101 protein-coding genes and 4 pseudogenes are annotated in these 94,591 nt (G+C 49.6%); 18 read left to right on the top strand and 87 right to left on the bottom strand.

Annotation, left to right across the window (positions count from 1 at the left end; all coding sequences use genetic code 11):
• Positions 1-26: 26 nt before the first annotated feature.
• The gene (locus tag DWV73_RS12330) at positions 27-4,019 is read right to left on the bottom strand and encodes a glycosyltransferase (protein ID WP_117796862.1); all 3,993 of its coding nucleotides are present in this window, start codon (positions 4,017-4,019) and stop codon (positions 27-29) included.
• A 16-nt stretch (positions 4,020-4,035) separates the two neighbouring features.
• Entirely contained in the window at positions 4,036-5,616 is a 1,581-nt protein-coding gene (locus tag DWV73_RS12325) for an ABC transporter ATP-binding protein (RefSeq protein WP_117796861.1), read from the bottom strand.
• Between the two features lie 199 nt (positions 5,617-5,815).
• Here DWV73_RS12325 and DWV73_RS12320 point away from each other — a divergent pair, with 199 nt between their 5' ends.
• The 4 genes from DWV73_RS12320 (at position 5,816) to DWV73_RS13180 (ending at position 8,273) form a co-directional block, all read left to right on the top strand.
• Positions 5,816-6,280, top strand: coding sequence for a methylglyoxal synthase (locus DWV73_RS12320; protein WP_117796860.1), 465 nt, complete (start codon positions 5,816-5,818; stop codon positions 6,278-6,280).
• A gap of 87 nt (positions 6,281-6,367) precedes the next feature.
• Entirely contained in the window at positions 6,368-7,684 is a 1,317-nt protein-coding gene (locus DWV73_RS12315; RefSeq protein ID WP_117796859.1) for an MATE family efflux transporter, read from the top strand.
• Between the two features lie 104 nt (positions 7,685-7,788).
• A complete protein-coding gene (locus DWV73_RS13185; RefSeq protein WP_347472261.1) occupies positions 7,789-7,962 on the top strand; it encodes a hypothetical protein in 174 nt (57 codons plus the stop codon).
• A gap of 104 nt (positions 7,963-8,066) precedes the next feature.
• Positions 8,067-8,273: a hypothetical protein gene (locus DWV73_RS13180; RefSeq protein WP_333549870.1), complete on the top strand. Its 207-nt coding sequence runs from the start codon at positions 8,067-8,069 to the stop codon at positions 8,271-8,273.
• Between the two features lie 134 nt (positions 8,274-8,407).
• Here DWV73_RS13180 and DWV73_RS12305 read toward each other — a convergent pair whose 3' ends face one another.
• The 18 genes from DWV73_RS12305 to DWV73_RS12220 form a co-directional block, all read right to left on the bottom strand.
• Positions 8,408-8,614 (bottom strand): hypothetical protein, encoded by a 207-nt coding sequence (locus DWV73_RS12305; protein WP_107000704.1) that lies wholly within the window; start codon positions 8,612-8,614, stop codon positions 8,408-8,410.
• Positions 8,615-9,050: 436 nt separating this feature from the next.
• Positions 9,051-9,329: a helix-turn-helix transcriptional regulator gene (locus DWV73_RS12300; protein ID WP_107000705.1), complete on the bottom strand. Its 279-nt coding sequence runs from the start codon at positions 9,327-9,329 to the stop codon at positions 9,051-9,053.
• A 17-nt stretch (positions 9,330-9,346) separates the two neighbouring features.
• Complete coding sequence (locus DWV73_RS12295) at positions 9,347-10,477, bottom strand: type II toxin-antitoxin system HipA family toxin (RefSeq protein WP_117796858.1); 1,131 nt, start codon at positions 10,475-10,477, stop codon at positions 9,347-9,349.
• A 364-nt stretch (positions 10,478-10,841) separates the two neighbouring features.
• Entirely contained in the window at positions 10,842-11,978 is a 1,137-nt protein-coding gene (locus DWV73_RS12290; RefSeq protein ID WP_181357195.1) for a hypothetical protein, read from the bottom strand.
• A 116-nt stretch (positions 11,979-12,094) separates the two neighbouring features.
• Positions 12,095-13,501, bottom strand: coding sequence for an MBOAT family O-acyltransferase (locus DWV73_RS12285; RefSeq protein WP_117796857.1), 1,407 nt, complete (start codon positions 13,499-13,501; stop codon positions 12,095-12,097).
• Positions 13,502-13,638: 137 nt separating this feature from the next.
• On the bottom strand, positions 13,639-14,454 hold the full coding sequence (locus tag DWV73_RS12280) for an ABC transporter permease (RefSeq protein WP_117796856.1): 816 nt from the start codon (positions 14,452-14,454) through the stop codon (positions 13,639-13,641).
• An 18-nt stretch (positions 14,455-14,472) separates the two neighbouring features.
• Positions 14,473-15,027, bottom strand: a complete 555-nt coding sequence (gene rfbC / locus DWV73_RS12275) for a dTDP-4-dehydrorhamnose 3,5-epimerase (RefSeq protein WP_022360048.1) — start codon at positions 15,025-15,027, stop codon at positions 14,473-14,475.
• 90 nt (positions 15,028-15,117) lie between these two features.
• The gene (locus tag DWV73_RS12270) at positions 15,118-15,501 is read right to left on the bottom strand and encodes a DUF2304 domain-containing protein (protein ID WP_107000709.1); all 384 of its coding nucleotides are present in this window, start codon (positions 15,499-15,501) and stop codon (positions 15,118-15,120) included.
• Positions 15,502-15,505: 4 nt separating this feature from the next.
• Positions 15,506-16,243 carry a glycosyltransferase family 2 protein gene (locus DWV73_RS12265; RefSeq protein WP_117796855.1) on the bottom strand — a complete coding sequence of 246 codons (738 nt, stop codon included), beginning with the start codon at positions 16,241-16,243 and terminating at the stop codon, positions 15,506-15,508.
• The gene (locus DWV73_RS12260) at positions 16,233-17,183 is read right to left on the bottom strand and encodes a glycosyltransferase (RefSeq protein ID WP_117796854.1); all 951 of its coding nucleotides are present in this window, start codon (positions 17,181-17,183) and stop codon (positions 16,233-16,235) included. Before DWV73_RS12260 ends, DWV73_RS12265 begins: the two co-directional genes overlap by 11 nt.
• A complete protein-coding gene (locus DWV73_RS12255) occupies positions 17,180-17,998 on the bottom strand; it encodes a glycosyltransferase family A protein (RefSeq protein WP_117796853.1) in 819 nt (272 codons plus the stop codon). Before DWV73_RS12255 ends, DWV73_RS12260 begins: the two co-directional genes overlap by 4 nt.
• A 54-nt stretch (positions 17,999-18,052) precedes the next feature.
• Positions 18,053-20,044 carry a DUF2142 domain-containing protein gene (locus DWV73_RS12250; protein ID WP_117796852.1) on the bottom strand — a complete coding sequence of 664 codons (1,992 nt, stop codon included), beginning with the start codon at positions 20,042-20,044 and terminating at the stop codon, positions 18,053-18,055.
• Positions 20,045-20,172: 128 nt separating this feature from the next.
• On the bottom strand, positions 20,173-20,892 hold the full coding sequence (locus tag DWV73_RS12245; RefSeq protein WP_022360042.1) for a phosphocholine cytidylyltransferase family protein: 720 nt from the start codon (positions 20,890-20,892) through the stop codon (positions 20,173-20,175).
• Entirely contained in the window at positions 20,889-21,980 is a 1,092-nt protein-coding gene (locus DWV73_RS12240; RefSeq protein ID WP_117796851.1) for an aminotransferase class V-fold PLP-dependent enzyme, read from the bottom strand. Before DWV73_RS12240 ends, DWV73_RS12245 begins: the two co-directional genes overlap by 4 nt.
• Before the next feature lie 196 nt (positions 21,981-22,176).
• Positions 22,177-23,460 (bottom strand): lipopolysaccharide biosynthesis protein, encoded by a 1,284-nt coding sequence (locus tag DWV73_RS12235; protein WP_333549871.1) that lies wholly within the window; start codon positions 23,458-23,460, stop codon positions 22,177-22,179.
• On the bottom strand, positions 23,460-24,320 hold the full coding sequence (locus DWV73_RS12230) for a LicD family protein (RefSeq protein WP_022360039.1): 861 nt from the start codon (positions 24,318-24,320) through the stop codon (positions 23,460-23,462). Before DWV73_RS12230 ends, DWV73_RS12235 begins: the two co-directional genes overlap by 1 nt.
• Before the next feature lie 119 nt (positions 24,321-24,439).
• The gene (locus DWV73_RS12225) at positions 24,440-24,922 is read right to left on the bottom strand and encodes a threonine/serine exporter family protein (protein WP_242995817.1); all 483 of its coding nucleotides are present in this window, start codon (positions 24,920-24,922) and stop codon (positions 24,440-24,442) included.
• Positions 24,922-25,728 carry a threonine/serine exporter family protein gene (locus tag DWV73_RS12220; RefSeq protein WP_117796850.1) on the bottom strand — a complete coding sequence of 269 codons (807 nt, stop codon included), beginning with the start codon at positions 25,726-25,728 and terminating at the stop codon, positions 24,922-24,924. The genes DWV73_RS12225 and DWV73_RS12220 overlap by 1 nt, the downstream gene beginning before the upstream one ends.
• Positions 25,729-25,973: 245 nt before the next feature.
• Here DWV73_RS12220 and DWV73_RS12215 point away from each other — a divergent pair, with 245 nt between their 5' ends.
• The gene (locus tag DWV73_RS12215; protein ID WP_022360036.1) at positions 25,974-26,567 is read left to right on the top strand and encodes a cupin domain-containing protein; all 594 of its coding nucleotides are present in this window, start codon (positions 25,974-25,976) and stop codon (positions 26,565-26,567) included.
• 139 nt (positions 26,568-26,706) lie between these two features.
• Here DWV73_RS12215 and DWV73_RS12210 read toward each other — a convergent pair whose 3' ends face one another.
• From DWV73_RS12210 to DWV73_RS12090, 24 genes and pseudogenes are all read right to left on the bottom strand, one after another.
• The gene (locus DWV73_RS12210) at positions 26,707-27,906 is read right to left on the bottom strand and encodes an amidohydrolase family protein (RefSeq protein ID WP_117796849.1); all 1,200 of its coding nucleotides are present in this window, start codon (positions 27,904-27,906) and stop codon (positions 26,707-26,709) included.
• Positions 27,907-28,162: 256 nt separating this feature from the next.
• Positions 28,163-29,830, bottom strand: a complete 1,668-nt coding sequence (gene leuA, locus DWV73_RS12205; protein ID WP_117796848.1) for a 2-isopropylmalate synthase — start codon at positions 29,828-29,830, stop codon at positions 28,163-28,165.
• Between the two features lie 309 nt (positions 29,831-30,139).
• Complete coding sequence (locus DWV73_RS12200; protein WP_333549872.1) at positions 30,140-30,694, bottom strand: phosphatase PAP2 family protein; 555 nt, start codon at positions 30,692-30,694, stop codon at positions 30,140-30,142.
• 23 nt (positions 30,695-30,717) lie between these two features.
• Positions 30,718-32,070: an MATE family efflux transporter gene (locus DWV73_RS12195; protein WP_117796846.1), complete on the bottom strand. Its 1,353-nt coding sequence runs from the start codon at positions 32,068-32,070 to the stop codon at positions 30,718-30,720.
• Positions 32,071-32,182: 112 nt separating this feature from the next.
• Positions 32,183-33,472, bottom strand: coding sequence for a hypothetical protein (locus tag DWV73_RS12190; protein WP_117796845.1), 1,290 nt, complete (start codon positions 33,470-33,472; stop codon positions 32,183-32,185).
• Positions 33,459-34,307, bottom strand: coding sequence for a DNA adenine methylase (locus DWV73_RS12185; protein ID WP_117796844.1), 849 nt, complete (start codon positions 34,305-34,307; stop codon positions 33,459-33,461). Before DWV73_RS12185 ends, DWV73_RS12190 begins: the two co-directional genes overlap by 14 nt.
• Before the next feature lie 321 nt (positions 34,308-34,628).
• On the bottom strand, positions 34,629-35,018 hold the full coding sequence (locus tag DWV73_RS12180) for a prepilin-type N-terminal cleavage/methylation domain-containing protein (RefSeq protein WP_117796843.1): 390 nt from the start codon (positions 35,016-35,018) through the stop codon (positions 34,629-34,631).
• 135 nt (positions 35,019-35,153) lie between these two features.
• Positions 35,154-36,497 (bottom strand): MATE family efflux transporter, encoded by a 1,344-nt coding sequence (locus DWV73_RS12175; protein WP_117796842.1) that lies wholly within the window; start codon positions 36,495-36,497, stop codon positions 35,154-35,156.
• Between the two features lie 4 nt (positions 36,498-36,501).
• On the bottom strand, positions 36,502-36,651 hold the full coding sequence (locus DWV73_RS12800) for a hypothetical protein (RefSeq protein WP_182436572.1): 150 nt from the start codon (positions 36,649-36,651) through the stop codon (positions 36,502-36,504).
• 228 nt (positions 36,652-36,879) lie between these two features.
• Positions 36,880-37,548 carry an aspartate/glutamate racemase family protein gene (locus tag DWV73_RS12170; RefSeq protein ID WP_117796841.1) on the bottom strand — a complete coding sequence of 223 codons (669 nt, stop codon included), beginning with the start codon at positions 37,546-37,548 and terminating at the stop codon, positions 36,880-36,882.
• 251 nt (positions 37,549-37,799) lie between these two features.
• Entirely contained in the window at positions 37,800-38,909 is a 1,110-nt protein-coding gene (locus DWV73_RS12165; protein ID WP_333718271.1) for an RNA-guided endonuclease TnpB family protein, read from the bottom strand.
• The gene (gene tnpA / locus DWV73_RS12160; protein WP_117796839.1) at positions 38,881-39,321 is read right to left on the bottom strand and encodes an IS200/IS605 family transposase; all 441 of its coding nucleotides are present in this window, start codon (positions 39,319-39,321) and stop codon (positions 38,881-38,883) included. Before tnpA ends, DWV73_RS12165 begins: the two co-directional genes overlap by 29 nt.
• 297 nt (positions 39,322-39,618) lie before the next feature.
• Positions 39,619-40,158: a histidine phosphatase family protein gene (locus DWV73_RS12155; protein WP_117796838.1), complete on the bottom strand. Its 540-nt coding sequence runs from the start codon at positions 40,156-40,158 to the stop codon at positions 39,619-39,621.
• A 312-nt stretch (positions 40,159-40,470) separates the two neighbouring features.
• On the bottom strand, positions 40,471-40,743 hold the full coding sequence (locus DWV73_RS13045; RefSeq protein ID WP_242995816.1) for a hypothetical protein: 273 nt from the start codon (positions 40,741-40,743) through the stop codon (positions 40,471-40,473).
• A gap of 3 nt (positions 40,744-40,746) precedes the next feature.
• Positions 40,747-41,931, bottom strand: a complete 1,185-nt coding sequence (locus DWV73_RS12145) for an AI-2E family transporter (protein WP_117796837.1) — start codon at positions 41,929-41,931, stop codon at positions 40,747-40,749.
• Between the two features lie 220 nt (positions 41,932-42,151).
• Positions 42,152-42,898 carry a YoaP domain-containing protein gene (locus DWV73_RS12140; protein ID WP_117796836.1) on the bottom strand — a complete coding sequence of 249 codons (747 nt, stop codon included), beginning with the start codon at positions 42,896-42,898 and terminating at the stop codon, positions 42,152-42,154.
• Complete coding sequence (locus tag DWV73_RS12135) at positions 42,895-43,551, bottom strand: TetR/AcrR family transcriptional regulator (RefSeq protein WP_107000730.1); 657 nt, start codon at positions 43,549-43,551, stop codon at positions 42,895-42,897. Before DWV73_RS12135 ends, DWV73_RS12140 begins: the two co-directional genes overlap by 4 nt.
• A 194-nt stretch (positions 43,552-43,745) precedes the next feature.
• Entirely contained in the window at positions 43,746-44,216 is a 471-nt protein-coding gene (locus DWV73_RS12125; protein ID WP_117796835.1) for a flavodoxin, read from the bottom strand.
• A 122-nt stretch (positions 44,217-44,338) separates the two neighbouring features.
• A pseudogene (locus DWV73_RS13035) lies at positions 44,339-44,476 on the bottom strand (LysR family transcriptional regulator); the annotation flags it as partial.
• A 316-nt stretch (positions 44,477-44,792) separates the two neighbouring features.
• Positions 44,793-46,793, bottom strand: coding sequence for a heavy metal translocating P-type ATPase (locus DWV73_RS12110; protein WP_117796834.1), 2,001 nt, complete (start codon positions 46,791-46,793; stop codon positions 44,793-44,795).
• 98 nt (positions 46,794-46,891) lie between these two features.
• Entirely contained in the window at positions 46,892-47,110 is a 219-nt protein-coding gene (locus tag DWV73_RS12105; protein WP_107000734.1) for a cation transporter, read from the bottom strand.
• 247 nt (positions 47,111-47,357) lie between these two features.
• Positions 47,358-47,465 (bottom strand): annotated as a pseudogene (locus tag DWV73_RS12100) (DNA-3-methyladenine glycosylase I); the annotation flags it as partial.
• Positions 47,456-48,292, bottom strand: a complete 837-nt coding sequence (locus DWV73_RS12095; protein ID WP_117796833.1) for an NAD-dependent protein deacetylase, SIR2 family — start codon at positions 48,290-48,292, stop codon at positions 47,456-47,458. The gene DWV73_RS12095 and the pseudogene DWV73_RS12100, both read right to left, overlap by 10 nt.
• Before the next feature lie 60 nt (positions 48,293-48,352).
• A complete protein-coding gene (locus tag DWV73_RS12090) occupies positions 48,353-49,318 on the bottom strand; it encodes an NAD-dependent protein deacetylase (RefSeq protein ID WP_117796832.1) in 966 nt (321 codons plus the stop codon).
• A 118-nt stretch (positions 49,319-49,436) separates the two neighbouring features.
• Here DWV73_RS12090 and DWV73_RS12085 point away from each other — a divergent pair, with 118 nt between their 5' ends.
• The 4 genes from DWV73_RS12085 (at position 49,437) to DWV73_RS12070 (ending at position 51,946) form a co-directional block, all read left to right on the top strand.
• Positions 49,437-49,880 (top strand): Rrf2 family transcriptional regulator, encoded by a 444-nt coding sequence (locus DWV73_RS12085; protein ID WP_117796831.1) that lies wholly within the window; start codon positions 49,437-49,439, stop codon positions 49,878-49,880.
• Between the two features lie 244 nt (positions 49,881-50,124).
• Positions 50,125-50,487 carry a CGGC domain-containing protein gene (locus DWV73_RS12080; RefSeq protein ID WP_107000739.1) on the top strand — a complete coding sequence of 121 codons (363 nt, stop codon included), beginning with the start codon at positions 50,125-50,127 and terminating at the stop codon, positions 50,485-50,487.
• Positions 50,488-50,540: 53 nt separating this feature from the next.
• Positions 50,541-50,927: a metalloregulator ArsR/SmtB family transcription factor gene (locus tag DWV73_RS12075; protein ID WP_117796830.1), complete on the top strand. Its 387-nt coding sequence runs from the start codon at positions 50,541-50,543 to the stop codon at positions 50,925-50,927.
• Entirely contained in the window at positions 50,924-51,946 is a 1,023-nt protein-coding gene (locus tag DWV73_RS12070) for an AraC family transcriptional regulator (RefSeq protein ID WP_117796829.1), read from the top strand. The genes DWV73_RS12075 and DWV73_RS12070 overlap by 4 nt, the downstream gene beginning before the upstream one ends.
• A 126-nt stretch (positions 51,947-52,072) precedes the next feature.
• Here the strand turns inward: DWV73_RS12070 and DWV73_RS12065 are convergent, their stop codons facing one another.
• The 3 genes from DWV73_RS12065 to DWV73_RS12055 all read right to left on the bottom strand — a co-directional run bounded on the left by DWV73_RS12065 (position 52,073) and on the right by DWV73_RS12055 (position 53,398).
• Positions 52,073-52,699 carry a sugar O-acetyltransferase gene (locus tag DWV73_RS12065; protein ID WP_333549845.1) on the bottom strand — a complete coding sequence of 209 codons (627 nt, stop codon included), beginning with the start codon at positions 52,697-52,699 and terminating at the stop codon, positions 52,073-52,075.
• Positions 52,700-52,749: 50 nt separating this feature from the next.
• The gene (locus DWV73_RS13030) at positions 52,750-52,860 is read right to left on the bottom strand and encodes a DUF2200 domain-containing protein (protein ID WP_147341939.1); all 111 of its coding nucleotides are present in this window, start codon (positions 52,858-52,860) and stop codon (positions 52,750-52,752) included.
• Positions 52,861-53,002: 142 nt separating this feature from the next.
• Positions 53,003-53,398, bottom strand: a complete 396-nt coding sequence (locus DWV73_RS12055; protein WP_107000742.1) for a pyridoxamine 5'-phosphate oxidase family protein — start codon at positions 53,396-53,398, stop codon at positions 53,003-53,005.
• Between the two features lie 119 nt (positions 53,399-53,517).
• Between DWV73_RS12055 and DWV73_RS12050 the strand changes: the two genes are divergently transcribed.
• Positions 53,518-53,856: a helix-turn-helix domain-containing protein gene (locus DWV73_RS12050; protein WP_107000743.1), complete on the top strand. Its 339-nt coding sequence runs from the start codon at positions 53,518-53,520 to the stop codon at positions 53,854-53,856.
• Between the two features lie 411 nt (positions 53,857-54,267).
• On the opposite strand, the gene DWV73_RS12045 is transcribed toward DWV73_RS12050, so the two are convergent.
• Together DWV73_RS12045 and DWV73_RS12040 are read right to left on the bottom strand one after the other, a co-directional pair.
• The gene (locus DWV73_RS12045; RefSeq protein ID WP_333549846.1) at positions 54,268-54,582 is read right to left on the bottom strand and encodes a hypothetical protein; all 315 of its coding nucleotides are present in this window, start codon (positions 54,580-54,582) and stop codon (positions 54,268-54,270) included.
• 12 nt (positions 54,583-54,594) lie between these two features.
• Complete coding sequence (locus tag DWV73_RS12040; protein ID WP_333489792.1) at positions 54,595-54,858, bottom strand: hypothetical protein; 264 nt, start codon at positions 54,856-54,858, stop codon at positions 54,595-54,597.
• 324 nt (positions 54,859-55,182) lie between these two features.
• On the opposite strand from DWV73_RS12040, the gene DWV73_RS12035 reads away from it, so the two are divergent.
• Positions 55,183-56,943 carry a diguanylate cyclase gene (locus tag DWV73_RS12035; RefSeq protein ID WP_117796863.1) on the top strand — a complete coding sequence of 587 codons (1,761 nt, stop codon included), beginning with the start codon at positions 55,183-55,185 and terminating at the stop codon, positions 56,941-56,943.
• Between the two features lie 77 nt (positions 56,944-57,020).
• On the opposite strand, the gene DWV73_RS13110 is transcribed toward DWV73_RS12035, so the two are convergent.
• Entirely contained in the window at positions 57,021-57,146 is a 126-nt protein-coding gene (locus DWV73_RS13110) for a hypothetical protein (RefSeq protein ID WP_278286984.1), read from the bottom strand.
• A 167-nt stretch (positions 57,147-57,313) separates the two neighbouring features.
• On the opposite strand from DWV73_RS13110, the gene DWV73_RS12030 reads away from it, so the two are divergent.
• Entirely contained in the window at positions 57,314-57,604 is a 291-nt protein-coding gene (locus DWV73_RS12030) for a hypothetical protein (RefSeq protein ID WP_181986261.1), read from the top strand.
• Here the strand turns inward: DWV73_RS12030 and DWV73_RS12025 are convergent.
• Together DWV73_RS12025 and DWV73_RS12020 are read right to left on the bottom strand one after the other, a co-directional pair.
• On the bottom strand, positions 57,590-58,741 hold the full coding sequence (locus tag DWV73_RS12025) for a HAMP domain-containing sensor histidine kinase (protein WP_107000744.1): 1,152 nt from the start codon (positions 58,739-58,741) through the stop codon (positions 57,590-57,592). The two genes, DWV73_RS12030 and DWV73_RS12025, sit on opposite strands and share 15 nt — an antisense overlap.
• Complete coding sequence (locus DWV73_RS12020; protein WP_107000745.1) at positions 58,738-59,415, bottom strand: response regulator transcription factor; 678 nt, start codon at positions 59,413-59,415, stop codon at positions 58,738-58,740. The genes DWV73_RS12025 and DWV73_RS12020 overlap by 4 nt, the downstream gene beginning before the upstream one ends.
• Before the next feature lie 147 nt (positions 59,416-59,562).
• Between DWV73_RS12020 and DWV73_RS12795 the strand changes: the two genes are divergently transcribed.
• From DWV73_RS12795 to DWV73_RS12005, 4 genes and pseudogenes are all read left to right on the top strand, one after another.
• Entirely contained in the window at positions 59,563-59,709 is a 147-nt protein-coding gene (locus tag DWV73_RS12795; RefSeq protein ID WP_181357199.1) for a CD1871A family CXXC motif-containing protein, read from the top strand.
• Positions 59,710-59,734: 25 nt separating this feature from the next.
• On the top strand, positions 59,735-60,628 hold the full coding sequence (locus DWV73_RS12015) for a 4Fe-4S binding protein (RefSeq protein WP_181986265.1): 894 nt from the start codon (positions 59,735-59,737) through the stop codon (positions 60,626-60,628).
• Between the two features lie 11 nt (positions 60,629-60,639).
• Positions 60,640-61,590, top strand: a complete 951-nt coding sequence (locus DWV73_RS12010) for a TlpA disulfide reductase family protein (protein WP_181986264.1) — start codon at positions 60,640-60,642, stop codon at positions 61,588-61,590.
• 101 nt (positions 61,591-61,691) lie between these two features.
• A pseudogene (locus DWV73_RS12005) lies at positions 61,692-61,922 on the top strand (peptide-methionine (R)-S-oxide reductase); the annotation flags it as partial.
• 70 nt (positions 61,923-61,992) lie between these two features.
• On the opposite strand, the gene DWV73_RS13105 reads toward DWV73_RS12005, so the two are convergent.
• The 3 genes from DWV73_RS13105 to DWV73_RS11995 form a co-directional block, all read right to left on the bottom strand.
• A complete protein-coding gene (locus DWV73_RS13105) occupies positions 61,993-62,118 on the bottom strand; it encodes a hypothetical protein (protein ID WP_270231192.1) in 126 nt (41 codons plus the stop codon).
• 120 nt (positions 62,119-62,238) lie between these two features.
• On the bottom strand, positions 62,239-62,454 hold the full coding sequence (locus DWV73_RS12000) for a hypothetical protein (RefSeq protein ID WP_227589448.1): 216 nt from the start codon (positions 62,452-62,454) through the stop codon (positions 62,239-62,241).
• A 133-nt stretch (positions 62,455-62,587) separates the two neighbouring features.
• Positions 62,588-63,904, bottom strand: a complete 1,317-nt coding sequence (locus DWV73_RS11995; RefSeq protein ID WP_107000749.1) for a hemolysin family protein — start codon at positions 63,902-63,904, stop codon at positions 62,588-62,590.
• A gap of 777 nt (positions 63,905-64,681) precedes the next feature.
• On the opposite strand from DWV73_RS11995, the gene DWV73_RS12790 reads away from it, so the two are divergent.
• Positions 64,682-65,923, top strand: a complete 1,242-nt coding sequence (locus tag DWV73_RS12790; protein ID WP_181357200.1) for a hypothetical protein — start codon at positions 64,682-64,684, stop codon at positions 65,921-65,923.
• Between the two features lie 26 nt (positions 65,924-65,949).
• The gene (locus tag DWV73_RS13175) at positions 65,950-66,615 is read left to right on the top strand and encodes a type I restriction-modification system subunit M N-terminal domain-containing protein (protein WP_333491304.1); all 666 of its coding nucleotides are present in this window, start codon (positions 65,950-65,952) and stop codon (positions 66,613-66,615) included.
• 521 nt (positions 66,616-67,136) lie between these two features.
• Here DWV73_RS13175 and DWV73_RS13025 read toward each other — a convergent pair.
• The 32 genes and pseudogenes from DWV73_RS13025 to DWV73_RS11820 form a co-directional block, all read right to left on the bottom strand.
• Positions 67,137-67,298, bottom strand: coding sequence for a hypothetical protein (locus tag DWV73_RS13025; RefSeq protein ID WP_233430214.1), 162 nt, complete (start codon positions 67,296-67,298; stop codon positions 67,137-67,139).
• Between the two features lie 294 nt (positions 67,299-67,592).
• Positions 67,593-68,522 carry a thioredoxin-disulfide reductase gene (trxB, locus tag DWV73_RS11965; protein WP_117796825.1) on the bottom strand — a complete coding sequence of 310 codons (930 nt, stop codon included), beginning with the start codon at positions 68,520-68,522 and terminating at the stop codon, positions 67,593-67,595.
• Positions 68,523-68,536: 14 nt separating this feature from the next.
• Positions 68,537-68,860 carry a thioredoxin family protein gene (locus tag DWV73_RS11960; protein ID WP_107000750.1) on the bottom strand — a complete coding sequence of 108 codons (324 nt, stop codon included), beginning with the start codon at positions 68,858-68,860 and terminating at the stop codon, positions 68,537-68,539.
• Between the two features lie 161 nt (positions 68,861-69,021).
• Positions 69,022-70,203 (bottom strand): MBL fold metallo-hydrolase, encoded by a 1,182-nt coding sequence (locus tag DWV73_RS11955; protein WP_117470959.1) that lies wholly within the window; start codon positions 70,201-70,203, stop codon positions 69,022-69,024.
• A gap of 37 nt (positions 70,204-70,240) precedes the next feature.
• Positions 70,241-71,284, bottom strand: a complete 1,044-nt coding sequence (locus tag DWV73_RS11950; RefSeq protein ID WP_117796824.1) for a ribonucleotide-diphosphate reductase subunit beta — start codon at positions 71,282-71,284, stop codon at positions 70,241-70,243.
• Between the two features lie 10 nt (positions 71,285-71,294).
• Positions 71,295-73,811 carry a ribonucleoside-diphosphate reductase subunit alpha gene (locus DWV73_RS11945; RefSeq protein WP_181357201.1) on the bottom strand — a complete coding sequence of 839 codons (2,517 nt, stop codon included), beginning with the start codon at positions 73,809-73,811 and terminating at the stop codon, positions 71,295-71,297.
• A 172-nt stretch (positions 73,812-73,983) separates the two neighbouring features.
• Positions 73,984-75,195: an FprA family A-type flavoprotein gene (locus DWV73_RS11940; RefSeq protein ID WP_107000753.1), complete on the bottom strand. Its 1,212-nt coding sequence runs from the start codon at positions 75,193-75,195 to the stop codon at positions 73,984-73,986.
• A 22-nt stretch (positions 75,196-75,217) separates the two neighbouring features.
• The gene (locus DWV73_RS11935) at positions 75,218-77,131 is read right to left on the bottom strand and encodes an acyl-CoA dehydrogenase family protein (RefSeq protein ID WP_117796823.1); all 1,914 of its coding nucleotides are present in this window, start codon (positions 77,129-77,131) and stop codon (positions 75,218-75,220) included.
• A gap of 22 nt (positions 77,132-77,153) precedes the next feature.
• Positions 77,154-77,594 carry an Rrf2 family transcriptional regulator gene (locus DWV73_RS11930; RefSeq protein WP_179859646.1) on the bottom strand — a complete coding sequence of 147 codons (441 nt, stop codon included), beginning with the start codon at positions 77,592-77,594 and terminating at the stop codon, positions 77,154-77,156.
• Between the two features lie 334 nt (positions 77,595-77,928).
• Complete coding sequence (locus tag DWV73_RS11925; protein WP_107000755.1) at positions 77,929-78,600, bottom strand: GTP pyrophosphokinase family protein; 672 nt, start codon at positions 78,598-78,600, stop codon at positions 77,929-77,931.
• Positions 78,597-80,291: an FAD-dependent oxidoreductase gene (locus DWV73_RS11920; protein WP_117796822.1), complete on the bottom strand. Its 1,695-nt coding sequence runs from the start codon at positions 80,289-80,291 to the stop codon at positions 78,597-78,599. The genes DWV73_RS11925 and DWV73_RS11920 overlap by 4 nt, the downstream gene beginning before the upstream one ends.
• Positions 80,288-80,608: a thioredoxin gene (trxA, locus tag DWV73_RS11915; RefSeq protein WP_107000757.1), complete on the bottom strand. Its 321-nt coding sequence runs from the start codon at positions 80,606-80,608 to the stop codon at positions 80,288-80,290. The genes DWV73_RS11920 and trxA overlap by 4 nt, the downstream gene beginning before the upstream one ends.
• A 28-nt stretch (positions 80,609-80,636) precedes the next feature.
• Positions 80,637-81,212 carry a 4Fe-4S binding protein gene (locus DWV73_RS11910; protein WP_117796821.1) on the bottom strand — a complete coding sequence of 192 codons (576 nt, stop codon included), beginning with the start codon at positions 81,210-81,212 and terminating at the stop codon, positions 80,637-80,639.
• Positions 81,209-81,412, bottom strand: coding sequence for a 4Fe-4S binding protein (locus tag DWV73_RS11905; protein WP_107000759.1), 204 nt, complete (start codon positions 81,410-81,412; stop codon positions 81,209-81,211). Before DWV73_RS11905 ends, DWV73_RS11910 begins: the two co-directional genes overlap by 4 nt.
• A 12-nt stretch (positions 81,413-81,424) precedes the next feature.
• Positions 81,425-81,670, bottom strand: a complete 246-nt coding sequence (locus DWV73_RS11900; protein WP_107001011.1) for a ferredoxin-thioredoxin reductase catalytic domain-containing protein — start codon at positions 81,668-81,670, stop codon at positions 81,425-81,427.
• 132 nt (positions 81,671-81,802) lie between these two features.
• Positions 81,803-81,961, bottom strand: a complete 159-nt coding sequence (locus tag DWV73_RS11895) for a rubredoxin (RefSeq protein ID WP_107000760.1) — start codon at positions 81,959-81,961, stop codon at positions 81,803-81,805.
• A gap of 89 nt (positions 81,962-82,050) precedes the next feature.
• Positions 82,051-82,263 (bottom strand): DUF6219 family protein, encoded by a 213-nt coding sequence (locus DWV73_RS11890; RefSeq protein WP_107000761.1) that lies wholly within the window; start codon positions 82,261-82,263, stop codon positions 82,051-82,053.
• A gap of 76 nt (positions 82,264-82,339) precedes the next feature.
• Positions 82,340-82,714, bottom strand: a complete 375-nt coding sequence (locus DWV73_RS11885) for a desulfoferrodoxin family protein (protein ID WP_107000762.1) — start codon at positions 82,712-82,714, stop codon at positions 82,340-82,342.
• 20 nt (positions 82,715-82,734) lie between these two features.
• Entirely contained in the window at positions 82,735-83,277 is a 543-nt protein-coding gene (gene rbr / locus DWV73_RS11880) for a rubrerythrin (protein WP_107000763.1), read from the bottom strand.
• 79 nt (positions 83,278-83,356) lie between these two features.
• The gene (locus DWV73_RS11875; protein ID WP_107000764.1) at positions 83,357-84,013 is read right to left on the bottom strand and encodes a Crp/Fnr family transcriptional regulator; all 657 of its coding nucleotides are present in this window, start codon (positions 84,011-84,013) and stop codon (positions 83,357-83,359) included.
• Position 84,014: 1 nt separating this feature from the next.
• On the bottom strand, positions 84,015-84,794 hold the full coding sequence (locus DWV73_RS11870) for a DUF134 domain-containing protein (RefSeq protein WP_117796820.1): 780 nt from the start codon (positions 84,792-84,794) through the stop codon (positions 84,015-84,017).
• Positions 84,795-84,981: 187 nt separating this feature from the next.
• Positions 84,982-86,292, bottom strand: a pseudogene (locus tag DWV73_RS11865) (DUF87 domain-containing protein); the annotation flags it as partial.
• The gene (locus DWV73_RS11860) at positions 86,279-86,785 is read right to left on the bottom strand and encodes a helix-turn-helix domain-containing protein (protein ID WP_270523471.1); all 507 of its coding nucleotides are present in this window, start codon (positions 86,783-86,785) and stop codon (positions 86,279-86,281) included. The pseudogene DWV73_RS11865 and the gene DWV73_RS11860, both read right to left, overlap by 14 nt.
• A 22-nt stretch (positions 86,786-86,807) precedes the next feature.
• A complete protein-coding gene (locus DWV73_RS12785; protein WP_002576412.1) occupies positions 86,808-86,975 on the bottom strand; it encodes a hypothetical protein in 168 nt (55 codons plus the stop codon).
• On the bottom strand, positions 86,972-87,802 hold the full coding sequence (locus DWV73_RS11855; RefSeq protein ID WP_107000766.1) for a phage antirepressor KilAC domain-containing protein: 831 nt from the start codon (positions 87,800-87,802) through the stop codon (positions 86,972-86,974). The genes DWV73_RS12785 and DWV73_RS11855 overlap by 4 nt, the downstream gene beginning before the upstream one ends.
• Positions 87,803-88,235: 433 nt before the next feature.
• The gene (gene rpsI, locus DWV73_RS11850; protein ID WP_022358510.1) at positions 88,236-88,625 is read right to left on the bottom strand and encodes a 30S ribosomal protein S9; all 390 of its coding nucleotides are present in this window, start codon (positions 88,623-88,625) and stop codon (positions 88,236-88,238) included.
• 28 nt (positions 88,626-88,653) lie between these two features.
• Positions 88,654-89,088: a 50S ribosomal protein L13 gene (gene rplM, locus DWV73_RS11845; RefSeq protein WP_107000767.1), complete on the bottom strand. Its 435-nt coding sequence runs from the start codon at positions 89,086-89,088 to the stop codon at positions 88,654-88,656.
• 403 nt (positions 89,089-89,491) lie between these two features.
• Positions 89,492-90,301 carry a putative hydro-lyase gene (locus DWV73_RS11840; RefSeq protein ID WP_022358508.1) on the bottom strand — a complete coding sequence of 270 codons (810 nt, stop codon included), beginning with the start codon at positions 90,299-90,301 and terminating at the stop codon, positions 89,492-89,494.
• Positions 90,302-90,337: 36 nt separating this feature from the next.
• Positions 90,338-91,435 (bottom strand): biotin-dependent carboxyltransferase family protein, encoded by a 1,098-nt coding sequence (locus DWV73_RS11835; RefSeq protein ID WP_117796819.1) that lies wholly within the window; start codon positions 91,433-91,435, stop codon positions 90,338-90,340.
• Between the two features lie 2 nt (positions 91,436-91,437).
• Positions 91,438-92,166, bottom strand: coding sequence for a 5-oxoprolinase subunit PxpB (gene pxpB, locus DWV73_RS11830; protein ID WP_022358506.1), 729 nt, complete (start codon positions 92,164-92,166; stop codon positions 91,438-91,440).
• A gap of 223 nt (positions 92,167-92,389) precedes the next feature.
• Positions 92,390-93,613: an NRAMP family divalent metal transporter gene (locus tag DWV73_RS11825; protein ID WP_117796818.1), complete on the bottom strand. Its 1,224-nt coding sequence runs from the start codon at positions 93,611-93,613 to the stop codon at positions 92,390-92,392.
• A 24-nt stretch (positions 93,614-93,637) separates the two neighbouring features.
• The gene (locus tag DWV73_RS11820) at positions 93,638-94,399 is read right to left on the bottom strand and encodes a 5-oxoprolinase subunit PxpA (protein ID WP_022358636.1); all 762 of its coding nucleotides are present in this window, start codon (positions 94,397-94,399) and stop codon (positions 93,638-93,640) included.
• Between the last annotated feature and the right edge of the window lie 192 nt (positions 94,400-94,591).

Raw genomic sequence — 94,591 nt, 5'->3', positions numbered from 1 at the left:
TATAATTTTCTATCTTTTACTATTTTTTATTCAAAATCTTCCTTAATCACATCCCAAGCCGCATCAATACTGAAATGCTCGCGGATATAAACCTGCGTTTTCTCTGCCAGGTCTTCCAGGCGTTTTTCGTCTTTGTAGAGTTCTACGACTGTCTCGGCAAATTCGTCCGGCTGATCCTTGACGAGGAGAACTTTTTCTACATCCGGGATTCCCTCGCTGCCGACGGAGGTGGTGACGATGGGGGCACCGTTATAGATAGCTTCTACCACCTTGCCCTTAACCCCTGCGCCGTAGCGGAGCGGTACCACTACAATCCGGCAGTTCCGGTACAGGTCTGCCAGTTCTTCTTCACTTACAAAGCCTTTGACGATGATGCCATTTCCAGGCTGTTCCAGCGCTTTGATCTCGTCGGTCACTTTGGAACCGACGATGTAGAAGTTGACCTTGATCTGTTCCCGGATCTTCGGGAATACTTCTTTCGCGAACCAGAGCACCGCGTCTGCGTTCGGCGGATGCGCAAAGCCGCCGACAAACAGAAGTCCTTCCCGTTTGGCGAAGTCTTTGTTCAGATTCTGTAAAAACTCCTCATAGACATATGCCGTGATCGCCTTGACCGGAATCGTCTCATCAACGGCGTGGATCGCCTCTTCCTCAACGTAGGACGGATAGTAGGACACCGCCACTTTGTGGAAGAGTGAAAACTCGATCGATTTCCAATATTCGGATTCCTGACGCTTCTTCACATCGCCGGTCAGCTCATACTCGCGGAACTCACGCATAAAATGAAGGTCGTGACCGTAATAAATCATCTTGATATCCGTGTGTTCTTTGATAAAATCCACATATTTTGTCGCGATATGCGGACGGTTCAGATATGCCACGTGGATATCTTTTCCATTTTTCACCAGCCAGTCCCAGATACCGGTCAGGTATTCCTGTCCGTAGAGGACCTCGATTCCCATCTGCTGCAGCGTAGACGTATACGGTTCCTCATGGAGGTAATTATCTCCGATAAATTTAACAACATACCCCTTTTTCAGGAACATTTTCAGGTACTGGAACGTTGTCTTGGAACCGGCGTCTTTGTCAAAGGTCGGCACATAGTGATCGATCACGACAATGATCTTTTTGCCCATGCTGCGCTCGCGTGCGCGGAATGGATTCGGATTGCCGTTGTTGACGCACTGATTCTTGAACTCTTCTTTCCATTTTTCTTTGAGTTTCTCGCTGTTTTCCACCTGATACCGTTTCAGACCGGTTCCGTTGACATCCGTTCCGTTGGAAATGCCTTCGAAATGGATGACCTTGGATTTTGGCTGGTAAACGACGCGGTAGCCCGCTTTCCGCACCTCAAATGCCAGATCCGAATCTTCGCAGTACGCCGGGGCAAACCGCTCGTCGAAACCGCCGATCTGCTTCCAGAGTGCGGTGGATAAAAGGATCGCTGCGCCGGAAATATAGTCTACATCCTTGACGTAGTTATATTCTGCCTTGTCCGGATCGTCGAGGCGGCCGTAATTCCAGCCGGAACCATCGCTCCAGATGATGCCGCCTGCCTCCTGTAAACGTCCATCCGGATATACCAGCTTAGATCCTACCATACCGATGGTGGAGTCAGATTCAATGAGATTTACCAGGGAGCTGAGCCAGCCTTCTGTTACCTGGGTATCGTTGTTTAAAAACATCACATATTTGCCGCGCGCCGCCTTCGCCGCCTGGTTGCAGTTGCGCAAGAATCCCTGATTGGTCTGATTGCGGCAGATCACCAGGTTATCGGCAAACTCCGCCAGATGCTCGGTGGCATCGGTTGAAACGTCATCTGCGATGATAACCTCATAACTCACATCCTTCGTATGCTCCAGAATCGACTGCAGGCACAGATAGGTATAGTGAATCTGGTTGTATACCGGAATTACGATGGAAACCGTCGGATTCTCTTCCTTCGGAAGGTGGATTTTTCCGTAGGTCAGATACTCCTCACCGATCTCAAAATCACCTTTGATAAGGTTCTTTCCTTCCTCTGTGGTGTACATCTTCATCATTTTACCCGGATGGAGAATCGTCCGTTTCCAGTAGCCGAGCTTCTTGCGGCGTACCGTGCCCTTTGGATAGCACCGGTTAAATGCCTGTCCGAGCTTGCGGCGCACCTTGAAAATGACCGCCTCATGACCATTTAAGTAGGTCAGCGTCTTGCCAAGCTCTGCATTTTCATGGCGCAGATCAGAAATGATAACGTCCAGATTCGCCACGTGGTTATTCGTCAGGCGCTGTACCTCCTGCACTTTGCGGAGTGCCGTATCTTTTTCCGAATTTTCTGCCCGGAGCGCATCCAGACGTTCGTTTGCCCTTGCAAGTTCTCCGTCCACATGGGAAAGATCGGCTAATGTCTTCGTCTTTACCATGTAATCTTCCTGGTAAGTGCGCTGGTTTTCCCCGTGCACGTACTCCTGGAAGCCGCGTTCCATCGCCTCGTAAAGCGAAAGCAGCTTCTCATCCGCCTTCACATACTCCGGGAACTGTCCGATAAATTCCCGCTCGGCCTGACCGCCCAACAGACTCTTATAACGGCGGTAGAAATAAACCAGTGTCCTGTATTTCACAAAGCCAGCCGGAACCGGGAATAAGAAGACCCACTCATAGTCGATCGCATAAGTTCCGTCCGCCGTCACCAGCATATTTTCAAAAAGGGCGTCAATGTTGGAGGCGCTGCAGCTCTCGTCCGCAAGAACTGCCCCTAAAGAAGCCCATCCGCCGCCATTTTCTGTCTCTTTATCCCGATAGGAATCCAGCTCGCCCAGCGCATTAAATACCTTGATAAATTCCGGTGTCACCGCAAATGGTTTGCGTTCCTCCGGGCGGATGCTGTAGATCTCATCCATCGCAGCCCGGATCGCGGAAACCTCCGCATCCGCGCCCTGGGCAGTCAGAATTTCTCCCAGAAGTTCCGCCCGCGTTTTTCCCTCTAAATACGGAAATACCGCTGTCATTCCCTCGTCCTGAAGCTCCGGTTTTGCCAGTTTCAGGGACGGATTCTGACGGTCAAGCACCTGATATTTTTCTTCGAAGGACTGGATGTGCGCCTTTCCCTCCGGATAGAGCGCCGTCTTCCAGACCTCGCGGGTTCCATTCTTTTCACGGATCTCTGTCCGGATCTGGAAGCGGTCTTCGCGGGTGCGGTTGTATTTCACATAGATAACGTCCTGTGAAGCATTCTCAGCTTCCGGCGCAGCCTGTCTCTGCCAAAAAACCAGAAATGCATTCGCAAATTCCGGGAACCGTCCGTCTTCGCAGGCTGCATCGAGCGCCGCCCCCATATCCATCAGCATATACTGCGGACAGTCATAGACCGGTAACACACCGGTCAGATCGCCTTTTTTCGGCAGATAGGCATCTGAAAAAATCTCTCCCGCCGTCCGGTAATCCGGCATCGGATAGTAAAATTCCCCGCCCGGAAGCAGCTGCTTCATTTCGTTCCAGGAAAGTGCGCCCGTCTCCCGCTCTGCGCCTGCCATGTATTTCACGCCAAACCAGTTGGAAGCCGCCGCAATCAAGGTTCCATGAGCAGAAAGAAGCTGTTTTGCGGCTGTCATCTGTGCCGCGCGTCCCGCTTTATCTGCCGCCGTCAACCCCCCGATCAGCATTACATATCCATATGTCCCGCCACGCTTTTCCGCTTTCATCGCATACGTCTCCACATCCGCACAGACATAGCGGATCTTCGCCGCCAGCTCGGGCTCTGTCTGGAAGCGGCGGCGTACTACCTCCAGATTTTCTTCGGAAGCATCCAGCACCGTTACCGACGATAAACGCCTGGCAAGCAGCCCTGTCAGCGCGCCCGCGTCCGCCCCGATCTGCAGCGCCTGCTGTTCCGGGTCAAATTGGCACCAGTCCAACAGGTTTTCCCGCAAATCTGCCAGTGCGTACAGATAGGAAAGCTTCTTATTTTCCCGCAGCGCCTGGCGCCGGTCACTGCCGTATTTATCAAACAGAGCAATCAGCTCCTGATTGATTTTTTTCATCTTATTTCTCCTTTTATCATGCCTGCAGATCTTCCTGTGCCGCCTCATCCGCACTAAGCGACTCCGCCTGCTTCGCTGCCTCTCCGGCCGGCGATAACCTGACCGCTACATCCGGCTCCATGTCGTAGACACCGACCGTGTTCTTATTAGAAATAACGGTAATATTTGCCACATCGTAGAGACGGTGGTACACCACGTGCTCGCCGCCTTCAAATCCGGTACAGCTCATGGACAGCAGGTATTCGCCGCCCTGCAGAGTCATCTTCTGCGTAAACGCGACATCGTAAATATCGCCCTCCTTGACCGGATGGACATCCGTTCCCTCAAACAGGGTGTTCGTGCCGGTCAGGTCGGTTCCTTTCTTATCCTTGATCGTATAAGTAAAGATCGGTGCCTGAATCGGTGCATTGAAACGGATGCGCTCGCGGATGGTAAACTCTTCGCCTTTTAAGAGCAGGTTAGTGATATTGCCGCGCGCGTCCACCAGTCCCAGATCGAAGATCTGCGCCCTTCCGTCGCCGTACTCCTCGCGGTTTGCGTTGATCGTCAGCTTGTCGCGCATTAAGCCCGGCTTTTTCGCCGTTTCTCCGTTCAAAGCAGCCGGATTTCCGGTGCCGTCCGATGCTGAAGCGACTCCATTTTCTGCGGTGCCATCCACTGCCCCGGAGCCGTTTATATTTCCGGCATCGTTATTTCCAGCCTCATTTCCAGATGCACCATTCTCCGCACTTCCGGCTCCTGCTTTCTCCGCTTTTACTACCTTGTCCCCGGAAAAATCGTTCATCACTTCCAGCTCGGCGCGCAGCGCGTCCATCTGTCCTGCCAGAATCTTTTTGTAGAGATCGACCATCTTGCCCGCCGAACCCTGTGCGATAAATTCTCCCTTATTGAGCAGCACTACCTTATCGCAGTATTTGATGATACTTCCCATATCATGGGTTACCATGATGATCGTCGTGCCGTTTTTGCGGATCTCCTCCATGCGGCGGTAGCACTTGGACTGGAAAAAGACATCCCCGACCGAGAGCGCCTCATCAACGATCAGGATCTCCGGCTCGACGTTGATCGCAAGCGCAAATGCCAGACGCACGAACATACCGCTCGAGTACGTCTTGACCGGCTGATAGACGAAATCGCCAATCTCGGCAAAATCGAGAATCTCCGGCAGCTTTGCATCCATCTCTTTTTTGGTATATCCCATCATAGTACCGTTCATATAGATATTTTCGATACCGGTGTAGTCCTGGTTAAATCCGGCTCCCAGCTCCAGCAGCGCCGAAATTTTGCCGCGCACCGTCACCTCGCCGGTCGTCGGCGTGAGAACGCCGGTAATGATCTTAAGGATCGTCGATTTACCCGAACCATTCGTACCGATGATGCCGACCGTCTGACCTTTTTCAACCGTAAAGGAAAGATCGCTCAACGCGTAGAAATCCTTGTGGTATTCTTTATGGCTGACGCTCAGCGATTCTTTCAGCCGGTCGATCGGTTTATCATACAGCCTGTATATCTTGGTCACATTTTTCACTTCGACCGCGTACTTCTCTGCGTTCTCCGCCTCTTGTGCCCCTGTGTTTGTTGTATTTTCAGCAGACATATATCTTTTTCGTTCCTCCTGTTCCACTATTCTCGTAGTATAGCATGTTTTCTATGTTTCTTGCAATTCCTGTACGCAGAAAAACACACCTCTTTCTATGTACTCACGAAAAACATTCGTATTTTTTTGTGAAATGTTTTGTATTTTCTTGACAATATCCAGATGCTATGCAAAAATCATGGCAAAGGAGGATGATTCTATGGATTTTTTAACAATGACAATTCGAAAACAAAAAAATATTGCACTCATCGCACACGACAATAAAAAACGTGAACTCATCGACTGGTGTGAGGCGAACAAAGAGATCCTCAAAAAACATTTCTTATGCGGAACCGGCACAACCGCCCGCATGATTACGGAATATACCGGGCTTCCGGTCAAGGGCTATAACAGCGGTCCTCTGGGCGGCGACCAGCAGATCGGTGCAAAAGTCGTCGAGGGACAGGTTGATTTTATCATCTTCTTCTCCGATCCCCTGACCGCCCAGCCGCACGATCCGGATGTCAAGGCGCTTCTTCGAATCGCCCAGGTTTACGATATCCCGATCGCCAACAATAAAGCGACTGCCGATTTTATGATTACCTCGCCGCTGATGGATGAGGAGTATGAGCATGACATCATCAACTTCCATCAGAATATTAAAGAGCGGGCCAAGAAGCTGTAAAAAAACACATTCTCCCTTGTATTTATTTCCATTCTTCGGTACAATGGTCGTTACCGTTTATGAGAATACATACAAGGGAGATTTTTTATGTTACAGAAATTTTTTAAATACATTTTCCAAAGCATGGCGGGCATGCTGGGAATTTCCGTCTACATCCTCGCAGACACCTATTTTATCTCGGTCTACTCCGGTGCAGATGGTCTGGCGGTCTTAAATCTGATTTTACCGGTTTACGGACTGATCTATGCGATTGGAGCAATGATCGGGATCGGATCGGCGACCCGTTATGCAATCGACCGTGCGCAGGGCAAAAACGCCAGCTTCTATTTTCTCTCCGCCGTAACCTGGGATATTCTCATCAGCATTCCGCTGGTGCTGGCAGGCATTTTCATCCCGGATAAAATCTTGCAGCTTCTCGGCGCAGACGCGGGGCTGACCGCGCTCGGAAAGCAGTATCTCCGCATTATTCTGGCTGCCTCGCCTTTTTTTATGTCCAACTACGCATTCACGGCGTTTGCGCGCAATGACAGCGCTCCGGCGATCGCGATGCTCGGCTCCATCGCCGGAAGTATGTTCAACATCGTGTTTGACTACATCTTCATGTTTCCGGCAGGTCTGGGACTGACCGGCGCGGCGCTGGCGACAGCATTCTGCCCGCTAGTGACGATGATCATCTGCGGCACGCACTACCTGGGAAAACACAATCAGGTCGGATTCCGTTTTCGCGCTCCATCCCTGCGCCACCTGATCGCCTGCTGCCAGCTCGGCGTATCCGCCTTTGTCGGCGAAATATCCTCCGCCGTGATCGCGATCGTCTTTAATTTCCTGCTTCTGGGACTCGCCGGAAATGTCGGTGTCGCCGCTTACGGCGTCACTGCCAATCTCTCCGTCGTTGCCATGTGCCTGTTCAACGGACTCGCGCAGGGCACGCAGCCGCTCATCAGCGAAAGCTACGGAAAAGGCGATCACACGCAGAGCCGCCAGTTCCTGACCTGGGGCGTCATCGCCTGCCTGATCGTGGAAGCGCTCATTCTGGTGCTGACCTGGAGCATGACCGATCCACTGATCCAGATCTTCAACCAGGAGCAGAACGCCGAACTTCTGCATTACGCCCACAGCGGGCTCCGGCTGTATTTCCTGGGCTTTCTCTTTGCTGGCATCAACATCCTGCTGGTTGCCTATTTTTCCGCCGTCGCGCAGCCAAAACCAGCCATCGCCGGTTCTCTGCTGCGCGGGGCCGTCGCTATCATCCCTTGCGCTGTCACACTGGCGCGCCTGTTTGGGCTGAACGGCGTCTGGTTGTCTTTCCTAGCATCGGAAATGATCACTTTCTTTGCTATTTTGCTGCTGGCAAATCCGGGACATTCTTCCAAAGAATTACATATGATAGTTACCCGTCCTTGACAGATTCTTAAAAGATCTGTCATGGGCGGGTTTTTTGTTGTTCTGAAATCCATCTTTCATTCAAACAAATTTCCCGTGAACTCTACGCAGACGCTTTTACCCCGGTGGAGGTGCTGCGGACGCTGCGCGCTGCCAGCCATCACTGCTATCTGCTTGAAAGCGCCGAGGAAAACCAGAAATGGGGACGCTACTCCCTTTTAGGCTACTCCCCGGCGATGAAGCTGACCTGCCAAAACGGCGTCTTAAAAATCCGCACCGGCAGGCAGAAGAGAGCTTAAACGAGATTGTCTCCCTGCTGCAAAGCGGCGCCAAAGCGGTTTTCCGGCCATTAAAGCTCAAAGAAGAGCTGGCTCCTGCTTTTTCGAAAGAGGAATACGGGGCAATGGTTGAGAAAGCCAGACATTACATCCATGAGGGCGATATTTTCCAGGTGGTTCTCTCCAATCCGATGACCGCCGCCGCAGAGGGCAGCCTCTTCGACACATACCGGGTTCTGCGGGCAGTATGGAAAAGACTGTGTGCCATATGTGGCAGAATACGTGAAATCCATGAAAAACGCGATTCGGTAAAAAAAGAAAACCGTCTGTAAAAGAATCTTTCATTCTTTCTCAGACGGTTTTCTTTTTCTGGCTTCAGAAGCCTTGTTCTGTCGTAAATGCTTTAGGTTGGTGGTAACTCATCCAATTCTGCCGGATGGTTATAAGCTTGCGAGCAGATTATCCATTACATTTCGCACAGAAACTCTTTTTCTACTTCTGCCTCAGACTCGGTATAACCTAACTGTGCAGCTAAACGATGTACCAGTACCGGCATTGCTTCCTGCTCTAAGGACTCGGAAACTACATGCTTTTCTGCTGGTGTGTTGTAATATGCCTGATATAAATTCTCCTGATATAAACCGTTATTGAATGTTCTTGTTGCTTTCATCATGATAATTACCTCCATCAAATAAAATTATATTTTTTCATATGATAGGCGGAAATCCATTGCAATATTCTTATGATACTATTACGATATCCGTCTGTGAAAATCTCTTGTTTCTTTCGATGGCAATAATATAACACTGTCAAACAAAAAGTACCATCCCCGGAAGTGGTATAAACTTATAAGTTATTTGCAATTATATAAACATAAGTTAATATATGTAATAAGTACCAATTTTGACACCCTGACTATGTACAAAAGTTACAAAAACATCCATATTTGAAATATAAACAAAAACGTCCGGCGGCGATTTGCGTATTTGTGCATCCCGCCTAAAAAAGAATGTACCTTGGCTCATTCGGGCGTCTCGCGCGGTCGCCTGCGAACGGTTCTGGCAGGGCTACGCGGATGGGCGCTGCCTACACAATGCGTGAACGGTGGCTTAACGGGATTCGCGGATTACCTCCTCAATATTTTTGTACGGAACCCGCGTAAAAAGCCCCCGCAGCTCTTCCGCCAAATCCAGTGCCATCGCGATTTTTGTGAGTGACAAAAGGGAAATCTGCCCCGTCGCCTCAAATCGCTTAATTGAGCCATAACTCACCCCACTCATGTCCGCCAGTCTCTGCTGTGAAATAGCGCGGCGTTTCCGGATGTTACGCAGCCGTGATGCCAGTTTCTGATCCAGTTCATCTGCAGTTTCCCAGATAAGTGCTTCCATATTGCTCTCCTGCCTCTCTAAAGATACTGACCTAACATGTCCTGCACACATGTACGAATCTGTTTTATCATTTCCATGCATCTCGTTTTTTTCATTCCGGCTGCAAGCCCAACTGCAAGCAGCTCCTTCTCACCCGGATTTCGTCCATTGCCATCTACGCTGGTCGTATGTTCCCCATAATATGTGTTGCTGTACGTCAGATCATACGCTGGTCCCAGGCGCCATTGCTCTTCCTCCTCCCGATATATATAAGTAAAATTCTTTGAATGATCATCCCGGTTGTGGGCAAACACATTAAAACACATACGGCGGAACATGTTTTCTATATCTTCTGCCTTCTCGTTCGTCAATATTTTCGTTAATTTCATCAATTGATGGTAATCCAGACTTGGCTGTTCAAAATCCAGTTCTAATAACGCCGCTGCCGTCAGCATATGAACCCGCTTTACCATCCCATTTTCTATTTCCCGATCAAATCGTCTGGTTCCAAAATATCCTTTGCATCGCCTTGAGGGAAACAATCTCGATTCACTCATGACAATTCCGCACTGTTTTGCACAGCACGCATAGTCATACTCCATCTTCCCTTCATCTTTTCCATCTATATGTGCCGGAAATTTAATCAGCCAGTCCTCTCCCTGAATCTGCGTCATGATTTTCGGGCGCGCACCTCCGCTTGTACCGCCCAGCCGGTACAGTTCATCCAGTTTGTCCGAGTATTCGGTATTTAATATTTTCTGGCAGGCCTCCGCAAGTTCGTCCAGATTATCATTTTTCTCCTCAACCGAAAGTTCCCGCTGCGGACGATAGGTCAACGCCCCCATCCCAGATCTTCCCACAACCGCCAGCCGGTCTAACACTGTCCAATCGTCTGGCTGCTGCTTATGCGCCAGCAAAAGACGCCGCAAAAGCAGGCGCCCCCACGCATCTGGCAGGCTATCCGCAAACACCCCAAACAAACCTTCAAAATAATCCTTATTTGGAATAAACACCTGCTTTTTCAAAGGCAGTGAAAACGGACTGATCGAAAATCCCTCTTCCAGCCATGCATCATCATACTCAAATGCCACCTTGTGATTCGCTGTTAATGCAAGAGTTCCTACCAGTCTGTCTTCATACATAACCTGAAGTTTCTTTCCTGTCTCCATCCGCCCTATCCTTTCTCCTTTATTATCCCATAAACACAAACTTTGGGGAAATTCTATTTTAATTTTTTCCATTTAAATCATGGATAATATATTATCTATTAATGCTATTTTTTATTTGTTTTGTATAATATATTATCCATTTATTTTAATCTATCCACCCCTGATTTTCAAGCCTTCTACCTTCGCTTTTCAAAATTTCCCTCTTTACATCCTCTTCCATTTTTTTATAATAACCCTCGCGCAACAAAATATGGAATCAAGAGGCATAAAAAAAGAATCACCCGAACTAGCACTTTACGAGTGATTCTTTTTATTTAGTTTTAAAAAAACTTTGCAGCCCCCTTCCGCCCGGACATCCGGCACCTTACCCGTCCTTCTCCGGCACCTCATCCCGCCAGACAACCGTCTCCACATCCTCAAACAGCTCCTGGTTGCGCTCGACCGTCAGATAGACAAAATCATCCGGCTGGTACTCATCCAGAAGCGCCTCCGTGTACGTGTCAAAGGTCGCAAACACCGTTTTCCGGTACAGCTTCGGCATAAAATATTTAAGGTTCTGGCTAAAGGAATCGCCTACCACCAGAAGTGTTTTATCATTCGGCGAATCCGACTCAAACACTGCAAAGCTGTTGTCCTCGTTCATATCCACCGTCGTAGCCGTCACCTCCGGCAGATAATTCTGAATCACATATTCGGTATCGTCGCTGTACTCTGCTGCCATGTTAAGCATCCGCGCCAGGTCTCCGGACGCCGGTCCTGCCGCCTCAATCGAGACTGCACTGAGCGGTGTCGAGGTTCCAAGCAAAGTCTGTGCAATCTGCTGGCTTCCGATAAAAGAGCCGATCTGGTTCCAGTGCGTATCATATTTGTAATAAAGCTGATACGTGTCCGCCTCTTTCAGAAGCTCCGGCTTCATGTCATACACCGGAAGTCCCTGCGCCGCAAGCTCCGGGAGCGCCGCATCCAGACGCGACTCACTTCCGTATACCCGGACCGAATCCGGCATATATTCCGCATAGACACTTTCCTTGTTGGGTGCCTCAAACATCACAAACCGGATGCCGCGCTCTTTCATTTTCTCGTTTACCGAGGTAATCGCGTCCGCCAGCGCTGTTTTCTCATCCGCCGTATAGAGATTTGTCCGCTGATAATCCGCCAGCGCATCCTCGCCGTCCTCCGAAACGGTGTAAAACAGCCAGTTTTCTTTTCCGACCGTCACATCCGAAATCGAGCTTTCATTTAAAAGCTCCAGATCCAGCTTTGTCTTCGCCTTGACAAACAGATTTTTAAACGGAACATGGTCGTTGTAATACGCTTCAAATTCCGTCGGAATATTGTCAAAATTGGCAGCCGACAGTTCCGGAAAGGATGCCAATTCCCTGTTTTCATAATTCTGCTGGTCCAGATGGCTCCTGACCGCCGGATAGACAAGCGTCGGCAGCACCAGGCTCGCCGCAAAGGAACCAATCAGAAGTATTTTTGTCCCTGTCTCTCGATTCATATCTCTCGTTTTCTTCTCCCTGCATGAATCCATCTTTCTGTACTTTCACGCCCTGCCGCCCATGCTTTCATTTTTATGTTCTCATTGCACAGGCAAGCATGCTTTCTACACCGCTTTTAAAAACGGAAATAAATAAATGGATTGTATGTATTGTTGACGAGCAGCAAAATGGAAAACCACAGGATCGCCATGTAGCCGATCCAGCTTGTGACCGTCACCGATCCATCCTGCGCCAGCACGCGCCCTTTCCATTTCATCCAGAACCACTGCACCGGACCGCATGCCAGCAGCGCCGCCGCCAGAAACACCCAGAGTTTCCGGTTCATGTAGCGTTCCATCAAAACGACTGCACTGTGCGGCACAAACATATACCGGATAAAGGAAAATGCCTGCCCGATCGTGTCCGCGCGGAAGAAAATCCAGCCGATCAGCACGACAAACACCGCATAGATGTGCGCCAACGGCCGGAATTTCTCCTGCTTCAGCCATTTTCCCAGAAAACAGCGCTCCAGCACGTTGAAAAAGCCATGGTAAATGCCCCAGAAAATGAACGTCCAGCCCGCTCCGTGCCAGATGCCGGTCAGCAGAAAGACCGTCCAAAGGTTGACATACGTCCGCGCCGTGCCCCTCCTGTTTCCGCCGAGCGGAATGTACACGTACTCTTTAAACCAGCTGGAGAGAGAAATATGCCATTTCCGCCAGAAATCCTGGATCGAAGTCGCTGTGTACGGCAGCCGGAAGTTTTCAATAAATGTAAAGCCAAACATTTTTCCAAGCCCAATCGCCATGTCCGAATAGCCGGAAAAATCGAAATAAATCTGCAGCATATAGAGAAGCGCCGTCAGCCAGAGCATCGCCTGGCTCACATCCGCCGCCTGATACGCGTAGACCGCGTCCACCACCTCGGCAAAGGTATTTGCCAGGATTACCTTCTTTCCCAGACCGAAAATAAAGCGTTTCACGCCGTAAGAAAAGCCCTCCAGCGTGACGGTCCGGTTTTCGATCTGCTCCTCGATGTCATGGTATTTCACGATCGGTCCCGCTATGAGCTGCGGGAAGAAGGAAATATAAAGCATCATGTTGAGCGGATTTTTCTGTGCCTGATTTTCGCCCCGGTACACATCCACCACGTAGGAAAGCGCCTGGAAGGTATAGAAGGAAATTCCGATCGGCAGCGTCACCTGAATCGCCGGAAGCGCTATATCAAACCCGCGAAGCAGCGGATTCAGCACCTCGGCGAGGAAATTGTAATATTTAAAATAGCCGAGGATCAGAAGATTGAGCGTCACGCAGAGCGCCAAAAGCCATCTCTTTTTCCCGAATTTCTCCACCAGACGCCCGAAACCGTAGTTGAGCAAAACCGAAGAAATCATGAGCACCACATACCGCGGTTCGCCCCAGGCATAGAAAAAGAGGCTGAATACGGTCAGGATGCAGTTTTTGAACGGTTTGGGGCTCACGTAGTAGAGGAGCAGGATGCAGGGGAGAAGAACCCATAGGAAGATGATTGAGCTGAAAACCATTTTATGTAAACTCCTATTGATAAGTTGTCGCAGAAGGGAGCTGCCGGAGGCGGCACTGGCAGCTTTTCAGATTATCGTTGTTCGCATCTCGATAATCTAATAGCCATCAACACCATCTACAGCAGCTCCCTTCCCTTCTACAGTACGTCTGAGAAATGGGGACGAAGTTTTTTGAATACCTTCAGTCCTATTATCATCAAAATAAATGTTACCACCCAGAAATAAATCGTCATCGTCGGCCGCTCGAAGAACCAGCTTCCCGTAAGCATGCTGTCGCGGTAGCCTGCGGCGATGTAGTAGAATGGGTTAAGCTTGAATACCCACTCCAGCCAGGATGCGCGGCTGGTAAAGATTGCCTCGTCGTACATGATCGGGGTCAGCCACATGCCGAACTGGAGGCAGATGCCGACGATCTGCGCCATATCTTTAAAGAATACCTGCACGGCGCTGGTAAAATAGGTAAACGCCAGTCCAAGCATCGACGCCGCAAAGGAATAGTATAACACCTGAATCCAGGTTGCAGACGGCATACGCCCGTCAATCAGGTACAGCCCCGCCATAATGATCAGGAAGCAGGCATGTACCAGGAAACAGGAGATAAGCTTGATAACCGGAAGCATCTCCACCTGGAATACTACCTTTTTAACCAGATAATGGTACTCCTGCAGGCAGTTTGTGCCCGTATTTAAAATCTCGCTGAAATAAAACCACGGGATGATACCCGGCGTCAGCCAGATGACATAGGTCGCCCCCGGAACCGGCGGCGCATTTTTCATGCCATGTTCACCGAAGATGAACGCATAGATCGCGATCGTAACCATCGGCTGAATAAACATCCAGACAATTCCAAAGTACGAGCCGACAAAGCGCTTGCGGAAATCCGCCTTGGCAAGCTCGGTGACCAATTTTCTTTTTCCTATCAGTTCCCGAAACAGGGAAATCAGTTCCCGCATTCTATCCTAACTCCATTCTTAAAATTTGAATGCATCCCGGAAGCCGCCCCATTTCTGGTCTTTCTCCGAAATAATCAACTCCATGCCTTCCTCGATCGGCCACTCAACGCCAATCTCCGGATCGTTCCATGCCATACCGCCCTCATCGCCAGGATGATAAAAATCGGTACATTTGTATGCAAATTCTGCCTCATCGGACAGTACCAGGAAGCCGTGTGCAAATCCTTCCGGAATGTAGAACTGCTTCTTGTTCTCCGCGGAAAGAACCACGCCAAACCATTTTCCGTAGGTCTCAGAACCGGTACGAAGGTCTACCGCCACATCAAATACGGTACCGCGCACAGCACGCACCAGCTTGCCCTGCGGATACTGTTTCTGGTAATGAAGTCCGCGCAGAACGCCCTTGACAGACATAGACTGGTTGTCCTGTACAAATACCATGTCGAGTCCCGCCTCATGGAAATCGTTCTGATTGTATGTCTCCATAAAATAACCGCGCTCGTCCTTGAAAACAGTCGGTTCGATTACATAAAGTCCCTTGATGTCACATGGTGTTACTTTAATCTTTCCCATTTTTCTATCTCCTTCTTATGCAGATATTTCAATTCATTTTTCAATACGTAACTGGCATCATCCTTTTCGGCTGTGCCATCTTTAACTATATCATTCGTTTTTCTGGCTGACAACCTTTTTTACAGATGTTTGTGCCTCTTTCCCCCGCTCATTTTCATCCAGCGCAATCTTCTGCGCCAGATCCTTGACCTTCGTCTCCAGCTGCGACTGTTTGATCGACATATGGAACATTTTCACAATCAGGAGGAAAATAACCGCCAGATAGATAAAATTGGCAGTCGTGTACGTTCCCGCCAGCTCCGCCAAAAGATCCGGCAGCCCCGGAAAGATACTGAACACAATGAGAATGGACGAGAATCCCAGCCAGAAAATCGAATCCTCGATCTGGAGTTTTGACTGCCGGATCTTCCGCATAATCATAAAGGTTGTCAGGATCGACACGACGATCAGGACAACTCTGAGTGTTGGCGTCATGGCGCTACCTCCTCTTTCTGAAATTCTGGATTAACAGAATCGAAATCAGCATTTTAAGCATATACCGCATCGCATTGACCGGTGTCAGGTAACTGACTCCCAGAATCCGTTCATCCATGATGACCGGCACCTCCGCCACCCGCGCGCCCTGGCGGATCAGGTAGGAAACGGTGTCCGGCTCCGGACCGTAGTTAAGCCCCGATGCAAATTCGCAGATCATGCGCTTGCTGAACATCCGCATTCCCGAGGTCGGATCCTTGATATTGACACCAGTTGTGAAGCGGATCGCCATCTCGATCAGATTACTTCCAAGCATCCGCATCGTAAATGGCTTTTTCTCCCCGACAAATCGGGAACCGATGACGATATCGTAACCTTCTTCCATTTTCTTGATCATGGATTCCAGATACTCCGGACGGTGCTGTCCGTCTCCATCGAGCTGGACCGCATATTGATATCCGTACTTGTCGGCATATTTAAGTCCCGCCTGAAATGCCCCCGCCAGTCCCAGATTGACCGGAAGGTTCAACAGATTATATCCATTTCTCTGGCAGATCGCCGCCGTCTCATCGCGCGATCCGTCATTGACGACCACATAATCATACTGCGGAAAATTGGCAGTCAGATGGTTCACAACCCGCTCTATATTTTCGGCTTCGTTGTACGCCGGTATGACTATCAAAAGTTCGGCTTTTTCCGCCCCAGAAGCTTCTTCTGTGGACAATAACGCCTTATCTTCCATCGCCCGCTTCTCCTTCCCAGTATGCCGGATTCATCGTCAGGCTTCGAATCAGCCCCTCCGGCAGCTTTTTATAATGCTTTCCCAGCCAGTATCCGGCATATTTGCTTCCGCTCGCCATCACAAGCTGCGGCAGAAGAAGCGCGTGGCCATTTTCCACCAGCCATTTCGCTGTTTTCTTCACCAGACGGATTCCCTCGCCCTCCGAATGAAGTCGCCCAAACACCTCGGGGTGATCCGCCTGCGATACGCCGAGGTCGAAATTCCGGTGCAGCTGCTGCATCGCCGTATAATTGTGGGAATGGATGACCTGCGCGTCCGCCGCGTAGGCAATCTGATACCCGGCTTCCACCGCGTGTCCGGCAAAAATCATATCCTCGTTGAAAATGGTTTTCTTCGTAAATCCGCCAAGCTTCAGGTAAATATCCCGCCGGTATGCCGCGCAGACATTGGAACAGAAATACGTCTTGATTCCCAGCTCGTCCTCGTCCTCTTTCCCTTTCAGACGGCTCACCGCCGGATAATTAAAGTCCCTCGTATACCGTTCAATCACACCGCAGTCCGCCGCCGGAAGCTGTCTCGCATATGCTGCCGCCACACGTTCCGAAGCATCCAGCGCCTCCAGAAGCTCTTTCACCAGATTCCGGTCATACGGCACGCAGTCGTGCGTCATGCAGATGCAGACATCCGCATCTGATTTCAAAATTCCCTCATGGCGCGTCCTTCCATGGTCAAATTCCGACTGGCGGATATGGCACACGGTCAGCTTTGTATCTTCCCCCTCAAATAAGGACTCAAACCGCTCAGCATCCCAGTACTTTTCTTCCGTATTCATGATGATCACACGGCCCACCGGCACACTCTGTTCCAACAGCCGCCGCAGAAGTTTTTCCAGCTTATCCCCCGGTTTGAACGTAGGTATAATCACATCGGCTTTTCTCATTTTTCGTACTCCTTATAGGCTTTTCTGTAAAAATGCATCAGAATCTTTACCATCCAGTCCGGCCACATTTTCCGGAACATCGCCATCTCATCCGCCGGGCGCCGGTTGTCCTCGATGCAGGCTTTCGTCGTCGCCGCCGCATGAACGCGGTAGGCAATCAGCGGTTTTTCCGAACAGATAAAACGCCCTTTTTTGCCCGCCAGCTCGTAAAGGTTGTCCCAGTCCAGCGCAAAATCATACTCCGAATGGAACATATCGTCCCCAATCTGTTCTTTATTGTACGTGCAGGACGGACAGCAGATTGAATTGCCAAACCAGACACTGCTCCGCTTGATCCATGTGCGGTTTGCCAGGAAACGAAGCCGCAGCGGCAGGCGCAGTATCTTTTTTACCAGCCAGACCATGTTAAATGGCTCCGGAATGGCTTTCATTTCCCCCTCTTTCTCCGTCATGCGGATCGTGAGATAATCGCTCGTAAACAGCAGCAGATCCGGATATTTCTTCCAGGCTTTTAAAAGCTTTTCGGCATAATCGCTGCGGTATCGGTCGTCCTGATGCGCGATCGTGACAAAACGCCCCTGCGCTTTTCCATAGGCAAACATCCAGTCCTCACGGATATTGCTCGCCCCGTCCCGCACATAGAGCGGCACCTGATACCGCGCTGTCAGCTCCCGGACATAGCTGCTCGGCGTCGAGGTACAGCAGATCACCTCCGATTTGACCGTCTGGCTCGTCACCGAACGCAGACATTCTTCCAGATACGGCGAATCCTTGTATGCACAGACCGCAAATGTATGAATGATTTCCTGCTGCATCTCGTTTCCCCTTCTCTCCCGTTTTTCATGCCGTGGTTCCGGCTTATATCGCTCTTACTGACAGAACCTCATCCAGATATCCAGATAAACCGTCGCCGCCAGAATCAGCGCCGCCGCTCCCAGCACCAGCGCATGATAATTTTTATTCTCTATCCGCACCATCACCCGCTCCGGGTTTAAAACCAGCCAGACAAGCGGCAAAAATGGCAGGTAATAGCGCCCCTGTACGCCGTCGATATAGGTATTACCCGGTCTGGTGAATGCAATGTACATCGAAGTCCAGACCAGCACTGCCGTTCCCGCGCAGAGTATAAATATCCACAGCTTCTGTTTTTTTGACAGACGTTTTCCACAGGACGACTGCCCGGCTGTGAGGATAACTGCCGCCGAACCGGCGTACAGCGCCCACGGAAATGACATCGTTCCCGTGTGTCCCAGAAGCCCCAGCGAATTTTCGCCCAGCACATAGGACGGAAGCGTCCGGAACAGGTTGCAGATCAGCACCCACGCGTAGGCAAGCGGCTGTCCCAGAATGTACGCCATCTGCCCTTTCTCGCTGGTGCTGTCGCCTCTCGTATCCCCGATATCGCGCGGCGCGATCAGAACCGGCAGGATGAAGGATAACATCATCAGACCGCAGATCACGATAAATCCACCCTTCATCAGGTACATTTCCCGTTTAGAACGGAACTTTTCTGCCGGAATCATCAGTCCCAGAAGAATTAGCGGCGCATATACCGCCTTGACGCGGCAGCCCCAGACAAAGGTAAGCACGATGAGCGCATACGATTTCCAGTCCATTTTCCGCCCGCCAAGCGCCGCTTCCAGAATGCCCGCGAAGGACAGCCACAAAAATGCCGTGACGGTCGGGTCATAGGAATATGCCCCCGCCAGCATCATCGGCTCAGGCATCAGCGCCAGAAATGCCAGGATTGCCTTGCCGACCGGTGTTTTTTTGATGGCAAAATACAAAACTGCCACATAGACATAGAGATTTCCCAGCCGCCCCAGCTTATACAGGATTCCAAATGGGATATGAAGCAGCCCGCCCGCTTTCAGCACCAGCGCCGAGCCCACATATCCGGTCATCGTCGTTTTGTTGAGATCCGTACTCCAGAGATGTTCACCGTGCCGGTAACCCGCATTCTGATTCAGATACGAAGTGAGCGCCGCCTGCTCGTCCTGGTTTTCCGGCTGGTTGTACGGCCAGGTATCTACGCCCGCCGTAAACTCCTGTAAAAGCGCCGGATCCGCCTGCACCGGCGTCCGGTAATTTGCCATCCAGAACGCCTGCGCGAAATGCACTTCCTCATCCCAGCTCACCTTATTTGCCGGGAGCGACAGTGAAAATATTGTTCCAAACGTCAGGGAGATCAGCAGAAATCCAACCTCGATGCACTTTGTCACGAAATCCCGGAAACAGAGAAGTGCGATCAAAACCGCCGCCGCACACCAGAAAAGTCCCAGCCGGTACCAGTTGATACCTGCCCGCGCCACCGTCGCAAACCCGGTCAGTGCAAGCGGCATCCCGCCAAAATTCATGTAGGAAAGCCCTTCTTCGTCTAGATCCTCCCGCGTAATCAGAAGATCCACGTAGTCCAGCTTCCCATTCACCGGAACCGAAGAAAATTTCAGCACCCGGCAGTTGCGGTCCACGACCATCTTTGCGTTGTGCTCCCGCTGCTCGCCGTAGATGTTGCGGTAACCGAGGCGGACGGTAGCATTTAACAGACCATCGTAATCATAATGGTAAAGAAACTGGCTGACATAGCTGCCGTCCAGCGGAATATGGAGATAACCGCTTGCATCCGAAAGCTGCAGCACCTCTGTTTTTTCTGTCTCTACCCGCTCAAATCCGCTCACCTGCACCTCGTCCAGAGCGATCGTCCGCGTCGCCTGCCGCGTCCATCCATTTGCCCGGAGCGCCGGGAAATTGCAGACAAACTCGCCCAGAACACCGATCACAAAGACTGCCACAAGCGCCAGAAGCAGCCGCAGCACATCTTTTTTCTCTATTCGATTGATAAAATGCCTGTTAAACTGCATCTGTACTTCTCCCTTATTTTTCCCGTTTAAATTCGGTAAATTTCTGCTGCCACCACGTTTTCTTACGGCACTTTCGGTTCCAAAAGCGCCTACCCGTGAACCGTGTTTTGTCTTTCAAATCAAGCGCTCTAGCGCACTATCTTCTCCACGCCCCTGTGTTCCAGGATGCGCTCATAATCCTCAATATAATCAACCTCCGCCCAGAAATGCCCGCTGACGTCCTCGACATAGACCGGCTGCTGCCCGGTCATGCTGTAAACAACATTTTCCCACCAGACGCCGTGCTCCTGGCGGTCGATCATCTCCTCCATCCGGCAGATAAATTCCGGCATAAATGCCGCTGAAAACCGTCCGATTCCGATGTACTCGCCCGTCACATCATCCCCGGTCAGCTCTTTTCCATATTTTTTCAAAATTCCATCTTCATAGAAGAACTTATAATCCGCTGTCTCCCGGCGGCTCTCGTCCGCAAACATCACCGGGCTCCTGCCCTGCGCGAGGATCCGGTCAAGCAATTTTTCCTCCAGGTATACATCACCGTTCATGATCAGCAGATCGTCCCCTGTCAGGAACTCCTTCGCAAACCATGCAGACGCGATGCTGTTTGTCACATCATAAAACGGGTTGTAGAAAAAGGAAACTCCCTTGTCTGCCAAGACCTCGCGGATCACCTGCGCCTCATAGCCCAGCACGATGCCGATATCCTGGATGCCGCGGGAATGAAGCAGGTCAATCGTGTACTCGATCAGGCATTGCCCGCCGCCGATATCCACCGTACATTTTGGTTTTCCCGACAGATAACGCGAGATCCGGGTTCCCCGTCCCGCTGCCAGAATCAATACTTTCACAGAAGTCCCCTCCTTTGCATATCTTTCCACGCCGCAATCAGGCTGTCATTATCTTCCGGCGTCAATGCGCCGATATGACCGACACGGAACACCGTGTCGGCAAGCGCGCCGCCGTTCGGGCAGATCCAGATGCCGTATTCATCCTTCAAAATCTCAAAAATCCGATGCGCTGAGACCGCTTTCCCCTCTTTGTCCACGCCCGTCGGGTGAAGCGGCGTCAATGCCGCCGAGAGAGAATTGGAAACGATCTCAAACGGAAGATCTTTTATTTTGCTTCGGAAATCCTCCGCCTGACAGCGGATCCGTGCCTGTTCTGCCGCAAGCCCTTTTTCCTCGATCATCGTCAGCCGTTTATGAAGCTGTAAAAGCACTCCGACCGCTGGTGTAAACGGCGTCTGCCCCCGCTCGCCATTTTTCAGGTAGTCGCGCAGATCAAAATACATCGAGCGGACCGCCGTCTCCTGCACTCTCGCGATCGCACGCGCCCCCAGCACCAGAATTGAGAGTCCCGGCGGAAGTGCCAGCGCTTTCTGAGAACCGGTCAGCACCAGATCAACGCCCCATTTTCCCATCCAAAATGGATCGGCAAGAAACGAGCTGACCGCGTCAACCGCCAGAATCAGCTGGTTTCGTCTGCAAAAGTCAGAAATCAGCTCCATATCATAGAGAACGCCCGTGGAAGTCTCATGGACATTGACTAAAAATCCGGTAAATCCTTTTCCCTCATACGGTGCCAGGTCTTCTGCCCGAAGTGCCCGTCCGCTCTCCAGCCGGATCTCCTCGTGAGGAACTTCATGGATATCACAAATTTTCGCAAACCGCGCGCCAAAACTGCCGCCGTTTACGACCAGCACGCGGTCGCGCTCTGTAAAAAGGTTCATGACTGCCGCTTCCATCGCCGCCGTGCCCGAACCTGTCAGAAAAACCGCCCGTGCATCCTCGGGCGCCCCGGTGAACTGCTTCATCAGGCGCTCATTTTCCTTCATAATTGCAGAAAATTCCGGTGTGCGGAAATATGGTACTTCTTCCGCCCCGATCGCCCGGATTTCCTCGTCCATCTGAACCGGTCCTACCGCAAAATTAATCATACATTTCCTCCAAATCTATCTAATGTACTCTCGAAATCTTTCTGTGCTCGATTTTGTGAGATGATTTTTTGTCAGTTGTGCCCAAATTTCTGAGGCGTACGCGGTGCGTACGTTGATGAAATTCGGGTGCGGCTGGCGGAAAATCAGCCACAAAAGCAAGTGCAGAAAGACTCCGAGAGTACATTCTAAACAAGTTCTATATCCCGCGTACCCGTCTCCGGTACATCACAAGCGACGTCAGTCCAAAGCAGGCAGTCAGTGCCGCCATCAAAAGCAGATACGAAAGCGCTCCGCCCAGTAGTCCTGCCGCGCGTACGCAGGGCGAAGAAATAAGGAGCGCCGCTGCCGTCACACCGACATAACCCAGAAAAATACGTTTCTGCTCCTGCATAATGATGAGTGCATAATAAAACAGATTCACATACGCATTGAACGCGCCGCCTAGAATGATAAACACCAGCGCCAGACGGCATTCCCGCAGCATGTACGCAATTTTCGGATATAATATTGAGAGAATCGGAATTCCGAGAATCCAAGCACCCCCGACTGCCAGCACCGTAAGCGCCGCGATGATTGCCGCCAGCCGTCCTATCGTCCCGGCAAATTCCGGGAGCACATTCCGCTCCCACTGATCCGAGAGTTTCGTGATATACGGGCGGATGACGAAGCCTGCCACCAGATTGATGACGCTGGTCGGCATGAAGATCGCACCGAATACCGCCTGATACTTGTCCGCCATATTGCCCTCGATCGCATATTTCGCGGCAGAAAAAATATAAAAATCCAGGATAACCGATAAAAACAGGACTACATTTTCTTTAAACAACAGCCCGACACGTCCGGAGCGGACCTCCCAGTCCACCTGCGGCAGATGACCGATTACCGAAAAATCAAACAGGCACACGCCCGCCAGCTGCGCCAGTACTGCCGCCAGGCAGGAGCCGACCAGGTTATGGGTCGCATTCAAACAGCCCAAAAAGACACCGACTGATAAAACCGTCCGGAATGCGTTTGATTTGCCCGTCAGATACAGGCGTCCGTCACGCTGAAATTCTGCCTCATAAGCGTCCGCGAAACCATCGATCACCTTGTACGCTACCATCAAAAATACCGTCGCCGCCTTGACAAAGGCATAGTCCCGGTTGATCACCGTCACATAAAAAAGCCCGGCCACCAGTGCCGCACCACAGGTCATCAGGCGCAGCCGCAGATATTCGCCAAACGTAAACCGCCGCCTCGTATCCGTGATCTGGAACGGGCGGATGCCAAAATAGGCCACCATAAACATATGCTGACCAAATGTAGAATACGCAAAGGAGAAGATACCGCCCTCATCCTCGCCGACAATCTGGATGACCGCGATCGTCAGCACCATGGACGCCAGCGCATAGAGAAAGCTCCCTATCATATTCCAGCTCATATTTCGTTTTTCAATCTGCCCGTCTCCACCAATCAGGGCGTTCGCTAAATATTTTATCACTACAGTATCTCTTCCTTTGAAAATTCCAGCCGGCTCGGTGTGTGTGTTTTACGCTTCTCAACCGGCGGAAGCTGCATGAAATCGCCGTACATATTTGTCAGCATTTCCTCGATATTTCCCGGAAAATTCATGCGTCTGCCCTCAAATTCCAGCTTCCGGAGCGGATAACAGCGTGTCCGGTCCACGACATTCCAGTATGGGCTTGTGTCCGGCAGAAATGCCATCCGGCGTGTCCGGTATTTATTGTATTTACGGCAGACCCGCTCACAGCGCATCCGCAGCCACTGAGGCGAGATATGGAGCAGCTTCATCGCCTTGTAGACCATCCCGCAGACCGCCCAGATAAGCTTCGCCTTGATGCCCCGCTGCTGCAGCGTCGGGCGCGGAATCGCCCGCAGAATCATCAGCTTACTCCAGAACCATGCCGTCCACGACTGAATCTGATATAGAACCGGGTTGTCCGCCACATTGTCAAGCACATACAGATCCAGAAAGATACCGAACGGACAGTCCACATCCTTCATAACCTCCTCGACAAACACCGTCCCCTTCTTTACCAGACGGGTCGTCATCAGCGGATAATTGGGATATCGCTCCGCATTGAGAACCAGATACCGGTCGCTCATCTTCTTTTCCACGATCCGGAGCAGGTGCTCAAAATCCCGCCGCGGCATCGCAATATCGATATCATCGTCCCAGGGAATAAATCCCTTGTGCCGCAGCGCACCGATTCCCGTTCCGGCTATCCCGAAATATTCCAGATGATAGTCTTCACAGATCCGGATAAAATCATCCAAAATCGACAAAATCTCTCCCTGCAGCTGTTTCAGAACTTCTGGCTCATAAAATTTACTGTCCATATCGATGTCTGTCCCCTCCACCAAGCCCGCAGAATACCCCACTCCTGCCGCAGCCGATCATATTTTCCTTAATAGTACGAGGGTATTCTACTATATTTTAAAGGAAAAGTAAACCGCGGCTACTTTTTACCTTCTTTCCCAGGTTCCCACACCTCTATCTCCCGCTTCCATCCAAACAGATGTCCCGGAAGCGAATATGCCGCTCCGATCCCCAGCCCGATTGCGATCGCCATCTTGATTGTATCCATGCCATACTGGAGCGCCAGCGCTTCCTGTCCCATGAAGAAGTTGTAGGCGGTATAGTAGATCGCCGCTCCGGGCACAAGCGGGAAGATGCCGCATACCAGAAAGAGGATCGTCGGCGCTTTCCGCTGTATCGCCAGACAGCGCGACAGCATCGTCAAGACCGCGCTCGCCGCGAAGGTCCCGATGATCGGCGTCTGATAAGCTGCCATGACCGCCAGATACACGCCCCAGCCGACTGCACCGCAGATACCACAGTCCAGCCAATACTTCTTCGGGACTCCAAACAGTGCCGAAAAGGCGGCAGTTCCGACACAGGCCGCCAGAAGCTGCCCCAGAATTTCCCCTGTCATTTCCATCAGAGCATACCTCCCATCGCAAACATCCAGAACCGCAGTGCCACACCAACTCCGATCGCAATACAGCCCGCCGTCAAAAAGGCGTCTACAAAACGGATCAGACCGGATAAATAATCATTTTCCAAAAAATTCCGGATCGAATTGGTCAGCGGCACACCCGGCGCCAGCGTGAACACAGCTCCGATCATGACATGATCCAGGCTTTCTCCCAGCCCGATCCAGCACAGCAAACAACAGCACAATGCAAGCACGCTGCTCGTCATGATCGTCTGCATCATCCGGGACGAAGAAAAGCGCGGAGCTGCGTATAAAAGGAACAAATACAGCAGCACTCCCGCCACAAATGCCGCCGCCGTATCGCGCAGGCTGCCCTGGAACAGGTAACAAAATCCAGCGCTTCCAATTCCTGCCGCCAGAACCTTTCCCCGATTTTCGAGCACTTTCATCTGTTCAATCTGCTCAAGGCGCATCCGCATCTCATAAGGACCGCATTTACCCGCCGCAATCTTTCTCGACAGATCATTTAAGGCATCCACCCGGCATAGAATCGTAGGTGCCAGCGGCACATAACAGATACGGCTGGAATAAAACCGCCCGTCAATCACCACATTTGAAAAAATTCCATTCGCAATCACATACGCATTAAATGCTTCAAGACGCAGCGCCCGCGCCGCATACTCCATCGCCTGCTCCGCCCGGAATACCTCCCCGCCGTTAGAAAGAATCGCATTTCCCAGACGGGTCACCAAACGGAATCGCTCGATCTGGGAACAATCCTCGATCGAAGCACGTACTATTTCCTTCATTCTGTTTCTCCCCCTGTTTTTTATTTTCTGTCCACCCGTTTTCTCTATCCCATTCTCCTGCCTCTTCTATCCTCTCACTGATTCACTTTTCCAAATCTGCCGCCCATTTCAGCCTTTTCAAAAAAAACGTTCCATTTTGAATTAAATTTGCCCGCCAAAACTCCCCCTTTGGTTGACGTTCCACTGAAAATCCTGTATAGTGGATATATTATATTAAAGAATGATGCCGCAAGGGGGATATATCTATGGATCATAATGTTACCATCGGTGCCAAGGTGAAAGCCTTCCGTACCGCAAAAAAATACACACTGAAACAGCTCAGCGAAGAGTCCGGTCTGTCCATCGGCTTTCTTTCCCAGTTGGAGCGCGGTCTCTCTTCGATCGCAATCGACTCTCTGGCAAAGCTTGCTACGATCCTCGGAGTTAGTCTGTCTTCGTTCTTTGACTCCTCCGCCGATCAGGAGAAATCCCCGGTCAGCCGGAGTTTTGCCATGCACTGTTCCCAGATCAACCCCCAGATCGTACAGTACCTGGTCAATGGAAATGCACAGGGATTTGCCTGTCTTCCGCGTATTTTCCACCTGATGCCGTCTGCCACCACAAGCTCTGAAAACCAGCTTGAGATGAATCAGCACGACGGTGAAGAATTTATCTACGTTCTGGAGGGTATCCTGACCGTATATCTGGACGGCAGCGAATACTGCCTGAATCCGGGCGACAGCATCCAGATCCACTCCCAGACCCCGCATGACTGGGTCAACAACACAAACCGTGTCGTTAAGATTCTGACCGTACACACGCCGAATCCGTTTGTTCATGGGAATGAAGTCGTATTTTAATTACAGTCTGCGCGGTATAGAAACATAATAAAAGCTGTCTCTTTTAGAATTTCAAGATGTTTTTATTTTCTTTTTGGTTTTCCCATCTCAGGAAACAAAAACTCCTGCACTTCTGAAAAAGACAGCTTTTTCATATCTTTTACACCGTATACACCATTTTTCCTGCCAGATACACTTCCAGCACATCATCCAGCGCACGAATATTCTTTGAGACATCTCCCTTTACAACCAGCAGATCCCCCGCCAGGCCCTCTTTCAGGCTACCCGTCTCCTTCTCGATTCCAAGCACGCTCGCCGCATTGTATGTTGCGGTTCTCACTGCCTCCACCGGCGTGATTCCATAGTCTACCATATAGCCGAGTTCCTGATGAATCGGAAGCGGCGGTGCCTTGTAAAGCACCATATCGCTGCCTGCCAGCACCGTAACCCCTGTGTCATAGAGCTTTTTAAAATTATCCCGGTATGCCTCAAACGCCGGTTTGAAAAATGCCTGATCGTGAACGGCTCTGGCGGCGATCGGGTTGTCCATGTCCACCCCCGCCTCGATCATCTGCTTCGTCTGCTCATACAAATACGTGTATGCCGTGATCGTCGGCGTCCACGCGATTCCTTTTTTCGCCATCTGGCGCGCCTGCGCCTCTGTTAAAAAGGTTCCGTGCTCGATCGTGTCAAATCCCGCGTCAATACACATCTGAATCGACGGCTGCGTACCCGAATGAACCGCGATCTTCACCCCCTGACGGTGCGCCTCATCGACCGCTGCATCCAGCTCTTCCTGCGTAAATTCCGGGATATCGCCACGGTTGCTCGTCAGGATCTTGACCCAGTCAGCTCCCGCACGCAGCTGTCTTCGGATAGCGGCGCGCACGCCCCACGGGCTGTCCGCCTCCTCGACCCCATCCTGATGTCCGTGTCCGCCGGTCATGCAGATACCTGCGTCCGCATGGATGATACGCGGAACCGTCACATACCCCTTCTGCCCTGCCAGACGCAGCTGCTTCATCAGATTGGGCGGACAGGACAGATCGCGCACCGTCGTGATGCCGAGCCGCAGCGACTGTTTCGCCTGTTCCAGCGCATAGTATGCCACCATATAATCGTCATAATTATCCAGATCCGGCTGGCTGTAGTAGTAGCCGAAATGCACATGCATATCAAACAGTCCCGGCAGGATCGTCGCCTCGCCGTAATCCTTTACCATCTCTTCCGGGTAGCGCCCCGCCGCTTCCGCAGCGTCTCCTATCCAGCCGATTTTTCCCTCTTTATCCAGATACACCGCCTGATCCTGCAAACAGGTTCTGCCATCTCCGGTAATTAAATACTTCGCCCTTAGAATCATTTTCACGGACTTCCTTTCTCTTTTTCATAAGCATGAAATTTTCAGTCGAATATCATCATTTCACGCAGTTTTTCAGTTTTCTATATCGTAACACCGGAATTTTGTTCTTGTCAATATTGGAATGCGGAGTATCCGGTGAAACCTGTTTTAAAAAAGATGGGCAAGCAGAAAAAGAGCGGCACACATTTCTGCATACCGCCCAAACCAGCGACTGTCCACACACAAGCAGTCACTCTGAATTGATTCATTTTATTTTTTAGTAGAACAATCTGTTTACCGCACTGAAGATACCGCGGATAGATGCTCTCGTAATGTTAGAGCTGATGCCGACACCGTAGGTTGCCCGGCCGCTCTTTACATCCATCAGATGGATGTAGGACGCTGCCTGTGCGCCGGAACCGGAACGAAGTGCATGCTCGTTGTAGTCCAGAACACGGATCTCGATGCCAAGTGCCTCCTCGATCGCTCTCTGTACCGCATCGATCGGTCCGTTACCTACGCCCTCAACGGTGCGCTCGGTGTCATGAGCGGTAAAGGTAAGAGTTGCAACGGTTGCGAATGCGCCGCCCTCGTACTCCTTGTCTGTGATCTGGCATTTTTTGAAGTGCATCGGCTCTTTTCTGTCCAGGTAGTTTGCACGGAACTCGTCCATGATCTGCTCCGGAGCTACCTCGCCCTGCTTCTCTGCAATCTTCTGGATAATGTCAGCAAACTCTTTGTGCATTCCCTTCGGAAGACGGAATCCGTAGAAGGAATCCATGACGAAGGCTACGCCGCCCTTGCCGGACTGGCTGTTGATGCGGACAACCGGCTCGTACTCGCGTCCGATATCACTCGGATCGATCGGCAGGTACGGAACCTCCCAGATGCCATCGGTTCTCTTCTGAAGCGCCTGCATACCCTTGCTGATCGCATCCTGATGGGAACCGGAAAATGCGGTAAATACCAGCTTGCCTGCATACGGATGTCTCGGGTCAACGGTCATCTTTGTGCAGCGCTCACAAACCTCGGTGATCTCCTTTACATTTTCCAGATTTAACTCCGGGTTGATACCCTGGGAGAACATATTGTAAGCGATATTTAATACATCGATATTACCAGTACGCTCGCCGTTTCCAAGCAGTGTACCCTCGACACGGTCTGCACCTGCTAAGAGCGCCAGTTCGGTCGCTGCAATGCCGGTACCACGGTCATTGTGCGGATGGATACTTAAAATAATGCTGTCACGGTTCTTAAAATGCCTGTTCATCCACTCGATCTGGTCTGCATATACGTTCGGAGTCGTCATCTCAACCGTTGCCGGAAGGTTGATGATGATCTTATTGTCCGGTGTAGCGCCCCACTCTTCCTGTACAGCGGTGCAGATATCCAATGCGAAATCAAGCTCGGTTCCGGTAAAGCTCTCCGGAGAGTACTCAAGGATTACTTTTCCGTCGTAATCTTTCATATATTTCTTTACCATGCGGGTACCATCGATCGCGATCTGCTTTACTTCCTCGCGGTCTGCATGGAATACAACCTCACGCTGTAAGGTAGAAGTTGAATTGTAAATATGTACGATCGCCTTCGGAATACCCTGGATGGCATCAAAGGTTCTCTTGATCAGGTGCTCGCGGCACTGGGTCAGAACCTGTACAACTACGTCGTCCGGGATAAGCTTGCGCTCTACTAACTGGCGCAGAAAATCGTACTCAATCTGGGAAGCTGCCGGGAAGCCAATCTCGATCTCTTTAAATCCAAGTTTTACCAGGAGGTTGAACATCTCGATCTTCTCCTCTACGACCATCGGCTCAACCAGTGCCTGGTTGCCGTCGCGCAGGTCAACGCTGCACCAGATCGGCGCTTTCTCAATCTCTTTATTCGGCCACTCACGCTCCGGGTAATCTACCACCGGAACTCTCTTATATTTCTTGTAATTTAACATGTCTTTCTCCTCCATCACGCTATCCCTGATCTCGTTCCAGGTACCTCATCATCAAAAAACGCAGTTCCTATCATCCTAAGCTTTGGAGTCGATAGATCACGCCGTACCTTTTAACAATGAATAAAATTACTGATTCTGGTCTAACCCCATCATAATCATCCCTTTTCTATCATAAAAGAAATTATTTCGATTATAGATTATACCATCGGAAATAAAGGATATCAAGAGAAAAACGGGGCAATTACAGGTATTCTGGCATTACTGTTCACGTATGCGTGCCCAGTAACTTCTGGCATCTCTTACATAAAATTATCTATTTTTTCTGTCCTCTGGTTTTTTCATCTTCTGTCTCCAGGACCGTATCAGATGCGCCGCCAGCCGGTTTCCAAAATACCCCGCCGCGCACCCCACAATCATGCCGCCCAAAACATCGGTCGGATAATGCACATATAAATACATTCTTGAAAACGCCATCAGGATCACCAGAGGCAGCGTGATTTTCCACCATTTTTTCGCCCCGGCAAAGTACAGAGCCGCGACCGCAGCAAACGAAGCTGCCGTATGCCCCGACGGGAAGGAATAGTCCGCCGGGCGGGCAATGATCAGCTGAACTGTCTGATTCACATCGCACGGACGGATCCGGCAAACCATAGGCTTTAGTAAGATATTACAGATGATCGCATCCAGACAGAGCGCTGCCGCCAGCGCAGCTCCCCATCTTCTCGTCCGCGGAATCATAAGCAGCAGGCATGTAAACAGAATCCAAATCATTCCTGCATTTCCAAGCCGCGAAATAAACACCATCCAGACATCGCCCACCGGCGTCCGCATCTGCTGAATCCAATCCAGTATTTGTAACTCCATTTTCATTTTGCTCCCTCTGTTTTTTACACAACTTTATGCGCGAGCCATCTCCGGCCCATAAAGCGGAATGTGAATACGATGCCCCGGATCGTCCAGTCTGTAAACATGCCGATCCACACCGCGATCGGTCCGAAGCCGTGGACGCGGCAGAGATAAATGCACAGCGTCACCCGGAACACCCACATACTGATGCAGGAGAGAATCATCGAAAACCTCACATCCCCGGCAGCCCGCATTCCATATGCCGGAATAAATGCGAGCGTCCAGACAATCGGCTTTACCACCGTGATCCATCCGACCATGTAGAGACACATCTTCGCACTCTCCGGCTCCATGCCGCCCAGAATCGTGACCGGTTTCGTCGCCAGAAATACGAGCGCACAGCTTGCGATGATGACGATCTCCGCCACTGCCGTCAATTTTTTGATATAATAGATCGCCTCATCCTTGCGCCCCGCGCCGAGACACTGTCCGACCACCGTCATCATGCCGATTCCGATACCGATCGCTGCGATGCCGTTTAAGTTTTCCAGAATATTCGTCATCGCCTGGGCTGCGATCGCGATCGTCCCGAGGGTCGAAACGGTTGACTGAATCGCAAGCTTTCCAAACTGGAACATCGCATTTTCGATACCGTTTGGGATTCCCAATGAGAGAATCCGCATAATCCGGCGTCCGTCCGGACGGATATGCAGATAGTCACGTACCGCAATTTCCTGGCTGGAATTGTGCAAAAAAGCGAACACCACCACTGCCGAGATAACGCGGGAACCGAGCGTGGCAATCGCCGCACCGGCAACTCCAAGATGGAAGCCCCAGATAAGCACCGCATTTCCGGCGATATTTAACCCGTTAGAGACGACCGCGATCGTCATCGGAAGCCTTGTATTTCCCTGCGCCCGGTAGATCGAGGAACCGGCATCATAGAGGGCGATAAATGGGAACGAAAGCGCCGTGTAGAAGAAATAGATCTGCGCTGCCTCCATGACATCCGCCTCGACGCTGCCGAAAATCAGCCGCAGCAGCGGTCCGCGTGTCAGAAGGCAGACTGCCATGACCGCCGACGAGATGCACGCCACCACAAAAGATAACTGTCTCGCGGATTCCTCCGCATTTTTCTTATCTTTCTGTCCGATATACTGGGAGCAGACGATTGTGCCGCCTGCCGCCAGCGCATAGAATGCCTGTATCACTAAAATATTGATGGAGTCAACCAAAGAAACTGCCGAGATCGCCGCCGATCCCACGTTGCTGACCATAATGCTGTCCGCTGTACCCATCAGGGAGTTTAAAATCTGCTCTACGATCAGCGGAACCAGAAGAATCCGCAGATCGCGATTGCTGAAAAGATGATTTGTCTGCTCTTGTCTGCCCATATGCTGTCCTGTAACTTTCTATATTTTATTCTCTGTCTGAATGCCCTGTTTTCTAACGGTCAGGCGGTTCACATTCGCTAAGGAATAAATATAACAATTCCGCACCATTTCCCTATCCTTCGTTCACCAGCGTCAGAATCCAGTACAGCCATGCCCGCACTGAACTTGACCTTCGCACGATCAGATTCTCCCCGCAGACCTGGTATCCCCGCATTTTCTTTGCAACATACTCCTTGTCCGGAACATCTCCGATCTGAAGGGCAGCTTCAAATAAATCGTGGAAAATCGGGTGTTCCAGAATCAGGTGGACGTATTCGAGCTGGCGCGCCCTATACGGCAGTTTCAAAAGCCGTCTTCCTATCGCCGTGATATGCACTTTCACGCCGTCCTCATCCGTCTGCTTCTCCGCCAGTCCCAGATAGCGGCACGCGTTGAAATAATAGTCCGACTGTCGCTCCTTAAATCCAAAAAGCTGCGCGATCTCCCCGCCCGTCATTGGATTCTCGTTCAGCCGTTCCACCAGTGAAATAACCTTGTAAAAGCTATCCGCCTGGATAAAGGTAACCGCCGGTTCCGGCTTGACCTTTGTCCGTGCCCAGACATCGTATAAATCATCCAGCGTAATCTCGATTTCCTCTAAGCTGTAATTTCGCTCCTGCACCAGCCGCAACGAATTGTAGTAGCGCAGGTCCGTAAATTCATATTCCAGCAGACGGAAAATATTATTCGAATACACCATAAATACCGGACGGATCGGCTTGTGTATCTTCTCCGCCCAGAGTCTCGTCGGATAATAGAGCTGCCGGATCAGGAAATTGCTGTGGACGACGTTTTTTCCCTCGATCAGCGTAAATACATTCTCATTTTCAAATCCGCCGTCGATCTCGACCTGCGAATTTTGTACCTGGATAAGCGGCTTTTTCTCAATCAGCTCTGATTTTTGATAGTCGCTGACATAAAACTCAAAATTTCCAGACCCCATCCGCCCCGAAACCGTCTGCACCATGCGATCTTCGCCCAGAAAATCATCCAGAATCCCCGTGATGCTCATAACGTTGATCGCGCTGGCTTCCGAACGGATGTCATGAAGGTCGATCGACTCAAAGTAATCGGGTATCTTCGCGCTCGTCACCCGCTTGATACCGGACGGAATCTCCGGAAAATCCTGATATAAGTCAAACTCGCCCAGCACATAGCCGCCGCGCGACACCGGAAGAATCGAAATTTTCTTTCCAAACACCCGCGGCAGGGATTCCCGCGTATCAAATTTCGTCATCAGACGCGGTTCCTTGACTTCGCGGATCTGGTCGGCGGTAATGTAAAACCGCCCATGTTTCTCAATTTCCCGCTCAATCCGGTATTTATCAAATAAAATTCTCCATTTATCGTCAATCAAGCTCATAATTGTGTACCAGAACTTCCTGAATCTCCCCGCGCTTCTCCGGTTTCACGTTGATCGCGCGCTTGGCATCCACGTGGTCGATGATGTAATCTTTATATAAATCCTCGATAAATTCGCAGGACGAATTGGAAAGCAGGAACTTGATGCCCTTTGCATTCAACATGTCACACTGCTCTTTTAATGCGATCTGCTCTTCCTCCCCGAAGCCCCCAGCCGTGTAGCCCGTGAACGACGCCGACGAGCTGATCGGCATATAAGGTGGGTCAAAATAGACGAACGCGCCCTTCCGGATGCCCTTTAACGCCTCGCGGTAATCGCCGCATTTGATCGTGATATTCGCTTTATTTAAATACGTATTCAGCGCATGGATAGTCGCCTCGTTCGTGATATTCGGGTTCTTATATCTGCCCCACGGAGAATTGAACTCGCCGGAGCTGTTGACGCGGAAGAGACCGTTGTAGCAGGTCTTGTTCAGATAGATAATCCGCGCTGCCCGCTCGACGTTGGTCCGCGTCTGATACGTCTCCTTGTCACGATCCCACGCCCGCACCGTATAATAATACTCCTCGCAGTTCTGTTCCTTATGTGCGCTCAGCGCCGCAATCAGCTCTTCCGGCTCTTCCTTGATCGTCCGGTATACATTGATCAGCTCTTCGTTGGAGTCATTGATCACCGCCTTGTTCGGCTGTCTCCCAAAGAGCACCGCACCGCCCCCGATAAACGGCTCATAATAGGTCGAACATTCCGGGATCAGCGGATTGATGCTGTCCAGCAGCTGCCGTTTGCCGCCTACCCATTTGAGGATGGGCATGACGAACGGATTTTTTCTTGACATCGGATAGGGTACCTCCTTCTGTTTGTCTTTCTATTCACCTACAGAACCTGCCGCCGGCAGCTTCTTCCGGATACATTGCAACACAAAAACGGGAAATCAGATGTCCGCTTGTGCTCTGATTACCCGTTTATTATAATCGTACAACTGTTCTAGTTTATTATACTTGACTTTGGGGTGGATGTCCAGCATTAGAAGTAGATGTTATCCACTTTACTATTAATTTGTTACTGTTCACTGCGTTCTCAGTAACACGCTTCGCGATGCACAGAATTTACGCTTTCTGCGTAAATTCCTTATGTATTCTCAATACTATATCATTGACTAGTCATAGTTCTCCCCCAAACCCAATTTACATTTTTCATGTGATTTATTACAATCATACGCAATTGAATATCCTTTATCCTTCTTAAACCTAACTGCACAGTATCCAGCCTTCATCTTAACCTTATGCCCATCTAAAAAAGTCACCGACTGCCAGTCATAATCGCTCCCTGCTACATCAATCACTTTAACCTTCGGATTCTGCTTCTGGGTAGACATATAATCTGCCTGTATTTCCGCATAATATGCCCTAAGATTCGCCCAGTCTGCCGCCACCTTAGCCTTGTGCATCTGTGCCGTAAAAATCGGAATTGAAATTGATACCAGTATTCCAATAATAACAACCACTATCAATAGCTCAACCAGTGTAAAACCTTCCCGTCTCTTCATCACAAATTTCTCCTTCTGTCAGTTTATGTTATTATATTCGTTTTTTCCTCTAAAGCAAATACCTATTTTTAACAAAATCGATATTCATAAATCAAACAAGGCAAAAGTATGTATTTCGTTTCCATACATCCAAATTTATCGGGATGGCTCCACGTTCTCAGCCGGCCAGGATTTTCTCAGTGCCGCATAGGACACCAAAAAGTTGGCAAGCCATCCTGCCGGCACGGCAAGCCAAACAAAATCAATGCCAAAACGTGGTGCACCGATCAATGCCACGGACAGGCGGATCGCAAGGTTTACCATGTTGGCAATGAGGAATGGCTGCATGATTCCGAGTCCGCGAAGGACTCCATCGGTCGCCATTTTAATTCCCATAAAGATAAAGAAGTAACCAAGCCATCTCATATAATCCCCAGACACCTGATAAGCCAGGGCGGTTCCGTCTTTTCCAAGGAACAGTGAGGAAATCTGCGTGTGCAGCGTTTCAATGACAAGGAAAGCAAGCGCCGCAAAACACACATCCAGCACCAATGCTGCATGGTAGCCTTTTTTGATGCGCTGGGTTTTGTTTGCGCCAAGATTCTGGGAAACAAACGGAGAAACCGCATTGCCGATGGACACAAAAATCAGGGAAAAAACATTCTCCACCCGCATCGTTGCCGCGTATCCGGCGAGTGCCTGTGTGCCAAAAGGATTTACCACCGCCTGTACGATCATCATACCGATGGATACGGTAGACTGCTGAAGAACCGACGGAACAGCAATCCGAAGCATCGAGCGCAGCTCCTGTCCGTCAAACCAGGCAAAGATACTCTTATACCGCCGCATCCGGTAAAAGAAAATCAAAAGTGAAAACACAGCCGAAATGCCCTGTGCGATCAAAGTTGCAAGCGCCGCACCGAACACGCCAAGTCCCAGACCAGCTACCATCCAAAGATCCATTACAATATTCAGGATTGATGAAAAGATCAGCAGTCCCAACGGAATTTTTGATTCACCGATGGAAGTGAACATGGTAGAGAGAATATTGTACATGAACAAAAACGGAAAGCCCACAAAATAGACCCGCAGGTACAGCACTGCTTCCTCCAGAATATCGGCAGGAGTCTGTAATCCGCTCATCATCGCATGGGAAAAACAAAAGCCAAAGACACCAAGGATGATGCTCAGCAGCAAAAAGCTAATCAGTGATGTAGACACAATCGTTTTCATTTTTCCATACTCTTTGGCACCGAAATAGCGGCTCACAAGCACACCTGCACCAGCACCGGCCCCCAGTGCCACACAAATGAAAACATTCGTCAGCGCTGCACAGGCGCCAACCGCCGCCAGTGCGGAGGAACCCACAAACTGGCCGACGATAATGGAGTCCGCCATATTGTATACCTGCTGAAAAAAACTGCCGAGAATCATCGGCATTGCAAAAACCGTCAACGCTTTCAGCGGCGCATCGGTAATCAAATACTCATCTTTTGACATGATCCTATTCCTCCACAACTTCCTGCTTTTTACCCAAAAGCACGAACTTAGCAAGTGCGATCCGTAATTCGTGTGCAAAAATTCCGGCAAAACCAAAACAGGGTCCAGAAATAATTGGCATAACATTGTTAATTCGTTTCATAATTTCACTCATTCACTTTCTGCGCCACAGTTGCAGCTATGGTTATCCGGTGCCTCCATTGCCTTTTACTGTGTTCAGCAGCTGCTGGGAATGTATGTGTACCCAGCATAATATTTATATAAACCGCCAGTTTTTCTGTCTATTTATATTATAATCGATCTTCCATTTAAGATACAATCATTATACACAAAAAAGCTCCGCCTATATTTTAGTATAGACGAAGCTTCCTAATTCTAACTCCTAATCCTCCATATTTTCTCTTCTCAATAGCTCAAACAATGTCAGCAGTCCCTCACACAAAACAGGATCCAGAACCGGAATTCCTACTGTCTTTTCGATGGAAGGAGCAATACGGATACTGGACATTCCTGTACAGCTAAGGGCAATCACATCGGCACCCATCTCTTTCTGCGCAGCCGCTGCTTTCATGGTGGCCTCATATCCTCTGTCTGTCATCAAATCCAGGACATTTTCTACCCCATCTCCCTTTGCATTGTCTACGATCCGATCACCGAATATCCGCTGATATCCTGACGGTACATCTTCAGTAATCCCCAACACAGCCGGATGACTGCCAAAAAACAGACTCAATGCAGCAGTACTGGATCCCGCTCCTATAACCGGAATCGGTACGGCCTGTCTTGCCTCCGGAACTCCCGGGTCACCGGCACAGCTGATAATAATAGCCTGACAGCCTTCCTTCCACAGTTCCACTGCAAGATTCACCACCTTAGGTACACCTACAGCGAATGTTTCATCGTCATGAATTCCCTCCGGTTGATCCGGAATACATCGTGACACCACCTGGAACATAGGGAAATACGATTCTATCAGCTTTCCATGCAGCTGCAGCAATTCCTCGTCCTCTGTGGTCAGCACCCGAATCAGACCAACTTTATATGTTTTCATATTATACGTTCCTTCTCTCTTGGTTTCCTAAAAATACTTTCATGAGCAAAATACTCAGGCAGCAATTGGAATATCTCCGTGACATACTCCCTCCACTTAGCTAACGCTTGAAGTGGGGGCTTCTCGTTCGATTGCCCTATTGGGCAAAGCATAGGCGAGCTATCCCCGTGTGTCCCACGGTTCTGTTATTATGAGCGGAACTGTTTCGTATCTACGCAGTCCCAAACAAAATCTATGTTCTTTGGGGAAAATCAGGAGATTTTTCTTTCTGCATCAAGTTCAACTCCCAATATTCTCAAGCCTTCTCTGCAAATATTGATAGCTGCATTCTCATCACGATTCATCTGATTTCCGCAAGTGCAGCTATACATACGGTCTTCCAGTTTCAGCTCTTTTTTGAGTTTTCCGCAGCAGCTGCAGATTTTTGAACTGGGATACCACTTATCGATACGAACCAGTTTCTTACCGGCACGTTCTAATTTGTAGGAAAGAAAATCAGTAAACATTCCCCATCCATTATCATGAACACTCTTTCCAAACCTTGAATCCTGGCTCATTTCTTTCATGTTCAAAGATTCTATGCACACAAGATCATAAAAATTGGTTATCTTTCTGGATTCCTTGTGCAGATAATCTTTCCGCTGACGTGCAATATGAGCATGGAGTCTGGCTATTTTCTTTTTCTGTTTCATGTAACGGCTACTCCCCTTTTTGCAATGACTCAACCTGCGCTGCTCCCTTGCAAGTTTTTCCTGGGATTTTCGGAAAAAATGAGGATAATCTGCATGAGTTCCAGTGGAATCTACATACAATTCATTCATGGAAAAATCAAGCCCGATTGCGGTTTTTACTGACCTGATTTTATGTTCCGGTTTTTCTACCGCATACAGTAATGATACATAATATTTGTCATCTGCTTCCTGGCTGACGGTGGCGCCCTTCAAAGTATAACTATCATCGATACTCCGATGCTGTTTTATGCGGATCCAACCTACTTTCGGAAGTTTCAGTTTACCATTCTGCAAAGTAATATTTCCATTTACGCAGTTTGTCGTATAACTTCTTACCGGATTCTTTTTTGACTTGAACTTCGGAAAACCAACCGAAGAATCCCGAAAGAAGTTCTTATAGGCTGTCTGCAGATGCAGCTGTGCATTACACAATGCCAGACTGTCTACCTCCTTCAGCCACGGAAACTCTGCCTTATACTTTGCAGGAGTAATCTTTAATACTTTTCCGGTTTTCTCATAATATTCTATCTTCTCTGCCAGCATCCGGTTATACACGAAACGCACACAACCAAATGTCCTTGCAAATAGTTCTTTTTGAGATTTATTCGGGTAAATCCGAAAACGGTACACGATGTTCACTCTTATTTTCTCCCTGTGTTTCTATGTACTGGTGGATAACCTCAATGGGAGCACCACCAGCACTTAACAGGCAAAAACTCTGGCTCCAGAACATTTCTTTCCAAAGCTTCTGCCGAATCTCCGGATACTCTTTTTTAATCAATCGGCTGCTTGCGCTTTTATACGCATTGATAAATTTGCTGAGTTCCGATTTCGGATGGGCCCGGAACATAATATGAACATGATCCCGATCATGATTCCATTCCTCTAATGTAACATGATACTTCGGAGCGATATATTCAAAAATCTCCCGGGCACGCTCAGAAACAGGATTCGTCAGTATCTTTTTTCGATATTTTATAACCAGAATCAAATGATAATAGAGTAGAAACACTGAATGTGCATTACTGTCCAATTTTCTCATAAAATCAGCCTTTCTTTTTACTTTCGACTGATTATATTATAACACAGGAACGCTTGTTTGTCTATGCTTTTCAGAACATTTGTTCTTCTATATTTGTTTTCATTCATGTGCACAGATATGCGCAGTTTTAATATGCCAGATATTGCATGATTTTCCCAAAAGGCAATTCATCTCACCACCTAGAGAGGATGGGAGAATTCTTGCAAAGTGTTGTTAAATCTGGAAAACTCCATTCTCCATAATTCCAAACGATATCCCTTGGTCGAGAGCACAGCCTGACCGGAAAGGTCATACATATTAGAAGTCATACCGCACCACCTGGCAGTTTTTTACGCCAAAGGATGCAAATTCTTCATTGGTCATATCCGTAAAATACGACTGAATCATCCTTGAAATTCCATTGTGTGCCACCAGAATGTATGTCTTATGGTCAGACTCCTGTTTTATCTCATCCAGCAGATTATAGATACGCTGCGCAAGCTGCAGCATGGATTCTCCCCCTTCATATCGGCAGGCAAATGACTCTTTCGCCTTCTTAAACTCTTTCCCGTCTCTCGGCGTAGACTCCCATTTTCCAAAATTCTGCTCTATGAGTCTTGGTTCTTCCCTGCAGGGAATCCCGCTCATTTCAGAAATAATTTTTGCTGTATCTGCCGCACGGCTAAGGGGTGAATAGAGAATCTCATCTGCCTTGATTCCGCTTTCTACAATATTTTTCCCGGTTTCAGCCGCCTGCTGCCGTCCATGCTCCGTCAACGGACTGTCTGTTGCTCCGCAAATCTTATTTTCCACATTCCACACAGTCTGTCCATGTCTCACAAAATAAAAATGTCCCATGATGTCATCCCTTCTCATTAGCTTCGCAAGCTTTTTTATACCCAGGAAATTCCCTGCTGCCTATCATCGTCATACATCATTTCCGTCATTGATAATCCTGGGAAAGCAGCTGTCATAATTGTATTATAACTATACTCAGGTTAAGATACAACTCTATCCTTTACTGGGCACGTATGCGCAAACAGTTCCAGTGCTGTTCTCAAAATCCGTTTCTTTGTACCTTCTGCCATAATTATTTTCTTCATTAAAGTAACCATTCGATAACTACGCTATGATTACCGAATGGTTACTTATCAAGAACTAATGAATAATTCAAGTCGATCGTCTTCCATTTGACTTGCCTCCCTCGAAAACCCTTCGTTTTTCCTCGAACGGCAGCCCTAGATCAATGCCGGCTGCTTCCGACGCCCCCAACTTATCAGCAGATACTTTCAGAACCACACCATACCATTTATTATTGTCGTTGCGCCTCAGCACAGCTTTCCAGTCATTCCAGGGATATTCCAGCTCTGCGCCGTAATGGTCATCCATCTCATCGTAAATAATATGCTCGATAATTGCCGTGGTCTTTGTTGAATAGACCACAACTTAAAGGGTGCTTGCTTTCTTCATGAACTCCAGATAAAGGCTGAACAGCACGGCGCAGACGGGAACGCTGAACAGCATCCCTAAGATGCCAAATGCTTCGCCGCCAATCGTAACAGCCATCAGCACAAGCAGTCCAGGAAGTCCGACGGACTTGCCGACCACCTTGGGATAAATCAGATTGCCCTCCACCTGCTGCAAAACGACCAGAAAGAGAATGAACCACAGAGCCTTGCCAGGTTCTGCCAGCAGAATTAAAAACGCACCAAAGCCGCCGCCAATCCATGCGCCAAAAATCGGCATCAGCGCAGTGATGGCCACAAACGCGGAGACAGCACCGGCATACGGAATCCCAAGAATCAGCATTCCAAAGAAGCACAGAACACCGATGATAACCGCTTCGGTAAGCTGCCCGCTGACAAAATTTGTGAAGGTCTGATTGGTCAGCGCGGCAATACTAAGAAGCCGCTGCGCCGTCTTTTGCGGAAGGACTGTCACAATGAGTTTTTTCAAATGTGCCGCGACGACCTCCTTCTTTGCAAGCAAATAAAGTGCAAAAACAAGCCCCAAGAGAACGTCTACAAAAACCGACAGGACAGAGGTTGCCGCGCCCCATGTCACGGTGAGAATCCCGCTTTTCTCGTCACTGATCAAGGCGGTGACCTTCTCAATCAACAGGTCAGAGTCTATGACATATTCGGGCAGGACAATGTTATATTTTGCAGCAAACTGGACAACGCCAGCCCACCACCGCCCGATTTCCTCCACATAGACCGGAATGTTTTGGATAAACTCATCGCCGGATTCCCGCAAGCTGGGGAGCATCATAAACACCACAGCAAATAGAATTCCAAGGATAAGCACGGTGCTTGCTGTCAGGCACACGGGGCGAGTCAGCTTTGCAGGAGCTTTGCGGCACGCCTTGTTCCAGCAGCATTCCATTGGTCGAAGAACTACGTTGATCAAAAAAGCAATCGCGCCGCCGATCAGAAACGGAGTAAACAGTGCAAGCACCTTGCCGAGAAAACACAAAACAGCGTCAAGGTTTACCAGAGCCCATGCGAATACAATAAGCAGCAAAAAAGCACGGATGATATAGCGAATGATCGTCTCGTCCGACCATTTGCCTCCCTGCGGTGCGGGTGTTTCATTTTTGTTAGAGGTTGGATTTTGCAATTTTTTCTCCATGTTTTTCCTTTCTGTCAGTATCGGAATCCCTTTTTTAAATCCGAAAGCACTTTTGCAGGGCTTTATACTCACTCCTTGTGAATCGCACGATAGCTTTATTGTGCGCAGGTCAAAGACACGTCACATTGGCAAGCTTGAAATAATCAATATATTTTTCATTCGTTTTTTCTCCATTTCATTTGATAACATTATGTTGCGACTCAAAAATAGCGGAGTAAAATCAATTTTGTAAACCTGCCAGCGCCAGGAATTTTTTATCTGACTGGATACTCTGTGTCAGAAACTGACCGTCCCGAAACAATGCATAGGTCGTGACCGGTGCAGGTACATTCTGTGCTGATTCTTTGTCAGTGATATGGATAACCTTAAACGGGATACCATGTTCCTTCGCCGCCTCCTGCACCTTTGGTACCCAATAATAGGTATATGGGCATTGATCGGTGTAATAAAGAACAAAACCTGCTTCTTCAATCACCGGATGTTTCGCACATTCCTTGAAATACGGCGGTTGTGCCCCCGATTCAATGGAAAGATACATAAGATTGATCCCGCAGTCGGATATGTCTGCCACACGGAAACCCTTATAAGTAAGGAATTTCGGATCAGCGAGGAATTCCCGCTTTCGGCCCTCCGCGCACAAAATGCAAATACCTTTCTTTCCCTGCACCCTGGCATCACAGATACACGCCTCCAGCAGATCATTTGAGTATCCGTGTCCCTTCATGGAGCCGGATACCCATAGACAGTTAATGTAAAGATAACCATCTGCCGCAATCGGCACCCAGGCGTTTTCAGCCGGAATGTATTCAATAAAGCATTTACCGCGTTCCTCACTGCGATAGAAAACAAGTCCATCATCAAAGCGCTGCCGCAGCCATTCCTTTTTTACAACACTCTGCTTACCGGACATGGCGCAGCAGATATGTTCCTTGTCAATATTGTCTTTGGTGATCCGAATATAGTTCATCCGTTATTCCTCCTGCTTAAAACAGCTGTCCCGGCAGCTTCTGATCTGTAACCAGCCTCAACCTTGGCAATAAAGCGATCAATGTGTGTCGCCAATAAGGAAGAAACCGATTCTTTTTCCTCCGCACCGTCGTAGACACTGTATAGAAGATACATTGGCCCATAGAATTCCAACGCCAGCTGCATAGCCTCCTCATCAGAATCTGCCAATTTGCGGAAGATGGCCGCCATATACTCCAGAGGACCGCCCGCCAGATAGTCGTGGTGAAGCTGTGCAAGCTTGGAATCACGGTATTGCTCCAGCGTCAGCATTTTACGGAAATTGGAGGAAAACGGCTCCTTTGTCCAATGGTCAAACTGGGCAAGGCTGTATGTGCGAATTTTTTGAATTGGTGTATGCAGATATGCTTCCGCAAAGCCGTCTGGTTCCGTTTCCGGCATTTCATACGCCTCAGCGCGCTCATAGTCCATCTTGTTCATTCGCTCCACGATCTTATCTAAGATTTCCTGTTTGCTGGCATAGTGCTTATATAAAGCAGCTTTCGTAATTCCCAACTGCCCTGCAATATCATTCATAGATGTCCCCAGATAGCCGTTCTGCGCAAACAGTTCCAGTGCTGTTCTCAAAATCCGTTCCTTTGTACCCTCTGCCATAATTATCTCCTTTATCAAAGAAACCATTCGGTAACTACATTATAGTTACCGAATGGTTACTTGTCAAGAACGAATGAAAAAATTATGCCCTTTCGTTAAAATGTGCAAACTCCGGCGCAAATTCGCCAAGCGCATTTCTTCCTGCTGTCTGTACCATTTTTTCCATATTCTGTATACTTCCATAACACTGCTGTTTATAAAGAATTTACCCACTCACTGACTTTCTGTTTTGTTCCGCGGTTTAACAGACTGCCTTCTGTGATAACAGCCTCTGGTGCGGATGGCTGCAATTCTTTTACAGTATTACCGAATCTACTTCCACCGGATGTTGCAAAAAGAACGATCTTTTTACCGCTGAAATCATAGGCTTCCAAAAATGTATTGATAATTGTTGGAGCTACATACCACCAGATAGGGAATCCCAGAAGGATTTCATCATAAGAGCTCATATCTATCTCTTTCTTCATAATCTCCGGTCTGTATTTCTTATCACTCATTTCCACACTGCTCCGAGATTTTTTATCCATCCAGTCAAGATCAGCCTTTGTATATGGAACTTTTGGCTCAATCTCAAATAAATCAGCTTTTGCTTCCTCTGCAATCATCTCTGCTACTTTTTTTGTTGTTCCGCTTGCACTGAAAAATGCCACTAATTTTTTACTCATAATAAAAAGCCCCTTTCTTTGCAAATTTCTTGTATAAAAATAGATGTATAAGATTTGAATTTCTCTTATACATCTATTTTATACCCATTATTTTATTATGTCTAATGCTTATATTGAATTCTATCTACAAGTCCTTTTTTCATCATCTCATAAACCGTATCTGCTGTTGCGGTATGAAGTTCAATCTGAATCAGTGGGTATTTTTCTTTATACGTTTTACATATCCTTGCCAAGGTCTCTACTGCCGCAAATTCACCGCATAGCTCAAATTTTATGCTGTAATGCCATTACGATTTCTTACAATACAAATTCCGTCATTTCGGTCATATTCATCCAGCAGTTCCGGATAATGCGTAGTGAAAATAAGCGTTTTAGAACATAGTAAATAGCCTTTCCACTCCTGCGCCAGCGAACCAAACCTTTCATGCGTAAAATACGGATATGGTGAGAAACAGCGGACTCTGACCTATTCAGTTTGTCTGCGACTTCACTGACACATGCTTCTGAGGGACCAATTTAAAATAAAGCCTTCATGCGGGAAGGGTCCCCCCTTTTGTTTTTGTTTATTTCTGAACTTTAAAGATTTTTCACAAACAGTGCCCGGATAGCGTTGAGGACGGCTATAATCATCACGCCCACATCCGCAAACACGGCCAGCCACATATTGGCGAAGCCCAGAGCGACCAGCACGAGGCAGACCAGTTTTACGCCGATGGCCACCACGATGTTCTGATAGACGATGCCAAGGCACTTGCGTGAGATTTTGATTGCTTTGGAAATTTGCATTGGATCGTCATCCATCAGTACTACATCCGCAGCTTCAATGGCAGCGTCAGAACCCATAGCGCCCATAGCAATGCCGATGTCTGCCCGGCGAAGCACCGGGGCATCGTTGATGCCATCTCCCACAAAAGCCAGTTTTTCTTTCTCCGGCTTGTTCTGAATCAACTGCTCCACTTTCTCCACCTTGTCGGCAGGAAGCAGTTCACTGTAAACCTCATCCAGCCCCAGTGCGGAGGCTACACTATCAGCCACCTTCTTGGCGTCACCAGTAAGCATCACAGTCTTGCGAACCCCAGCCGACTTTAATGTCTGAATGGCTTCCTTGGAGTGAGGCTTCACGATATCGGAAATAACAATGTGCCCGGCATATTTCCCGTCAATCGCCATGTGAATAATGGTGCCTACGCTGTGGCACGGAATAGCCTGGACCCCCAGACGATTCATGAGCTTGTCGTTTCCAGCCGCGACCTGATGATCATCCACTGTGGCGATGACACCGTTGCCGCTGAGCTCCTGAATATTGGTTACACGGCTGCGGTCAATTTCCATGCCATAGGCTTTCTGTAAGCTCTTGCTGATGGGATGACTGGAAGCGCTCTCTGCCAGGGCCGCGTACTCCACCAGCTTGCGTTCGTCCATCTCGTTGTGGTGGATGGCGTTGACCTCGAACACGCCCTGGGTCAGAGTACCGGTCTTGTCAAAGACCACGATCTTAGCCTGTGACAGGGTCTCCAGATAGTTGGACCCCTTCACCAGAACGCCCGCCTTACTGGCTCCGCCAATTCCTGCAAAGAAGGACAAAGGAATGGAAATGACCAAAGCGCAGGGGCAACTGGCAACGAGGAAGGTCAGCGCACGATAGATCCAGGTCTCCCAGCCTGCATCCAGCCCCATGGCAAACATCCGTACCAGCGGCGGCAATACAGCCAGCGCCAGCGCGGCATAGCACACCGCAGGAGTGTAGATCTTGGCAAAGCGGGAAATGAAGTCCTCCGACTTGGACTTCCGGGAGGAGGCGTTCTCCACCAGATCCAGAATCTTGGAGACAGTGGACTCGCCAAATTCCTTGGTTGTCTGAATATGGAGCAAACCTGTCATGTTGATACAACCGGAGATGATCTCATCGCCAGTCTTGACCTCACGGGGCAAACTTTCACCAGTGAGAGCGGCAGTGTTCAAAGTGGATTCTCCCTGCACTACGGTACCGTCAATAGGAACTTTCTCACCGGGCTGTACCACAATAATGGTGCCGATACCCACTTCGTCCGGGTCTACCTGTTCCAGTTTTCCCTCCCGTTCGATATTGGCATAATCAGGACGGATGTCCATCAGATCACTGATGTTCCGGCGGCTCTTGCCCACAGCGTAGGACTGGAACCATTCGCCCACCTGGTAGAACAGCATCACCGCAATGGCCTCCAGATAGTCGCCGTTTTCATATACAGCCAGTGCCAGAGCCCCCAGCGTAGCCACCGCCATCAGAAAGTGCTCATCGAACACCTGACCGTTACGGATACCTTTTCCGGCTTTTTTCAGAATGTCGTAGCCAATAACCAGATAATCCACCAGGAACACAGCCAGACGTACCCAGCGGCCTGCCGAGCCAAACACTTCAAATGCGCCTGCGCCCAGGACCTGCAAAATTAACAGTAGAACCGTAGCAGTCAGAATCCGCCACAACATCACTTTTTGTTTTTTGGTCATACCGGCGGAGGGCCGCATGCCGATGATCTGAAGGATCACGGCCAGCAGAGCCACCACGATCAGTAGACCGTTGATGATATACTCCTGCATCTCGTTTTACCCCTTTCACAATTGCTTATTCGTTTATTTATCTAAGAGAAAAAATGCCCTGCAAGCTGCCGCTCGACAGGGCATTTCGTTTCGCTGGCTTACAGAAATATCTCGCAGTCGGGTTCCACCTTCTTGCAGGCTTTGCGAACCTCCTGCATAACAGCCTTGGGATCCTGATCTTCCTCGAACTCCACGTTCATCTTGAGGGTCATAAAGTTCACCGTAGCACTCTGTACGCCGCTGGTCTTGCGGGCGGCATCTTCCATCAGGTTGGCGCAGTTAGCGCAATCCACATCGATTTTGTAAGTCTTTTTCATTTTGAAAATCTCCTCTCTTAATTTGTTCCTGTTGTCAGAACAATTAAATCATCGTTTAATTGTATCTTCATCATACGCAGGAAAACCGTCCTCGTCAACGCTTTGAACCCATATCCTGCTATTCGGGAAAAGGGTTCTTCTGTTTGGGCAAAATGCAGCTTTTATCGGCACATTCCAGTACCCGGTAAAAAGCCGGGAGGCATTGACAATTTGAGTCAACTTCCCGGCGTTTTATTTTCTGCATTTTCTACTGCTGCAAAGGATTCAGAAAGCAAATTGATTCATGAGAGTTGATAGCTCCCACCGCCTGCAAATAGGCATAGATGATTATGGTCCCCACAAACTTCATGCCTCGCACGCCTCCCGGAGAGCAGGCAGCAGCTCATCCAGCCGCCCGTCCAGTCCGAAGGACTTCTCTTTGATATTGTCCGCAATGTAGATCTCCCCCAGATTGATGGTCACATAAGTGGCGTTTGGCTCGCCGGCCACCAGGCGCATCATCGGGGCCTTGATCAGCTGATTGCGCCAGCCAATGCCCAGCTCTAGAACCACCAGTTTCTTTCCGTGGTAGGTTTTCAGAAAGTTTTGGAACCGTGCCTGGGCAGCGGTATCCGGAATCATTCTCTGACCCGCGCCCATGTGGATGTCCATGGGACCTCCGCACTTGGGACAACGCGGCACCAACTCTGTAGGCACATGGCCGCCCTGTTCGGCAGCCGATAATTTTTCGGCCACCTCTAAACTTGAATAGAGGGTGTCGTGGCAGGGGCGGGTACACTGCATCGTAAACCAGTTGCCCTCAATCTCATAGATTTTCGTCGGATCGAAACCACACCGTTCAAAGTGACCTTCTCCGTTTGATGTGACGACAAAGTAATCCTTCTCTCCCACAATGGCCTTCAAATCGTTCATCACCGGCGTAGGCTGGTATTGCCCGCAGTAATGATGGATGAGCCGGGCCCAGAAGGCCCATTTTTTCTCCTCGCTGGGCCATCCGGCCATCATTCCCTGCAAAATACAATGTAAGCCGTATTTTTGTTTGAAATCTCCAAACAATTCATCAAAGGCTGCATTATCTGCAAACAAATGCAGTCCTTCGGTGATGGACAGGCCGTTACTGGCCCCGATCAGGATAGCGTCCGCTTCTCTGAATTTTTCGGCAATGGGTTTCCAATCAATCATATTCGTTCGCTCCTTTCTATTTTATGGTTGCTGCGATGGATCGCACCTGCCGGAGGGCAGCTAGAGTTTTCGTGCATCCCGTAGCACTTGAGCAATGTCGGCCACAATGGTCATGCCCTTGTCCTCCAACTGTTTGGGCAGGAAGTCATACTTGTTGTTGACAGCAATATACCGGGCATGGGGAAAGCTGAGGGTCAGGTTCCAGAAAGGCTCCTGAATAAACATGGGAGTCATTCGGCCAACGCCCAGTTCCAGAAACAGAATTTTGCTGTCTTTGTGTTCCAGCACATAGCGAGAAATTTTTTCGTACTGTTCTTCGTATTTCTTTCCTTGCAGAAAATTCCCATATCCTCGCACCCAGGGGAATGCCTCACCGCCGCAGTGGGGGCACCGGGGAATGAGATCCGTAGGAATCTTCGTGCCATCCCCCATAGCGGCTACCATATCAGCCACCGGCTTTACCGCATCCCAAGTGTCATCGGTACAACAGGCGGCACACTGGAGGAAGCGGTGATCCCCCTGGACCTCCGCCACCTTCTCCTCCGGGTAGAGTTTGACAAACTGGGTATCCTGGTTAGTGGTGAGGATGAAGAAGTCCTTGCCTTTCAGCAAAGCGTCCAGATCCAGATAGGGATGACGCACAGGTGCGGTCTGGGTGGTGTGAAGGAAGGTGGCGAGATACCCCCAATACTCTTCCCTTGTCTTCCAGGGGTGCATCATCCCTGCAAAAGCACCTTTGAAGTGGTATTTCTCGGCAAAAGGTCGGAAGTATTTGCGATAGGAGTCGTTGTCCTCGTAGTAAAAATCTCCGCCACCGGCAGCGGACAGGCCGGAGGCCCCGCCCACTACCACACAATCAGCTTCCTTTACCTCCTGTACCAAACGATGGATCTGTTCGCTATACGGCAGCGGCTTTTTGTCAGTCAGCTGATAAGGCGTACTGCCGGAAGCATAGATATGATAGTGTCTGGAATAATTCATCTGGGTCTGCATGACCAGATCATCATAGAAGTTCATTGTCACCATTCCTTTCAAGTGGGTGTTATTTTTATTCTTACTTCAAATTATTTTAGCATCCCCTTGCGTCACTGTCAATATGCTGTTATAATAAAAATAACATCAAAACAAAAAAGGAGATCAGGCCATGAAATATCCAACCCGCCTTAGCGATGCTGTTCATATTCTAGCTTTTATCGCTCTGTACCCAGACTGCGATCTGACCAGTAACAAGCTGGCAGAGAGCATTCAGACAAATCCTGCCTATGTGCGCCAGCTCATGTCCGCCCTGCGGAAAGGTGGACTGCTGATCAGCGTGAAGGGACATCCCCGACCTGCTCTGGCTCGTGAGCCGGAGAAAATCACTCTACTGGATGTCTATCGAGCAGTAGAGGGCAACAAGCCCCTGCTCCATCAGGACATCCACACCAACCCCGCTTGTGGCGTGGGCGTGAACATTCAACTGGTGCTGCGGGATTTTTACTTGGACATTCAAAAAAAAGCGGAACAAAGAATGCAAGAAATTACACTGAAAGATGTACTGGAACAATATCACATGAAGTTAGAAGGGACGCTCTTGCAGCGTTTATGACGGATTGATTTTCAGAAACTCTTCCATTTGGGAGAAAAATTCTTCTGAACGGGAAATACAGAACCTCCTTGCGGAGCTATACTGAGAACCGGAGAGACCTATACCCCGTATTTTGTGAATGATTAAAGAGGATCGCTACTACGAGGACATTTCCATCCAGCTGTTGGAAAATCTGGTTACATAATAATAGACAATGGACCGGCCAAATCTGAATGGCAGGCCCTAAATTAAGGAGGAAACTAATATGAAACTTGGCATTATTCGTTGTATGCAGACAGAGGATTACTGCCCCGGAAGCCGGGATTTTCGGACAATCCGAGAGAGAAAAGGCGCTTTTATGGGAGAGGATGATATTCAGTTAGTGGGCTTCATCAACTGCGGCGGCTGCCCCGGGAAAAAAGCGGTGCTGCGGGCCCGTTCTCTGGTAGAACAGGGCGCTGACACCATTGCTTTTGCTTCTTGCATCAGCAAAGGGACTCCCATTGGTTACCCCTGTCCTTTTGCTAAGCGTATGCGAGAGCTGGTGCAGAAAGAGGTAGGCGATGGTGTCCGTATCTTGGATTACACCCATGACGCTGGCCCTGAACCAGAAACATCTCAAAAGTAAAGTTTCTTTTCTCTCCGGTCTATGATAAGATAGACTTCAAGGAGGAGTGCTAAATGATTCAGAACCACTTACCCCACGACCACGGACAAACTATCGAGCATGAACTGGAATATATGCCCAGCGTAGAAAACTTTCAAACCGTAGCTGATATTTTCAAGCAGCTGGGAGATGGCAGCCGTATTCGCATTTTTTGGTTGCTTTGCCACTGTGAGGAATGTGTTATCAATCTTTCAGCCATGATAAATATGAGCAGTCCTGCAGTTTCTCACCATCTCAAGCAGTTGAAATCAGCGGGTCTGATCGTTAACCGCCGGGACGGAAAAGAGGTCTATTATAAAGCAGCTGATACCGAGCAGGCCCGAAATTTCCACCACATGATTGAGTGGCTTGTAAAAATCGCCTGTCCGTCGCAAGTAGAAAAACAAAAAGGAACGCCATGAAAAAAGAAGAATCCAAAGTTATCGCTCAAAAACTTCAAAAGATCCCAAACGGCACCCTCGCCTTGAAGCATTGCCGGGCTGGTGGAACGGGTACTACACTCTTTGGAGAACAGTTTCGAGCGGTTACCGCTGGAAAAGGGTGTATGGAGGCATATGAAACTTTTCCTGGAATAGAGGTATCCTTCAATGTTTTTCTTGCTTCAGAGGTCAAGTTTCGGCATGATGCTTCGGATTCTGTTTTAGAAATTTACTATTGTCGCAGTGGTCGCGTGGGTTGGAATATGCACGGCAGTACTGCCGTCTATTTAGGTACAGGTGATGTGACAGCACACAGTATGGCCTGCTGCGCGGATTCCGCCATGATGTTTCCCCTAGGATATTCAGAGGGAATTTCCATTTCCGTGGATCTGAAACAGCTCTCTTCCATTTGCCCGGAAGTTTTAAAGAATGCCGGTGTGGAAGCAGACCAGTTACAGAATCGATTTTGCTCCGGAAAGCCATCCGCAATCCCGTCTTGTTCCGATTTAGAGCATATTTTTGCCCCACTCTTTTCTGCTCCTGTGTCCGTTCGAATTTCCCTCTTGAAATTGAAGGTGCTGGAAATTTTGATTTATTTGAGCAACATGAAATCGGAGCATAAAGAATTGACTCAATACTTTTCCCAGCAAACCGAATTGATAAAAGAAATTCATCAACAGTTGACAGAGCACTTGGAGCAACGATTTACGATTGCAGAACTTTCCAAACAGTATTTGATAAATACCTCCACTCTAAAGGAGATATTCAAGGCAGTCTACGGTCAGCCTATCGCCACCTATATGAAGGAATTTCGAGTGCGTCAGGCTATGAAATTATTACGGGAAACAAATGACACTATCGCGGATATTGCTTCCCAAGTAGGCTACCAAACCCAGGGAAAGTTTTCAAGCGCTTTTCAGTCTATCGTCAAAATGTCACCCAGAGAATACAGAAAAATCCAGGGTATAGCTCCATTGGATTCCTTTAGCAAAACACTGTAATGAAAAATCCCGAATTGTCATTCCCAGTATAACATGCCTTCTCCCCGCAGAAAAGCATGGCGAAAAACAAAAATGTCCCCGGAGAGCTTGTGCGTATGTTTTTTCAGCGTTTCCGATCTGAATTTCTCAGAACAGAATATCCTCCGGCTTGAACTTATCTTTTTCGGTAATGGGGCGGATCACCTTGCAGGGCACCCCTGCTGCGATGACACCGGCGGGAATGTCATGGGTGACGACGCTTCCCGCCCCGATAACCGAGCCTGCCCCGATGGTAACGCCGCCGCAGACGGTGGAATTTGCACCGATCCAGACGTTTTCCTCCAGCGTAATAGGTGCTGAGGTTCCAATGCCGTGGCTGCGCTGCTCCGGGTCGATGGCATGACCGGAGCAGGCAAGGCATACGCCGGGGGCAATAAAGGCACCTGCTCCGATGTTTACCGGAGAGGTATCCAGAATGACACAGTTATAGTTGATGACCGCCAAGCCGTGGGTATGGATGTTGAAGCCATAGTCACAGTGGAAATCCGGTTGAATGCCGGTCATGGGAGAGCAGGTGCCCAGCAGGGTCTGCAGGATGCTGCGCCGCTTTTCCTGTTCGTTGGGAGCGGTGCGGTTGTACTCCCAGCACAGTTGCTTTGCACGGTTCTGTTCCTCCGTGGGGGTGTTTTCATAGCCGCTTACGTAGGCGGCAGGGCGTTTCATAATATCCAGAGCGTTCATCGTGTTTGTCCTTTCCATACAATGTTTCCTCAAGGATTATACCACATTCTCTGTCGGTGTGTAATAGGCTGCTTTCCCCTCCCTCATTTGTTTCTCCGCTTGATCTTCTCCATCACTTTGCCCTTAGCCAGCTCATCCACCAGCATGGGATATATTTTTGCAAATGGCATGGCATATACTTTTTCAGTTTCCATTTTCGTTCCTCCCTCAGGTGCGTCTATGTGCAGCGTATACCACGCTTCCGGATAATAAAGAATATGTGCCGCCGCCCGCAGCGCCAAACATCAGCCGGGGAATTTCCAGTCTGACAAACCGTAATGTACATTACTCAAAATTTTACAGATTGATAACCTTCGGTTCTTCTGTGAATGAATAAATAGTTGCGATGCCACTTTCAAAAACGAATACCGTCATCAAATTGTCATCAACCGTATACATAGACTGGAGAGCATTTTTATTTGCTTCCATCATGGCTACACGAGCTTCACGGCGAGTATCTTCTTTTACTGCACCTTTCACACGAATCCAAGTACCTTTGTTCATTCCACACATTTCAACTTTTCCATTTACTTTCATCTGGTTGTAAACATCTTTTTTATTATTCGTTACAATATAAAGTTTTCCTTCAAATTCACATACAGCACCAAATGGGCGTACATGTGGCTGGTCTCCTTCTACCGTGGCAAGATAAAAAGTTCCGCATTCCTGCAAATATTTTACTACGTCATTCATTTCAAAATCCTCCTGAAAACAAATTGTATTTTTATTTTTTATGCGTATAATTATATATCATAGGAGAAAACAAACAAGTACGATATTTTACGATACTGGTATCAGAAAGGAACGTATATATGGAAAAGAAAAATCTATTTGGGCTTTGCCCGTATGTGACTTCGCAAAAAGTTTTAACAGGTAAATGGTCTATGTATATTATGTATTTGTTAACAGATGGCCCCATCCGGTTTAATGAATTACAAAGAAAAATGCCAGAAGAAATGACACATACAACGCTATCAAGACAGCTGAAAAAGTTGGAAGAAGAAGGCTTGATTGAACGCATAGAATATCAGCAGATTCCACCAAAAGTAGAATACAAATTAAGTGATATTGGAGAAAAATTCAGGAAAGTACTGAAGGAGTTGGAAATATGGGGAAACGAGTATATTCAATATTTAAACGATAAAGAATGATGAAATATTCTCCTACGAATATGGGTAGCATATAAGCTATTCAGTTTTCAAGGAACATCCGTTTTCGCGTTGGCCTCGTAGGCGCGCTTTGGTTGTCCTTGCAGGACTACCTAGGGTTCGTTTTGACTTTTTTAGTGTCCTATGCAGTCGGATTGGGGCAAAAAAATACCCCGTTGGTTTCCCAACGAGGCATCGAAGACGATTCTATTCTGTTTTCTGTAAACTGGTACCCGTTTATCTCCTGGTGACCATTTGAGTCACGGCCAATGTATTAAAAAAGCAAAGCTCATCTCAGCAAATCAGACAAGCTGTATTCTCCTTTGGGGATATTTGCTGTTCTGCGATACTCTTTTATGGCTTTCACCAAGAGCTGTGGGTTACTGAAATACTGCTTCACAAAATCATACGACTTCACATCATGCATCCGAAGATTTGTTTTACAAAATTCGCTTGTTTTTTTCCAGAACGCTTAAACTGATCATATGCTTTACTCAATCGAAATTCCTCTCTGCGAGAATCCAAAATCCGTATCACAGAAATCTGCTCATCAAATCCTTTCCGTAAGTATCGCTCCTCGAATCGTTTAGCACTTCTGCAACGGATAACACATTCTTCCAACATTTCTTCTCTTTTGAAAATCAGAAGATCATTATCAACCAGTATGTCGATAATAGCTTCTTCGGCAGATCCTTCACATATACACACCTTATATTTTGCTAATTCCATTCTGCTGCCTCCTTAATTGATTGAAGCAGCCAGGCTTTTCTTCAAGCGCATATACGCTTCATATGCTGGCGTTGTTCCCTCAAGGAAACCGCTCTGGTAGGCATCACTCTTTTTAATATCATTACGTTTCAATATATGGCTCAAATTTTCTGCTGTAATGCCATTACGGTTTCTTACAATACAAATTCCGTCATTTCGGTCATATTCATCCAGCAGTTCCGGATAATGCGTAGTGAAAATAAGCGTTCCGCCATTTTTGTTCAGTCGGCTGTCCATAAAGAAGCGTAACCGCCATGTTGAATTCCAAAAGAAAAGATACCATAAAAACAAGCAATCAAACAATCAAACTGTACTTTTTTTATTTGTTTAGGAGCACTGCTTCTTTTTTCCATTGTACGCAAGGAAAACGTTATCAGTACACTGGAAAAACGTTCTATAACTTTTTTGGCAAAATTTATTCAATTTTTTTACTTCCGTGATATAATGCTTAATTATAAAAACATCAGTCAGAGACCCAACTCCCACTGAGACAAATTTGCTATTACTCACCACCTGAAGAGGTGAGAGTCTTCTCGACTGAGATAAAACGAGGTGAATCAGGTGAAAAAAAAGACACTTGTGCCTCTTCTCGTTTTTTTAATGGGCATATGCCTTGTTAGTTTAGTCGTATACAACACAGATACTCATGAAAAAGAGCAGAGCCGCACAACAGCACAATTAAATGCAACAACCTATGGAGAACGTATAGAGAATGAGATTATAAATGGAATAGAGATTACAGATGTTCTGAAACAGCTTTTGATCAGCGGAACTGGAGAAATCAATCAATTTGACACAATTGCAAAAAATATTATGTCGGATTCTGTTGAAAGCGTACAGCTTGCTCCGGCTGGTATTGTAACGGATATTTATCCGGCCGATGGAAATGAGGCAGGTAAGATTGATCTGATTCATGATAAAGAACGTGGTGAAATTTCCATATATGCAAGAGATCATCATACAATCGTTACACAGGGACCTTTTGAATTGAAACAGGGTGGATATGGAATTGCTGTCCGCAATCCTATTTATCTGAAAGATGAAAACGGGCAGGAATATTTTTGGGGATTTACCATTGTTATCCTTCGTGTTCCGGATATTTTTTCAGATGCGATAAGTGCACTTTCGAAATTTGGATATGAATATAGTCTTTCAAAAACGGATAATCCATGGAGTGATAATTATAAAGTTGTTTATCAGTCAGATCGTCAATTAACGAATCCGGTTTCCTATGACTTTACGATAGGAACGGAGAACTGGAAGTTTGAAGTAATGCCTGAAAATGGCTGGGGAAACAATACATTAATAGCAGTAATCAGTGTTTTCTTTATTGCGATTACCATGCTTTTGGTAACTCTTACCCGGATGTGGCTGGTATCAAAAGAAAATAAAAACAAATTTCAAATACTGGCACACACAGATTCTCTTACAGGTATTTACAATCGCTATGGATTCGATGAACTGGCAGAAAAGATGATTAATAAAAATCCGAAAGCGAAATTTGTGGCTGTACTCCTTGATATTGATGATTTTAAATTTATTAATGATATCTATGGACATGTTTACGGAGACAAAGCATTAAGGAGTCTGGCAGACAGTATGAAAGCTTTTTTCCCGTCTGATGCGTTACTAGGAAGAAATGGTGGAGATGAGTTCTGTATTCTTTTAAAAAATTATTCCTACGAGGATGTAAAAGAGAAGCTACAGCAATTCACTATGGCTCCAAAGACATTTTCATATAAGGGAAAAGAATATCCATTTTATATTTCTCTTGGATATTCGGAATATCCGACATTTGCGTCTAACCGTTCACAGCTTATGCGCTGTGCAGATGCAGCCCTTTACGAAATAAAACTTCATGGAAAAAATGGCTGCATGGCTTATAGGGAAGGACTTGAATTAAGGGTTCGTAAACAACTGGGATTTGCATTTAGGGATATCTCCGAGCACCTTCCAGGAGCATTTATCATATACAGAGCAGACAAAGAAGATGATGAACTCTTTTATGCAAATCAGGAGTTTCTTCATATGGCCGGATATAAAGATATGGATGAACTATTCAGACTTACAAAGAAAAGTTTCAGCAACCTGATACGGGAAGATGAGAAGAAGAAGATAGAAGCAAGCATTTGGAAACAGATTGATAATGGCAATGGAAATGACTATATCCACTTTCATTTACGAAGAGCGGATGGATCGTATCTGTCTGTGCTTGACCATGGGAGAATTGTTGAGAGCCAGCAATATGGCAAAGTATTTTATGTATTGTTCATGGACTGGGAGGATATGAAAAGTCATTACAGTGAAAAATTTTCCGGATAATCGAAGGAAATATTGTAAAAAATATCGTTGTAAATAGAAAAATCCTGCTCATATTCATATATTGAACAGGATTTTTTTTAAATCGCATGTGGAGCTTCTATTTTATTTGCCAAGCTATGATCTGTTTTCGCCAGTGAATTAAGCAATGCCCGCATCTTTGGATCCAGATTCTTTTTCCCATAAAATGCTTCTTCAAAACCCATGATAACTTAGAGGATGACACCCATCAAGGTATCCACCAAGTTAGCCACCAAGATTCTACGCCGTCAGCAGTTATACTGCGCCTAATAAAATTGTGTTAATAGGGTTATTTAAATACAGCAGATCAGCATGAGCAAAAAGTGGGATTCCAAGCCCGCGCTGGACGAGCATGGTTGCCGTGGAGCGTGAGGACTTTGACCGACTTTCCACTCTGGCAAAGAAGTACGTTACAGCAGAGAAAAAGGAATCCAAACTGCAAAAGGCGGTGGATGCGGCAAACAAGCTAATTGCAAAGCTCAAGGCTGAGATTGACAGTTTGAAACAGGAAATTTCTGATTATAAGTCTGTCCACAGCAAGCTCCGTGCGGCGGAATTGGAGCGTGAAAATATGGAGAGGGACGCCGCAGGGCGGCAAGCGAAGCAGCGAAAAACGAATAAAAGTGTTTTAGGGCTTCGTTGATTGTTGCGTTGGCAACCCCACCGCAATGGTAGTGCCCTTCTCCGAACTTTTCTCCACCCAAACGGAGCCGCCGTGGAGGTCGGCGATCTCCCATACCAGTGAGAGCCCCAGTCCTGCGCCACCGTATTCCCGACTGCGAGACTTGTCCACCCGGAAGAAGGGCTGGAAGATACTGCGCTGATACACCTCCGGGATGCCGCAGCCGGTGTCGGAGACGCGGAGCAGGAGCTTTTCCAACTCCTGAGTGACAGAAACCCGTACCGAGCCGCCCGGCCGGTTGTACTTGACAGCATTCTCCGTCAGGTTGAAGATCAGCCGGTAAATCAGTGCATCGCTGCCGGTCATAATGCCGTCGCCCTCCGCCGTCAGCGTGACGCCGAGCTTATCTGAGAGCGGCGCAAGATCTGTGAAGATCTCCTCGATCATGGGAGCGAGCTGGATCCGCTCGTTCCGCGCCACCTGCTGCAGATTGCTCATCTCCAGCAGTGTCCTGGTCATCTGTATCAGCCGTTCCGTCTGCTCACGCAAAAGCGTGAGGAACTCCGCCGTCTCCGGTCGCACATCAGGATGCTCCGCGGAAAACAGCTCCAACTGCGCCTGCATTAGTGCCAGTGGCGTGCGCAGCTCGTGGGCGGCGTTGCCGGTGAACTGCCGCTGAGCGGAAAAGGCGTTGTTCAGCCGCTCCAGCATCTGGTTGAACGAGCGGCTCAGCTGCCGGAACTCCGAAATAGCGTCTTCATCGATCCTCATATCGGCAAGATTGTTCAGCTGCACCTGCTCCACCTGCGAGGTAAAGCTGCGCAGGGGCTTGAGAGCGCGTCCGCTGACGAAATAGGCGAGGATGCCGCTGAGCAGCGTTATCGCCGCCGTGATGTACCAGTTGGTGGTGCGGAAGCGCCCCTGCACCCCATCGACAATGATCGTCAGATCCTCGCCAGGGGCTATGAGCTGTGGGTCAAAGCTCGCCGCTCCGCCATCATTCAGGATCACCGTGCCGCCGCCTTGTAAGTTGTCCGCAATGGTGTCCATATAATACACACCGGAGGAGCACAGCAGCAGATTCATGGCCACGCAGGTGACACCGATGAGCAGGACGGACATCAGCGTGATGCGCCACTGCAGGGAAAGCCGCTTCATTCCTCCTCACCTCCCATCAGATAGCCCTCGCCGATGCGGTTGCGGATGGGGTCATAGCCCAGCACGGCGCGGAGCTTTTTGCGCAGGGCGGAGATGTGGACGCGAATGGAATTGCTGAAGCTGTCCACGCTATTGTCCCAAACGTGATCCATCAGCTCCTCCTGACTTACTGGCCTTCCTTGATGCACCATCAGGTATTCCAGGATTCCTGTTTCCTTCCGGGTGAGCGTCAGCGCCTGCCCGTTGACGGTGGCGGTACGGGAGCGGGTGTCAAAGGTCAGTCCTCCGCAGCTTAGCAGCACATCCTGCTGGGTGAACTGCCGCAATGTCAGGCTGCGGATGCGGGCCTCCAGCTCGGCAAGGTGGAAGGGCTTCGCCAGATAGTCGTTCGCCCCGGCGTCCAGCCCCTGCACCTTGTCCTCCACTTCGCTGCGGGCGGAGAGGATCAGCACCCGCGTCTCCCGGTCGGTCTGCCGCAGGGTGCGCAGCACCGTCATGCCGTCCTTTTTCGGCAGATTCAGATCAAGAAGCACCAGATCGTATCGTTCCACGCCCAGAAGCGCCAGCGCTTTTTCCCCGTCATAGCAGTAGTCCACGCTGTAGGCCAGCCGCCGCAGGCTGCGGACGATGGTCTCGCACAGGGCGCGTTCATCTTCAATTACTAAAAGGTGCATGAGAGCCCTCCTTTTTATTTCTTCGTTTTTGTGTTGCTTTCATTATAGCAAAAACAGATAAGGTTTGTGTTAAGTTTTCGTTCTTAACAGAGACTTTAACTCTCCCGCGCTATGATAGGGACAGAAAATCGGAAAGGGTGATGAAAAATGAGCTGCGAGAAAAAGGCAGCGGCGCAGATCGTGCTACTGATGGCCGGAGCCGCCATGCTGTGCTTCGGTGTCTGGCGGGGCGAGGCGGCGACAGTGCTGAGCAAAGCAATCAAATTATGTCTGGAGTGTGTGGGCATTGGGTAAAAAGTTTTCAGGCGTTTCACAGACCATGTCCCGCTTCCGGGGCTGGATTCAGGCGGGGGCGACGCTGCTGACCAACCTGCATCTGCCGAACTTTCTCAAGGGCGGACTGTATCAGGGGGCGGGGAAGACCGTCTGCGTGCCGGGGCTGAACTGCTACTCCTGTCCGTCGGCGTCCGGGGCCTGCCCCATTGGGGCGTTTCAGGCGGTGGTGGGATCTTCCAAGTTCAGCTTCTCCTACTATATCATAGGCTTCCTCATTCTGCTGGGCGTGCTGCTGGGGCGCTTTATCTGCGGCTTTCTATGCCCCTTCGGCTGGTTTCAGGAGCTGCTGCACAAAATCCCCACTAAGAAGCTTTCCACAAAGAGGCTGAAACTGCTGACATACCTGAAATACGCTGTCCTGCTGGTGATGGTTTTCCTGCTACCGGCATTCCTTGTGAACGATGTTGGCATGGGAGACCCGTTCTTCTGCAAATACCTCTGCCCCCAAGGCGTGCTGGAGGGAGCCATCCCGCTGTCCCTTGCCAATTCCGGCATCCGGGCGGCGCTGGGCAAGCTGTTTATATGGAAATTCAGCATCCTGCTGTCGGTGATTGCGCTGAGCGTACTGTTCTACCGACCGTTCTGCAAGTGGCTCTGCCCGCTGGGCGCGTTCTACGCGCTGTTCAACCGGGTGTCCCTCTTCCAGATGAAGGTGGATAAGAATAAGTGCGTTTCCTGCGGGAAATGCGCCAGAGCCTGCAAGATGGATGTGGATGTGACGAAAACGCCCAACCATACCGAGTGCATCCGCTGCGGAATGTGCATCCGCGCCTGTCCGACGAAAGCCGTGTGCTTCCGCTACGGCTTCGGAGACGGTAAAGATAAGGCAAAAGCAGCGGAAACACTACAGACAAACAACACTAACAGGGAGGAATAAAACGAATGAAGATGAATAGGACGAATACTGCCGGCAGAATTCTGGCTCTGCTGCTTACTGCACTGATGGTGCTCTCTCTGGCAGCCTGCGCCACAAAGGGCGGAGACAAAATGGACGGAATGAGTAGCGAACCGAAGAATGCCGAGGAAGCGGTTGCCATGCACAAGGAGCTGATGGCGCAGGAAAATGCCATTCTCTCGGAGAACACAGCGCTTTGGGAAAAAGTTTTCATAGCGGCCGACAAGGGCATGACCATGCAGGAGGACGGCAAAAACTATGGTGAGTTCTTGTTGGACACCATCGAAGGTTCCAAAGATCAGTTTACGGAGGATGAGCTGAAGCTGCTCAAGGAGGCGGCAGAGAAGATCCGCGAGATTGAAAACAAGCTGACCATGATAGAGAAAAAGTACCCCGAGGCGGCACAGCAATCTACGGATGGCGCTATGAGCGTGCCCGCGGACAGCGACATGACCACGCCGCCTGATGACGGCAGTATGCAGAAATTCCCCGTCTTTGAGGGCAAGGACCTGGATGGCAACACGGTGAAGAGCGACGAGCTGTTCTCCGCCAACGCCGTCACCGTGGTGAATTTCTGGTTCACCACCTGCAATCCCTGCGTAGGCGAGCTTTCCGAGCTGGATGCGCTGAACAAGGAACTGGCGGAGAAGGGCGGCTCCCTCATCGGCGTCAACACCTTCACGCTGGACGGCGACGAAACGGCAATTTCCGAGGCGAAGGATGTTCTTACCAAGAAGGGCGCCACCTATCAGAATGTGTATTTTGACTCCGACGGTGAGGCGGGAAAGTTTACCACCAACATCTTTGCCTATCCCACCACCTATGTGGTCGACCGCAGCGGCAATATCGTGGGTGAACCCATCGTAGGCGCCATCACGGAAAAGAAGCAGGCGGAGACTCTGCAAAAGCTCATCGACCAGGCTCTTGCCGCCGATATGGGCTGACAAACGAATTTATCTTCTCCGAAAGGAGGGATACACCATGTATCGGAGAGTATTGCCGCTTCTGCTCACCGCGGTACTGCTGCTGAGCGGCTTTCACAAAGCCCATTGAAGAGCCTGCCGTGGTGGAACTGGAGGATCTGAGCCACGGCAGGCGCCGTACAGAGGTCAGAAGCCGTGCCGGAGATTCTCACCTTGGTCATGTGTTCACCGGCGAGCCGGAATCCCCCAATGGCGTGCGCTACTGCATCAACAGTGCGGTCCTGCGCTTTGTGCCTTACGCAAAGATGAAAGCAGAGGGTTACGGATATCTTCTGTATCTGTTCGAGGAATGAGTTCGCAAAATACTGTTATGTTTCTTAATATTTTTGCTATCAACGTGTTCTCCTGCGGCCTTACGCTCTGTCAAATCCATCCATGCTTTGCCTTAAATGGAATCAAATATGCCGCATCCAAGACAGTCACTCCATGCTTAAACTCTACGTCCTCATAGGTAACCTTGACTCCAAGAACTTTATCGAGATATTCCATGTCATCACCTGCATTCTTAACTCTTTTTCCGTATTATAACTCTTTTTGAGTTAAGAGCAGTCAAAGATCAACATTATAAAAAATCATTTTCAAAGAAAAAAGCCCGGTGCAGCATGAGCATTACACCCACACTGCACCGGACATTCCATCATCGACTGCTTTGTCTATTTTCTTCTTCCTGCCGCACTTCCTGCTCATGCAGCTGCTCTTTTTCTGCTCGTCCTCTTTCAGGTTTTCCTGCATAATCTTCTGCGCCACAAGCCAATCCTGCATTTCCGATTTGGTCTTGCGGTACTCTGCATGTGTTCGTCCGTCAACGGCAAAATTGGACTTCATGGATTAAACAAATGTGTGTCTCCCTCTTTTTTATCGCAACATCATTCTATCCCTGTTGTATTTGAAAATGTATATGTACTCTTCTGATATATCCCCTTGTTTCTAAAATAATTTTCAAATGCATTTCAAAATTTTATTCTAAAATTTCTATAATTGCATGTTCAACTTGATGTTCTTTTATTTTGTCAATGATTATATGCATATTTTCTATTTCTAATTCTATTTTTGTATCCCCATCCTTTGGTACCATACCAAATTTTTGAAATACAAATCCAGTAAATGTGTCACAATCTTCTGCTGTAAATGTAACACCTATAGCGTCTTCAATATCACTTAATCGTATATTTCCTTTCACTTCCCACTTGTTATCGCTTATTCTTATAATAACAGTTTCTTCTTCCGACGATATTGGTTCAATATCATTTAAATCGCCAACAATTTCTTCTAATAAATCAAAAAGAGTTACTATTCCAACCACTCCACCATGCTCATCTAATACAATCGCCATAGATTGCTTCGATTGTTTCATATTTTTAAAAAGCACATCTGCTTTTGTAGTTTCCATAACAAAGTATGGTGCAGAAATTGCAGAATCTATAACCATATCCTTACTTTTTTCTTTTAATCTAAAATAGTCTTTTGCATTTAAAATACCAATAACATGATCTATCGAATCTCCACAGACGGGATAAAGGGTATGTCGTGTATTGTGGATCGTTTCATCCCACTCCTTCACATCATCAGACATCCATAATATTGTCACATCTGTTCGATGTGTAGCAATCGTACCAGCCATAATATCATTAAATTCAAAAACATTTTGAATAAACTCTTTTTCTTGATGATCTATTGTTCCTTTTTCACTTCCCGCATCAACAAGCATACGTATTTCTTCTTCACCTACTTGATCTTCCGCTTCATTTGGATCAATACCACAAATCCTCAAGACAATATTTGTTGATATTGAAAGAAATGAAACGATTGGCTTAAATAGGATAGAGATTCCCGTAACCAATCCTGAAATCCCCATTGCCAGTTCTTCAGATTTTTTCATTGCGATTCTCTTTGGAACTAATTCGCCAAAAACCAACGTGAAATATGATAAAATCAATGTAATCAATATAACAGCTATGGTATCTAAAGTAGAACGTGGAATATTCACACCCATCCCAACAACCCAATCAACTAAAGGTTCTGAGAAATTATCTGCTGCAAAAGCACTTCCTAAAAATCCCGACAATGTGATTGCAACCTGAATTGTCGCAAGAAATCGTGCCGGCTCTTGCGTTAATCGTACTAATCTCTTTGCCCGACCATTACCTTGTTCTGCCATTCGTTCTAGCTTTGTTTCATTCATTGATAAAACAGCGATCTCTGCACTCGCAAAAATCGCGTTTAATATAATTAAAATAATCTGCACTACTAAAAGAATAAAAATTGATGTACTCATAAATAAAACCTTTCTACAATAAAATTATCTAAATATCACACTTACTTAAAAGCAACAAAAGACATGGTCTATGTTCCGAATACATAGTCCATGCCTTGCGATATATAAATAAAAATTCTATTGAATTGGTTCGCTTCAGAATCATTATCACTTTCGTCCATGTTAAATATTCCTCCTCTCAAATAGTATTGTAGTACAGTATAACAAAAAGACCTAACATAATCAATTCGAAAAAAGCAAAAGTGTGTTAAATTTATGTAAAACATAAAATCCGATTATTTTTAATTTCTTTGGGAAATTCAATTTTCTTTATCATCACTTAACATCATTTTAAAGTAAAAAGCAAGCCATTTTCAGACTTGCTTTCCACCATATCATCTTCCTTATTGATAAATCATTTCTTTATTCACAATCTCCCTTGCACATGCTTGTATATCACTCATTCTCGTCTAAAACCTCTTTCTTTGTGCGTCTATGCTTTCCCTGCTCATCATAAAACATATTTCGGGTAGCAACCTTTACTTCGGGTTGTTCCAACATTTTCCGTTCACTAAATACCAGATGAATATGATAATTCGTCTTTGCAATGGTATTTTCAATCACACATCGTTGTGTCAATTTTACCAAGGAAGGCTTTTGCCCCAGGTCACGATACCTTTTGAGGAAAAGCCCACAAGTAATCTGCCCGGTGACAATCTGAGGTATTACAGACAGAGAAAGTCTCTGACTACCAGACAGCTTGCAGAGCAAATAGATGTTGTACCCGCAACTATCCTGATGTATGAACGAAATAAGCACCCGATCAAAGATTTTGAACATAACCCTATTTCTGATCAGTTGCTGGAAAGTATGGAAGCCAGCAAAAAAATAGCAGATAGTTTAGCGCCCATTCTGGAGCAAGAGGAAAAACTCAAGCGAATCGCAGAAGGTGCTACTGCACATATCCCCAATTTTGAGATTCCGACGCTTGCGTTGGATGCAATTTCAGAACCTTCGCCAGCTATGAAAGCGATTGCTGAACAGAGTAAAGCTATGAAGTTGGCTACCAGCGTAGGTACTGCAATAGATGCCCTACAACACAGTAGTACCATCCAGACTTTAGGAGAACTTGCAATAGTCGCTAATGTCCCCAACTATACTTTCAAGAATCCGCTGCTTGAACAAGCCAATTTAGGGATGACGGCGATGCTCCAGTCTTTCAATAATAGTGCGGTAAAACTACTTGCGGATTCTGTTCATGGAATTATAAGCTCCTTTGGGTCTGCACTTACAGCGACAATTCATTCGCCTGTGATGGATTGGCTTCAGAGCATTGACATCTCTCCAATGCGCTCTGTGTTGGAGAATCTTGCACTGGAACCGGATATTCTTGGGAGATACAAGAAGTTCAATCAAGCGTACTTGACGGCTATGTATGAATGCAAATGGTTCCCCTACGCTGGCTGGGCAGCGGATATTACCATGACAGCGGAAATATCGGACATCCTGGCAACAAGCCGAGGTGCAAGTAAGCGACGAGAAAAGCGTATCGACAAGGTCATTCTCGACTATTACGACAAGAATGAAATCAAATTCATCAAGCGAATATGGAGAGAATCTGATTTAGAACCACATATCAAACGAATTCTGGGACAGGCTCTTGAAGCACATCTCCGTGGTGAATATGCCCTGTGTATTTCCAGCTTGGCAACTATGTGGGAGGGCTTAATCTACATAAAGGCAAACAATGCTACCATGCAGGATCGTCACCGGCAAAGGATGGCGATCACTAAAAAAGAACTGGAAGATCTGATCGAGGCAAACGACTACGACAAGATCTTCAGCGATTATTTTAATACCTTCATTGTTTCTCAGTGCAATAAGGTTGATGATGTGGTTGATGGTGTGCCGAACCGGCATGGCGTTTCTCACAGCTGGTATCACAGCTATCCGAGCAAAAAAGCTTCTCTGAATGCTATTTTGCTTACCGACTTCATAATTGGTCTGGAGCCACTTGAAGGCACCCAGGCCAGTGCATAAAGAAAATACGAATCGAGGTACACACGATGTCTAACGATAAAATCCAAGCGGTAGGAGTAAATATTGCAGAAAAAGCAACGATGATCTGGAATGTGGCAGATATGCTCCGTGGCCCCTTTAAGCCCCATGAGTACGGACTTGTAATCCTTCCTATGACCGTGGTTAAACGTTTCCACGACTGTCTGCTTCCCACCCACGAAGCAGTCTTGGCACAGTATGAAAAGGTCAAGAAGCTGGCCGTCATTGATGGCTTTCTGACCAAGGCTTCCGGTTATCAGTTCTACAATACCAGCAAGTTCACATTTGAAAAGCTGCTGGCTGACCCGGATAACATCGAAGCCAACTTCCGGGACTATCTGGCTGGGTTCTCTCCCAATGTCCAGGATGTTCTGTCCAAATTCGATTTTGACAACATCATCAAGAGAAACAGTATGAATGTCATAATCGGATCAGTTGGCATATCCCATTATTTCGGATGTGTTAGCCCTGTCTATTATGTTTTCAAGGAAACAGAAGATGCTGATTTAAGGTTTATTAGTTACATCTTTAGCACTGTAGGTTTTCAGAAAGAGCTGCGGAAATATGCCAAGGGTATTATGGAAATTCGTTTAAGAATATCCGTATCAGATACACTTAGACGGGTTGTGCCATTACCAAAACTGGAAGAACAAGCCTGCCAGGTATCATGCTGATACAGCACCCAGCAGTGCTTTCTGAAAATATGGTTTCTCTGTACTTTTTCTTATCACCCCAGAGATGTAGGATTTCTCACAGGCGGCAGTGTGCTTCACTGCTCCATTGGAATTTAACCATCCCGCCTTCCTTATGGCCGGACCGCGAATTACGGAAGTATCATTGTCCCTGTCTGGCTTTAGCACCGCCGCCGGTTGCAATCCGGCATTTGCTTCTGCGAAACCGCTATCGCCCCGATGGGCTTCATGGCGTGCAGTCGATGGCTCGACCAAACAGGAATGTACCTGAAGAATGAGTATTCAGTTTTCAAGGGACATCCGGACTTTCGTCCTTACAAAGTAAGTTTAACAAGAATCCTCCGGTTTCGCGTTGGCCTCGTAGGCGCACTTTGGTTGTCCTTGCAGGACTACATATGGTTTGTTTTGATTTTTTCAGTGTCCTATGCAGTCGGATTGGGGCAAAAAAAATACCTCGTTGGTTTCCCAACGAGGCATCGAAGACGATTCTATCTCATACGACTTCACATCATGCATCCGAAGATTTGTTTTACAAAATTCGCTTGTTTTTTTCCAGAACGCTTAAACTGATCATATGCTCCTTCTGCATGAATAATCAGCATTTCAATTTCTGGAGCAGTAATGACATTTACCACGTCAATTTTCTGCTCATATGCTTTACTCAATCGAAATTCCTCTCTGCGAGAATCCAAAATCCGTATCACAGAAATCTGCTCATCGAATCCTTTCCGTAAGTACTATGCATAAAAGCACAGCCGCAGAGTACATCTGTGGCTGTGTTTCGTGTTCAGTTGCTCACTGTTGCGTGGACTGGATATGGAGAGACAACATATCTCCCGATCTTACATGGGTGATCTTATCTGCCATCACTCTGGCAGTTTTCCTTGCAGATATGTCGGCATCCCCACTGCGGTCGTATCCGGCCTGACCTTAAACATGGCTTTTTCAATCTACCTTCCTTATCGGTTTTCCGCGATATATTTCTCCGCCATGTGGACTGCCACCGCGCCGTCCGCCACGGCGGTGACCACCTGACGGAGGGGCTTCGTCCGCACGTCGCCCACGGCGTAAACGCCGGGAATACTGGTTTCCGTGGTCTCTCCGGCCACGATATAGCCGCCGCCGTCCAGCGCCAGTTGACCCACCGCCAGCGCCGTGGCGGGCTGTCGGCCCACGCTGACAAATACGCCGTCGCAGTCCACCACGCTTTCCTCACCGGTGACGGTGTCCCGCAGGCGTACGCCGGTCAGCCTGTCCCCGGAAAGCAGCGCGGAAACGGTGCTGTTCCAGCGGAATTCCACATTTTCGGTCTGTTCCAGTGGCTCGTGATAGATCTTGGTGGCCCGCAGGGTGTCTCTGCGGTGGACGAGGATCACCTTTTTCGCCACGCGGCTGAGAAGGAGGGCATCTGCCGCGGCGGAATTGCCGCCGCCCACCACGACCACCGTTTTGTCCTTGTAAAACATCCCATCGCAGGCGGCGCAGTAGGCCACGCCCCGGCCCAACAGCTCCGTCTCTCCGGCAACGCCCAGCGTTCTGGGGTCTGCGCCGGTGGCCAGCACCACGGTTTTTCCCCGGAAGATCCCCTCGCTGGTCTCCACGAGCTTGGGAACCGCCGTCAGATCCATGCGGAGAACTTCCGCGTATTCGCTGCGTGCCCCAAAACGCTCCGCCTGCTTTTGCATCTTCTCCGCCAGAGAGAAGCCGTCGATCCCGTTCTCAAAGCCGGGGTAGTTGTCGATCTGCTCGGTCAGGGCCATCTGCCCGCCAGCAGACAGCTTTTCCAGCACGACGGTGTCCAGCCCCGCCCGGGCCGCGTACAGGGCGGCGGTGTAGCCGCCCGGGCCGCCGCCCACCACGAGCATATCATAAACATGATTGTTGTTCATATCTGAATCCTCCGTTATTTCGCCAAGGCTTCCTGAATGAAGCGGTCGATCTCTGCCTTTGAGCCGGGCGCGGTGATGGAATCCACGGCCTTTCCGTTCCGGTACAGCACCAGAGTTGGGATGACCTCGATCCCCTCGGCCCCCGCCAGCCGCGGCTCCTCGTCAATATTGATCTTGCTGACAACGAGGCTGTCCGCGTATTCCTCTCCAATCTTCTCATACGCAGGGCCGATCCTCCGGCAATAGCCGCACCAGGGCGCCCAGAAATCCACCAAAACGGGCTTTTCGCCCCGGGTCGCCTGCTCAAACTGCTCCTGATTCATATTCATAGCTGCCATATCTGTCAGCTCCTTTCTTTTGTTTGGGTATTCTCAAGACTCCGTTCTCGCCCCACACCACATCGTGACCTCAACCTGAGATGACGGTACTCTGCCCTTGGGACATAAAGCAGATGAGTAAGACCATCATCTGTACGAGAATAGCTGCGGTTTGTTGCAGCTTATTCCGCGCAGAGCTCCGCCACAAGAGCGTCCATCTGCGCTTCGCTGGTTTGGTTCAGTGCGCCGCGCAGCGATACCTCCGTTTCACACAGTCGGAGTTCCTTCATCTTTTCCAACTCGGCGCGCATCAGCCGCGCGGCAGCAGGGGCCCATGAGCCGTTTTCCATGAGGCCGATCCGGCGGTTTCGGAATCCCTTTGTCTGTAAATGATCCAAAAAGGCCTTCATGGGCGGGAACAGTCCTCCGTCATAAGTGGAGCAGGCCAACACCAATTTCCCGCAGTAGAACGCACTGGCAACAGCGTAGGAAAGATCTGTCACAGTGAGATCACATATGCTGACCTGCACGCCTTTTTTCTCTAATTTACCCTTGAGGGTCTTCGCCGCATGGGCAGTATTTCCATGGATGGATGCGTGGGCAATCAGTATGCTCTCCGATTCTTCAGGTTCCCATTGTGACCAGAGATCATAGAGCCGCAGACACTCCTCCAGCCCTTCTGTAAGCACGGGACCATGGAGCGGGCAGATCGTTTGGATCTCCAGCGCGGAGGTCTTTTTCAGCAGAGCCTGCACCTGTGCGCCATATTTCCCGATAATATTGTAATAATACCGTCGGGCCTGCGGCACCCAGGGGGCACGGGCAGTCCGTTCTAGTGAGCCAAAGCGTCCGAAGGCATCCGCCGAGAACAGGATTTTTTCCGTTTCCTCATACGCCGTCATCACCTCCGGCCAGTGTACCATCGGTGCCAGCAGGAAGCGCAGCCGGTGTGAGCCCAGAGAGATCGTGCTGCCCTCGCCAACCTCCAGCATACGGTCTTCCGACAATGCACCCGTGCCAAAGAACTGCTTGATCAGGGTAAATGTTTTCGCGTTTCCCACGATCTTCATCTCCGGGTACTCTTGCGCTATCCGCATGAGGCTGCCGGAATGATCCGGCTCCATGTGTGTGACCACAAGATAATCGGGGTTGCGCCCCCCCAACACCTGCGCTACATTGGAAAGCCATTCCTCCGCCGCCCGTGCGTCCACGCTGTCCATCACGGCGATTTTCTCGTCCAGAATGACATAGGAGTTGTAGCTCACTCCCATAGGCTGGACGGGGTACTGGTTTTCAAAGAGTGCCAATGTGTTATCATCCACCCCTACATAGCGGATGGCATCTGTTACCGTTCGGATATCCATATAAAAAATACCTCCTATTCTGATGTCTTTGGTTTTCTTATAAATCGTCTATCAGTGCGGTGCTCTTGGCGTAGGCGGTACTGCGTGCCTCAAAGAAATCGGTCTTGACCATATTGGCGTCAGCGTACTGGCTGACCCATTCCATGCTCTCCGGTTCGCTCTCAAAGCCCGGATACAATGCCGGATAGCCAAGGCTCGTCCAGCGAAGATTCCCGAGATAGCGGATGTAATCGCTAATCATCTGCCGGTTCAACCCCGGGATGTCGTCGCCGATCACATAATGCCCCCATGCGATCTCCTGCTCCACGCCCTCACGCATCATCTCGCGCAGCGCTTGTACGCTCTCGGCGGTGAACAACTCCGGCTGCTCCTTTTGCAGCTCCGTGATGATATTGCGGAACAGCCACAAGTGCGTGTTCTCGTCGCGGTTTATATAGCGGATCTCCTGCGCCGAGCCGGGCATCTTCCCGTTTCGGGAGAGATTGTAGAAGAACATAAAGCCGCTGTAAAAATAGATGCCCTCCAAAATATAGTTCGCCATCATCACGCGCAGCAGCGTGGGAGCGTCCTTCCGCTCCTGAAACTCGTTGTAGCAGTCCCCAATGAAGGTGTTGCGGCGCAGCAGATGCTCGTCCGTTTTCCATTGATAGAGGATGTCATTGCGCTCCACGGGGGAACAGATGGTGTCGAGCATATAGCTGTAGCTCTGTGAGTGGACACACTCCTGAAACGCCTGAATGGACAGGCAGAGATTGACCTCGTTGGCTGTAATGTAGGCGCCGATATTAGGCAGGTTCGCTGTCTGAATGGAATCCAAAAAGACAAGAAAACTCAGAATTTTATCGTAGGCGCTGCGCTCGGCTGACAGCAGGCGGGGATAGTCCTTCACATCCTGCGAGAGATTGATCTCCTCAGGGATCCAAAAGTTGTTCATGGCCTGCCGGTACCAGTCGCTGACCCAAGCGTACTTCATATTGTTGAAGTCGTTGAGGTTGGTGGTATTGCCGCCGATCATGCGCCGCAGGCGCACATCAAGGTCGCCCTCCGGGTTAAAGAGGGGCTTTTTCTTCAGTTCCATCATGCTATCCTCCTTATGACGAGCAGCTTTCACAGGCCTCGACCTCAAGGGCCTTGCTGCGGACATAATAAATGGTCTTGACGCCGGCCCTCCACGCCTCCAAATACAGTCTGAGCACCTGACGCATGGAATAGTCGTTGGTGATATAGAGATTCATGCTCTGCGCCTGGTCAATATGTCTCTGGCGAAAGCCCGCGGCGCGTACCGACCAGCTTTGGTCGATCAGATGCGCCGCCTTATAGTACCACCATGTATCCATAGAAAGCTCCGGAGCAACGCGGGGCAGCATGCTGCCCTTTTTTTCCTCTAAAAAGAATTTCTTCATAATTGGATCGATGCCCGCCGACGTGCCGGAGAGGATGGATGTGCTGGAAGTGGGTGCGACAGCCAGCAGATAGGCGTTGCGCATTCCCTGCACCGCCACCGTTTCCGCAAGCGCCCGCCACTTTTCTGAGGTATAACCTCGCTTTTCAAAATACGCGCCTGTCTGCCAGTCGCTGCCCTCAAAGAGCGCATAGCGGCCCTTTTCCCGTGCCAGTGCTGTGTCCGCCTTGACGGCGGCGTAGTTGATATGCTCGAATACCGCATCGGTGAAGGCAAGGTGCTCATCGCTCTCCCATCGGATGCCGCGCTTTGCCAGCATGTGGTGGTAGCCGCTGACGCCCAGGCCGATGCTGCGGTACTTCTGATTGGTAAGCCGCGCGTATTCCAACGGGTAGAAGTTGAGGTCGATCACATTATCCAGTGCGCGGATGGCCGTTTCCACCGTGCGTTCCATATAGGCCTCGTCCTCCACCGCCAGATTACCGAGAGACAAACTCGCCAGGTTGCAGACCACAAACTCACCGGGGAGTGTGGCCGTCACCACCACTGTGTCGCCGTTCTCCGTGTGCACCTCAGTGCTGATATGCTCGATGGGCGCCATGTTCTGTGCGATCTCCGTGCAGAGATTGGAGCAATAGATCATTCCCGTGTGGCCGTTTGGGTTCATACGATTTACGCTGTCGCGGTTGAAGGCGAAGGGCGTGCCGGTCTCCACTGCCGAGCGAAGCACCAGCCGCACGATGTCCTTGACGGTGACGCTGCGCTTTTCGATGCGCGGGTCATTGACGCAGTCCAGATACCGCTTCTCCCATTCCGTACCCCAGTAATCCTCCAGTGCGTAGCCCTTGACCGTGAGGATCTCATGCGGACACATGAGATGCCACGGCGCGTCTATGTTCTCCTCCGCCAGTCGCCAGAAGAGATCCGGATAGCACACGGCGGGAAACACATCATGCGCCTTCATGCGGTCGTCGCCGTTGTTGGTGCGCAGTTGAAGGAATTCAGGCAGATCCCGGTGCCATGCGTCTAAGTAAACCGCCGCAGCGCCCTGCCGCATCCCCAACTGATCCACCGCCACGGCGGTGTCGTTGACCAACCGGATCCAGCGGATAACACCGCCCGCCGCCCCTTGAAAGCCGCGGATGGTGCTGCCTGCAGCGCGCACCTTACCGAAGTACATCCCCATTCCACCGCCAAATTTAGAGACCTTTGCGAAGTTGTCCAGCGAGCGGTAGATGCCGTCCAGACTGTCCGGCACAGTGTCCACAAAGCAGCTTGAAAGCTGATGGTAGGGCTTTCGTGCGTTGGACATGGTAGGTGTCGCCATCGTGACCTCCATACGGCTGAGCATATCGTAAAAGCGTTTTACCCACCCCATGCGGTCAGAGCCTTCGTTCATAGCAAGATGCAGCGCGATACCCAAAAACATCTCCTGCGGTGTTTCCAGCGGCACGCGGCTGCGTGACTGGATCACATAGCGTTTGAGCAGCAGGTCAAGGCCGGAGTAGGTGAACAACTCGTCCCGTTCCGGGCAGAGAAAGTCCTCCGCCATAGCGATCTCCTCGTGGGTATAGTGGGCAAGAATATAGTCACCGTAGAGTCCCTTATCCGTCAGATAGCGAAGCCTGCCATAGAGGTCGCCGACGCCGCGCCCCTCCCATTCCTGTGCGTTGCGACAGCGAAAGGAGTGGTTCAGAAGCCGCGCCGCGATGAACTCCCACTTGGGTGCCTCTGCCGTAGTCAGCTCTACCGCTGCCTTGGTCAGTGCCTCAGCCCTCTCATCCTCCGTCATGCCCGGGCGACAGAAGCTCTCAAACTTCATTTGAAGCGCCGCGAGGGAGTAGATTTCCTCGGTAAAATCCATCTGGATACGGCGCAGCACCTCGTCAAGCGAGTTATCCCCCACCGTCTGCGCGATGGTATGCCGGACGCGGCGCAGCGCAGACCGCTTTTCGCGATAGAGGATGTACGCCTTGGCCACCTCATAGTGTCCGCGCTCCATGAGCGTCCGCTCCACCTCGTCCTGCACACGTTCCACGGTGAGCGGTACTGTGACGGAGAGATTGTTGAGAACGGCGGCGAGGATCTCCTCCAGTTCTCCGCCCCCAATCTCCCTTCCCTGTCCATCAAACGCTTTTTTCATGGCGTTGAAAATTTTCTCCTGTTGAAAAGGAACAGACTTCCCGTTTCGTTTTCTGATCTCCATTTCGATCCTCTCATCTTCTCCGGTCACTTTTCATGTCCTTTTGGGCAAAGAGCGGGCAAGCGCAGTATCACGCTTGCCCGCTCTATTTTTGAAAGCCGGTTTTTCTGCAGCCGACACGGCGGGGCTGTTTGTTGTCTGTTGTCTGTTGTCTTGGTTTTGGCTTTCCTGCCAGTTACTTCATAGATTCCAGAATGGCGTCCGCCAGTGCTTCCAGCTCAGTGCGCTTGTCCGTGCCCATGGACGAGGCGAGGCTGAGCCGCTCGTTGAGCACCGTCATGTTCTTAAGCTCATCGTTGACAAATTTCTGCATGAGGTCACCGGACTTCACCGCCCATGAGCCGTTTTCAATGATGGCAAAGGTGCGGTTTTGCAGATTCAGTGCCTTCATATCCATGAGGAAGTCATGCATGGCGGGGTAGATGCCGAGATTGTAGGTCACAGAGGCCAGGACAATGTGACTGTACTTAAACGCCTCGGAGATCAGCTGGGAGACATGAGTGGAGGACACATCGTACATCGCCACCTTGCTCATGCCCTTATCGCAGAGCGACGCCGCCAGCGCCTGCGCCGCGTTCTCCGTGTTGCCGTACATGGAGGCGTAGACGATGAGCACGCCCTGGGTCTCAGGGGCATAGCGGCTCCATGTGTCGTACTTTTCGATGAACCAGCCCAGATCCTTGCGCCACACGGGGCCGTGGAGCGGGCAGATGTACTGGATCTGATCCAAAACGCCGCCGGCCTTTTTCAGCAGGAGCTGGATGTGGGGGCCGTACTTTCCCACGATGTTGGTGAGATAGCGGCGGGCGTCGTCCAGCCAGTCCCGCTCGAAGTCCACCTCGTCGGCGAACAGCTTACCGTCCAGCGCGCCGAAGGTGCCGAAGGCGTCGGCGGAAAAGAGGACGCCGTCGGTGACGTCGAGGGTCACCATGGCCTCCGGCCAGTGAACCATAGGCGCGCCCACAAAGGTGACGGTGTGCTTGCCAAAGGAGAAGGTGTCGCCCTCCTTCACCTCGATGCACTCATGTCCGTCCACATGGAAGCCGAACTGCCGCATGAGCATGAATGCCTTCTCGTTGGAGATCAGCTTCACCTTAGGATGGCGCAGCAGGATCTCCTCGATGCAGGCGGCGTGATCCGGCTCCAGATGGTTGACCAGCAGGTAGTCCAGCTCGCGGCCATCCAGCACATACGCCAGATTTTCCAAAAGCTGGCGGCAGGCAGACCAGTCCACCGTGTCAAAGAGCACCGTCTTTTCATCCAGCAGGCAGTAAGCGTTGTAGCTTACGCCCCGGGGAATGGGAAAGCAGTTTTCAAACAGGGCCAGGCGATGGTCGTTGGCGCCCACCCAGTAGAGGTCGTTTGTTACTTTACGCACGCAATACATCTTATCTTACCTCCTTCACGGCTCAAGCCTTTACAAATTGATCCTTCGTCTCCGCGCACTCCGGGCACACCCACTCGGCGGGAAGCTGCTCAAAGAGCGTACCCAGCGCGATCTCGCCGTCCTCGTCGCCCAACTCCGGCACATACTCGTAGCCGCAGCCGCTGCAGACGTAGCGGTCGCCGATGGGGGCGGGCTTCGGCGGTGTGGGCCGCTTCATCTTTACCATAGGCGGCGCGGGCAGCTTTTCGCCGCTATCCAGCGCAGCAGTGAGCAGGGGCAGGATCTCCTCCACATCGCCCACGATGCCGTAGTCGCAGTTCTTGAAGATAGGCGCGTTACCGTTCTTATTGATGGCCACGATGGTGGAGGCGTCCTTGATGCCCTTAAGGTGCTGGGATGCGCCGGAGATGCCACAGGCGATGTACAGATTGCCGGTGAACTTCTGACCGGACATACCCACATAGCGGTTCAGCGGCAGATATTTGAGAGTCTCCGCCACAGGGCGGGAAGAACCGATGGCCGCGCCGGCAGCCTTGGCCAGCGACTCTACCAGTTTCATGTTCTTTTTCTCCCCGATGCCCTTGCCCGCGGAGACCACCCGCTCCGCCTGCGGGATGGGCGTATCCATAGGGATGCCCACGGAGAAGTCGTGACCATCCTTCTTCAGCGCCGCTACAAGGTCGGCCACCTGCTGGGCAGCATCCCCTTCCCGGAAGATGGTCTTTTTGCGAATGCCGGTGATGGGCGCGGGTTTCTTGGCCGCCGAACGGCTCTCGCCGCCGGAGCTCTTGCCCAGCCTGCCCACCAGATGAGAGGCGATGACCACCCGCTGGATCTCGTTAGTGCCCTCGTAGATGGTGGTGATCTTGGCGTCGCGGTAGGCCCGTTCCACCTCCATGCCCTTGAGGAAGCCACTGCCGCCGTGGATCTGCAAGGCATCGTTGGTGACCTCCAGCGCGATGTCCGAGGCGTACATCTTCGCCATGGCGGACTCCATGCCGTAAGGCGCGTGCTGCTCCTTCAGCTCCGCCGCGGAGTAGATGAGGAACCGGGCGCAGCGCAGCTTGGTGGCCATATCCGCCAGCTTGAAGGCGATGCTCTGCTGGGCCGCGATGGGCTTGCCGAACTGGACGCGCTCCTTGGAATAGCTCAACGCGTGCTCAAACGCGCCTTGGGCGATGCCCAGCGCCTGCGCGGCGATGCCGATGCGTCCGCCGTCCAGCGTGGACATGGCAATCTTGAAGCCCTCGCCCTCCTTGCCCAATAGGTTTTCCTTGGGAACCTTCACGTCGTTGAAGATCAGCTCCGCCGTGGAGGAGGAGCGAATGCCCATCTTGTCATAGTGGTCGCCGAACTCAAAGCCCTTCCAGCCCTTCTCCACGATGAAAGCGGAGATGCCCCGGGTGCCGATGTCCGGCGTGGTGACGGCGAAAACCACATAGGTGTCCGCCTTAGGGGCGTTGGTAATGAAGATCTTGCCGCCGTTGAGGAGGTAGTAGTCCCCCTTATCCAGCGCCGTGGTCTCCGTGCCGCCGGCGTCGGATCCGGCGTTGGACTCCGTGAGGCCGAAGGCGCCGATCTTCTCGCCCTTGGCCAGCGGAACCAGATATTTCTTCTTCTGCTCCTCGGTGCCATAGGCGAAAATGGGCCATGAGCCGAGGGAGACGTGGGCGGAGAGGATTACGCCCGCGCCGCCGTCCACACGGGCCAGCTCCTCCACCGCGATGGCGTAGCTCAGGGCATCAAGACCGGCACCGCCGTACTCCTTGGGGTAGGGAATGCCCATCCAGCCCAGCTTACCCAGCTTCTTGACAGCCTCCTCGGGAAACTCATTGTTCTGATCCATTAAAAATGCGAGGGGCTTGATCTCCTCCTCCGCAAAACTCCGGATCTTCGCGCGCAGCTCTTCGTGCGCCGCCGTGGTTTGAAACAGCATATGGGTACCTCCTCTTAAAATTTTACAGCTTGCTTGTATCTTGGGGATCGGATCCGCCGGTCAGCAGCCTGCGCAGGCTCACGGCACGGAACGCCTCGTCCTGCTTTTGCTGCAAGGCCGCCAGCTGACAGTGGATGGCGCACCGCCCATGCTTGTCCTGCCAGCGGCATTCATATCCCGGCTCCATGCAGGCGCACAGGATGCCCCGCTCCCCCACGACCCCCATGAGATCATAGAGGGAGGTCGCGTCCAGATCGCAGGACAGCGCGCAGCCGCCGAGGGCGCCGCGGCTCACCCGCACCAAATTGCCGGCGGAGAGCTTGCGCAGAATCTGGTAGGCAAACTGATTGGGGATCAATTCCGTTTCCGACATCTCGGCCACCGAATGCTTCTCCCCGTCCAGCAGCACCCGCAAAATGCGCAGTGCGTAGTCCGTCTCTTTGGTGATGATCATGCTCCACATCCTCTTTTCGCTTGCTTGTTAATGCCATTATATCAATCTTGATAAATTTTATCAAGATAATTTCCAAAAAAATATATCGTTTTAACACAGACCGCTCCAGCCCGGGTCAGCTTCGCTTTCCATTCAGCGAAAAGCCATGTTCCTTACAATATAGAAGCCGAAAAAGCTGTGCCGTGGCAGTCCGCCGAAAGCATAAAAGACTATGCCTGAAAACCAGAAAGCGGAGAAATTGGTTGGGGCTCGCAGGGGTCGCCCACCCAAGGCGGATAAGGCGGTCCCTGGCAAGTCCAAGGCAAGCACCAAAGTGCGTGCTTTTCATTTTATATTCGACACATTATGTTATGATATGCAGTAAATGTTCCATCTTACCGTCCCATTCTCTGCTGGAATCGGCGCACTCTTTCAGTTCAGTTTCGACTTCAGCATTTATCGGCAAGTTTTTCTTATAGCGGATGGTATGCTCAAGGCTTGCCCAGAAGTCCATAGCGATTGTACGGAGTTGTATCTCCACCGGCACATGGATCACTTTTTCCGCAAAGAATACCGGCAGCCGGAGCGTCAGGTGCAGACTGCGATAGCCATTTGGCTTAGGGTGTGAAATATAATCTTTCTCTGTGATGATTTCAATGTCAGACTGTTTTTTTAAGCACTTTGCCAAAAAGAACACATCCTCCTCGAAAGAGCAGATCACCCGCACACCGGCAATATCCATGATATTTGTCTGCATGGTCGGAAAATCCAGAGGAAGTCCGCGTTTCTGCATCTTATTCATAATGCTGGACGGCGACTTCAAGCGGCTTTTTATACTTTCTATCGGATTGCGATCATGCTGCAATGAAAACTCTTCGTTTAGAATTTCCAACCTGCTTTCCAGTGCTTTCAGCGCACATCGGTATTGCAGCATGACTTCCTGATACCTGCGATTTTCGCTTAAAAGGCGCTGGCACTGCAAATCATCTAAGCCTTTATCTGCCGCAACCGTCAAGCCAAATAAATTCTCACTCATAGCTTCTCCATTCCGCAGGGATAGGCGCTCCGCGCTGTCTGCCGCTCTTGTATTACGACCTGATAAAAACTGTATCCGCCGGAGAGATGGGAACAGGTGAAACCGTACTGCGTCAAAAGTCGGCAGGCCAGATAACTGCGAAGCCCTGTCTGGCAATTCACATAAACAGGCTTACCCCGGTCTAACTCGTCCAAATGCTCCCGCAGATCGTCCAGTGGAATATTGCGGAATCCATTCAAGTGCCCACGCCGATATTCACCTTCTGTACGGACATCCAGCAGTGTCGCATTGCCATCGCAAGGCAAGTCCTCAACCTCATTCCAATGGAACTGCCGTACCTTCCCGCTCTCCAAATCCTCGATCATAAAACCGGCCATATTGACCGGGTCTTTGGCAGAGGAATAGGGCGGCGCATAGGAAAGGTCAAGCTCCGTCAGTTCCAAGGCTGTCATTTTTGCGCGAATGGCCGTTGCCAGTACATCAATGCGCTTGTCCACGCCCTCGCCGCCAACGATCTGCGCACCCAGCAGCCGCAGGCTTTCTTTTTCATACATCACCTTCATTGCCATAGACTGTGCGCCGGGATAATAGATAGCGTGGGATGCCGGGAATAATACGACTTTGTCGTAAGCGATCCCTGCTGCCTGCGCTGCCTTCTCATTGATCCCCGTGGAGGCCGCTGTCAAGCCAAACAGTTTCAGAACAGACGAGCCCTGAGAGCCGTGAAAGCGGCTGTTTCCGCCGCAGATATTGTCAGCGGCAATGCGTCCCTGCTTGTTGGCAGGCCCCGCCAGCGAGGTCAATGCTTTTTGGCCGGTCACGAAATGGGTGACCTCTACGGCATCGCCCACAGCGTAGATATCCGGCACGGAGGTTTCCATCCGCTCGTTGACAGCGATGCTGCCCCGGATGCCCAGCTCAAGTCCGGCCTCTTTTGCCAGATGGGTGTCCGGCGTGACGCCGATGGCCAGCAGCACCATGTCGGAGCGCAGCGGCTCACTTTCCTCCAGCAGCGTCAGCACGGAATCTCCGTCCTGTCGGAATCCGGTGACGGTTTCATCCAACCGCAGAGCCACACCGTGTCTGCGCATTTCCGCATGGACAAAGCTGGCCATATCCGCATCCAGCGGCGCTAATAGCTGCTTCAGACGCTGGACGATGGTAACCGAAACGCCCATCTCCACAAGGTTTTCCGCCATTTCCAGACCGATAAAGCCGCCGCCAGCCAAAACAGCGGTTTTCGGCTTCTGATCCTCTACAAAGCGTCGAATGCGGAGGGTGTCTTCCACGGTGCGCAGGGTAAAGACCCGCTCGCTGTCCACGCCGGAAAGCGCAGGAATCGTCGGCTTTGCGCCGGGGGCAAGAAGCAGTTTGTCATAGGTTTCCGTGTAGACCTTCCCGCTGTCCAGTGCGTGGACGGTGACGATTTTCTCTGCGGGATTGATCGCAGTTACTTCCTGCCGTACTCGCACATCAATGCGAAAGCGATCCCAAAAGCTCTCCGGAGTTTGCAGCGTCAATTCTTCCTGCTCCTTGATCACACCGCCCACATAATACGGCAGACCGCAGTTGGCATAGGACACATAGCCGCTGCGCTCGATCATGATGATCTGCGCGTGTTCATCCAAACGGCGGATGCGGGCGGCGGCAGAAGCACCGCCCGCCACACCGCCTACGATTACAACTTTCATCTTGCGCCCTCCACCATTGCGGCAATCTCCGACTTAGGCCGATAGCCCACCGATTTGGCAACGGCCTTTCCATCCTTGAATACGACCAGCATCGGGATACTGGACACCTGAAAACGCATTGCCAGCTCCATCTGCTCGTCCACATTGACCTTTCCCACCTTGAGCGCGCCGCTTTTTTCTTCGGCAAGCTCATGCAGTATGGGAGAGAGCATTTTGCACGGTCCGCACCAGTCGGCGTAGAAGTCCAGCAAAATGGGCTTGTCGGAACGCAGTACCTCATTTTCAAAATTCGCAGCAGTAATTTTCAGTTCAGCCATGAGTAAGGCTCCTTTCTGTTATCTTTGTTTATTCTTTGTTTTTCAGCTTGCAAATCCCCTGCGTCATGGTTCCCATGGGGCAGAAGGCACACCATGTACGGGGCTTGTAGAGCACCATGACGATGAGGCCGATGAGCAGCGAGGTCAGCATGAGGCTGTAAAAGCCGAAGCTGAATTGGGCTACCCAGTCTGTCACCGTTCCGGCGGTGTAGGCCCAGCCCCACGGCACACGGAAGGTCCAGAACAGCTTAATGGCCTCCCGCAGGGACGAAGTACCCGCAGCGACCAGATATGTCTGAAACACCATGTTGCCGAACATCGTCAGGAAAAAGATCAAAAAGCCATAACGGAACCACTTGGAGGACATCCAGCGGGGCGTGGGCTTGCAGCGGGAGCATTTAAGGTCTGTCCCCAGCTTGCTGAACAGTTGACCCCGTCCGCAGAGGTGGTTGCAAAAGTATTTGTTCCCACCAAAGATGGCTAAGAACAGCGGCAGAAGAAAATCGATCATGCCCAGCCACGCGAACAGGATATTGAAAAAGCCCAGTGCAAAATAGATGATTGCATATACCCACAGATAATCGTACCAATGCTTTACTTTCATGCGTCAGCCCTCACTTTCACCTCAATGCAGCCGACGGGACAGATCTTTGCGCACTTGCCGCAGCCTACGCATCGTTCCGCCTCCACAGCGGCGTAGCAGCCGCGGCGCACCTTGACGGCCCCCAGTGGACAGGTATTTTCACACACGCCGCAGGCGACGCACCGCGTCTTATCTATGGCGGCCAGTTTCTTTGACAGCATAGCGTTCCTCCCTTAATCCTGCAAGGATTTGTAATAGAGCATACAGTGGCAGAATCCCTCGAAGCCCGGATCTGCAATTTGATCCTTAAACTCCTGGCACATACATTTGGTCGCCTCTGTGCTCTCCCTGCGGCAGGGGCAGTACCCGCCGGTGCGCTTGAGTCCTTCTCTGATGGTGCTGACAATCTCCTGATCGGAATTGAGCTTGATTTTCATGTTCGCCACCTCTTTCTTGTTGATTGATTGTGGCTTTATCATACCGCAGTACAAAGCATTTTTCTGTGACGAGGTTACGTTACGGCAAATTTTTATATAAGTGAGAAAGAGCCGTGAAGCGGTATCTTACATACTGCTTCACGGCTCTTTGTTTATAGGTTTTGTTGTGCTTCCTTACTCAGCCACAGAAAACTGGTCTTTGCCAACAAAACATAAGGGGCATTCAAAATCATCCGGAATATCTTCCCATTTTGTACCCGGTGCAATGCCGCCTTCCGGATAGCCATTTTCTTCGTCGTATTCCCAACCACACACATCGCATACATATTTCATAATGAAATTCTTCTTTCTTGTTTTTTATTTCGCACACAACATTAGCCCGACTTTATCGTCATCAGAAACAATAACGATTCCTATCTTACTCAAAGAATATCCACAGCTTCCGCTTGTTTTACTCTCTTTGTTTTCTTATTCCCTGAAATCATTTTATGACCCGTATATACTGCCATAACCATGCAGATCAAGGAACTAAGCGCAAGGTACTTATGCGTTGTTTTTGAGCCTTTATATCCAGTGCAAAAAGTTCCAAACATGGTAATTACCGCTCCGATTGACCAATATTTATGTGCTTTCATGACTTGTTTGCCTCCTGCCTGCAATACATGACATTCAGTTCTCTATGTTGGTTCTAAGATACCATGCGCGGAACGATCACGCTTTCCACAGACTGTGGAGGTTGCAGTAGGCGTAGACCGCCTCGACTTCGTCGCCCTCGCAGAGCGCAAAGCAGACCTCCGGCTTCTCGCCCGGGTGCAGTTCCTTGCGCTGGTTGCCCTGATTGGTGTGGAGGGACACCCACTCGATGTAGTGCTCCGGCAGCATGGGATGCTCTACGGAGCCGACCTTGACATGAACGATGCCGTTTTCCACAGTCCAGACAGGGACGTGCTTCTCCACGGCGGCGTCGGTGGTACCGGGGATGATCTCGCTCATCGGCTCACCGCAACAGATGACGGGAACGCCCGTGTCCTTGACCTTGGCAATGATGTTGCCGCAATGCTTGCAAATGTAAAACTTCTGCTCCATGATTCGTTCTCCTTTTCTCTTTAATAGTTTTCTGCGTGAATTTCAAAGTAGCTCTGGGGATGGTTGCAGGTCGGGCAGACCTCCGGTGCTTTCTCACCGATCACGATATGCCCGCAGTTGCGGCACTCCCATACCTTGACCTCACTCTTGGCGAAGACCTCCGCCATCTCCACATTGTGCAGCAGGGCACGGTAGCGCTCCTCATGATGCTTTTCAATGGCGGCTACCAGGCGGAAACGCTGGGCCAGCTCATGGAAACCCTCCTCGTCGGCGGTTTTGGCAAAGCCGTCGTACATATCCGTCCACTCGTAGTTCTCGCCCTCAGCGGCGGAGAGAAGGTTTTCGGCGGTGTCGCCAATGCCGTTCAGCTCTTTGAACCACAGCTTGGCGTGTTCCTTCTCATTATCAGCGGTTTTGAGGAACAGCGCCGCGATCTGCTCGTAGCCTTCCTTCTTGGCCTTGGATGCAAAATAGGTGTATTTGTTGCGCGCCTCGGACTCACCGGCAAAGGCAGCCATCAGGTTTTTTTCGGTTTGAGTTCCTGCGTATTTCGTTTCTTTCATGGCGGATACTCCTTCCTGTTTTTCTGCTTTTATTGTAGCAAATCTATGATTTTCTTCTGTAACGAAGTCACATTTCTTTTTATTTTAGACGATTTAGTCTGTTCTTATCCCGCAGCGTGATTGCACCACGCTTCAGCTCCACCAGCCCGTCCTCCGAGAAGCTTTTGAGCATCCGTGCCACTGCCTCCCGTGCCGAGCTGATGTGCTGGGCGATCTGCTCATGGGTCATGCGTATCGTGTCGGAGCCGGTACGTTCCGCTTCGGCAAAGAGAAATTCTGCCAGCCGCTGATCCAATCCCTTGAACATAATCTGCTGCATCGCCCACATCACATCAGAAAACCGTTTCGTTGCCAGTTCATAAAGAAAACAGCGGACATGGAGATTTTTCTCCTTGAGTGCAGCAATGACATTTGCAGAGATAATCAGAATGTCCGTATCCATTCCGGCAGTCATTTGTGTATCAAAGGTGATCTGACTGATCACGCAGGAGGCGGAAAGCACGCATAGTTCGCCCGGATACAGGCGGAACAGCGTTACCTCCCGCCCCTCATCAGAGAGAAGATAGGTGCGGATCTCGCCGGAAAGAATAAACAGCATTCCGAGACATTCATTGTCGCTGCTGTGAACGAACGCACCCTTTTTATAATGACGGACAAAGGCACTTCGGCGTAGTGTGTCCATTTCGCGTTCGGTCAAGGATGACCAGAACGGAAGTTGTGTCAGTGTGCGTTCCATATCAATGGCAGCTATGCTTGCCGCAGCCGTGGTCACCGCAGGAGTGACCAGCCTCGCCGTGTTCATGGTCATGGTGGTCACAGTGAACATTGGGATCGTAGCCCAAACTTCCGTTGAGCAATGCGCTCACCGCCGCGTCAGCGTCCCCGCTGACACCGCCGTAGAGCTTGATGCCCGCTTCGGCGAGTGCTGCCTGCGCACCGCCGCCGATGCCTCCGCAAATCAAAGTGTCCACGCCGTTCTGCATCAGGAATCCTGCCAGTGCGCCGTGACCGCTGCCGTTGGTATCAACGACTTCCGCATGGACGATTTTGCCGTCCACAGATTCATAAAGCTTGAACTGCTCGGTGTGACCGAAATGCTGAAAGATCTGACCGTTGTCATAGGTAACTGCAATTTTCATAATGGAATCTCCTTTGCAAGTTTTGCCTGATTTTTCCATGTTGGCTCTCTGCATCCGGCAGCAACGGCCGCAGTGAGCTGCCTCCTGTCCTCCGCAGATGCGGTAGTTTCCCCCGGTGATGTGCAGCGGTTTCCCGTGGACAAGACACGCTACGATCTTGCTCCGTGCGCTTTCGTAAATCTCCTGCACGGTAGAGCGGGAAATCTCCATTTGAGCGGCACACTGCTCGTGGGTTTGCTGCTCCAAGTCAACCAGCCGAATGACCTCGTATTCGTCCAGCGTCAGCAGGATCGGCTCGGTATTCTCGCACCCGTTAGGACAGAATGTATCGACCTGTGGTACGCCACAAATTCGACGGCACCGTGGCGGTCTTGGCATGGGAGCTTTCCTCCCTTTGTATTCGGTATATTCCGATTATAGCACTTTGAGCAGAAAAAGCAATTTTTCAAAAGCTGCTACATTTTCCGTCCTCATATGTGTGCTGGCTGATATTCGGTGTCGAAGACTACGTGTGAGCCATGTTCGTATTGTCAGATTATCTACATTTGACAGAACTTCGCAGGGTATCCTCTTCCGAATAGTTCGCATTGATGTCCATCGGGTTGATATACTGCGCGCTGGAAGGGCTGATTTTAATGACCTGCCCCTCAAATTTCTTCACCAGTGCCGTGTACTCGGCTTCCGGATCGCACACAATTACATCGTCATCCGTCACCAGAAACGCATTGGCGATTTCTCGCTTGGCAGAGAAGGATTTACCGGAACCGGGAGTACCCAGAATCAGCCCGTTGGGGTTTTTGAGCTTTTTCCGGTCAACCATAATCAGGTTGTTGGACAGAGCATTCAGCCCATAGTACAGAGCCTCTTTCCCGGTCTGAAACAGTTCCTGGGTGGTAAACGGAACGAAAATTGCCGTGCTGCTGGTAGTCATGCTGCGCTGAATCTCAATCAGGTTCTGTGCCAGCGGCAGACAGCTCATCAGCCCCTGCTCCTGCTGAAAGCCCAGACGGCGCAGGTTGCAGTTGTACTTCTGCGCGATACTGGAAGCTTGAAACACATTGGTTTCCAGCTCCTGCTCCGTCTCGCCGGTATTCATCACCAGAAAGGTCAGCAGGAACATACGCTCATTCTGGCTCTGCAATTCCTTCAGCAGTGCCTTTGCGTCCCTGCCGTAAGTTGCCAAATCTGACGGAATGATGTCCATATCGTATCCGGAACGGACAGCTTTCTTCTGTTCCTCAATCTTGGAACGATCCAGCTCCGTAATGGTGTGCTTGATGGATTTGATTGCTTTGTTCTGGTCTACCGACTGAATGTGCATGGTCACAATCTGGCTGGATTCCATATCCAGAAAGTCCTTCAGCAGCTGATCCGACAGGTCGGAAGCCGTAATCTGGAGATAGGACATGGAACCATACATCCCACCCATCTGAAAAACACGGTTCTTCGGAAAGGCAAACCCGGTCGGGGCAATAAAGTCCTTTACCGACAGCCCGCTCTCCGGCAGCCACTTCCAATCGAAATTGAATCGGTCATGGTCACCCATGTGGAACATATCGTGCATCAGATGAAGCCGTTCCTTACCGTTCAGCAATTTTGCCCGGACACCCAAGCGTTTGAAGTTGTTCATCAGGTCGATCTCAATGTGATTGAGCCTCGGCTTTGCCTGTTTCATGGATTCTGCTTCAATGCCAAACGTCAGGTACTTTGTCTTGGTCAGGCCGTTGTTGCCCTGGGCAAGCTGGCGGCGCAGCATGGTGCTGTACTCCGTGCGCACCGGATTGAAATGATCCTTCTGGTACGGGATGCGCACCATCTTCTCAAAATTCGAGGCATCCGTAGCCATATTCATAAAAGAAAGCTCAAAGCGGATACTCAGAGAGCCGTTCCACCCGCATCTGATAATCTCTTGGGAACTCCTGCCGGAGCTTGCCGTATTCCGTGTCAGAGAGAAGGACATTTTCGTATGAGCCATACCGGTGCTGGATTTCCTTCTTCTCTCTTTTATTGATTGTTTCAGTACTTGTTCTATTAGTACTTAATTGCGCGGGATTTTCCGTAACCGGTGTGTCCGTATCCGGATTTACCGTATACGGCTTTTCCGTACACGGCTTTTTCCTTGGCATCTCATAGATCACATACTCCGCTCTGCCCATCCGACCGTTACTCTCACGCTGCTGGTTCCTTTCCAGATATCCAAGACGTTCCAGTTCTTTCAGAGCTGTAAGCACCCCATCTACGCCATCCGGTGTAATCGAAGATAATCCCCGTACCGAATAGTTCCATGTGTCCGGTAAACTGAGCAGCATAGAGAGAAGTCCTTTTCCTTTCAGGCTGAGACCCTGATCCCGCAGGTGGTAATTGCACATCGTTGTGTAATTGCTGTTTTTCTCAACCCTGAATACCGGCATGGTGCTCACCATCCTTTTTCGCAGGCTCCGTTTTTTTCTTCGGACATTTGCGCGGACGATCTTCGCTGTCCTCCCGTCGATGGTATTTGCCGGTATCCTGCATCATGCGTTCAAACGCCTGAAGGCGTCCCTCTGTAAAAAGCGTCATTCGATCACACCCCATTTCTTAAACAACTTGAAGAGATGATTCTTTCCCTTGCAGGTCACTCTCGTCTGCTGCACCAGTTTTCCGCTTCTGCCGTAGCAATCCCGGACAATAAAATAGCCCCTTGCAGATTTGTCTGCAAAAGGCATCAGCCAGCCGCTTGGACTGCGGTACAGATAGCGATGATCCAGTAAGAGAGCTACTGCCGTCTTCTCCGGGATTCCGATTTCCTTACAGAAATTCCGGATGCAGGTACAATCCTCCGAATTCACAAAGGTGTCGAAGTAGTCTGCCTTGGGCTGTGCCGCATCCAGCTGTTTGCGGATACCCTCAAGCTGCTCTCTCTCGGCCACAAGCTCCTTCGCCAGGGTGTAGATGACCTCCGGATGCTGAATCACCTGATCCAAAATAGAATCGCTCATATACACACCATGCTTTCGGATGGACGGGAGAACTTCATCAAACACCCAGTGTTCAAACCGTTCTGCCGATGGCAGCTTGCTGTGAACGATCAGCCGATAAACATCACCTTCCGTGATAAAGGAGATTTCAACGACCTGCTCTCCAGCATCTCCATACTGATTCACCTTCTGAACGACCCCCTCGCGTTTCGTTAGGGGGCCTCTACAATGGCGTTTCACTGCGGCGTAGGGATTCACATATCCCAACGCTTTCGCCACGTCGCTTGCACAGAAGAAGGTCTTGCCTGCCTCCTGTAACAACCGGATCGAACCAAACTCCTGGTTCTCAAACACCTCCATCATCTGCCTCGACTGTCCGCCATGACTGCCCACATCGGTGTCATGGGTCTTCTGATTGAAATCCGTCATACCTGTTACCTCCTACTCAAATTTGTCTCGCCGGATTTCGGGCGAAAAAAATAAAGCCTCGACCCATTCTCGTTTTCAAAGAATGAGCCAAGGCTCTATGTAACAGGATACCTGATATCATTTTTTTGCAGATTTCGTCAGAACTCGCCAAACGAATCCGACACCATTTTTCATTCCGTTTCAGCCGGATTTTTCCCGAAAATCTGTCAAGGATATGGGGCGAATTTCCCCTCCAAAATGGCCTTCTGTAAACCCATTTTCCCACCCATTAGGCTCAAAAATAGACCGTAAACCCATGGTAAACCCATCAAAATGGGCTAATTTGAAGTCAAATTTCCTCAAATTTCACCATCGGAATCAGGTGATTTCAGGCATAGAAAAAGCCCGGAAAATGGCGTATTTCCGGGCTTTTTTAGCATTATTAAGCTGTAGATTATCGCTTGCTGAACTGCGGAGCGCGACGAGCTGCTTTGAGACCGTATTTCTTACGCTCTTTCATTCTCGGGTCACGAGTTAAGAAGCCTGCTTTCTTCAGTACCGGACGGTAATCAGCGTCTGCCTGAAGAAGTGCACGGGAGATGCCGTGTCTTACAGCGCCAGCCTGACCTGTGAAGCCGCCGCCACGTACATTTACAAGTACATCGAACTTATCAACTGTCTCGGTTGCTACGAGCGGCTGACGAACAACCACTTTCAGGGTCTCAAGACCAAAGTACTCATCGATGTCTCTTTTATTGATAGTAATCTTGCCGGTTCCCGGTACAAGGTATACTCTAGCGATAGATTTTTTTCTTCTGCCTGTTCCGTAAAATTTGTTAGCCATTATAGTTTCCTCCTTCCAGTGCCTTTAATTAAAACTTGATTTCTAAAACTTCCGGCTTCTGAGCTGCCTGCTCGTGCTCCGGACCTGCGTATACATGAAGTTTTGTAATCATGCTTCTTCCTAAAGGTCCCTTTGGAAGCATACCTTTAACTGCTAACTCGATAACCTTCTCCGGCTTCTTAGCCATCATTTCACGAAGGGTTGTCTCTCTCATGCCACCTACATAATCAGAGTGATTGTAGTAGATTTTCTGATCCATCTTCTTACCAGTTACTTTGATCTTCTCTGCGTTTACTACGATTACATAATCGCCGCAATCCATGTGCGGTGTGAAGATCGGTTTGTTCTTGCCTCTTAATACCTTTGCTACCTCAGATGCAAGACGACCTAATGTATATCCTGTAGCGTCAACTACATACCATTTTCTTTCGATTGTTGCTGGACTAGCCATAAAACTCTTCATTGGTTGACCTCCTGTTTTACTTCATATAATTGAGATTAACTATATCATGAAATGCCTGCTCCGGGGCTTTGGTGCCGACATCTTCCTGACTCATGTCATACTGACTTATTATATTACACGCTTCCGGACGTGTCAAGCGGTTTTTCCTTGAAAATACAAGGTTTTTTCCCCGGATTTACAAGATAAGTTCGTTTCATTCCATGCATCTGATATACGCATGGGATACACATGAAAAAGGAAGACTTCCTCCTCTCAGATTCCATCTTCCCTTTTCGCCGCTTTTTAGGTTGGTAATGAACTTTTTCTCTTTTCTCAAGAGAATTTATTTGAAGGAGACTGGGAAATCTCCGTCAAACCTTATTTTTCGATAAAACCGTTCCTGCAATGGCAGAACCGATTCTGCCTATTTCTGCTTCTTCGCCTCCAGATAATCATTCAGCTCCGTATTCAGGACATTGGTAATGAACATATGTCCCGGTGCGTGGGTAATGACTAACGGAAGTTTTGCATTTTCAATCGCTGCCTGAGGGGTAACGCCGCAAGCCCAGAATACCGGGATCTCACCCTCGCGGATCTCGACTGGATCGCCATAGTCTGGTTTGGAAATATCCTTGATACCGATCGCTGCCGGATCGCCGATCTGGACCGGACCGCCGTGTACATTTGGATAACGGTCTGTGATCTCTTTGGCTTTCTGTGCGTTTTCTGGGGTCATGGGACGCATGCTGACAACCATCGGTCCCTTGAACACGCCGGCGCTCTCACACTGGATGTTAGTCTTGTACATGGAAACATTGCAGCCCTGCGCGATATGGCGCACTTCAATGCCGGCTTTCATAAGCGCCTCCTCAAAGGAGAAGCTGCAGCCAATCAGGAATGCAACCGAATCTTCTTTCCAATAAGAAGAAACATCTGTCACCTCATCGACTTTCACACCGTCGCGGTAAATGAAATATTTCGGGATGTCCGTCACGATGCTCGCGCCCTCGCCCATATCGTGGATATCCGGTGTGCCCTCTACGACTTCCAGGATTGGACACGGTTTCGGGTTCTTTCTTGCAAATTCTTTAAAATCATCCGCGTACTTCTTCGGCAGGATAACCAGATTTGCCTGTGCATATCCGGCACACATGCCAGCCGTCGGGCGGGTAATCTCGCCAGTCCGAATCAGTTTCCATACTTCCGGTGGTGTCATTTTGCTATAATCTGCCATATACGTTCCCTCCATATCTTTCAATACATCTGAGGTTTATCTGAATCTTTCAGTCTCTTCCTCTAATTCAACCATATATTCAGTTCCATCGATCACAACCCGGTAGGTTCCAATCGGATTCCAGTATCTCTTCGATTCACATCCAACCGCTACCTGAATCACCGCATCGAGTTCTCCGCACGGTTCCGGTACTTTTGCCAATTCTTCTTTGAGTGCCTTGAGTTTTTCCACCTGCTCAATGTAGAGCTTCTGTGCTTCCTCAACCGTTACTTTCTGGAAATGTACTTTATAACCCGGTCTGGACTGTGCAACCAGCGGAAGATCCACAGAGATAACGCCAGCAATCTTCGTATAACCGCCGGTGGTCTGATGATCCGCCATCATGATAATCGGTTGTCCGTGGGACGGCACCTGAATCGCACCAAAGGCGATACCGTCTGTGATAATATCGCCGCCATTTTTATGCTCGATGACCTCGCCCTCGAGACGGCAGCCCATACGGTCGGACTCATTCGTAAATGCATATGTGCTGCTTAAGAAAGTCTCTACACCTTTCTCGGTAAAGCAGTCATCCTGCGGTCCCATGACAACGCGGATGGTTTTCTCAGTCTGGGAGAAGTCCTCCGGCGTCACTTTTCTCTTTCTCATATTTGGAAGGGTCGTCTTCGGAGCGGCAAAACCAATCTCGTCCCCGCCACCGATCTTTCTTCCCTGATAACCGCCTACTTTCAGCTTTAAGTTGGTGGATTTGCTGCCCATCTGTACCGGGATATCCAGCCCGCCTGCTACTGCAATGTACACGCGGCTTCCACTTGTCATACCGGCAAAGTTCATGGAATCGCCCTTATGTACTAAAACTGCCTGATACATCGGAAGATCTTTTCCATTTACCTTTGGAACCAGATTACCGCCGGTTACTGCGATAATATTGTCTTCTGTAAATTCCATCATCGGTCCCATCAGGGTTACCTCCAGAACCGCCTCGTTTTCATCATTTCCCACTAAAATATTCGCGATCGCTGCGGAACGCTGATCCATAACGCCTGATACAGACATACCGGACTCCTGATAGCCGGTGCGTCCCATGTCCTGTACGGTTGTGAGGAATCCGCCGCTTGCAAACTTAATGCCCATCTTTATACCTCCTTATCGTACACAACGTATTTGTAGGTTCCATCTTCGACTTCTTTTTCGATCTTTTTATACTCTTCCTCGGTTACTGCAGCAAACTTGATATACTGTCCCGCTTCCAGAAGCACTGGTTTCTCGCGGTCTGCATCATAGAGTTTTAACGGAGTCCGTCCAATTAACTGCCAGCCTCCCGGAGATGCTACCGGGTAGATACCGGTCTGCTCACCGGCAATACCGACGGAGCCGCCCTCAATCTTCACTCTCGGGCTCTTCAGACGCGGGGTTGCGATCTCTTTGCTCATGCCGCCCAGATATGGGAATCCAGCGATGAATCCAATCATGTAGATTAGATATTCTTCAGATGTATGAATCTTGATGACCTCTTCCACGGTCTTGTGATTGTGCTCCGCAACATTTTCAATATCCGGACCCATCTCTCCGCCGTAGAGAACCGGAATTTCGATAACAGTTGGCGGCGGGATCGGAATGCTGGATAAGGAACCCATCAATTTATCAAATTTTTCTGTGAGTGCCTTGAATCCGATCACTTCCGGATGATAATGTACTAATAAGGAGCGGTATGTCGGAACCGTCTCCACAATTCCCGGTATATCGCTTTTTTCAACCGCAATCTTGAATGCGCGGATTTTCTTGTTGATCTCCGGGCTGATTTCATTGCCAAACTCAACGCACACAGCGCTGTCGCCCGCTACAAGGTATCTTACCTCGCTCATATATACCTCCTGTCAGATAAACGAAGCCCCCGCCTGCCTGTTCTGCTTTTCTTCGAAAAACCTAAAAACTGCTTCCGACCCAACAAGCCAGTTACAGGGAAACGCCCGGCAGACCTGCTGCCATAAGCCAGCCATCTGCGTGCTCATCCAGCCAGTCCGCCGGGCGCCTGTCCGTTTAATCGTTTTTTATTATTTTACCACATTTTTTGCATTTTTTCATTCATTAACCAAAGATGGTAAGAATCTTCGGCAGAGCCTTGATTCCGGAGTAACCGGTCAGAAGAACAACGCATACACCAAGTACGATGAGTACGGTCGGATGTTTGTAATTTTCACCGACGATATCTTTCCTGCGGCTTGCCAGAAGAATGACAAGCAGTGTAATCGGAAGAATCAGTCCGTTTACGGAACCTGCCAGAACCAGAAGAGTTGCCGGCTGTCCAAGTAATGTCATGATAACGGTCGATACAGCGATGAAGCCGATAACGAACCATTTCTCATTCTCCATGATGAACGGATGCAGGGTCTTTAAGAAGGATACGGATGTATACGCTGCACCGATGATGGAGGTGATAGCTGCAAACAGGATAACCAGACCGAAGATCTTGTAACCGATGATGCCTGCGCCTGCCTTAAAAGCTGCTGCTGGCGGGCTTGCTACCCATGCTTCGCTTCCAACTACTTCCGGAGTTGCTGTAACAACGCCTAAAACTGCGAGGAACAGTAAAATTCTCATAACTCCCGATACGCTGATGCCCATTAATACGGAGCGGCGAACATGCGGAAGATCCTTGGTTCCGGAGAAACCTGCATCCAGAAGACGATGTGCACCGGAGAATGTGATGTAACCGCCGCAGCTTCCGCCAAGCAAGGTAATAATCGGGAATACCAGGTTCGGGAATTCGTTCAGATGTCCAACACTGCCGATTGCCTCAACAACCGGAGGTTTGGAACGGAATGCTACATAAAGTACGGTAACAATCATGATGCTTCCTAAGTATTTGGTCAGCTTATCCATGAAGTTTTTCGCATCCTTGGATAAGAAGATCAGAATACCGATGACACCGGCTACAACGGTTCCGACTTTCAGCGGAAAACCGAATACGATGTTAAAACCGGTTGCGGCGCCGCCGACGTTACCGATATTGAATACCAGACCGCCGAGAGACACAAGGAACGCGATGAAATATCCGAGTCCCGGAACAACTTTATTTGCGATATCCTGTCCACGCATACCGGACACACCGATGATGGACCAGATATTTAACTGGGTTGTAACATCCAGAAGAATGGTACAGATGATTGCCAGTGCGAAAATAGAGCCGTACTGACCGGTAAAGGTTGCGGTCTGCGTCAGGAAACCAGGTCCGATCGCGGACGTTGCCATCAGGAACGCGGCGCCAATCAGGGCTGTCGTGTTCGCATTACTTTTTTTCTTTTCTCCCATATTTCTCTTCTCCTTACATATGTATTAGCGGAACAGATTTTTAATCTCCACTCCCTCGGCTACCAGGGTCTCACGAATGTTCTTTACGAACTCCAGCGCTTTTGGGTTGTCTCCGTGTACACAGATGGAATCTGCCTTGATGGAAATGTCGTTTCCGTTGATGCTCTCAACTTTTCCTTCTTTTACCATTCTTACGACACGTTTGATTGCCAGGTCTTTATCTTTGATGACTGCTCCCGGAAGTTTTCTGGAAACCAGGGTTCCGTCATCGTTGTATGCACGGTCTGCGAACACCTCGCTCGCTGCCTGTAAACCAACCTCCTCAGCCGCCTTGATCATCTGGGATCCTGCCAGACCCATGAAGATGATATCTTTATCTACTTCATAGACTGCTTCACACATCGCTCTCGCCAGCTTCTCATCAACAGCTGCCATGTTGTAGAATGCACCGTGTGGTTTTACGTGCTGGATTTTTACGCCTTGGCTCTTAGTAAATGCGCTCAATGCGCCGAGCTGGTATTTCAGATATGCTTTCGCTTCTTCCGGAGTTACCACCATGTTTCTTCGACCGAAGCCCATCAGATCCGGAAATCCCGGATGTGCTCCTACTGCGGTTCCGTATTTCTTTGCCAATGCGATGGTCTTATCCATAACCATCGGATCACCTGCATGCCATCCACAGGCTACGTTGGCGGAAGACACGTACTGAAGAATTTCTTCATCCATACCAATCGTATAGTTACCGAAGCTCTCACCTAAATCACTGTTTAAATCGACATAAAACATGGTTCATTCCTCCCTTTCTTAGCTCACACATCTCATTTTTGCGGCTTAGCGTTTCTTCTGTCTGTTTTCAACAACCATCGGAAACTATTTTTAAGATGAGATGTTTTTTGTATGTTCCCCTTGTTTTTTTGCTTCTAATGATATTTTATCTGACTTTTATGTATTTTTCAATCATAATTTTAATATTTTTTA

The sequence above is a fragment of the Clostridium sp. AF12-41 genome (genome assembly GCF_003461685.1).
Classification (GTDB): domain Bacteria; phylum Bacillota; class Clostridia; order Lachnospirales; family Lachnospiraceae; genus Otoolea; species Otoolea fessa.
The sequence above is the reverse complement of the archived record's forward strand: the minus strand, read 5'-3'. Positions and strand labels throughout refer to the sequence as shown.

Coding starts and splice junctions, on each gene's coding strand:
- DWV73_RS12330 (WP_117796862.1), bottom strand. CDS start 4,019: ATGAAAAAAATCAATCAGGAGCTGATTGCTCTGTTTGATAAATACGGC.
- DWV73_RS12325 (WP_117796861.1), bottom strand. CDS start 5,616: ATGTCTGCTGAAAATACAACAAACACAGGGGCACAAGAGGCGGAGAAC.
- DWV73_RS12320 (WP_117796860.1), top strand. CDS start 5,816: ATGGATTTTTTAACAATGACAATTCGAAAACAAAAAAATATTGCACTC.
- DWV73_RS12315 (WP_117796859.1), top strand. CDS start 6,368: ATGTTACAGAAATTTTTTAAATACATTTTCCAAAGCATGGCGGGCATG.
- DWV73_RS13180 (WP_333549870.1), top strand. CDS start 8,067: ATGGTTGAGAAAGCCAGACATTACATCCATGAGGGCGATATTTTCCAG.
- DWV73_RS12305 (WP_107000704.1), bottom strand. CDS start 8,614: ATGATGAAAGCAACAAGAACATTCAATAACGGTTTATATCAGGAGAAT.
- DWV73_RS12300 (WP_107000705.1), bottom strand. CDS start 9,329: ATGGAAGCACTTATCTGGGAAACTGCAGATGAACTGGATCAGAAACTG.
- DWV73_RS12295 (WP_117796858.1), bottom strand. CDS start 10,477: ATGGAGACAGGAAAGAAACTTCAGGTTATGTATGAAGACAGACTGGTA.
- DWV73_RS12290 (WP_181357195.1), bottom strand. CDS start 11,978: ATGAATCGAGAGACAGGGACAAAAATACTTCTGATTGGTTCCTTTGCG.
- DWV73_RS12285 (WP_117796857.1), bottom strand. CDS start 13,501: ATGGTTTTCAGCTCAATCATCTTCCTATGGGTTCTTCTCCCCTGCATC.
- DWV73_RS12280 (WP_117796856.1), bottom strand. CDS start 14,454: ATGCGGGAACTGATTTCCCTGTTTCGGGAACTGATAGGAAAAAGAAAA.
- rfbC (WP_022360048.1), bottom strand. CDS start 15,027: ATGGGAAAGATTAAAGTAACACCATGTGACATCAAGGGACTTTATGTA.
- DWV73_RS12270 (WP_107000709.1), bottom strand. CDS start 15,501: ATGACGCCAACACTCAGAGTTGTCCTGATCGTCGTGTCGATCCTGACA.
- DWV73_RS12265 (WP_117796855.1), bottom strand. CDS start 16,243: ATGGAAGATAAGGCGTTATTGTCCACAGAAGAAGCTTCTGGGGCGGAA.
- DWV73_RS12260 (WP_117796854.1), bottom strand. CDS start 17,183: ATGAGAAAAGCCGATGTGATTATACCTACGTTCAAACCGGGGGATAAG.
- DWV73_RS12255 (WP_117796853.1), bottom strand. CDS start 17,998: ATGCAGCAGGAAATCATTCATACATTTGCGGTCTGTGCATACAAGGAT.
- DWV73_RS12250 (WP_117796852.1), bottom strand. CDS start 20,044: ATGCAGTTTAACAGGCATTTTATCAATCGAATAGAGAAAAAAGATGTG.
- DWV73_RS12240 (WP_117796851.1), bottom strand. CDS start 21,980: ATGATTAATTTTGCGGTAGGACCGGTTCAGATGGACGAGGAAATCCGG.
- DWV73_RS12230 (WP_022360039.1), bottom strand. CDS start 24,320: ATGGACAGTAAATTTTATGAGCCAGAAGTTCTGAAACAGCTGCAGGGA.
- DWV73_RS12225 (WP_242995817.1), bottom strand. CDS start 24,922: ATGGAAATGACAGGGGAAATTCTGGGGCAGCTTCTGGCGGCCTGTGTC.
- DWV73_RS12220 (WP_117796850.1), bottom strand. CDS start 25,728: ATGAAGGAAATAGTACGTGCTTCGATCGAGGATTGTTCCCAGATCGAG.
- DWV73_RS12215 (WP_022360036.1), top strand. CDS start 25,974: ATGGATCATAATGTTACCATCGGTGCCAAGGTGAAAGCCTTCCGTACC.
- DWV73_RS12210 (WP_117796849.1), bottom strand. CDS start 27,906: ATGATTCTAAGGGCGAAGTATTTAATTACCGGAGATGGCAGAACCTGT.
- leuA (WP_117796848.1), bottom strand. CDS start 29,830: ATGTTAAATTACAAGAAATATAAGAGAGTTCCGGTGGTAGATTACCCG.
- DWV73_RS12200 (WP_333549872.1), bottom strand. CDS start 30,694: ATGGAGTTACAAATACTGGATTGGATTCAGCAGATGCGGACGCCGGTG.
- DWV73_RS12195 (WP_117796846.1), bottom strand. CDS start 32,070: ATGGGCAGACAAGAGCAGACAAATCATCTTTTCAGCAATCGCGATCTG.
- DWV73_RS12190 (WP_117796845.1), bottom strand. CDS start 33,472: ATGAGCTTGATTGACGATAAATGGAGAATTTTATTTGATAAATACCGG.
- DWV73_RS12185 (WP_117796844.1), bottom strand. CDS start 34,307: ATGTCAAGAAAAAATCCGTTCGTCATGCCCATCCTCAAATGGGTAGGC.
- DWV73_RS12180 (WP_117796843.1), bottom strand. CDS start 35,018: ATGAAGAGACGGGAAGGTTTTACACTGGTTGAGCTATTGATAGTGGTT.
- DWV73_RS12175 (WP_117796842.1), bottom strand. CDS start 36,497: ATGTCAAAAGATGAGTATTTGATTACCGATGCGCCGCTGAAAGCGTTG.
- DWV73_RS12800 (WP_182436572.1), bottom strand. CDS start 36,651: ATGAGTGAAATTATGAAACGAATTAACAATGTTATGCCAATTATTTCT.
- DWV73_RS12170 (WP_117796841.1), bottom strand. CDS start 37,548: ATGAAAACATATAAAGTTGGTCTGATTCGGGTGCTGACCACAGAGGAC.
- tnpA (WP_117796839.1), bottom strand. CDS start 39,321: ATGAGAAAATTGGACAGTAATGCACATTCAGTGTTTCTACTCTATTAT.
- DWV73_RS12155 (WP_117796838.1), bottom strand. CDS start 40,158: ATGGGACATTTTTATTTTGTGAGACATGGACAGACTGTGTGGAATGTG.
- DWV73_RS12145 (WP_117796837.1), bottom strand. CDS start 41,931: ATGGAGAAAAAATTGCAAAATCCAACCTCTAACAAAAATGAAACACCC.
- DWV73_RS12140 (WP_117796836.1), bottom strand. CDS start 42,898: ATGAACTATATTCGGATCACCAAAGACAATATTGACAAGGAACATATC.
- DWV73_RS12135 (WP_107000730.1), bottom strand. CDS start 43,551: ATGGCAGAGGGTACAAAGGAACGGATTTTGAGAACAGCACTGGAACTG.
- DWV73_RS12125 (WP_117796835.1), bottom strand. CDS start 44,216: ATGAGTAAAAAATTAGTGGCATTTTTCAGTGCAAGCGGAACAACAAAA.
- DWV73_RS12110 (WP_117796834.1), bottom strand. CDS start 46,793: ATGCAGGAGTATATCATCAACGGTCTACTGATCGTGGTGGCTCTGCTG.
- DWV73_RS12105 (WP_107000734.1), bottom strand. CDS start 47,110: ATGAAAAAGACTTACAAAATCGATGTGGATTGCGCTAACTGCGCCAAC.
- DWV73_RS12095 (WP_117796833.1), bottom strand. CDS start 48,292: ATGATTGATTGGAAACCCATTGCCGAAAAATTCAGAGAAGCGGACGCT.
- DWV73_RS12090 (WP_117796832.1), bottom strand. CDS start 49,318: ATGGTGACAATGAACTTCTATGATGATCTGGTCATGCAGACCCAGATG.
- DWV73_RS12085 (WP_117796831.1), top strand. CDS start 49,437: ATGAAATATCCAACCCGCCTTAGCGATGCTGTTCATATTCTAGCTTTT.
- DWV73_RS12080 (WP_107000739.1), top strand. CDS start 50,125: ATGAAACTTGGCATTATTCGTTGTATGCAGACAGAGGATTACTGCCCC.
- DWV73_RS12075 (WP_117796830.1), top strand. CDS start 50,541: ATGATTCAGAACCACTTACCCCACGACCACGGACAAACTATCGAGCAT.
- DWV73_RS12070 (WP_117796829.1), top strand. CDS start 50,924: ATGAAAAAAGAAGAATCCAAAGTTATCGCTCAAAAACTTCAAAAGATC.
- DWV73_RS13030 (WP_147341939.1), bottom strand. CDS start 52,860: ATGGAAACTGAAAAAGTATATGCCATGCCATTTGCAAAAATATATCCC.
- DWV73_RS12055 (WP_107000742.1), bottom strand. CDS start 53,398: ATGAATGACGTAGTAAAATATTTGCAGGAATGCGGAACTTTTTATCTT.
- DWV73_RS12050 (WP_107000743.1), top strand. CDS start 53,518: ATGGAAAAGAAAAATCTATTTGGGCTTTGCCCGTATGTGACTTCGCAA.
- DWV73_RS12045 (WP_333549846.1), bottom strand. CDS start 54,582: ATGGAATTAGCAAAATATAAGGTGTGTATATGTGAAGGATCTGCCGAA.
- DWV73_RS12040 (WP_333489792.1), bottom strand. CDS start 54,858: ATGGACAGCCGACTGAACAAAAATGGCGGAACGCTTATTTTCACTACG.
- DWV73_RS13110 (WP_278286984.1), bottom strand. CDS start 57,146: ATGGGTTTTGAAGAAGCATTTTATGGGAAAAAGAATCTGGATCCAAAG.
- DWV73_RS12030 (WP_181986261.1), top strand. CDS start 57,314: ATGGTTGCCGTGGAGCGTGAGGACTTTGACCGACTTTCCACTCTGGCA.
- DWV73_RS12025 (WP_107000744.1), bottom strand. CDS start 58,741: ATGAAGCGGCTTTCCCTGCAGTGGCGCATCACGCTGATGTCCGTCCTG.
- DWV73_RS12020 (WP_107000745.1), bottom strand. CDS start 59,415: ATGCACCTTTTAGTAATTGAAGATGAACGCGCCCTGTGCGAGACCATC.
- DWV73_RS12795 (WP_181357199.1), top strand. CDS start 59,563: ATGAGCTGCGAGAAAAAGGCAGCGGCGCAGATCGTGCTACTGATGGCC.
- DWV73_RS12015 (WP_181986265.1), top strand. CDS start 59,735: ATGTCCCGCTTCCGGGGCTGGATTCAGGCGGGGGCGACGCTGCTGACC.
- DWV73_RS12010 (WP_181986264.1), top strand. CDS start 60,640: ATGAATAGGACGAATACTGCCGGCAGAATTCTGGCTCTGCTGCTTACT.
- DWV73_RS13105 (WP_270231192.1), bottom strand. CDS start 62,118: ATGGAATATCTCGATAAAGTTCTTGGAGTCAAGGTTACCTATGAGGAC.
- DWV73_RS12000 (WP_227589448.1), bottom strand. CDS start 62,454: ATGAAGTCCAATTTTGCCGTTGACGGACGAACACATGCAGAGTACCGC.
- DWV73_RS11995 (WP_107000749.1), bottom strand. CDS start 63,904: ATGAGTACATCAATTTTTATTCTTTTAGTAGTGCAGATTATTTTAATT.
- DWV73_RS12790 (WP_181357200.1), top strand. CDS start 64,682: ATGTATGAACGAAATAAGCACCCGATCAAAGATTTTGAACATAACCCT.
- DWV73_RS13175 (WP_333491304.1), top strand. CDS start 65,950: ATGTCTAACGATAAAATCCAAGCGGTAGGAGTAAATATTGCAGAAAAA.
- trxB (WP_117796825.1), bottom strand. CDS start 68,522: ATGAACAACAATCATGTTTATGATATGCTCGTGGTGGGCGGCGGCCCG.
- DWV73_RS11960 (WP_107000750.1), bottom strand. CDS start 68,860: ATGGCAGCTATGAATATGAATCAGGAGCAGTTTGAGCAGGCGACCCGG.
- DWV73_RS11955 (WP_117470959.1), bottom strand. CDS start 70,203: ATGGATATCCGAACGGTAACAGATGCCATCCGCTATGTAGGGGTGGAT.
- DWV73_RS11950 (WP_117796824.1), bottom strand. CDS start 71,284: ATGATGGAACTGAAGAAAAAGCCCCTCTTTAACCCGGAGGGCGACCTT.
- DWV73_RS11945 (WP_181357201.1), bottom strand. CDS start 73,811: ATGGAGATCAGAAAACGAAACGGGAAGTCTGTTCCTTTTCAACAGGAG.
- DWV73_RS11940 (WP_107000753.1), bottom strand. CDS start 75,195: ATGTATTGCGTGCGTAAAGTAACAAACGACCTCTACTGGGTGGGCGCC.
- DWV73_RS11935 (WP_117796823.1), bottom strand. CDS start 77,131: ATGCTGTTTCAAACCACGGCGGCGCACGAAGAGCTGCGCGCGAAGATC.
- DWV73_RS11930 (WP_179859646.1), bottom strand. CDS start 77,594: ATGTGGAGCATGATCATCACCAAAGAGACGGACTACGCACTGCGCATT.
- DWV73_RS11925 (WP_107000755.1), bottom strand. CDS start 78,600: ATGAGTGAGAATTTATTTGGCTTGACGGTTGCGGCAGATAAAGGCTTA.
- DWV73_RS11920 (WP_117796822.1), bottom strand. CDS start 80,291: ATGAAAGTTGTAATCGTAGGCGGTGTGGCGGGCGGTGCTTCTGCCGCC.
- trxA (WP_107000757.1), bottom strand. CDS start 80,608: ATGGCTGAACTGAAAATTACTGCTGCGAATTTTGAAAATGAGGTACTG.
- DWV73_RS11910 (WP_117796821.1), bottom strand. CDS start 81,212: ATGAAAGTAAAGCATTGGTACGATTATCTGTGGGTATATGCAATCATC.
- DWV73_RS11905 (WP_107000759.1), bottom strand. CDS start 81,412: ATGCTGTCAAAGAAACTGGCCGCCATAGATAAGACGCGGTGCGTCGCC.
- DWV73_RS11900 (WP_107001011.1), bottom strand. CDS start 81,670: ATGATAAAGCCACAATCAATCAACAAGAAAGAGGTGGCGAACATGAAA.
- DWV73_RS11895 (WP_107000760.1), bottom strand. CDS start 81,961: ATGAAATATGTATGCGATGTGTGTGGTTGGGAATACGACGAAGAAAAT.
- DWV73_RS11890 (WP_107000761.1), bottom strand. CDS start 82,263: ATGAAAGCACATAAATATTGGTCAATCGGAGCGGTAATTACCATGTTT.
- DWV73_RS11885 (WP_107000762.1), bottom strand. CDS start 82,714: ATGGAGCAGAAGTTTTACATTTGCAAGCATTGCGGCAACATCATTGCC.
- rbr (WP_107000763.1), bottom strand. CDS start 83,277: ATGAAAGAAACGAAATACGCAGGAACTCAAACCGAAAAAAACCTGATG.
- DWV73_RS11875 (WP_107000764.1), bottom strand. CDS start 84,013: ATGGAACGCACACTGACACAACTTCCGTTCTGGTCATCCTTGACCGAA.
- DWV73_RS11870 (WP_117796820.1), bottom strand. CDS start 84,794: ATGCCAAGACCGCCACGGTGCCGTCGAATTTGTGGCGTACCACAGGTC.
- DWV73_RS11860 (WP_270523471.1), bottom strand. CDS start 86,785: ATGTGCAATTACCACCTGCGGGATCAGGGTCTCAGCCTGAAAGGAAAA.
- DWV73_RS12785 (WP_002576412.1), bottom strand. CDS start 86,975: ATGACGCTTTTTACAGAGGGACGCCTTCAGGCGTTTGAACGCATGATG.
- DWV73_RS11855 (WP_107000766.1), bottom strand. CDS start 87,802: ATGACGGATTTCAATCAGAAGACCCATGACACCGATGTGGGCAGTCAT.
- rpsI (WP_022358510.1), bottom strand. CDS start 88,625: ATGGCTAACAAATTTTACGGAACAGGCAGAAGAAAAAAATCTATCGCT.
- rplM (WP_107000767.1), bottom strand. CDS start 89,088: ATGAAGAGTTTTATGGCTAGTCCAGCAACAATCGAAAGAAAATGGTAT.
- DWV73_RS11840 (WP_022358508.1), bottom strand. CDS start 90,301: ATGGCAGATTATAGCAAAATGACACCACCGGAAGTATGGAAACTGATT.
- DWV73_RS11835 (WP_117796819.1), bottom strand. CDS start 91,435: ATGGGCATTAAGTTTGCAAGCGGCGGATTCCTCACAACCGTACAGGAC.
- pxpB (WP_022358506.1), bottom strand. CDS start 92,166: ATGAGCGAGGTAAGATACCTTGTAGCGGGCGACAGCGCTGTGTGCGTT.
- DWV73_RS11825 (WP_117796818.1), bottom strand. CDS start 93,613: ATGGGAGAAAAGAAAAAAAGTAATGCGAACACGACAGCCCTGATTGGC.
- DWV73_RS11820 (WP_022358636.1), bottom strand. CDS start 94,399: ATGTTTTATGTCGATTTAAACAGTGATTTAGGTGAGAGCTTCGGTAAC.